Annotated in this window: 87 protein-coding genes (2 of these 87 running past the window's edge); 35 read left to right on the top strand and 52 right to left on the bottom strand. The window is 37.9% G+C overall.

Annotated features, from left to right (window positions below):
- Positions 1 to 1306, bottom strand: partial view of a DNA helicase IV gene (helD, locus tag C0T34_RS07240; RefSeq protein ID WP_098943691.1) — the 5' portion only. 746 nt of this gene lie to the left of the window's left edge; only the first 1306 of its 2052 coding nucleotides appear in the window; it begins with the start codon at positions 1304 to 1306; its stop codon lies beyond the left edge, outside the window.
- 114 nt (positions 1307 to 1420) lie between these two features.
- On the opposite strand from helD, the gene yccS reads away from it, so the two are divergent.
- A complete protein-coding gene (yccS, locus tag C0T34_RS07235) occupies positions 1421 to 3589 on the top strand; it encodes a YccS family putative transporter (protein ID WP_109849923.1) in 2169 nt (722 codons plus the stop codon).
- Positions 3590 to 3659: 70 nt separating this feature from the next.
- Here yccS and C0T34_RS07230 read toward each other — a convergent pair whose 3' ends face one another.
- A complete protein-coding gene (locus tag C0T34_RS07230) occupies positions 3660 to 4268 on the bottom strand; it encodes a TfoX/Sxy family DNA transformation protein (RefSeq protein WP_098943693.1) in 609 nt (202 codons plus the stop codon).
- A gap of 229 nt (positions 4269 to 4497) precedes the next feature.
- Between C0T34_RS07230 and sulA the strand changes: the two genes are divergently transcribed.
- Both sulA and ompA read left to right on the top strand, forming a co-directional pair.
- Positions 4498 to 5049, top strand: coding sequence for an SOS-induced cell division inhibitor SulA (gene sulA, locus C0T34_RS07225; protein WP_109849922.1), 552 nt, complete (start codon positions 4498 to 4500; stop codon positions 5047 to 5049).
- A 347-nt stretch (positions 5050 to 5396) separates the two neighbouring features.
- The gene (ompA, locus tag C0T34_RS07220) at positions 5397 to 6488 is read left to right on the top strand and encodes a porin OmpA (RefSeq protein WP_098943695.1); all 1092 of its coding nucleotides are present in this window, start codon (positions 5397 to 5399) and stop codon (positions 6486 to 6488) included.
- Between the two features lie 200 nt (positions 6489 to 6688).
- On the opposite strand, the gene matP is transcribed toward ompA, so the two are convergent.
- Positions 6689 to 7150 carry a macrodomain Ter protein MatP gene (matP, locus tag C0T34_RS07215; RefSeq protein ID WP_098943696.1) on the bottom strand — a complete coding sequence of 154 codons (462 nt, stop codon included), beginning with the start codon at positions 7148 to 7150 and terminating at the stop codon, positions 6689 to 6691.
- Positions 7151 to 7511: 361 nt separating this feature from the next.
- Between matP and C0T34_RS07210 the strand changes: the two genes are divergently transcribed.
- Positions 7512 to 9254 carry a Lon protease family protein gene (locus C0T34_RS07210; protein ID WP_098943697.1) on the top strand — a complete coding sequence of 581 codons (1743 nt, stop codon included), beginning with the start codon at positions 7512 to 7514 and terminating at the stop codon, positions 9252 to 9254.
- Positions 9255 to 9337: 83 nt separating this feature from the next.
- On the top strand, positions 9338 to 9856 hold the full coding sequence (gene fabA / locus C0T34_RS07205) for a bifunctional 3-hydroxydecanoyl-ACP dehydratase/trans-2-decenoyl-ACP isomerase (protein ID WP_023581351.1): 519 nt from the start codon (positions 9338 to 9340) through the stop codon (positions 9854 to 9856).
- 412 nt (positions 9857 to 10268) lie between these two features.
- Here fabA and rmf read toward each other — a convergent pair whose 3' ends face one another.
- The 7 genes from rmf to rlmKL form a co-directional block, all read right to left on the bottom strand.
- Entirely contained in the window at positions 10269 to 10439 is a 171-nt protein-coding gene (gene rmf, locus C0T34_RS07200; protein WP_023581348.1) for a ribosome modulation factor, read from the bottom strand.
- A gap of 465 nt (positions 10440 to 10904) precedes the next feature.
- Positions 10905 to 11318: an ASCH domain-containing protein gene (locus tag C0T34_RS07195; protein ID WP_098943698.1), complete on the bottom strand. Its 414-nt coding sequence runs from the start codon at positions 11316 to 11318 to the stop codon at positions 10905 to 10907.
- 96 nt (positions 11319 to 11414) lie between these two features.
- Positions 11415 to 11987 (bottom strand): membrane integrity-associated transporter subunit PqiC, encoded by a 573-nt coding sequence (pqiC, locus tag C0T34_RS07190; protein WP_098944100.1) that lies wholly within the window; start codon positions 11985 to 11987, stop codon positions 11415 to 11417.
- Positions 11987 to 13639, bottom strand: a complete 1653-nt coding sequence (pqiB, locus tag C0T34_RS07185; protein WP_098943699.1) for an intermembrane transport protein PqiB — start codon at positions 13637 to 13639, stop codon at positions 11987 to 11989. Before pqiB ends, pqiC begins: the two co-directional genes overlap by 1 nt.
- Entirely contained in the window at positions 13632 to 14921 is a 1290-nt protein-coding gene (pqiA, locus tag C0T34_RS07180; RefSeq protein ID WP_098943700.1) for a membrane integrity-associated transporter subunit PqiA, read from the bottom strand. The genes pqiB and pqiA overlap by 8 nt, the downstream gene beginning before the upstream one ends.
- Before the next feature lie 85 nt (positions 14922 to 15006).
- Positions 15007 to 16935 carry an ABC transporter ATP-binding protein gene (locus tag C0T34_RS07175; protein WP_098943701.1) on the bottom strand — a complete coding sequence of 643 codons (1929 nt, stop codon included), beginning with the start codon at positions 16933 to 16935 and terminating at the stop codon, positions 15007 to 15009.
- A gap of 6 nt (positions 16936 to 16941) precedes the next feature.
- On the bottom strand, positions 16942 to 19056 hold the full coding sequence (gene rlmKL, locus C0T34_RS07170; RefSeq protein ID WP_109849921.1) for a bifunctional 23S rRNA (guanine(2069)-N(7))-methyltransferase RlmK/23S rRNA (guanine(2445)-N(2))-methyltransferase RlmL: 2115 nt from the start codon (positions 19054 to 19056) through the stop codon (positions 16942 to 16944).
- Between the two features lie 107 nt (positions 19057 to 19163).
- On the opposite strand from rlmKL, the gene C0T34_RS07165 reads away from it, so the two are divergent.
- Entirely contained in the window at positions 19164 to 20288 is a 1125-nt protein-coding gene (locus tag C0T34_RS07165; RefSeq protein ID WP_109849920.1) for a YcbX family protein, read from the top strand.
- 269 nt (positions 20289 to 20557) lie between these two features.
- Here the strand turns inward: C0T34_RS07165 and C0T34_RS07160 are convergent, their stop codons facing one another.
- From C0T34_RS07160 to pepN, 3 genes are all read right to left on the bottom strand, one after another.
- The gene (locus C0T34_RS07160) at positions 20558 to 21127 is read right to left on the bottom strand and encodes a cell division protein ZapC (RefSeq protein WP_109849919.1); all 570 of its coding nucleotides are present in this window, start codon (positions 21125 to 21127) and stop codon (positions 20558 to 20560) included.
- A 218-nt stretch (positions 21128 to 21345) separates the two neighbouring features.
- Positions 21346 to 22356 (bottom strand): quinone-dependent dihydroorotate dehydrogenase, encoded by a 1011-nt coding sequence (gene pyrD / locus C0T34_RS07155; protein ID WP_036912193.1) that lies wholly within the window; start codon positions 22354 to 22356, stop codon positions 21346 to 21348.
- Positions 22357 to 22560: 204 nt separating this feature from the next.
- Entirely contained in the window at positions 22561 to 25176 is a 2616-nt protein-coding gene (gene pepN, locus C0T34_RS07150; protein WP_109849918.1) for an aminopeptidase N, read from the bottom strand.
- A 341-nt stretch (positions 25177 to 25517) separates the two neighbouring features.
- Here pepN and pncB point away from each other — a divergent pair, with 341 nt between their 5' ends.
- The 4 genes from pncB to C0T34_RS07130 all read left to right on the top strand — a co-directional run bounded on the left by pncB (position 25518) and on the right by C0T34_RS07130 (position 31460).
- Positions 25518 to 26732 carry a nicotinate phosphoribosyltransferase gene (gene pncB / locus C0T34_RS07145; protein WP_098943705.1) on the top strand — a complete coding sequence of 405 codons (1215 nt, stop codon included), beginning with the start codon at positions 25518 to 25520 and terminating at the stop codon, positions 26730 to 26732.
- A gap of 268 nt (positions 26733 to 27000) precedes the next feature.
- Positions 27001 to 28401 (top strand): asparagine--tRNA ligase, encoded by a 1401-nt coding sequence (gene asnS, locus C0T34_RS07140; protein ID WP_098943706.1) that lies wholly within the window; start codon positions 27001 to 27003, stop codon positions 28399 to 28401.
- Between the two features lie 340 nt (positions 28402 to 28741).
- A complete protein-coding gene (locus C0T34_RS07135) occupies positions 28742 to 29821 on the top strand; it encodes a porin (protein WP_098943707.1) in 1080 nt (359 codons plus the stop codon).
- A 448-nt stretch (positions 29822 to 30269) separates the two neighbouring features.
- A complete protein-coding gene (locus C0T34_RS07130) occupies positions 30270 to 31460 on the top strand; it encodes an amino acid aminotransferase (protein ID WP_098943708.1) in 1191 nt (396 codons plus the stop codon).
- Between the two features lie 152 nt (positions 31461 to 31612).
- On the opposite strand, the gene C0T34_RS07125 is transcribed toward C0T34_RS07130, so the two are convergent.
- The 8 genes from C0T34_RS07125 to cmoM form a co-directional block, all read right to left on the bottom strand.
- Positions 31613 to 32263, bottom strand: coding sequence for an MBL fold metallo-hydrolase (locus tag C0T34_RS07125; protein ID WP_109849917.1), 651 nt, complete (start codon positions 32261 to 32263; stop codon positions 31613 to 31615).
- 37 nt (positions 32264 to 32300) lie between these two features.
- Positions 32301 to 32849 carry a YcbK family protein gene (locus C0T34_RS07120; protein WP_098943710.1) on the bottom strand — a complete coding sequence of 183 codons (549 nt, stop codon included), beginning with the start codon at positions 32847 to 32849 and terminating at the stop codon, positions 32301 to 32303.
- Between the two features lie 330 nt (positions 32850 to 33179).
- Entirely contained in the window at positions 33180 to 34913 is a 1734-nt protein-coding gene (gene ldtD / locus C0T34_RS07115) for a L,D-transpeptidase (protein ID WP_109849916.1), read from the bottom strand.
- Between the two features lie 352 nt (positions 34914 to 35265).
- Positions 35266 to 35979 carry an acid phosphatase AphA gene (gene aphA / locus C0T34_RS07110; RefSeq protein WP_109849915.1) on the bottom strand — a complete coding sequence of 238 codons (714 nt, stop codon included), beginning with the start codon at positions 35977 to 35979 and terminating at the stop codon, positions 35266 to 35268.
- Positions 35980 to 36205: 226 nt separating this feature from the next.
- Positions 36206 to 40666 carry a chromosome partition protein MukB gene (gene mukB / locus C0T34_RS07105; protein ID WP_109849914.1) on the bottom strand — a complete coding sequence of 1487 codons (4461 nt, stop codon included), beginning with the start codon at positions 40664 to 40666 and terminating at the stop codon, positions 36206 to 36208.
- Entirely contained in the window at positions 40663 to 41394 is a 732-nt protein-coding gene (gene mukE, locus C0T34_RS07100) for a chromosome partition protein MukE (RefSeq protein ID WP_023581330.1), read from the bottom strand. The genes mukB and mukE overlap by 4 nt, the downstream gene beginning before the upstream one ends.
- On the bottom strand, positions 41375 to 42697 hold the full coding sequence (gene mukF / locus C0T34_RS07095) for a chromosome partition protein MukF (protein ID WP_075673561.1): 1323 nt from the start codon (positions 42695 to 42697) through the stop codon (positions 41375 to 41377). Before mukF ends, mukE begins: the two co-directional genes overlap by 20 nt.
- Before the next feature lie 9 nt (positions 42698 to 42706).
- Complete coding sequence (gene cmoM, locus C0T34_RS07090; RefSeq protein WP_098943717.1) at positions 42707 to 43480, bottom strand: tRNA uridine 5-oxyacetic acid(34) methyltransferase CmoM; 774 nt, start codon at positions 43478 to 43480, stop codon at positions 42707 to 42709.
- 375 nt (positions 43481 to 43855) lie between these two features.
- Here cmoM and elyC point away from each other — a divergent pair, with 375 nt between their 5' ends.
- Positions 43856 to 44686 carry an envelope biogenesis factor ElyC gene (gene elyC / locus C0T34_RS07085; RefSeq protein ID WP_109849913.1) on the top strand — a complete coding sequence of 277 codons (831 nt, stop codon included), beginning with the start codon at positions 43856 to 43858 and terminating at the stop codon, positions 44684 to 44686.
- Positions 44687 to 44766: 80 nt separating this feature from the next.
- On the opposite strand, the gene kdsB is transcribed toward elyC, so the two are convergent.
- The 11 genes from kdsB to serC all read right to left on the bottom strand — a co-directional run bounded on the left by kdsB (position 44767) and on the right by serC (position 58189).
- On the bottom strand, positions 44767 to 45528 hold the full coding sequence (kdsB, locus tag C0T34_RS07080) for a 3-deoxy-manno-octulosonate cytidylyltransferase (protein ID WP_098943721.1): 762 nt from the start codon (positions 45526 to 45528) through the stop codon (positions 44767 to 44769).
- A 4-nt stretch (positions 45529 to 45532) separates the two neighbouring features.
- The gene (locus C0T34_RS07075; protein WP_004244593.1) at positions 45533 to 45712 is read right to left on the bottom strand and encodes a Trm112 family protein; all 180 of its coding nucleotides are present in this window, start codon (positions 45710 to 45712) and stop codon (positions 45533 to 45535) included.
- Between the two features lie 415 nt (positions 45713 to 46127).
- A complete protein-coding gene (locus C0T34_RS07065) occupies positions 46128 to 46343 on the bottom strand; it encodes a cold shock domain-containing protein (protein ID WP_023581324.1) in 216 nt (71 codons plus the stop codon).
- A gap of 514 nt (positions 46344 to 46857) precedes the next feature.
- On the bottom strand, positions 46858 to 47847 hold the full coding sequence (gene lpxK, locus C0T34_RS07060; RefSeq protein ID WP_109849912.1) for a tetraacyldisaccharide 4'-kinase: 990 nt from the start codon (positions 47845 to 47847) through the stop codon (positions 46858 to 46860).
- Complete coding sequence (msbA, locus tag C0T34_RS07055; RefSeq protein ID WP_098943724.1) at positions 47844 to 49589, bottom strand: lipid A ABC transporter ATP-binding protein/permease MsbA; 1746 nt, start codon at positions 49587 to 49589, stop codon at positions 47844 to 47846. Before msbA ends, lpxK begins: the two co-directional genes overlap by 4 nt.
- A 36-nt stretch (positions 49590 to 49625) precedes the next feature.
- A complete protein-coding gene (locus C0T34_RS07050) occupies positions 49626 to 51953 on the bottom strand; it encodes a DNA internalization-related competence protein ComEC/Rec2 (RefSeq protein WP_332874843.1) in 2328 nt (775 codons plus the stop codon).
- Positions 51954 to 52415: 462 nt separating this feature from the next.
- Positions 52416 to 52703 carry an integration host factor subunit beta gene (gene ihfB, locus C0T34_RS07045; RefSeq protein WP_006537420.1) on the bottom strand — a complete coding sequence of 96 codons (288 nt, stop codon included), beginning with the start codon at positions 52701 to 52703 and terminating at the stop codon, positions 52416 to 52418.
- A gap of 64 nt (positions 52704 to 52767) precedes the next feature.
- Complete coding sequence (gene rpsA, locus C0T34_RS07040) at positions 52768 to 54441, bottom strand: 30S ribosomal protein S1 (RefSeq protein WP_006537421.1); 1674 nt, start codon at positions 54439 to 54441, stop codon at positions 52768 to 52770.
- 173 nt (positions 54442 to 54614) lie between these two features.
- Positions 54615 to 55301 carry a (d)CMP kinase gene (cmk, locus tag C0T34_RS07035; RefSeq protein ID WP_098943727.1) on the bottom strand — a complete coding sequence of 229 codons (687 nt, stop codon included), beginning with the start codon at positions 55299 to 55301 and terminating at the stop codon, positions 54615 to 54617.
- 311 nt (positions 55302 to 55612) lie between these two features.
- The gene (gene aroA, locus C0T34_RS07030) at positions 55613 to 56899 is read right to left on the bottom strand and encodes a 3-phosphoshikimate 1-carboxyvinyltransferase (protein WP_109849910.1); all 1287 of its coding nucleotides are present in this window, start codon (positions 56897 to 56899) and stop codon (positions 55613 to 55615) included.
- Between the two features lie 201 nt (positions 56900 to 57100).
- Entirely contained in the window at positions 57101 to 58189 is a 1089-nt protein-coding gene (serC, locus tag C0T34_RS07025; protein WP_109849909.1) for a 3-phosphoserine/phosphohydroxythreonine transaminase, read from the bottom strand.
- Between the two features lie 136 nt (positions 58190 to 58325).
- Between serC and C0T34_RS07020 the strand changes: the two genes are divergently transcribed.
- The gene (locus tag C0T34_RS07020) at positions 58326 to 59756 is read left to right on the top strand and encodes an MFS transporter (protein ID WP_109849908.1); all 1431 of its coding nucleotides are present in this window, start codon (positions 58326 to 58328) and stop codon (positions 59754 to 59756) included.
- A 68-nt stretch (positions 59757 to 59824) separates the two neighbouring features.
- Here C0T34_RS07020 and ansB read toward each other — a convergent pair whose 3' ends face one another.
- Entirely contained in the window at positions 59825 to 60862 is a 1038-nt protein-coding gene (ansB, locus tag C0T34_RS07015; RefSeq protein ID WP_109849907.1) for an L-asparaginase 2, read from the bottom strand.
- 228 nt (positions 60863 to 61090) lie between these two features.
- Between ansB and ycaO the strand changes: the two genes are divergently transcribed.
- The 5 genes from ycaO (at position 61091) to C0T34_RS06990 (ending at position 68759) form a co-directional block, all read left to right on the top strand.
- Positions 61091 to 62848 (top strand): 30S ribosomal protein S12 methylthiotransferase accessory factor YcaO, encoded by a 1758-nt coding sequence (ycaO, locus tag C0T34_RS07010; RefSeq protein ID WP_098943735.1) that lies wholly within the window; start codon positions 61091 to 61093, stop codon positions 62846 to 62848.
- Positions 62849 to 63520: 672 nt separating this feature from the next.
- A complete protein-coding gene (gene focA, locus C0T34_RS07005) occupies positions 63521 to 64375 on the top strand; it encodes a formate transporter FocA (protein ID WP_098943736.1) in 855 nt (284 codons plus the stop codon).
- 54 nt (positions 64376 to 64429) lie between these two features.
- Positions 64430 to 66712, top strand: a complete 2283-nt coding sequence (pflB, locus tag C0T34_RS07000; RefSeq protein ID WP_098943737.1) for a formate C-acetyltransferase — start codon at positions 64430 to 64432, stop codon at positions 66710 to 66712.
- 108 nt (positions 66713 to 66820) lie between these two features.
- Positions 66821 to 67561: a pyruvate formate lyase 1-activating protein gene (pflA, locus tag C0T34_RS06995; protein WP_098943738.1), complete on the top strand. Its 741-nt coding sequence runs from the start codon at positions 66821 to 66823 to the stop codon at positions 67559 to 67561.
- A 310-nt stretch (positions 67562 to 67871) separates the two neighbouring features.
- Positions 67872 to 68759, top strand: a complete 888-nt coding sequence (locus tag C0T34_RS06990) for a BPSS1780 family membrane protein (protein WP_109849906.1) — start codon at positions 67872 to 67874, stop codon at positions 68757 to 68759.
- 105 nt (positions 68760 to 68864) lie between these two features.
- On the opposite strand, the gene C0T34_RS06985 is transcribed toward C0T34_RS06990, so the two are convergent.
- The 7 genes from C0T34_RS06985 to lrp form a co-directional block, all read right to left on the bottom strand.
- A complete protein-coding gene (locus C0T34_RS06985) occupies positions 68865 to 71000 on the bottom strand; it encodes a pentapeptide repeat-containing protein (protein ID WP_162556817.1) in 2136 nt (711 codons plus the stop codon).
- A gap of 231 nt (positions 71001 to 71231) precedes the next feature.
- Complete coding sequence (gene allD / locus C0T34_RS06980) at positions 71232 to 72281, bottom strand: ureidoglycolate dehydrogenase (protein WP_109849904.1); 1050 nt, start codon at positions 72279 to 72281, stop codon at positions 71232 to 71234.
- Positions 72282 to 73130: 849 nt separating this feature from the next.
- On the bottom strand, positions 73131 to 74420 hold the full coding sequence (gene serS, locus C0T34_RS06970) for a serine--tRNA ligase (protein ID WP_098943743.1): 1290 nt from the start codon (positions 74418 to 74420) through the stop codon (positions 73131 to 73133).
- A 118-nt stretch (positions 74421 to 74538) separates the two neighbouring features.
- The gene (locus C0T34_RS06965) at positions 74539 to 75888 is read right to left on the bottom strand and encodes a replication-associated recombination protein A (protein ID WP_098944101.1); all 1350 of its coding nucleotides are present in this window, start codon (positions 75886 to 75888) and stop codon (positions 74539 to 74541) included.
- Between the two features lie 7 nt (positions 75889 to 75895).
- Positions 75896 to 76504 carry an outer membrane lipoprotein chaperone LolA gene (gene lolA / locus C0T34_RS06960; protein ID WP_109849902.1) on the bottom strand — a complete coding sequence of 203 codons (609 nt, stop codon included), beginning with the start codon at positions 76502 to 76504 and terminating at the stop codon, positions 75896 to 75898.
- 113 nt (positions 76505 to 76617) lie between these two features.
- Positions 76618 to 80313 (bottom strand): DNA translocase FtsK 4TM domain-containing protein, encoded by a 3696-nt coding sequence (locus tag C0T34_RS06955; RefSeq protein ID WP_109849901.1) that lies wholly within the window; start codon positions 80311 to 80313, stop codon positions 76618 to 76620.
- A gap of 132 nt (positions 80314 to 80445) precedes the next feature.
- Positions 80446 to 80940 carry a leucine-responsive transcriptional regulator Lrp gene (gene lrp, locus C0T34_RS06950; RefSeq protein WP_004244566.1) on the bottom strand — a complete coding sequence of 165 codons (495 nt, stop codon included), beginning with the start codon at positions 80938 to 80940 and terminating at the stop codon, positions 80446 to 80448.
- 544 nt (positions 80941 to 81484) lie between these two features.
- Between lrp and trxB the strand changes: the two genes are divergently transcribed.
- The 5 genes from trxB to infA all read left to right on the top strand — a co-directional run bounded on the left by trxB (position 81485) and on the right by infA (position 87361).
- Complete coding sequence (gene trxB / locus C0T34_RS06945; RefSeq protein WP_023581304.1) at positions 81485 to 82444, top strand: thioredoxin-disulfide reductase; 960 nt, start codon at positions 81485 to 81487, stop codon at positions 82442 to 82444.
- 141 nt (positions 82445 to 82585) lie between these two features.
- Positions 82586 to 84355, top strand: a complete 1770-nt coding sequence (cydD, locus tag C0T34_RS06940) for a cysteine/glutathione ABC transporter permease/ATP-binding protein CydD (RefSeq protein WP_098943746.1) — start codon at positions 82586 to 82588, stop codon at positions 84353 to 84355.
- 2 nt (positions 84356 to 84357) lie between these two features.
- Positions 84358 to 86109: a cysteine/glutathione ABC transporter ATP-binding protein/permease CydC gene (cydC, locus tag C0T34_RS06935; RefSeq protein ID WP_098943747.1), complete on the top strand. Its 1752-nt coding sequence runs from the start codon at positions 84358 to 84360 to the stop codon at positions 86107 to 86109.
- Position 86110: 1 nt separating this feature from the next.
- Complete coding sequence (gene aat / locus C0T34_RS06930; RefSeq protein WP_098943749.1) at positions 86111 to 86803, top strand: leucyl/phenylalanyl-tRNA--protein transferase; 693 nt, start codon at positions 86111 to 86113, stop codon at positions 86801 to 86803.
- Between the two features lie 339 nt (positions 86804 to 87142).
- The gene (gene infA / locus C0T34_RS06925; protein WP_004244560.1) at positions 87143 to 87361 is read left to right on the top strand and encodes a translation initiation factor IF-1; all 219 of its coding nucleotides are present in this window, start codon (positions 87143 to 87145) and stop codon (positions 87359 to 87361) included.
- Between the two features lie 123 nt (positions 87362 to 87484).
- Here infA and clpA read toward each other — a convergent pair whose 3' ends face one another.
- A complete protein-coding gene (gene clpA, locus C0T34_RS06920; protein WP_098943751.1) occupies positions 87485 to 89776 on the bottom strand; it encodes an ATP-dependent Clp protease ATP-binding subunit ClpA in 2292 nt (763 codons plus the stop codon).
- A 30-nt stretch (positions 89777 to 89806) separates the two neighbouring features.
- Positions 89807 to 90121: an ATP-dependent Clp protease adapter ClpS gene (clpS, locus tag C0T34_RS06915; protein ID WP_075672467.1), complete on the bottom strand. Its 315-nt coding sequence runs from the start codon at positions 90119 to 90121 to the stop codon at positions 89807 to 89809.
- Positions 90122 to 90409: 288 nt separating this feature from the next.
- Here clpS and cspD point away from each other — a divergent pair, with 288 nt between their 5' ends.
- Positions 90410 to 90619: a cold shock domain-containing protein CspD gene (gene cspD / locus C0T34_RS06910; protein ID WP_023581298.1), complete on the top strand. Its 210-nt coding sequence runs from the start codon at positions 90410 to 90412 to the stop codon at positions 90617 to 90619.
- A 139-nt stretch (positions 90620 to 90758) separates the two neighbouring features.
- Here cspD and macB read toward each other — a convergent pair whose 3' ends face one another.
- From macB to C0T34_RS06895, 3 genes are all read right to left on the bottom strand, one after another.
- Positions 90759 to 92705, bottom strand: coding sequence for a macrolide ABC transporter ATP-binding protein/permease MacB (gene macB, locus C0T34_RS06905; protein ID WP_109849900.1), 1947 nt, complete (start codon positions 92703 to 92705; stop codon positions 90759 to 90761).
- Positions 92705 to 93814, bottom strand: a complete 1110-nt coding sequence (gene macA / locus C0T34_RS06900; protein ID WP_109849899.1) for a macrolide transporter subunit MacA — start codon at positions 93812 to 93814, stop codon at positions 92705 to 92707. The genes macB and macA overlap by 1 nt, the downstream gene beginning before the upstream one ends.
- A 129-nt stretch (positions 93815 to 93943) precedes the next feature.
- Entirely contained in the window at positions 93944 to 95620 is a 1677-nt protein-coding gene (locus C0T34_RS06895) for an ATP-dependent endonuclease (protein WP_098943755.1), read from the bottom strand.
- Positions 95621 to 95962: 342 nt separating this feature from the next.
- Here C0T34_RS06895 and C0T34_RS06890 point away from each other — a divergent pair, with 342 nt between their 5' ends.
- The 6 genes from C0T34_RS06890 (at position 95963) to artM (ending at position 101355) form a co-directional block, all read left to right on the top strand.
- Entirely contained in the window at positions 95963 to 96865 is a 903-nt protein-coding gene (locus C0T34_RS06890) for a lysine exporter LysO family protein (RefSeq protein WP_098943756.1), read from the top strand.
- 52 nt (positions 96866 to 96917) lie between these two features.
- Positions 96918 to 98375: a DUF2867 domain-containing protein gene (locus C0T34_RS06885; RefSeq protein ID WP_109849898.1), complete on the top strand. Its 1458-nt coding sequence runs from the start codon at positions 96918 to 96920 to the stop codon at positions 98373 to 98375.
- Positions 98376 to 98487: 112 nt separating this feature from the next.
- Complete coding sequence (artP, locus tag C0T34_RS06880) at positions 98488 to 99216, top strand: arginine ABC transporter ATP-binding protein ArtP (protein ID WP_088493315.1); 729 nt, start codon at positions 98488 to 98490, stop codon at positions 99214 to 99216.
- A gap of 14 nt (positions 99217 to 99230) precedes the next feature.
- Positions 99231 to 99965, top strand: a complete 735-nt coding sequence (gene artJ / locus C0T34_RS06875) for an arginine ABC transporter substrate-binding protein (RefSeq protein ID WP_023581291.1) — start codon at positions 99231 to 99233, stop codon at positions 99963 to 99965.
- Positions 99966 to 99982: 17 nt separating this feature from the next.
- The gene (artQ, locus tag C0T34_RS06870; RefSeq protein ID WP_098943760.1) at positions 99983 to 100687 is read left to right on the top strand and encodes an arginine ABC transporter permease ArtQ; all 705 of its coding nucleotides are present in this window, start codon (positions 99983 to 99985) and stop codon (positions 100685 to 100687) included.
- A complete protein-coding gene (gene artM, locus C0T34_RS06865) occupies positions 100687 to 101355 on the top strand; it encodes an arginine ABC transporter permease ArtM (protein WP_098943762.1) in 669 nt (222 codons plus the stop codon). Before artQ ends, artM begins: the two co-directional genes overlap by 1 nt.
- Before the next feature lie 96 nt (positions 101356 to 101451).
- On the opposite strand, the gene C0T34_RS06860 is transcribed toward artM, so the two are convergent.
- From C0T34_RS06860 to C0T34_RS06845, 4 genes are all read right to left on the bottom strand, one after another.
- Positions 101452 to 102651, bottom strand: coding sequence for a multidrug effflux MFS transporter (locus C0T34_RS06860; protein WP_109849897.1), 1200 nt, complete (start codon positions 102649 to 102651; stop codon positions 101452 to 101454).
- Positions 102652 to 102756: 105 nt separating this feature from the next.
- The gene (rlmC, locus tag C0T34_RS06855; protein ID WP_109849896.1) at positions 102757 to 103890 is read right to left on the bottom strand and encodes a 23S rRNA (uracil(747)-C(5))-methyltransferase RlmC; all 1134 of its coding nucleotides are present in this window, start codon (positions 103888 to 103890) and stop codon (positions 102757 to 102759) included.
- A gap of 30 nt (positions 103891 to 103920) precedes the next feature.
- Complete coding sequence (locus C0T34_RS06850) at positions 103921 to 104439, bottom strand: YbjN domain-containing protein (RefSeq protein WP_098943765.1); 519 nt, start codon at positions 104437 to 104439, stop codon at positions 103921 to 103923.
- A gap of 167 nt (positions 104440 to 104606) precedes the next feature.
- Positions 104607 to 104909, bottom strand: a complete 303-nt coding sequence (locus tag C0T34_RS06845; protein WP_098943766.1) for a YbjC family protein — start codon at positions 104907 to 104909, stop codon at positions 104607 to 104609.
- Positions 104910 to 105080: 171 nt separating this feature from the next.
- On the opposite strand from C0T34_RS06845, the gene C0T34_RS06840 reads away from it, so the two are divergent.
- Positions 105081 to 105344, top strand: coding sequence for a GrxA family glutaredoxin (locus C0T34_RS06840; protein WP_098943767.1), 264 nt, complete (start codon positions 105081 to 105083; stop codon positions 105342 to 105344).
- A gap of 240 nt (positions 105345 to 105584) precedes the next feature.
- On the opposite strand, the gene C0T34_RS06835 is transcribed toward C0T34_RS06840, so the two are convergent.
- Entirely contained in the window at positions 105585 to 106010 is a 426-nt protein-coding gene (locus C0T34_RS06835; RefSeq protein ID WP_098943768.1) for a secondary thiamine-phosphate synthase enzyme YjbQ, read from the bottom strand.
- A 238-nt stretch (positions 106011 to 106248) separates the two neighbouring features.
- Here C0T34_RS06835 and ybjG point away from each other — a divergent pair, with 238 nt between their 5' ends.
- The 4 genes from ybjG (at position 106249) to C0T34_RS06815 (ending at position 112613) form a co-directional block, all read left to right on the top strand.
- Positions 106249 to 106860 (top strand): undecaprenyl-diphosphate phosphatase, encoded by a 612-nt coding sequence (gene ybjG / locus C0T34_RS06830; RefSeq protein WP_098943769.1) that lies wholly within the window; start codon positions 106249 to 106251, stop codon positions 106858 to 106860.
- Between the two features lie 911 nt (positions 106861 to 107771).
- On the top strand, positions 107772 to 109088 hold the full coding sequence (locus C0T34_RS06825) for an HAAAP family serine/threonine permease (protein ID WP_109849895.1): 1317 nt from the start codon (positions 107772 to 107774) through the stop codon (positions 109086 to 109088).
- 125 nt (positions 109089 to 109213) lie between these two features.
- Positions 109214 to 110578, top strand: coding sequence for an L-serine ammonia-lyase (locus C0T34_RS06820; protein WP_098943771.1), 1365 nt, complete (start codon positions 109214 to 109216; stop codon positions 110576 to 110578).
- A 364-nt stretch (positions 110579 to 110942) separates the two neighbouring features.
- Positions 110943 to 112613: a formate--tetrahydrofolate ligase gene (locus tag C0T34_RS06815; protein WP_098943772.1), complete on the top strand. Its 1671-nt coding sequence runs from the start codon at positions 110943 to 110945 to the stop codon at positions 112611 to 112613.
- 148 nt (positions 112614 to 112761) lie between these two features.
- Here the strand turns inward: C0T34_RS06815 and C0T34_RS06810 are convergent, their stop codons facing one another.
- The gene (locus C0T34_RS06810) at positions 112762 to 113964 is read right to left on the bottom strand and encodes a serine hydrolase (RefSeq protein ID WP_098943773.1); all 1203 of its coding nucleotides are present in this window, start codon (positions 113962 to 113964) and stop codon (positions 112762 to 112764) included.
- A 157-nt stretch (positions 113965 to 114121) separates the two neighbouring features.
- On the opposite strand from C0T34_RS06810, the gene C0T34_RS06805 reads away from it, so the two are divergent.
- Positions 114122 to 114742, top strand: coding sequence for a glutathione S-transferase (locus C0T34_RS06805; RefSeq protein ID WP_098943774.1), 621 nt, complete (start codon positions 114122 to 114124; stop codon positions 114740 to 114742).
- A gap of 1 nt (position 114743) precedes the next feature.
- Here C0T34_RS06805 and C0T34_RS06800 read toward each other — a convergent pair whose 3' ends face one another.
- Positions 114744 to 115343 carry the 3' portion of an SDR family oxidoreductase gene (locus tag C0T34_RS06800; RefSeq protein ID WP_098943775.1) on the bottom strand. The gene runs 222 nt beyond the window's last position, so 600 of the gene's 822 nt are visible here — the last part of the coding sequence; the start codon falls outside the window, past its right edge; the stop codon is at positions 114744 to 114746.

The raw sequence follows: 115343 nt of genomic DNA, 5'->3' as shown, positions 1-115343 counted from the left end.
CAACAAGAATATGTTTCCATGGGCTAATAAAACGTCCTTTTTCAATCAGATTAATAGCTTGATGTAATAAGCCCGAAAAGTCGATCGCTTCTTCTTCTTTCAATGCTGTTTTCCAAGCTTTTAACAATGGTGATAATAATTTTAAATACTTTTTAAAGGCTTCTGTATATTCAGGCTGTACACTTTCGATCAGAGACTTTTGGCTACCACCTTGCATTCTTAATAAACCAACCCAACGCTCTAATCTTACAGCAACTTGGTTTTCTAATTTTTTATCATGCCAAAATTCACCGTCGGGGATATCCCATTCAAATTCTTGAGATAACCACTCTCTCCACCCTTTTGCTTGTGCTTTTTTCTGTTGGCACTGCTCTCGCCATTCACCTAATAGTAAAGATCTTCTTTTTTCACTGTTTATTTCAAGCTCACTAATTTTAGGTTGTTTTTTTGTCGCTTGTTGAATAATGGATAATGCCAATGCATGAAATGTTTTTGCCATAATATCGGCATTTAAACGATTAGAAAGTCTTTCATTCATTTCTTGTGCGGCTTTACGCCCAAAAGCAAGCAATAAAATTTGAGCAGGTTGCGCTAACTGACGACGTAATAACCAACCTGCTCTCGCGACTAATACTGATGTTTTACCACTTCCTGCACCCGCTAAAACAAGAATATTTTCTTCACCATTAATTACGGCTCGACATTGTGATTCATTTAATGGTGATGATTCAATCGTATTAAAAAATTCCGCATGCTCATTTAATATTTGAGTTACCCATGCAGAGTTTTCTTTATTAATAAGTGTTTCGCCTTGCTTTAGCCATTCCAAACATTGCTGATAAAGTGCTTGGCAATTATCAAATTGAATAAGGCGTTCAAGAGGAAGAGGAATAGCAGAAAAGCTTTCTTTGATAGATTGTTGAATTTCACTCAGTTTAGACTGTTTTATCCATCTATTTGATTGAGTGATTTCATTAATATTATGGAGCTGTTTCTCAAGAACCTGAGCACTTATTTCGCTCATTTCTTTGCTCCAATTTTGCCATGTTTGATAAAGATAACGATAAAACTGCTGAGTTTCTTCCCAGTCTGTTCCATGTAATCGAACAACTTTATCTTCAGGCAATAAAAATTCTAATTCCCCCCACACAATCCCTTTTTTACAAAAAATATTAATCAATTCGTTAAAAGGAATTAAATACTGATGTTTTTCACCACTGACTTCAATACCTGCATTTAACAATTTGACTCTATTATAAGGATGTTGTGCTAAACGTTGTCCCATCGGGGTGGATTTCAGTTCCATACATAATTCCTGCAATAAATAACAAATAGTCTGTTGTTAAGCTCTTTTTAATCGGTGATAAACCCTATATTCTAAGAGGTAATTATCTTCATCTTGTTTATTTAAGGGCTTTTTGTGTTCACTTTGCTAAATGGCGCCCGCCGATTTATCTATAATAGCCACTTTTTATATTATATTCGCATAATAATCGCGCTTACAGGAACGACTTTGTTTCCTTGGATTTTAGGACAAGAGCCTAAATATACAATTCCTCTAACTTTAGGCGTGGTAGCGGCCGCATTAACTGACTTAGATGATAGGCTCGTTGGCCGTTTAAAAAACCTCGTTATCACCTTATGCTGTTTTCTTCTTGCTTCAGCATCAATAGGGCTGCTTTATCCATATCCTATTTTATTCTTTTGTGGTTTAGCCATTTCTACTTGGGGATTTATTTTATTAGGTGCTTTAGGGCAACGTTACGCGACTATTGCTTTTGGTGCTTTATTAATCGCAATTTATACTATGCTGGGTATGCCTATTTTCCCTGAATGGTATGAACAACCCGTTTTATTACTGTTAGGGGCTATCTGGTATAACTCTTTAACATTAGTTGGTCACTTATTATTCCCAATTCGTCCAGTTCAGGACAATTTAACACGCTGCTACCAACAACTTGCAACTTACCTCGAAGCTAAAGCAACATTATTTGATCCTGATATTGAAGATGACTATCAACATTCGCTTTATAATTTAGCAATGGCAAATAGCCAACTAATTGACACGATGAACCAAACTAAAGTGACATTATTAAGTCGATTAAAAGGTGACAGAGGTCAACGTAGTAGTCGTTTCACACTTCATTACTATTTTGTTGCTCAAGATATTCATGAGCGAGCAAGTTCGTCACATGTTCAATACCAACTATTAAGTAATGAATTGCGACATAGCGATGTGTTATTTCGTTTTCAACGTCTACTTTCTATGCAGGCACGGGCTTGTGAACAAGTTGCACAATCTATTCTTTGGCATAAAAAATATCAGCATAATCCTTCATTAGAACGTGCTATAAATTATTTAGAAAATGCATTAAGTCATTTAAAAAACACAACTTCAGAGCCTCAATTAATAACACCTTTAAATAACTTACTGCAAAATCTTCAAGGTATTGATGCGCTTTTACGAAGTATTAGTACAGAGCAATACCAAATATCTCATGACCAAAAGGAAGAGACGCAACTTTCTGATGATGGTTTAACTGGGTGGCGCGATATTGCACTAAGAATAAAAGAGCATCTCACGCCTAAATCGGCACTTTTTAGACATGCCGTTAGGATGTCACTCGTGTTATGTATTGGTTATGCCATTATTCAATTTTTCCAATTGGATAGAGGCTATTGGATATTATTGACCAGCCTGTTTGTTTGCCAACCCAACTACAATGCCACTCGCCGACGTCTTACCTTACGTGTGAGTGGTACTATTATTGGTATTTTAATCGGTTTCCCTATTTTATATTTTGTTCCTTCAATCGAAGGCCAGTTAGTTTTAATTGTGATAACTGGTACGCTCTTTTTTGCATTTAGAACCATACAATATGCACATGCCACACTATTTATTACTTTATTGGTTTTATTAAGCTTCAATTTACTGGGTGAAGGCTATGATGTTGCCCTCCCCCGTATTATCGATACCTTAATTGGCTGTGCCATAGCATGGTTTGCTGTCAGCTTTATTTGGCCTGATTGGAAATTCCGCCAATTGCCTGTTGTTATTCAAAAAACAATGACAAATAATTGCTATTATCTTGATGCCATCCTTATTCAGTATTACCAAGGAAAAAATAATAGCTTGAGCTATCGAATTGCTCGTCGAAATGCCCATAGCAGTGATGGTGAGTTAGCCTCACTAATCTCCAATATGTCATCAGAACCAAAAAGTTATCAAGCTTCCCAAGAAGTTGCTTTCCAGCTGCTTTGCTTAAATCATACTTTACTCAGTTATATTTCTGCACTTGGTGTTCATCGTTCAAAAATAAAAGATGAGAATGTACTCACTTTGCTTAATGATACTGTTTGTTATATCGATTCAGCTTTACGTCGAAAAACGCCTCAAGATGAAGAGTTTAAGCAATCTCATGTAGAATTAATTGAAAGGATCAATCTATTACCTAATGCAGATAACCCTCGTATTCAATTGGTACTCACTCAAATCCGATTACTATTAGATTTACTGCCACAAATTATTAGTTGTATCCAAATTATTGAGCAAAGCGAATCAAATAGCCTACATCAACCCCAAGTCTAATCTCTAATTGACGTTATTTTCTCTAATTCCCATAAGCATATTAGAGAAAATAACAGTCATTACTTTTATCTTATTGAAAAGACAATTCGTTGTACCAATTTAATAATTCCATTTTAAGTTGACTAGGTAATACTGAACGATGGCACCCGACGATTGCTCCTGCCAATGAAAGTAAAAGTTCACTATTTCTCAAATTGTGGCTATGCATTAGTTTTAGATAACACGCTTTAGCACCGATTAAGCGCAGTTCTTCAACTTGATTAATACCAATTTGATTCAATCTTTTTTCTAATATCACACCTAGATTAGGTAAGTCTTTTATTCTGCAAGGCTTTTTTCGTTGCCCTAAATATTCTTGAATGCTGTAGTGATATGACATATCAATATATTGATCTAATTTCTGCTGATTTTCCCATAGTGAATCTGTTATATGGTAATAACGCAATATGATAGGAACTCCCTTTTTCAAATAGGTATAGGAGCTCATTTTTGTTGCCTTATAGAGAGTTTCTAAAAAACCACTTCCTTTTAAATAAAACTCATTATCAGATGTGATAGCAAACATAACATCATCAATCATTAAGCTAACACCACCAAATTGAGACTTTGTTGTTAACTCCCCATATTGCGCAATACGCGATAACAAATGAGCCTTCCTTTGCTCAGGTAAAAATAACATTGAAACTCCAATACAAATTTTAAGATTTAATTTTATCTTTGAATTCAAAAACATGCATAAGACATAACAAGAAAGACAATAAAGAATTTCCTTTTTATTGCCAATAGTTAACCGCTTGAAAATAGAGATTTACATAAAATTTGAGAGGAACTTTCAAAAAAATGAGCTTGATTTAAGCGAAATATAGAGATACTGTATATTCATACAGTACATATGGAACGAGGTAAATATGAAACTCTCAACATCATCTCCGACAAGACAGAACGCCATTCTCCAAGAGATCTCAAATGAGGTATTACCTCTATCTATCCCTTCAACAGTGGCGACTTACGATAGTAATAATAAACAAGGTATGGTGAGTGAACTTCTCTACCAAAATCCGCTCGTTATTAATCACATCCTTTTACCACTACTTAAACAGTATAGCCATGAATCACGCTGGTTATTGTGGTTAAACCCACAACAAAAGCTAAATCGTGCTTGGTTAAAAAATGCAGGATTACCACTTAACAAAATAATCCAATTAAATCATATAAATATGATAAACACTGTTGATTTAATGGAAAAAGCACTGGTGAGTGGTAATTACAGTGTAGTACTCGGTTGGTTACCAGAAATATCGTCAGAAGAGATGAAACGGTTAGAATCTGCTGCCAGTAAAGGAAAAACTCTCGGGTTTATTATGCGACAGCAAATTAATACGAATATCCATTTAGAAAGTAGTAATGCATCTAAACGACATTTGAATTCCGTAAAAATTCATTCAATTCACTACCATTAGTGAAATTTAAGAGTTTTCCTAATACTCAAAACGCCCTGATATCATTTAAGATAAGTCAAATGTATTTATAACTTAAATCATATAGTTACAATAAATTTAACAAAAATACAGAATATTTCCCATTGTGGAATAAGGCGGATCTTTTTAAAATTTTAAGTCGAATTTTAAAGGATTACTTGTAACTTTTTAAGTTCATTGTAGACTTTATGTCGTTAAGGTTATGCTTTAAATCCCATTTTTGGGATCATCATTTGATGAAAGCATTGGATTCCTAACAATAATTTAACCAAGGGCAAATAATAAGGCTTAAAGCCAAATGCCTAACTTGGATGATAACGAGGCGTAAAATGAAAAAGACAGCTATCGCATTAGCAGTGGCAGTGGCAGCTTTCGCAACTGCAGCGCAAGCAGCTCCAAAAGACAATACCTGGTATACCGGTGGTAAATTAGGTTGGTCTCAATACCAAGGTACTAGTAACCATTTCGGTGAAACTTCTATCGGTAACGGTAACACTCACCGTGATCAGTTAGGTGCAGGTGCATTTGCTGGTTATCAGTACAACCAATACTTAGGTTTTGAACTGGGTTATGATTGGTTAGGTCGTATGACTTATAAAGGTTCATATGACAACGGTGCATTCCGTGCTCAAGGTATCCAATTAACCACTAAATTAAGCTATCCAGTAATGGAAGACTTAGACGTTTATACACGTTTAGGTGGTATGGTATGGCGTGCAGATTCTTCTGCAACTAAAAACGCTACTTCTTTATCTCCAAAACAAGAACGTTTTTCTAATAACGACACTGGTGTTTCTCCAGTATTCGCATTAGGTACTGAATACGCGATCACTCCAAACATTGCTACTCGTGTTGAATATCAGTGGATCAACAACATTGGTGATAAAGGTACTCTGAATGCACGTCCAGACAACGGCATGCTGAGTGTTGGTGTTGCTTACCGCTTCAACCAAGAAACTCCAGCACCAGTTGTAGCTCCAGCACCAGTTGTAGCTCCAGCTCCAGTTGTTGAGAACAAAACCTTTACTCTGCGTTCAGACGTTCTGTTTAACTTCAACAAATCTACACTGAAAGCTGAAGGTCAAGAAGCTCTGAATGGTCTGTACACTGAACTGGCTAACATCGACCCAACTCAAGGTCGTGTAGTAGTTATTGGTTACACTGACCGTATCGGTTCACAAAACTACAACCTACCTCTGTCAGAAAAACGTGCTCAATCTGTAGTTGATTACCTGGTATCTAAAGGTATCCCTGCAAACAGCATCTCTGCAGAAGGTCGTGGTAAAGAAAATCCAGTTACTGGCAACACATGTGACAACGTTAAAGCTCGTTCAGCTCTGATCGATTGCTTAGCGCCAGACCGTCGTGTTGAAATTGAAATCCAAGGTACAACTGAAGTTGTTGTTCAACCTGGTCAATAATTCATATAGTAGAATAATCTACTGTTGATGAATTCAAAACCCTGCCACTGGCAGGGTTTTTCTTTATAGAGATAAAATTAAGGTAGGAACATAAAGACAAAAATGTTTTCGAACAGGTATGAAATATCACAATAAAAACATAGAACAAAAAAAACTATAAAAATAAATTATCAAAGTCGGTTAACCAAAATTAATATAACTTATTTTTCTTTATCGCGTTCTAATAACTCAATAAGCCCATCTTTTAAACTATGCACTTTCAATGCATATTGTTCTTTTCGCTCAGCGTCTTCGATTAATTGCACTATCGTTTCTGATAATGTGATCCCTCTTCGTTGTGACAAAGCAGATAAGCGTTGCCAGACTTTAAACGTTAAGTCGATTGATTTTTTGCGCGTATGTTGATGCTCAGCATTAAAATAACGCTTTCTACGAGCACGAATAGTTTGCTTCATCCGATTAGATAAATCAGGAGCCATATGCAAATCTATCCACTCTAAAACTTTTAATGGTTGCGATTCAAGAAGCAACAATTGCTCAATAACTTCATCAGCGGCACTTTTTTCTATATAACGGGTAATTAATTCACCTTCGCGGTGTTTTTTTACTAGGTAGGCCCACTTCCAGCCACATTCTAGGTTCTCTAATTGTTGATATTTCATACAAAATCCCGTGACAACGTAACTATATAGTAGCATATCAACAATTTTACAAAAATACTGCCACTGAACCGAAATTTTTTGACTATTTTATAGGCGAAGTTATTTTAGATAATCTTGCTTATCAATTAATAACAAGCCTTGATAAGGGATAGTTTTCTGAGCACGTTATGATAGAATCGAGCGTCGCTATCATAAAACCTTAATGACCACTTATTAGCTCGTGATTATAAGGTCGTAGCGATACATATTCCCTGCCTATGCAGTTGATGACAGTTAAAGAACCGTCTTATTGCAGGATAGATATCAACTTATACGATATCTAATTATCTCTTTTCACTAATCAATAATAAAAACGGTAACCTTGAAAAACAACGAATTAGAATGGCAGGCGTTACGTCCTGATTACGCCTCCTACCAAACTTTCTTTCAAACAGCATCTCAATTACCTGCATCTCTACTTCGTGAGGTTCAACCTCGCCTGTATGAAAGCCTGCAATGGTTAAACAATGCAGATTCAGGGCAATTTATGCTGTTAAAAGCGGATGATTCTGCTGCTTACTTTGATATGCTGACAGACACATTAACGCAATCAGGGATCAAAACTGATCCCGTTGTTGGCAGTTATCAAGCAGAAACCAATAAAATCGATTGGCAAGAAAATGTGCACGGCGCATTTTCATCATCAGAATCTATTACTTGTTGCCAATGGATAGAGCCAGAACAACTTTTTGGTTCATTCTATTGCCATAAAGACGAAGTTACTCTTAGCCCAGGCTTATTACATAAAGTAAATGGAGGCATCTTAGTCCTCTCTATAAAATCTTTACTTGCACAACCACTAATGTGGTTTCGCCTTAAAAAAATGGTTGAAGAGCAGCGTTTTGAGTGGCTTGTCTGGAATGACAATCAATCCCTGCCTTTACCTATTGAAAGTATGCCACTCAATCTTCGTGTGATTTTAGTTGGTGATAGACTAAGCCTTGAAGAGCTTGAATTTATGGAGCCTGAGCTCAGTAGCACTGCTTTATATGGTGAATATGAATACGACATGTATTTAGAAGATGAAACCGCTCTTTCTCAATGGTGTGGCTTTGTAAATTCATTGTGCCAAAAATATCGCCTCCCTTCTCTATCTGCGGATGCTTGGGAAGTCTTTCTAACACAAGCCGCAAGACAGCATGAAGATCAGCTAATACTGAGCCTAGATTTAGAATGGCTTTTACGCCAACTTCGTTATGCAATACGTTTTAATCACGAGGCTTCTCTAACTGCTGATGCATTGAAAAAAGCAGAAGAAAATCGCCTATGGCGACACAGTTATTTGTTAGAGCGTAGTCGTGATGAGATTTTACAAGACCAAGTCATGATACAAACAGAAGGTGAAGCTGTTGGTCAAATCAATGGACTTTCTGTCTTAGATTACCCAGGATATCCTGATTTAATTGGAGAACCGACTCGCATTACCTGCGTTGCACATATAGGTGATGGTGAATTTACGGATGTTGAGCGAAAAGCTGAGCTTGGTGGCAATCTTCATGCTAAAGGAATGATGATTATGCAAGCTTACTTGAACTCAGAATTACGTTTAGACCAACCACAGCCATTTAGCACCTCGATTGTTTTTGAGCAATCATATGGCGAAGTTGATGGTGATAGCGCCTCTTTGGCTGAATTATGTGCATTTATTAGCACGCTGGCACAACAACCTATTGATCAGCAAATTGCCGTTACAGGTGCAGTCGATCAATTTGGTCAAGTTCAACCAATTGGTGGCGTAAACCAGAAAATCGAAGGTTTTTTTGATATCTGCCAACAAAGAGGATTAACGGGTGCGCAAGGCGTGATTATTCCTCTTGCTAATATTCGTCATCTTGTACTCAACGAAAATGTGCAGCAAGCGGTAAAAGAAGAGAAATTTCATATTTGGCCTGTCACTCATGTAGCAGAAGCAATAACGCTACTGACTCGTCAGCCATATTATGAAGAGCAATGTGAACCAGAACAATCAGACTCACACTTGTTAGCTGTTATTCATGATCGTATAACACTCGCAAATAATCAGGATAGACCTAAATTACCTTGGTTCTTACGTCTATTCAGATAATTCTGTTTCAAGTGATCGGAGTTGTTCAGCGTACAAGTGTAAGCTATTCTGTTATCTTACACTTGATAAAGGCTATATAGACAATGGTTGATAAACGCGAATCTTATTCTAAAGAAGACCTCATTGCTTCAGGCCGTGGTGAATTATTTGGCCAAGATGGCCCACCACTGCCATCTGGTAATATGCTAATGATGGATCGCATCATTAAAATGACAGAAGATGGCGGCACCCATAATAAAGGCTTTATCGAAGCAGAATTCGATATCAAGCCAGATTTATGGTTCTTTGATTGCCACTTCGTCAATGATCCTGTTATGCCAGGTTGCTTAGGCCTAGATGCTATGTGGCAACTTGTTGGCTTCTATCTTGGCTGGCTTGGTGGTGAAGGTAAAGGCCGTGCACTTGGTGTTGGTGAAGTTAAATTCACCGGACAAATATTACCAACAGCAAAAAAAGTTACCTATAAAATTGATTTCAAACGTGTTATCAATCGTAAACTGATTATGGGTATCGCCGATGGCGAAGTGTATGTTGATGGTAAGCTGATTTATGAAGCAAAAGACTTAAAAGTTGGCTTATTTAAAGATACAACTGCATTCTAAGTTCGATAAAAATCTGAATCTATTATAGAAATACCGTGTAATATAAAGTACACGGTATTTTTTATCTACTCCAATAGTCTATTTTCCCTTTATAACAAATTGATTGGTTATAAAGCACGCGCATAGAATTCTTGCTATTTTTCTTACTATTTATGGTTTTCGCTTACGCAAAAGTTTTCATAAAACAAAATTAAAAAAGTAATGATAAGATAACGTAAAAAGGCTTACAAAATATGTAAGCCTTTTTATATCCAAATTGATTGTTTGTTATTTATACTCAAATTGTCCTATGCTCAATGTGTACATAGGAATGTATATAAATAACCCTCGTTTTGATTGTCGGTAAAATCTTAGTGATAATATTTAATAGAACTAAAAATAAGCTATTATCTATTTCACTACGACGGGTTATTTATTTTACCAGACTCGGGCGATCTTCCATGGCCTGTCGCCAACCTCCAAGCCAATGTGAACGCGCATCAATGGCGAAATAAGGGCAAAGTTCTTTTGAACGGCCTTGCATACCAGCTTGATAACCTTTCGATAATGCTCTTGCTAAACGATCTCGTTTCTGTCTTTTCATATCTAGACAACCCTCACGTTCTAAGTTTAAGCGGAAAGATAATGATTGTTTTTTCAACAACCACTATAAATTGATACGCTTTATTGAGCATTTAAGCAAGTAAAGAAGTTAATACAAATGTCATATTTGTGATGTTGAGCTAATCGCAAGTTTAATAACCATCATTATCATTTATTTTATTTAATATTTTAATTGAAGTACTAGCTAGTTATTTGAATATATTATATCAATAAGCTATTGATATGTTATAAAAAACCAAGAAATAAAAAATAAATTTTTTAGTTTCATCTTATAAAACCAATAAATTAAATAAGATAAAATGATGTTTTTATTTAAATTTATGTCAATATAAGACTTGATTTATAAATATGATTTTTGCTCTATTTTTATTTTTTTGTAGAAAACTCTTTTTAATTACCTTTGTTTTATTAAGGAATTAGCTATTATTGAAAATAAAAGAGGCTATTAACACCTCTTACATACTTCTATTAATTCAAACTCTTCAAATACCAACTCCATATCTTCTGAAAAATGGCCTTCTCGATTAAAGAAATCTTTATGCCCTTCTTGCCAATACGCCAAACTTAAATCTCCTTCCCCCTCTCTCTTAGCCAATTCTTCCGTGATTTCATTAAATCGGATTAACTGCAAAGAACGTGTTCGAATAACGCAAACGGGCTCATTTTGACTGTTTAGAATAATACTAAATCCCCCAATAACAGGAATAACGCTGTCACTAAAAAAGCCATTTAATGAGCTACACGTTGCCGTTTTTTTTCCTTCTACCACCAGCATAGCTAACTCATCCGCTAACTGAGCATTATCACCAAATGACCAACTGATCGCAGTGGGATATTTCTTTTTAAGGATTTCTAACATATTGTTTCCTTTATTTTTTAACAAACAAAACCCAATATTCAACTTAAACACAATTTAAGAGAATATTGGGTTTGAATAAACGTAATGCTAAGTCAGTTAGTATTGAGCTTGAATTGCTTTCGCTATATCAGAAACAACTTGCTCCCATCCCTGTCCTAATGTACGCACTAAAGCTGGATAACCATCTTCTGTTTGCGTTAAAACTAAAGAAAATGGCTGATTAATCACTTTATTGTTTTCAGTATAAATCCAGTCACCCGAAATAATTACCTGCCCATCATAACGACCTTGAAAGTAATTAACCGTGACTGTTAATTTCGCTAAATTATCTTCAACAGGTTGATTAGCAACCACTGTACTCGGTAATGCTTTTGTTAAACCTGAAATAAGGTTCTGTTGTAATTGCTGATCAAGTGGGTTAATCCATAGGTGCTGATTAGCAACGGTATAGTTAATATCTGTCGTTTGATAAACAATTCCAGCATTGACTAGCATATTAGATAAACGGATCGGCTGAACCCAAATTTGAGGCTTCTTAGCTGATTGTGTTACTGAGACTTGTTCTGATACGCCACCTTGATAAACATCAGGCAACTGATAATACGTTTTATTAGTCTGACTTGAACATGCCGTTAACATCAATACAAATATCCCAATGATGTATTTCATCATTTTTCAGCCCTCTTTGGTTCTGGATCTTTACCTTCCTTCGCTTCAAAAATCAATGCGTTGCTCTTATTGTTCAATGTTTTCAATAAAGGCTGCATCTCTCTTAACACTTGATCAAGCTGTTGCATATTATCAATCATTTTTCCGTATGCAGGAGAGCCTGGTTGGAAGCCTTGCATACTGCGATTGATCTCTTTCAATGACTGCTGAATATCATTAGGAAGATTTCTAAATTCATCACTACCAATCATGGCATTCAATGACTTCAATGTTTCTTTAGCTTCACTGACGGCTTTTTGGCTTTCAGATAATGTTGCTGTCATCTCTTTAAGCATTGGTTCAACAGGAAGATTGTTGATCTTGTCCAGTGATGTCATCACTTTTTGCTGAATTTGTGCTAAACCAGAGCCAACTGTCGGAATTTGTTGGAAACCAGCAACTTCTTGTGGGCCTTTCCATTGAGTTTCATCAGGATAGAAATCAAGATCAATATAAAGTGCGCCAGTTAAAAGGTTACCTGATTTCAGTGATGCTCTTAATCCATTATTAGAAGCGGAGGCTATTTCTTTAACGAAGTCGAAACTCTCACCAACATCATTGGCGAAACGTTCTGGTTCAACATGGATAAGTACGGGAATACGAAAATCTTTATCCAGCGATTGTTGCATACCTTTAGTGTAATAAGGTACTTGTACAACCGTTCCCATGCGAATTCCACGGAATTCTACTGGAGCTCCTGCTTGTAATCCTCTTACAGAATCAGAGAAGAACATGATGTAGCTACGATAATCAGTATACAACGAGTTTTGAATACTCTTTTCATTATCGTAAAGTTTAAATTCTGTTTTAGGTGCAATAGGATCACCTGGTATCCATCCCGCAGGAACATCAAAACTAACACCACCACTAAAGAGTGTAGAGAGTGATGCCATCTCAACACGCACACCCGATGAAGACATATCAAAAGCGATACCAGAATCTTTCCAGAATCGAACATTCGATGTCACCATTTTGTCATAAGGTGCTTTGATAAAGAGTTGATAATGCATGTCTCGGCTATCAATATTAAATTCACTGGTTTCAACAGAACCGACTTGATAACCTCTGAATAAAACAGGATCACCCGCATTTAATTGGCCAGCTCTTTCACTGACTAAATTAATTCGAATACCTTTTGCATCTGGCGAAGCTAACGGTGGTGAATCAAGAAGATTAAATTCATCTTCTTCTTTACCTTTCAATCCCGGCTGTAGCTCTATATAAGCACCAGAAAGCAAGGTTCCTAAACCCGTTACACCTTCTTTACCGACTTGAGGCCTTACAACCCAAAATGCAGTATCCGCGCGTAATAACTCTTTCATTCCTTTATCAAGGCGAGCCGTGATAATAACGCGACTATAATTACTATCGAGCGTGACACTTTCAACTAGACCAATATCTACACTACGACTTTTAATTTTGGTTTTACCCGCTTCAATGCCATCTGCATTATAGGTAATTAATGTAACTTCTGGACCCTGATGGCTGAAATGATAATAAAGTATCCACGCACCAATCAGTAAGGTGACAAGTGGTATGATCCAAACTGGAGACCAGCTTTTTAGCTTGTTAATTTTTGCTTCAGTTAAAGCAGTTTCATTCTTTTCAGTCACCCTTAGGCTCCTTAATCGTGGGTTTATCATCATCGGTTGTACACTTATCCCACGTCAACCGAGGATCAAACATCATTGCAGAGAACATAGTTAACACTACTACCAATGCAAATAGCACCACTCCAAAATCAGGATAGATGCTCATCAGACGTCCCATTCTGACTAATGAAGCTAAAACAGCAATTACGAAGACGTCAATCATCGACCAACGCCCTACATATTCAACAACTTCATAAAGAAAATGCATTCTAGCAGGATCTCTTTTTCCATTAGATTTATGCGCATCCCAACATAACCAAGCAATAGCGAGCATTTTTAAACTTGGTACCATAATACTGGCAATAAATATCACCATTGCGACAGGGTAAGAGCCATCTTCCCATAACAAAATAACCCCAGCCATAATGGTTGAATAAATGTTATTACCTAAAGATTCAGTGACCATGATGGGTAATAAATTAGCGGGGATATAAAGAATTAATGACGTAATCAACAAAGAGACTGTCCATTGTAAACTTTTAGGTCTTCTTGCATGTCCTTTCACTTCACAACGGCTACATTCATATTGATCTGCGGGTAAAATTGCCGTACATGAACGACATAATCTAACCCCTTGTTTTAACCCAGACTTACCTGATTCAATATCAGGATAATTTGGACGAGGTTCTAATTTTTCCCATAAAGTATGTCTATCAAGGCACTGGAATGCTCGAATTTGAAATAAACAATAAAGCACATAAGGCAGGAAACTGAGTCCTAGTCCAATATCACCATAAGCCATTAATTTTACAAAGCTAACTAAAATTCCCGCAAGAAAAATCTCTGCCATACACCACGATTTTAATTGGAATAAAATACGTGATAACCAAATTTGTAGCTTTCTAGGTAATTGAATAGGTGTACAAAGAAGTAAGATTGCCACCATACAAAAAGCGGGCACAATTTGGACAAACAGTAGGAAAAGTGCGCCTAATTCGACGTAATTTTCACTAAACATAACTGTTGGGATTTGCATCAGTGTGACATTACTGGTGATACCCGCCACCTCCATACTCACGAAGGTAAACTGGCTTGCCATCAGCAACATAAATAATGCACTAATTGCTAATGCGACAGGTTGATAAAAAGGTTGGCGCCAACGTGCAGTTAATACTGTATGGCAACGAGGGCATGTTGCTTTTGTTCCTTGTGCTAATTGAGGAACACTGACCACCAGATCGCACTGAGGACATAATATTTGCTCATGTTTATGTTCATGACGATGTTGTTGACCAGAGCACACAGCGACACCTCTTATTTAGAATAATCAATAAAAGAATATTTAATCTAGAAAGTAAAACGGGGCTTGATGCCCCGTTTTCGGTTGGCTATTCGCCGTTTTGCATCAATTCTAGCTCTTGCCATCTATCAAAAGCAGTTTCAAGCTCTTGTTCTTTATCTGCAAGTGCCTTTAAGACTTTTTCAGTCTCTTCATGAGGACGGGTAAAGAAATCTGCCCCACTCACTTCTTCTTGTAACGCACTTAACTGCGTTTCTAAGCTTTCTAATTTTGCAGGAAGTTGCTCAAGTTCTCGCGTCAAATGATAACTTAACTTGTTAGTGCGAGTGTTCTTTTTAGAGCTATCTTTCACTTTTGCTTCTTTTTCAGCTTTTTCTGGTACGTTACGTGATTTTTTTGCCTCACTCTTTAGTGAAACCGACTGTGCTCTTTGTTGCTGAGCATCAAAATATCCACCAACGTAGCTGTTAATAACACCATCACCTTCAAAGATCCAACACTCAGTAACACTATTATCAACAAATTCACGGTCATGGCTAACCAGTAAAACAGTGCCTTGGTAAGCATCAACGAGTTCTTCTAGTAATTCCAATGTTTCAACATCGAGATCATTGGTTGGCTCATCGAGAATAAGCAAATTACTTGGTTTTAAGAATAAACGTGCTAGCAATAGACGGTTTCTCTCACCGCCTGAAAGTGCGCGAACAGGCGTCATTGCACGTTTAGGTGGGAATAAAAAGTCTTGCAAATAACCAAGTACATGGCGAGGGCGACCATTTACCATCACTTCTTGCTTACCTTCAGCAAGGTTATCCATCACTGTTTTATCAGGATCAAGTGTTGCACGGTGCTGATCAAAATAAGCAACTTCAAGCTTAGTACCACAATGAACTCGCCCACTGTCTGCTTTTAAATCGCCTAGCATAAGTTTCAATAAAGTGGTTTTACCGCAACCATTCGGCCCCACCAGTGCAATTTTATCGCCACGTTGTACTTTGGCAGAAAAATCACGAACTAACTTGCGGGTTCCAATACTATAATTAACATCTTCTAACTCGAATACAATTTTACCAGAACGCGTAGCTTCTTCGACTTGCATACGTGCACTGCCTAACACTTCACGGCGTTCACTACGTTCAACACGTAATGCTTTCAATGCTCTTACACGACCTTCGTTACGAGTACGTCGTGCTTTAATGCCTTGGCGTATCCACGCTTCTTCTTGCGCTAATTTACGATCAAACTCTGCGTTTTGTTGCTCTTCAACACGCAATGCTTCTTCTTTGCTTTCAAGATACTTATCGTAATTTCCCGGCCATGAAGAAAGTTTTCCTCGATCAAGATCGATAATACGCGTTGCCATATTACGAATAAATGAACGGTCATGGGAAATAAATACGATACTTCCTTGAAAATCTTTTAAGAACTTTTCAAGCCAAAGGATCGTTTCAATATCAAGGTGGTTTGTTGGTTCATCTAAAAATAGCACTCTTGGTGCGCTGACTAACGCGCGCCCTAAGGCTGCTTTTCTTAGCCAACCACCTGATAAAGAAGAAAGCTCAGCTTCACCATCTAAACCAAGTTTTTCTAGCACTTCTGCAATTCGGCTATCAAGCAACCACAAATTACGGCTATCAAGTACTTCTTGTAGCTCTGCCATTTTATTGAGGTTTTTATCAGAAGGATCTGTCTCAATCAGTTTAGAAATATGGTGATAATCCGTTAGATATTTAGCATCTTCTTCAACACCTTCAGCAACAAAATCAAAGATAGTGCCTTCAATATCTCTTGGAGGATCTTGCTGTAAGCGAGCAGTCACAAGATCTTGCTCATAAACAACTTGACCGTCATCTAAAGGTTGCTCTTTAGATAACACTCTTAATAGTGTTGATTTACCTGCACCATTACGCCCAACTAAACAAACTCGCTCATTTTCTTCAATAAATAAATCGGTGCTATCTAATAGTGGGGCATCACTGAAAGATAAATAAGCCCCTGTCAAACTAATTAACGGCATTGTAAATTATTCCTCACCAGCATGAGTTAACAGCCAGCAATTGTGAATTTGGCGGTTACGTGCAAAGTCTTGTGATAATGTTTTCTGTGTTATCTCTTTTGCACACAACCCAATTTTTGCTAACTCTTCATGTTCCATTTTGAATCCACGTTTGTTATTTGAGAACATAATTGTTCCCCCTTTTCTCAACAAACGTTTTAGATGTTTCATCAATTGAATATGATCACGTTGAACATCAAAGGTATTTTCCATACGCTTTGAGTTAGAAAACGTAGGTGGATCAATAAAGATCACATCAAATTGTTCATTACTTTGCATTAACCATTGTAAACAATCAGCCTGCATTAAACGATGTTGTCTACCTGATAGGCCATTTGCTTGGAAGTTTTTCTCAGCCCATTCAAGGTAGGTACGTGACATATCAACTGTCGTCGTGCTTTTTGCACCACCAATCCCAGCGTGTACAGATGCAGTACCGGTATAAGCAAAGAGGTTTAAGAAATCTTTTCCATTGCTCATTTCACCTAGCATTTTTCGTGCAATACGATGATCTAAGAACAATCCTGTATCAAGATAATCTGTTAAGTTTACCCAGAATTTTGCACCAAATTCATCAACTAAGAAGAAATCACCCTTTTCAGCCATTTTTTCATACTGCTGTTTGCCTTTTTGACGTTGGCGGGTTTTTAAAATCAGTTGATCAGAACGTAATGCCAGTACTTCCATTGTGGCACTAATCACATCGAATAAACGCTGGCGAGCTTTGTGCTCATTAACTGTTTTAGGTGGCGCATACTCTTGGATAACCACTTTATCGCCATAACGATCCACAGCAACATTATATTCAGGTAAATCAGCATCGTATAAACGATAACATTCAATTTGCTGTTGTTTTGCCCATTTCGCGAGTTTTTTCTCATTTTTACGTAAACGATTTGCAAAATCTTCCGCAAGTCCAGTGTTAATCGTTGATGGTGTATCAGAAAGTAAATAGTTCTTTTGTACACAATCTAGTGGACCATTTTTTGCTTTGAACTCTCGTTCAGCACGTAATTGAATGCAACTTAACAACTCAGGTGATGCACTAAATAGTGACAATCTCCAACCCGGGAAGTGTGCTTTTACTGCTCTTCCTAATTGGCTGTGAAGTGCAATTAATGCTGGTTCACTTTCTAAGCGTTCACCATACGGTGGGTTGCTGATAATTGTCCCTTTGATTTCTGCTGAAACAGGGTTTGTCAATTTAGCCGCATCACCGTGAGCAAATGTGATCAGTTCAGCAACATCGGCTCTGCGTGCGTTGGCTCTTGCCATATCCAATACGCGCTTATCAACATCAAAACCATAGAAACGCGCCGTGGTATTCTTTTTACCTTCACGGAAACGGGCAAAGGCTTCATGGGTCACTTCTTTCCATAACGCTTCATCGTGACCTAGCCAATGACGGAATCCCCAATGCACACGATTTAATGCTGGAGCACAATCAGTCGCCATCATTGCAGCTTCAATTAATAACGTCCCTGAGCCACACATTGGGTCGATCAGTGGTGTGTCAATTTTCCAGCCTGAACGCATAATAATTGCGGCAGCTAAGTTCTCTTTTAAAGGTGCTTGCCCTGTTAAGTCACGGTAGCCGCGCTGATGTAAACCATCGCCACTTAGATCTAAAGATAGCGAGGCTTTTTCTTTATGAAGATGAATGGTTAAGCGAATATCAGGAGATTGTTTAGCCACATCTGGACGTTGCCCTATTTTACGTTGGAATGAGTCAACAATGGCATCTTTCGCTTTTAATGCACCATATTGGCTATTACGAATAATGTCATTCGTGCCATTAAAATGGATAGCAAAAGTCTGATCAACAGTAAAAATCTCACTCCAGTCAATTGCCTGCACACCAAGGTATAAGTCTAGATCACTATAAACATTGAACTCATTTAACGGCAACATAATGCGCGACGCTAAACGACTCCAAAGTAAAGACTGATACATGGTTTTATCATCAGCACGAAAATAAACACCGCCTTGAGTTATCTGGCAAGCCTGAGCACCAAGGTGTTCAAGTTCAGATTTTAATAGTTCTTCCAGACCTCGGCCTGTGCTGGCAAACAGAGAGCGCATAATATTGTTACCACCTAAAATAAAATTGTTGGGCATTATAGCTAATTGTATTACGTTGTCATAAAGTTACTGGCTATAAAAAATAATAATGTCTTTTGGGAGCACCGATGATCAACGTTTCACGCCTTTATATACACCCAGTTAAATCAATGAAGGGAATTCGACTTTCTCATGCGTTTGCTCGTGAGAGCGGATTCACGTTTGATCGCGATTTTATGATAACCACCCCTGAAGGGACGTTTATCACCGCACGAAAATTTCCCGTTTTGCTGTGTTTTATTCCCACTGTCATGGCAAATGGTATTTATATTCAAGCACCTGATGGTGAAGGTATTGCTATCACCTATCAAGATTTTGAGACCACATTGCAACCGACAGAAGTTTGGGGCAACCATTTTACCGCGTATGTGGCACCAGATGAAATAAATCAGTGGTTCAGTCGTTATTTAAAAATGGATGTTCAACTTCGTTGGACTGGCGAAAAATCGACACGCCGAGTGAAAAAAAATCCAGAAACCGCTGTTTCTTTTGCTGATGGCTACCCTTACTTATTGATTAATGAAGCCTCATTTCAATACTTACAACAGCGTTGCCCAGCTTCAATTAATATTGAGCAATTTCGAGGTAATATCCTCGTAACAGGTGCAAAGCCTTTTGAAGAAGATACTTGGCAAACTATCCGTGTTGGCGCTGTTGTGATGGATCTGATGAAACCTTGTAGCCGTTGCATCATGACTACAATTAGTATTGATAAAGGCGTGAAACATCCTAACACAGAACCACTCGCAACACTGCAAACATTCCGTAGTGATGAAACCGGCGATGTCGATTTTGGTCAAAATGTCATCATTCGTCAAACGGGTATTATTCGTGTGGGAGATGCTGTTGAGGTATTAGCTTATAAAGAAGCAAAACAATATCTTGTAACAGCACCTGTTGAAACACAATCAGCGCCTATCATTGAAAACACACAAGAACTGACTGTCAGTATTGAATTTAACGGCGAGGTTTTTGAAGGTAATAACCAAGAAGTTCTGTTAGAGCAGCTTGAAAATAATGGTTATACCATTCCTTATAGTTGCCGAGCTGGCCTTTGTGGCTCTTGTGTTATCCAATTGGATGAAGGCGATGTTAATGCATTAAAAGCTGGCGCAATTAAACGCTCAGGTAAAATCTTAGCCTGTAGCTGTATTCCTAACGGTAATGTCAAACTTTCACTTAATAAAAAATAACACTTATCTTTATCACAAATTAAAAGAAGGTAATTTGCCCTTACCTTCTTTTTTATTTTAAATAAAATAGTTTATTTAATAAGAATTATCTTATTAAAAAATCAATGATGAATTATCAATAAACTTATTTATTTGTTTCTAGAAAAAAGATACAGAAAGAGAGTAATGAGGATTTGATTTTAGGGAGTTTTGTTTGGCGTGAATTTGTTTTTAGAATGTTATAAATAATGAGTAACGATAAAAAGAGTAAGTCCTTTTTACTCTTTTTGTTAAATAACTTTCTCGTACAAAAATGATCCTGACTCTGACTCTGACTCTGACTCTGACTCTTTATGATAATCGCTTAACCTGTCATTCATAATTTTTATTGGGTCACAAAAATTAAGTGTTCTATCAAATAATGTTAACTGCGGTTGAGCTAATAAACATAAACAAGCTTGAGCCCCCACTTCAGTCACTAAAAAAAGAGCTGTTTCGCCTTCTTCTTTTAATGAAGCTTCTACCACTTGAGATAAATAAGGGTTGATTTGATTATTGTTAACTTCAAAATACCAACTCTTAGGCATCAGCGGCTTTAAAAAGCGATGGGCTATTAATGCATTTAAAGCTAATTCAGCTCTTGATTCTGATGGCATATCTATTTGTCGAATTTGCTCATCGTATCCATAATAAAGAGCCGCATCATCGACGGTAAAAGATGCTGATTGTCGAGCACTCTCACTCAACATTTTGCTTGGAAAGCGGGAACGAAAAACCATACCATTTGCTAAATCAAGCATTAATTTTTGTTGCTCAACATCAAAATACCAACGCCAGCGATCATCGGGTTTTATTATCACTAATTAATCCCCCTTCGATTCATTCCCTGTTTTATACTCTGATAAAAAATCAAAATTAAATGACCTAAATAAAATATTTAATATCACCTAACAAAAACAGGATTCATTTTACTATTAATTAAGCACAATCAGTGCAATTTAATAAAAAATAACCAACTAGGGGCAATATAAACGAGTTAGGGACAGAAGAAAAGCCCCTAACTCATTATTAAATGTATTTAGATATGATTAATTATAGATTTGATAAGTGCAGGACCTTGATAAATGAATCCTGAATAGACTTGAATAAGAGAAGCGCCAGCGTCCATTTTTTCTCTGGCTGCTGTTAATGAATCAATTCCACCAACACCAATTATAGGTAATGCACCTTTTAATTCTTCATTTAATTGGCGAATTATTTGTGTACTTTTTGATTGTACTGGGCGACCACTTAATCCCCCTGCTTCATTACAGTGATCTAATCCACTGACTAATGATTTATCTAATGTGGTATTTGTCGCAATAACACCATCAATATGGTGACGGACTAAGCTATCTGCAACTTGAATTAATTCTTCATGTGTTAAATCAGGTGCAATTTTAACAGCGACAGGAACATATTTTTGGTATTTTCCTTGCAACTCTAATTGTTTATTTTTAATTGCTGATAGCAGATCGTCTAATGCTTCACCGTATTGTAGAGTACGCAAACCGGGGGTATTTGGTGACGAGATATTGATTGCGATATAACCGGCATGAGCATAGACTTTTTCCATACAAATCAGATAATCATCTTTACCTTGCTCTACTGGGGTATCTTTATTTTTACCGATATTAATACCCAGTACGCCACCATAACGAGATTGTTTTACATTTTCAATTAAGTTATCGACACCAAGGTTATTAAAGCCCATTCGGTTAATTAAGCCTTCAGCTTCCACTAAGCGAAATAAACGAGGTTTGTCATTTCCTACTTGAGGACGAGGTGTCACTGTACCTACTTCAATAAAACCAAATCCCATTGCACCCAATGCATCTATACAATCACCGTTCTTATCAAGCCCGGCAGCAAGACCAAGTGGATTTTTAAATGAGAGTCCCATACAGGAAACGGGTTTTGAAGGAAGTGACTGCTGAATAAGAAATTGAAATGGGGAATGAGATAAACGTTTTAACTGACGGAAGGTAAAATCATGGGCACGTTCAGGATCTAGCCGAAACAATGCCTTCCTTACTAAGGAATAATACATACGATCTCCATTGAGAATATCGGGTATTAGGAATGATATGTCTACGACAATTTAAGCGTCGTGCATCATATAGATAAAAGCACGAAAAGTAAACGTTTCAATTTCACAATTCGCTATAAAAAATCCCCAGACTATGCTGGGGATCTAATTATCATGCTGATTTTATACTATTCACTCACTCATAAAGTGATATAAAACGTAATATTAATCAGCTAAAGCTTTGGTGATTTTCTCATATAAATCACCTGATAAATTCTCAAGTTCTTTCAGTTTTAATAACTCTGTACGCATTTTTTCTTGGCGTGTTGCATCATAACGTTTGAGGCGGATAAACGGCTCAATAAGACGTGATGCAACTTGTGGATTACGGCTATTTAAGTCAGTCAGAATTTCTGTCAATAATAAGTAACCAGAACCATCTTCAGCGTGGAAAGCAACTGGGTTATTATTTACAAATGCACCAATTAACGCACGAGTACGGTTAGGGTTTGCAAGTGTAAATGAGCGATGAGATAACAGACTACGTACTGTCTGTAACACATCTGTTGCTGGGCTCATGGCTTGTAAACTAAACCATTTATCCATCACTAAACCGTCTTGATGCCATTTATCATCGAATTCTTGTAATAACGCATCTTTGCAAGGTAACTGAGCCATTACAGCCGCGCTAAGTGCGGCAAGTGCGTCGGTCATGTTATCGCTATTGTGATATTGCGCATCAACAAGTTTGTTGCCTGTTTGTTCATTTTCAACTGCTAAATAACCTAAGCAAACATTGCGTAAATCACGTCTTGCAATATCATCATGATTAACACGATAAGCACCAATATGCATTGAATGATAAACAGCAGAAAATTCATCGGCCATTTCAGTTGCCAGTGTTTTACGAATAAAACCAAGCGCTTTATGGATGGCAACAGGATCAATAATACTAAATGATTCACCCGCTTCAACATCTGTTGGTAATGTCAGAATAAGTGCAGCTAATGCCGGATCAATATCTTTATCAAGTAATACTGCACGGAAAGCATCAACCACCATTTCAGGCAAAATGCAGGTTTCACCTTTTTGAGCTCGAGCAACATTTTCTTTTATATAGCGACCTAATAATGCTTGGGCTGCATCCCAACGTGAAAATGCATTACGTGCATATTTCATTAAGAAAGAGAGTTGTTCATCCGTAAATGGGTAGTCAAGTTTTACAGGCGCAGAGAATTCACGTAATAAAGATGGGATCGGTTGTTCTGGTACATCGTCAAAGATAAACTGCTGCTCTTCACGTACCACATTTAATACATTAGAAATAGTTTGACCTTGTGAACGCAGTGGGATCACATTGCCTTTGCTATCATACAATTCAATATCTAATGGAATATGTAATGGCTGTTTTTCAGTTTGATCCGCTGTCGGTGGCGTCATTTGACTAACAGTTAAAGTGTATTGCTTTTTATTAGCATCATAACTATCACGAACTGTCAGTTGTGGCGTACCTGATTGGCTATACCAACGACGGAATAAAGTCAGATCAACATTAGAGGCATCTTCCATTGCTTGAATAAAATCGTCACAAGTTGCAGCACTACCATCATGACGATGAATATACATTTGAATGCCAGCTTGGAATTGCTCTTCGCCTAATAAGGTGTGGATCATTCGGATCACTTCTGAACCTTTTTCATATACTGTTAAAGTATAGAAGTTGTTCATTTCGATCACGCTATCAGGACGAATTGGATGCGCCATTGGGCTTGCATCTTCTGCAAACTGTGCGGTACGCATCACTCGTACATTATTGATACGATTAACAGAGCGAGAGCCTAAATCAGAGCTAAATTCTTGATCACGGAAAACCGTTAAACCTTCTTTTAGACTTAATTGGAACCAATCACGACAAGTGATGCGGTTACCAGTCCAATTATGGAAATATTCATGACCAATAACAGACTCAATACCTAAATAATCTTTGTCAGTTGCCGTTTCACTTTTTGCTAGTACATATTTAGAGTTAAAGACATTCAGTCCTTTATTCTCCATCGCACCCATATTAAAGAAGTCAACAGCGACTATCATATAGATATCGAGATCGTATTCTAAATTAAAGCGAGATTGATCCCATGCCATCGCATTTTTCAATGATGTCATTGCCCAATCAGCACGATCTAAATTACCTTTATCAACAAAAAGCTCTAAAGCGACTTCACGACCACTTTTGGTGATAAAAGTATCTCGTAATACATCAAAGTCACCCGCCACTACTGCAAATAAATAACTTGGTTTTGGATGTGGATCTTCCCATGTTACCCAATGACGACCATCATCAAGTTCACCTTGTGCAATACGGTTACCATTTGACAATAAATAAGGATACTGTTTTTTGTCTGCCGTAATTGTTGTGGTGTAACGAGCTAACACATCCGGTCTATCTAAATAGTAGGTAATATGGCGGAAACCTTCAGCTTCGCACTGTGTACATAACGCATCACCAGAAACATATAGCCCTTCTAATGCTGTATTAGCCGATGGATTAATCTCATTAACAATTTTTAATGTAAATTGCTCTGGCAATTGTTCAATGATGAGTTTGCCGTTTTCTTCTTTATAGTGTGTCCAAGCAACATCATTTACTGCAATTGATTTTAATCTTAAGTCTTCACCATCTAATACTAATGCTGTTGCATTTGAGTTTAGACGTTTACATTGGCTGATCGCGGTAACCTGAGTGTTTTCTTTATCTAAGATAAAATCAAGATGTAAATCGGTGATTGTGTAGTCAGGGGTACGATAATCTTTGCGAAATTTCGCGATTCTTTGTTGTGTCATAGAAAAAAACCTTTTAGTTAACACGACTATTTAACGGTTATATTACCAAAGCTTACTCGTCAAAAATCTGTTTAGCCAGTCGAATATTCAATTGAAAACATTAAAAGTCAACAGAATGTTAATAATTTATTAATACATGTAATCAATTTATTTGGTAAATGATGCTAATATACTCCCAAATTATGTTTAACGTGGTAAACTCATCTAAGTTTTACAGCTTGTTTTTATGTCGCAGAGAAATATTGTTGAATAGTGACGCTTTGTCGTCATATTCGGGTATACTCTCCAACCTTAACGATTTAGCAGACATAAAAACGCTCCGTGAGGATGCTTGACGCGCTATGATTTTAGACGCTACACCGATTATTACATCACTGTTGGATACCGATGCATATAAGCTCCACATGCAACAAGCGGTTTACCACCATTATAGTGATATTCCTGTCGTTGCTGAGTTCCGCTGTCGGAGTGATGAACGTCTAGGTGAATATGCAACAACCTTACGCCATCAAGTTAATATGATGGCAGACCTGTCATTAACGAATGAAGAATTTGACTATCTTCAGAGTCTCCCCTTTTTCAAAAATGACTATCTGCAATGGTTTAAGCATTTTCGCTTTAAACCAGAACAAGTCCAAATTTCAACAACACCTGAAAACCAACTGACGATCAGAATAACAGGCCCTTGGCGTGAAGTTATTCTATGGGAAGTTCCTTTGTTGGCTTTAGTGAGTGAAATTGTACATCGTGCTCGCTCGCCTCAAGTCACTCCTGACGATGCAGTTAATCAACTACGTAAATTAATTGATATCTTCTACCGTGATGCTGCTGAGCAACAGATTGACTTAGCTGATTTCAAGTTGATGGATTTTGGTACTCGTCGCCGTTTTTCTTATGATGTGCAGTGTGCCATTGTGGATGAGCTGAAAAATCATTTTCCTTATCTTATTGGTACAAGTAACTATCATTTAGCTGAACGGATGCAATTAGCCCCAGTAGGTACACAAGCTCACGAGTGGTTTCAAGCTCATCAGCAGATTAGCCCTGAACTGGCAAACAGTCAGCGCGCCGCCTTGCAGTCTTGGCTAGATGAATATCCAGATCAATTAGGTATTGCATTAACAGATTGCATTACAATGGATGCGTTTTTACGCGATTTTGATAAAGCCTTTGCAGAGAGTTACCAAGGTTTACGTCACGACTCTGGCGATCCAATTGAATGGGGTGAAAAAGCGATCGCGCATTACGAAAAATTGGGCATTGACCCAATGAGTAAAGTGTTAGTCTTTTCTGATAGTCTCGATTTTCAAAAAGCACTGGTACTTTATAAACATTTCCATAAGCGTATTCGTTTGATCTTTGGTATTGGTACTCGACTTACTTGTAACATTCCTGAAATCACACCGCTTAATATTGTGATTAAGCTGGTGGAGTGTAATGGTAAGCCAGTTGCTAAATTATCAGATAGTCCAGGTAAAACTATTTGTGACGACAATGACTTTGTTGACAAGCTACGCAAAGCCTTTGATGTTCCTTTGGTTAAACAAGCCTGTTAATTAACGAAAAATCTTTATAAATAAAAGAAAGGGTAATAATTGCCCTTTCTTTTGTTATACCTCTGCCATAACCGCTACTTTCGTCAATATTTCATCTATTTTTATCAATTTATTTTATACAAAAGCTTTTCTCTTCTTTATTGACTCTTTAAACTAAAATTTCCTACTTGTTTCCTGCGCTATTGCAAGTAACATAGAAAAACTGTCCGACAGGGGCAGAATGAATTAACCAAACAATTATTTTAATTAAACGAAGAGAGATTTATTTATGATCGTTGCGCCTGTAGTCGACGTACTGCAAGGCCGTATCGCGGTTGGCGAAGACGTCACCGTTCGCGGTTGGGTACGTACAAGAAGAGATTCAAAAGCTGGTATCTCATTTCTTACCGTCTATGACGGTTCCTGCTTTAATCCAGTACAGGCCATCATTAATAATAATTTACCGAATTATCAAGATGAAGTGCTGCACTTAACCACAGGCTGTTCTGTGGAAGTCACCGGTAAAATTGTTGAATCTCCGGGCCAGGGACAGAACTTTGAAATTCAAGCCACCAATGTTGTTGTGGTAGGAATGGTCGATGATCCGGAAACTTATCCGATGGCCGCCAAACGTCATAGTATTGAGTACCTACGTGAAGTTGCTCACCTTCGTCCTCGTACTAACTTAATTGGTGCAGTTGCTCGTGTTCGTCACACATTAGCACAAGCACTACATCGTTTCTTCGATGAACAAGGCTTCTTCTGGGTTTCTACGCCACTTATCACAGCGGCTGATACAGAAGGTGCGGGTGAGATGTTCCGTGTCTCTACATTAGATATGAACAATCTGCCACGTACAGATAAAGGCGAAGTCGATTTCAGTGAAGACTTTTTTGGCCGTGAAGCGTTTTTAACTGTTTCTGGTCAGCTAAATGGTGAAACTTACGCCTCTGCATTAAGCAAAGTGTATACTTTCGGTCCAACATTCCGTGCTGAAAACTCAAATACCAGTCGTCACCTTGCTGAATTCTGGATGGTTGAGCCTGAAGTGGCATTTGCTGATCTTAACGATATCGCAGCACTTGCCGAAAAAATGCTGAAATACACCTTTGCAGCCGTATTAGCAGAGCGTAAAGATGATATGGAGTTTTTTGCACAACGTGTCGATAAAGATGCTATCTCACGCTTAGAGAACTTTATCACTTCTGATTTTGCTCAAATCGATTATACCGATGCAGTCACTGTGCTTGAAAACTGTGGTGAGAAATTTGAAAACCCAGTTTATTGGGGTGTTGACCTATCTTCTGAGCATGAGCGTTATCTTGCAGAGAAACACTTTAAAGCACCTGTTGTTGTGAAAAACTACCCGAAAGATATCAAAGCATTCTATATGCGTATGAATAAAGACGGTAAAACAGTTGCAGCGATGGACGTATTAGCACCAGGCATTGGTGAAATCATCGGTGGTTCTCAACGTGAAGAGCGTTTAGATATGTTTGATAAACGTTTAGACGAAATGGGAATGAGCAAAGAAGACTACTGGTGGTATCGTGACCTGCGTCGTTATGGCACTGTACCTCATTCAGGATTTGGTTTAGGTTTTGAACGTTTAGTTGCTTATGTGACCGGCGTCGCAAACGTTCGTGAAGTTATTCCATTCCCACGTACACCAAGAAATGCAGATTTTTAATTTAGTGATTAATTAGTATTCTACTGGAAATTTGCATTGCTGTTTTATTGTACTAGTTTTACTTAAGTGAAGAAGCCAACCTCAAGGTTGGCTTTTTTTATGCATGGCTGTTATTTAATTCAAAAGTTCCCCAAAATACACACTTTGAAATACATAGTTACAATTTGTTACACTTTTTTCGTTTTTGTAGCAAATTGGGGGTAGATAAAATTTTTTACCAATGGAACACTGTCACCCGACACAGACGACACTTAACTCTCATAAATAGTTCCATAAAAATTAAGAAACTATTTCTGGCAGTGGCAAAGGTGTCTGAATAACACCAATGAGGGTAATAATAATGATGAAGCGCAATCTTCTTGCAGTGGTAATCCCAGCGTTAATGTTTGCTGGTGCAGCAAACGCAGCTGAAATGTACAACAAAGACGGCAACAAAGTAGACATCTACGGTAAAGTTGACGTTCGTCATTACTTCGCTGATAAAGACTCAGGTGAAGACGGTGACGGTTCTCGTGCACGTATCGGCTTCAAAGGCGAAACTCAAATCAATAAAGATTTAGTTGGTTTTGGTCGTTTTGAATACGAAATTCGTACTAGCAATGCTGAAGGTGATACTGATTCACGTGCTCGTTTTGCTTACGCAGGTTTTAAATTTGCTGACTACGGTTCACTAGACTATGGTCGTAACTACGGTGTAATTTACGACACCAACGCATGGACAGACGTTCTACCTTTATTTGGTGGCGACTCCATGGCACAAACTGACGTTTACATGACTAGCCGTACTACTGGTGTTTTAACTTACCGTAATACTGATATGTTCGGTTATGTTGATGGCCTGAACTTTGCTCTGCAATACCAAGGCAAAAACAACGAAAATACTATCAACAATCGTGATGGTAAAAAAGCTAATGGTGACGGCTTCGGTTTCTCTACAGCTTATAACTTAGGCTGGGGCGTAACTCTGGGTGGTGGTTATTCAAACTCTGCTCGTACTTCTTGGCAGCAAGATAACAGCACTGCTAAAGGTTCTCGTGCAGAAGCATGGAACGCCGGTGCTAAATTTGCAGCTAACAATGTTTACTTAGCAGCTATGTACGGTGAAACCCGTAACATGACTAGCTTCAATAAAGGCATTGCTAACAAAACTCAAAACATTGAGTTAACTGCGCAGTATGACTTTGCTGATTTAGGTCTGAAACCATCTTTAGGTTATGTTCAATCTAAAGGTAAAGACTTAGATGTTAACGGTGTAAATGACGAAGATTTAGTTAAATATATCTCTGTAGGTTCTTTCTACAAATTTAACAAAAACATGACTGCAGTTGTTGATTACAAAATCAACCTGCTGAAATCTGATAACAAACTGGGCATCAACGACGACAACGTAGTTGGTTTAGGTCTGACTTATCAGTTCTAATTACCGCTTAGGTAATTAAACAGTCAAGTTAATTGATTTGAAAAGCAACACTTCGGTGTTGCTTTTTTATTTGTCCCCTTACTTCCAATCTTAATCTCTTGTTATTTAGCTCGCTTTTTTCTTCTTATTCTTAATATTTTCTTTCTTTTTATTTTTGCATTTGCAGTAGATCTGTTTATTTATTCAATGAAAAATATCCTAACTTCTTTATTTTTAATAATCTCAAAAAGTTTATCATACTAAACAATTATGTCTTTTTAGTGATTATTTTTACATGTTAATGTAATCACAGGATATTCACTTATTTACATCTTGATTTGCTATTTATTCTCACTTAGTTCACAACTTCTTGTTAATTTATCTACAAACAGTTGGCAAAAAGGCCTCATAGCGTTACTCTTGATACTCATATTTCGGCTTCGTTTTGAGCTTAGGGAACAATTACACTATGTTTGAGAAAATCATTGCTGCACCAGCCGATCCTATTCTGGGTTTAGCTGATAGTTTCCGTTCTGATCCTCGTGAAAACAAAATTAACTTAGGGATTGGTGTTTACAAGGATGAAACAGGTAAAACCCCTGTTTTAACCACAGTTAAGAAAGCAGAAAAATACCTGTTAGAAAACGAAACCACTAAAAACTACCTTCCTATTAGCGGTATCCCTGAATTTGGCAATGTGACCCAAGCACTTTTGTTTGGTGAACAACATCCTATTATCTCTGAAAAACGCGCACGCACAGCTCAAGCCCCAGGTGGTACAGGTGCATTACGTATTGCTGCTGATTTTATTGCTCAACAAACCACTGCAAAACGTGTTTGGATAAGTAATCCAACTTGGCCTAACCATAATAATATTTTCCAAACTGCGGGTCTTGAGATCTGCAATTATGATTATTACGATGCAGAAAATCATGGGTTAGATTTTGAAGGCATGCTAGCAAGCCTTGCTAAAGCTCAAGCAGGTGATGTTGTTCTGTTCCACGGTTGCTGTCATAACCCAAGCGGTATTGATCCAACTGAAGAACAATGGCGTCAATTAGCTGAACTATCCGCAGAAAAAGGCTGGTTGCCTGTTTTTGACTTTGCATACCAAGGTTTTGCTCGTGGTCTTGAAGAAGATGCACAAGGTTTACGCCTTTTTGCAGAAAAAAATCCTGAGCTTATTGTTGCAAGTTCATATTCTAAAAACTTCGGTCTTTACAATGAACGTGTAGGTGCATGTACCATTGTCACCAAAGACAGTGACACTGCTGAAAAAGCCTTTAGCCAAGCAAAAGCAATTATTCGTGCAAACTACTCAAATCCACCAGCACACGGTGCTTCTGTAGTAACAACTATTCTTTCTAACCCAGAGTTAAAAGAAGAGTGGATTGAAGAGCTAACAACCATGCGTGAACGTATTCAGCGTATGCGTCAACTGTTAGTAACCACGCTGCAAGAAAAAGGTGCTAAGCAAGACTTTAGCTTTATTATCGACCAAAATGGTATGTTCTCATTTAGTGGTTTAAATAAAGAACAAGTTGAGCGTTTACGTGCTGAATACGGTATTTATATCGTGGGGTCTGGTCGTATTAACGTTGCAGGTTTAACCCTTGAGAATATGGTTCCACTATGTGAAGCCATTGTTGCAGTACTCTAATTACCTTCTAAAGTGTAATTAAGATAAATGCCACGTTATTAACAACGTGGCATTTTTGTTTAGATCGATAAAAATACAAATCACATTTTTTACTGATACAAAAAGCTCTTTATAATAAAGAGCTTTCATTTGTTTACTTATATTCGTGAAAATCACCAGATTGGCATTTCATCTTGTAAGAAAGGGTTAAATTGACGCTCATGCCCTAAATTAGACATAGGGCCATGTCCCGGAATAAACAGATAATCATCGCCTAAAGGTAAGACTTTATTTTTGATTGAAGCAATAAGATCAGCATGGTTTCCACGCGGGAAATCGGTACGACCAATACTTTCTTTGAATAGCACATCTCCCATGGAGATAAGTTTATTTTGATGATTTACAAAAATAATATGCCCCGGTGTATGCCCTGGGCAGTGTAAAACAGATAACGAAACTGTTTTACCGATTGTGATGGTATCGCCTTCATTTAACCAGCGATCTGGTACAAATGACTTTCCGCAAGGGAAATTAAACATACGACACTGTTGTTCTAATTCCTCTAATAAGAAATTATCATCTTTATGAGGGCCATAAACAGGAACATTGAAGTGCTCGACAATTTGAGAGGTGCCTGCAATATGATCAAAGTGTCCGTGTGTTAATAATACTTTGGTTAATGTTAATTGGCGTGCTTCTATTTCCGCAATTAGCGTTTCGACATCTCCACCAGGATCAACAACTGCCGCTTCCTTCGTCTCATCGCACCAAATAAGGGTGCAATTTTGCATATAATTTGTCACAGGTACAATGTGATACATCATGAATCACTCCACTCTCTATTATCTAATTATCAATAGATTACCATGTACGGACAGGTCCTGTATCAATATGCACAAAATTACTTCTTGGATAATAGCCTACACCACCCGCTTTCATTCTTAATGCGACTTGACGAACTTTAGAAAGATCCGTGCCCACTAAACGAAAATCCATTGCTTGCCCGCGTGTATGATAACTTTTCTTTGCTACACCACTACTGCTTTGGCGCAAATTATTATTAGTTACTAATGAACGATAACCTGAAATAAGTTCAACAGGTTTATTGTTATTAAGCATTACTTGCAGTAAATAGATTTGGTCAAACAGTGCGGGATCGATGGTTTTGATTTTGTTTTGACGATAATCTCTAAAAAGGTGATTTAATTTAGCAAGCTCATGTTTATTATAGCGTTTTCCATCAAAAAACTCGGCTTTAATAGTTTCACCGGTATTTAAATTATTAAAGCGAAGGATTTTTGGACGAGGTGTTGCTAATGAAGCAAATGCATGAGAAGGCAATAACCCTAACCCCACTGCGGCCATACCAAGCCCCAGCCACTTACGGCGATGTGAATCGATGATATCCATAGTATATGCACTCAACAAATTATTTCAGGAGGAAGAACCTTTATTATGACAATATTTTTCTCGAATTGTTTCTTATAGTTTGTATAGTATTGTAAATAACACTTCGTTTCAATTTAACGCCATTAGTAATTTTATAAATTTAGTTATTTATACTAATCTCTCTTTTTATCATTCTATTTTTAATAGAAATTTTAAAAATATTTTATAATTCATTCTATTTTTTAGTTATCTTATTAATAATCGCAAGATAAAGTTTTCATCTTATTGATTTATATAGAAATAAAGGACAGCTGAATTAGCCGCCCTTTATTCAATTTATATTTATTTATATTAAAAGTATTTCTTAATATTCTCTAAATAGGGTTGTGCATTAGTAGTAATTTTGTCATAACCATAAATATCTGCACGATATTGAGGCGCATTTTCCTGAGCCACCCATGCTGTTTGATAATATAAATAAACAGGAATACGTTCAGGAATTGGCGCATATTGTGTTGAACCACGTTTTAATGCTGCATCAATTCTATCTTGTTTCCATCCTGCATCACCCAATAAAATTGAAGCAAGTTCAGACGCTTTATTAACACGAATACAGCCTGAACTTATTGCTCTCATATTTTTTGAGAACAGTGAATGGTTTGGTGTGTCATGCAGATATATCGCATCTGAATTTGGCATATTAAATTTATAACGCCCTAATGAGTTTGTTGGTCCCGGAGCCTGCCAAATTCGGTAAGGGAAGTTATTTGCGCTCATATTTTGCCAATCAATGTCATAAGGGTTAATAGGATAAGCATCATTCCCCCACCCTGAATAAATGGTATATCCCTTACGACTAAAGTAACTAGGATCTGCTTTACCTCTAGGTACAATATCTTTACGAGTCATACTTGTTGGCACATTCCAAGGTGGATTAACCACAACATTATTTAGTGCACTACTCATAATCGGTGTTTTTCTATCAGGACGACCGACAATGACTTTTGAATCAAGAATAAGCTCGTTATTGGCATAAAAATAGAGTGAGAAATCAGGAATGTTAACCCAAATTCCTGTATCTCCAATGGCAGGTGTCAGGCGAAGACGTTGAATATTTAATGCCATAATACTCGCACGTTGTGCCGGTGTCATATTTAACCACACTCGAGTTTGTCGCCCAATAATCCCATCAGGCTCTAACCCATGCGCAGTTTGAAATAATTTAACAGCCGCAACTAAAGGTGCATCATAAACAGTTGTTGCTATTTCCTGCTCATTCGCAGCCAGTTCAGGAATTAATCTTAAATTACGTAAAATCTGCCTTAGAGGTACAACTTCTTGTGACGATTGATTTGGCTTTAATGATGTTGTTCCTTGCATTTCTGGCCAAACAACTGAGCTATGTAACTGCTTGCGCACTTCTTCTTTCATTAAGTTGTAATAAGGATGAGATGGTGCATAAGAAATAACAAAACTACCTAAGGTGTTATTTTGGATATTTTGCTGTAATTCCACGACTGATTTATCAGTGGGTGATGGTAATGTTTGCATCACATCACGATACAGTAAAGATATGCCTGATTTATTCACTTGCTCAACAAAACTGATATAGCCTAAAAAAGCATCTGATAAAATAACATCACGTGCTTCTTTTGTTAATTCAGGCGCTCCTAATTGTGTTAACCATTGCCCAAATTGGGGCTGAATACCTGAAATAGCGACTTCAGCAATTTGCTGCTGTAATTGTTGCACTATTTTTTCATCTTGCCAGATTAATGCTACGTTATTTGCTTGGTAAACTTTCGCTAACTGGGTTAAATATAACGGCTTATACCCCGTTGGAAACCATGATTGCAGTTTTGTTCTTGCTTCTAACTCGGTCACTTGTGGAATATTCATTGCCACAGTTGCAGGTGCTGGCATAGCTTCATTAGCCACAGGAACTAATGTTGTGTTTTCTGTTTCGGGTGCAGATAAAGTCACTGACTCTGACTCTGTTTCTGTAGCCATTGCATAATGCCCAGAAAGGAGTGTACCTATAACAACTGAATATGCGATTGCTCTTTTAATTGGTTGGTGCGCCATAAATCCTCTACCCTCATTCCTTATTATTATTTTGGTATCCTAGAATATTAGATGAGCTTGGAAAAGAGTTTTATAGGAATAAACTAATATTTTTAAAGTTTTGTAAGCCCCTGATAGAAATTTGATTTTATTTCATCAAAAAAAGACTATTTAGCCGTTTTTATATTCAAAATATATAATTTAATTAAAGACACAATAAAAGAACAAAAAACAGACAAATTAAAAATAGGCTATTAATGAATAATAAAGAATTGTGAATGGATAATAAGATTATTTAAATGGAAGGTATTTTAAAATAGAAAAAGGCGCAGTTTCCTACGCCTTACAAATAAAGGTAAACAAAGGGTAAAGATTAGTACTCTGAATTGATAACCACTTCTTCGCCAAACTGGCCTGCTTTTGGCAGTGGTTGGTAAGAAGAGTTAGCAGCACGCAGAATACGAATACCACGGATGTTCAGCTCATCTGCTGCTGCAATATCTGCATCTGCATCACCGTAGTAAATTTTCAGTTTATGATCACGCATCCAGCTTACTTTGTTATTTGCGCCAGGTTGGTCACCAGCAAAAATAACAGGCTGCATTTTATCAGCAGGAATGTTTAAGCCTTCTTGCACATATTTGGTCACAGTCTCAGTTTTAGTTTTAGTACGACCAGTAATGAAATAAACAGTATCTCCACGTTTTAAGTGCATCTGAACAAGATCGATACCGACTTGTTTAGGCATACTGAATTTATCCCACTCGTTATTCATTTTATCCCAGAATTCTGGGTTTTTCAGGTAGCTGAAATCGTTTGGAGAGTATTCCAGTTTACCACGGTAGAAACCTGGGCTTGAGAACAGAACGGTGTCATCAATATCAAAACCAACCGCCATCGGTGCTTGACCTGCAAGGCTTTTTTCAATATCAGCAACAGAAACCCAATGAATTGGTTGTTGTTGTGCAAGTTGTGCAACGGTAACGCCTGGGCTAACAACTTCTGGCAGATGTACTTTGGCCATTGCTGCGCCATTTAAGCTTAACGCTAAAGCAATTGCACTAAAAGCTAACGTGACTTTACGCATTCTCTTTCCTTTAAATTTTTATATTAATCACATACAGGAACAATCATAAACATCATGATTACATTTAAATGAGATATGGCGCACGTTATTCCATTTAAAATTTCATTTTTTTGTTAATTTACTTTCATTTTTTGATCTATATAACACTTTAAAAAAAGAAGGCGCTATAAGCATGAGCCCGTAGCGCCTTTATTCTTGCCTTCTTGAGGCTAATAATGGAATAAAATTATTCTGTTATTTCAGCAACATTTGATGATGCAATTTTATCTTTTTCAGCCTGTTGACCAAAGCCTTTTAACCCAACAACGTGTACATGTTCAGTACCATTGAACACTTTACGTACTAATTTATAGGTTGTTCCTTTTTCTGGGCTGATATTTTCTGGTGCCGCAATAATTAATTGCATATCAAGACGATCACAAAGCTCAAATAACGTCGCGATAGATTTCGCATCTAAACGTGCCGCTTCATCGAGGAAGAGCAAACGACAAGGAGAGATATCTTTTCCTCTTAAGCGTCGTGATTCTTCTTCCCAGCTCTGTACAACCATCACCAGAATTGACATCCCTGTACCAATCGCTTCACCAGTTGATAAAGCGCCACTTTCTGCTTTTAACCAACCTTCTGGTCCACGATTAACCTCAACATCCATTTCAAGGTAATTACGGTAATCTAACAGCTCTTCACCCACAGTTTGTGGCATACGTTGACCAATATCCACTTGAGGGTTTAAACGCTGATAAAGTTTCGCCATTGCTTCGGAGAAAGTCAGGTTTTGGTTTTTAAATAGATCTTGATACTGGTTATCTTCTTCTGATAACACATCCAATAATACTTGGTGACTTTCACGGATATTGACGTTGAGTCGGACACCACGCACCTGACCAAATGAAACCGCTTGCAAACCTTGGTTTAGCATACGAATACGGTTTTGCTCACGCTGAATAGTTTTGCGAATAATATTCGCGACGCTTCGTGAACTAATCGCTAATTTTTGCTCACGGCTAGTTAACTCTTCAGTTAAGCGAGCAAGCTCGATTTCCATCTGTTCAATTGCATCAACTGGATCATCCGTTTTAATGATGTCTTGGCGAATACGTTCTCTTAAATGCTGGTATACCGCAATAAAGAACTGAACTTTACGATCGGGATATTTTGCATCTTCTGAGCGACGTAACGCATCACGTAAATATTCATTATCAGCAACTGCTTGGCGTAATGCACCTAACGCTTTATCCGACATTGAACGTAATTCGTCAGCAGAAAGATAAGCAAAGTCTCGACGATGTAAACGACGCTCCATTCCATTTTCTTTTACTAATCGCATAACCGCGCACCAACCCGCTTTTGCACTCACAACATGCTCACGAATTTGAATGTAGTCACGTTCAAGTTTACGAATTTTTTTGGTTAGATTATCTCGCTCAGCTTCACTTAGTGCGATATCTCGCTCAAGTTGGCTAATACGTGTTCGGTTTGCACTTACCGCAGAATAGCGTTGATCGCGCAGCTCTTTGGCTCTGGCTTCTGCACCAATATCAATATGGATCCCTGTATCACGCATTTCTTGCTCAAGCTCTCTGAGTAATTCAGATTTAGTATCAAAGGAGCTTTTTAATGATGCGAGTACTTGATTAAATTGAGCACATTGCGCTTGTTGCTGACGATAAAGTTCTCTTGCTGTAGCGCGTTCTGTTTCAGCCATTTCTAAGCGGTGACGTAGCTTCTCGTTAAGATCACTATTTTCACTGACAATCTCAACGGCATCGCTATAACTAAAGTGAGGACGACGCTGTACCACTTCCACCAGCAAGAAAGCTTGTTGCTGATAACGTTGCTGTTCTGCTTTTGCTTGTTCGTAATCTTGAGCTAATTGTTCATGCGCTTGTGGATCACTTTGCAAGATTGAAGCGATAGGCTCTAACGTTGCTAATGCTTTTTCATGACGCTGTAAGTGACGCATTGACTCTTCAGCGACATACAGCTCTTCACGTAACTCTTCAACACGATCAATCAGTGTTTCATCCATCAAGATATTAACTTGAGGAATAAGTTTATTAAGAAGATTTAGAGATTCTTTAGCACGCGCATAATGTTGACGCTGTTGCTGAGTACTCTCTTCGTATTGTGTTAACGCTCTTTCTAGCTCGTTACGTCTTTGGTTGAGTTGACGAATATCCTCTTCAGGGTCCGCCTCAAATGCCACAGAAATATGTTGTCCCACAAACTGACTAAAGGCATGGTGAGCACGTTGGATCTTCTGTACATCAAAAGCTTGTGTTGCGTAAAGTTCAGACAGCTCATCGCGCTGGCGAGATAAAATTTCTAACTGATTTTCACGCGCTGCTCGACCAAACAGTGGAATTTCAGGGTAGCGAGAATAACGCCATTGTCTATCAGTACTCTTGATAAGAACGGCTTTATCCATCTCTTGCGCATTAAATACACTATCATCGAAAGATTGTGGATCACCTTCGATAAAATAGAGATCTTCCGGGCAATCATCTAACGTTTCTAATTGCGCCTGAACTTGAGATAAGTCTTGTACAACAATCGCATGGCGTGCTGGACCATATAATGCAGAGAAATAAGGCGCATCGTCTAACGTAATATCATCATAAATTTCTGATAATAAGACACCGTTAAAGCGTTCAGCCAACGTAATTAATCGCCCATCTTCAGCACCACTTGGCTGACTTAAACGTTCAATTTGCGCTTCAATTTGTTGTTTGCGAGTTGCTGTTTCATCACGTAATACCGTTGCTTCGCGCTCTTTTTCAAGTAACTGTTGCATATATTCTGTTACTTGATGACCCGTTTCAAAAGATTGACGAGTCTGCTCACATAATTGTGTTAACGCATCTTGCGCCGCAAGCCATGCAGGTGCTTGTTTTTTCAGCTTTTCAATTTGTTGTTTAAGTTGGTCTAACTCTTGGCGCATTTGCATACGCTGTTCACCAGACTCATTAACGTAATCGCTAAGCTCTTCAATTTTTGCTTCTAATTCATCTTGAAGAATTAACAGATCATCAGGCTCCGTCGATTTACCATGATGTTTGTTAAATTCTTCAAGTTGACGTTCTGCACTGTTTCGTTGATGTAAACGCTGTTCTAATTCAGCTAATTGCATACGAATAGGATGAACCCTATCCGCTTGATGTCGATGAGAAGACCACTCACGTAATGCCGTTTTCGCAGCATCCCATGCATTTTGACGTTCAACTTCACCGACAATTGAACTCACCAGTTTATAAGCTTGATCGAATTGTGTTTTCGCTGCTTCAGAAACATTGAGTTTCTGCTCCATAGAAAGCAATGAATGCGTAATGGTTTGAATTTTTGCTTGGAGCCGTTCAGCCCATTGCTCTGCATTAGTTTCGTCTAAATCCGTAATATCACATTGTGCTTTAGCACGCTCTAAAGCCTGCACAGCTTGGCGATATTGAATAGCGCGTGTTTGTTGTACGTCTAATGCTTGCTGATAGTCTGCTAACTGATTTTTCAGTTCATCGACTTCTTCTTCTGCCGATTCTACGCGTGCTTCAAGTTCTTCTTTCTTAGATGCGGCTTCTTCAACCACTTCGCTTTGTTCTTCCAAGCGGAAAGTTATCTCTTCAACATCAGCAATATAGCGGTCAATTTTCTCTTGTTGGCGAACTGCATTTTGTACTAAATTTAATCGGTCACTTGCTGCTTGATAATCCGCTTCAAGATCAGAAGATAACGCTTGTTGCTCTTCTAACTCTTTACCCATTTCAACAAAACGATACGCTTCACTATTAATGGATTTACGCTGGCTCCATAACTCACGGCGCACAGTTAAAGCTTCATCTAAATGAATTCGTCGTTCATTGGCATGACGCATATAGTCAGCAGCAACATAAGATGTCGCTTCTGTAATTAAGTGCTTAAATAAGTCACGATCAGATTGAGTGACACGAATGGCTTCAAGCGTCATTCGGTTTTCACGTAATGCGCCTTCCATATCTTGGAAAGCTTTTCTTACACCGCTATTTTCGGGTAGTAAATAATCACGTAAAGAGCGTGTAATCGCACTTGAAATACCGCCATACAATGAGGCTTCAATTAAACGATAGAATTTGGCGCGATCACTCGCTGAACGTAAACGTTTAGGAATAACCCCTAAATCAAACATCACAGCATGGAAATCGGTGATAGAGTTAAATTGTCTGAAAACAACCCCATCAATGGCTTCTACTTTTTCTTTTAATTCATTCAGCGGTAAAACACGGGCTTGGCGATCCGCAACAGCTTGCGTCAAAATTTCTGTTGGATTTTCTGCCATTGGCAGCCCTTGGATCATAAAGGGTTTGATATCAACTTTCTTATCACGCCCTGCAATTTGCTGTAAACGGACACCGACCACAGCACGTAAGTGACGCGAGTTAATCACATCCAGTACGGCATAACACACACCAGGACGCAGTTTCCCGTATAGCCCTTTATCACGTGATCCGCTTGTCGATCCAGCTTCTGTGGTATTACGGAAATGAAGTAAAGTAAGATCAGGGATCATGGCTGTGATAAATGCAGCCATCGTGGTTGATTTACCCGCACCATTACCACCTGATAACGTAGTCACCAACTCATCTAAATCAAAAGTACGAGCAAAAAACCCATTCCAGTTGATAAGTGTTAATGAGCGAAATTTTCCCCGTTCAATCATTTATTTTCTCCCTCCGCATCATCTTCACTGGATTGTAATTGCTCATCTTCATTTTCTTCATCATCATTGAGAGTTTCTGAGCTATCTTCAAGCGCCATTGCTTCACCATCACGGATCATTCGCATTTGAGCCTCAAGTGGAGAATCGCCACTACGCACATCGGCACCAAAGCGGAAAACAGATTCGGTAATAGAAAAACGCTGCATATCATTTAATAAAAATGAAATCATGCCTAAACGACGTAAACGATTTAGCGAAGTTCTCATCTTTTCTTGTAATTTTTGCAAATCAAGATCAGAACCTGTTGAGCGCTGATTCACTAAACGTAAAAGCTTGGTTTCATCTGCTAATGTTCTTAATTCATCGAACAGCTCTTGAACGGTGAATATTCCCTGATTCGCTAATCGTTCAGGGCTAAGATAGAGATAGCAAAGAATTTTCCCCACCAACATATCCATTTCAGAGAGAACAGAGCGTGGAATAAGTGTGGTTGAGCGAGGTCGCAAATAGAAGAAACCTTCTGGTGCTCGAATTAATTCGACGTTATAACGCGCATAAAAGTCTGATAACTCATCTTGGAAATCCATCAAGAAAGCATGATTATCTAGAGAGTCTATACCGATATGTCGACCTGCACGTAACTGGCTATCCAGTTCAGGAAAAAGTGAGTTCGCTAATGCCTGCGCCAGTTTTGCTGGCATAAATTGTTCAGTATGTATCGATGACATGCGCTTGTACCTTAGCTCCATATTCGTTAATTTCTGACCATTTTGCAGGTAATCCTGCGAGCTCAGCTTTTGCCACACCTAATCGTACTGCTTGATCAATAACAATACGTGCAACATCGAAATGTTTCTGTTGCGGATAACGATTAAGGTATTCAACTAACACTGAACTGAGATCTAATGCCCGTTGTTCCAATTTGTAAGAAGCAAGCTCTTGCTCTACCCATTGCGCTATTTGTTCGTTCACTTCACTGAACATTTGATATTCAAGCTCTTCAGGTAACTCGCCTGTGACTTCTTCATCACGTAGAACCAGTTCTTCATCACGCATATCAAACAACCGATCAGCATTAGCGTAAGTTAATGCCCATGGGCTGTCGAAATAGTTTTGTACAGATTGACGTAAACGGCGAGAGAAAATACGGTTTTTATCCATATCAATCGCTGTACGAATAAATTTATGGACATGTCTATCGTATCCAATCCATAAATCAATAGATTGCTGACCCCAACTAATAATGCGGTCTAACTTACTTTGAAGTTCAAATACTAATGTATCAATTTGCTCAACATGACCAGAATTCATGTTTGCTTCTTGAATACGTAAGAGATTGGCTTGAAGCTTGTCACCGGCGGCTTCAAGTGTATCTTGTAGCTCTCTTAATGTACCCGAGGTTTCAGATAACAATTGTTCACAGCTTGAAATGGCGGCTTGCCAGTCTTGGTTTAATAGCGCAGCAATATCTTCTTTTACTGTATTTTGCTGCTCATCCATGATCCGCTGAGACAAATCAATGCTATCGAAAATTTCTGCCACTGAATATTTTAAAGGTGCAAAAACGTTACGATGCCAATGATATTCATCACCACCATCTTCAGCGGAACTGGCTGCTGAATCCAACTCACCCGCCACAATGGAAAGTTGCATAGATAAGCGCAATGATGAAAATTCACGTTGGCGAATATAGTAATCACTGATCCCAATTCCCAACGGAGTTAAACGGTATATTGCATTACCTTCTACCAATTCACTGGTAAAACGGTTAAAAAGTCGCTGCTTTACCATGTCATTAATGGCATTATTTGCGCGAACTTGTATTGATTCTGCGGGTTGTTCGAAGCCTTTACATACTTCTCGAAAGGCATCAATTAACTCCCCTTCACTGATTTCGCCATCAAGGCGCTCGCTGTTTAATACAGCGACAGCCATCAAAAAAGCTAATCTTTCTGGTGGCAGTGAGATTGAGAAATCATTTTTTCTCGCCCAAGACACTAACTCAGGAACTGTCTGGGTAAAATCACTCATAGTACATCCTTAATTTACACGCTTTTGTGCCATGACATGAATGTAACGCCCCAGACTGATATAGGGCTCTTGCCGACAATATCGTTGCTCTAATGCAAGCAACGATGGAAAATCTTTATTTTGTAACTGACGACTTTGCAAATAATCATGGAAAACGCGGACACCCGTTTTTCCTAATATTGTCATTGAAAACTCATTTAGCCATTGATAAACATCTTCGGGTTGCAATGGGTTTTGAGGTGATAGCGATTTTTTTCTTCTACGTGGGATCTCAGGATTTGCCAGATGAAAATTCCCTAAAATCGCATTTCTCATGACAATGCCATTCGCATTGTAAAACATCAGCGATAAGATACCATTAGGTAACAACATATCGGTAAGAACATTTACGGCGTCTTTCTGATCCGTGATCCATTCCAATACTGCATGAAATAGAATTAAATCAACCCCTTCATCTATATGCTCTTTAATCTCTTGAGCTGCACAACAAATAAACGTCATGTTCTCGACAACACCCTCTTCAATCGCAGCCTCTTGTGCACGATTAAGCATCTCTTGTGATAAATCACATAAGATAATTTGGTGTCCTAATTTAGCAAGCTGACGAGAGAAATAACCTTCACCTCCACCTGCATCTAAAATACGCAAACTTCGGCTAGGTAAGAGGGTCAATAATTGTTGTAAATCTTCCCAAATCACCGCTTGACGTATTTTACCCTTTGTTGTGCCATAGATATTGCGGGAGAATTTATCTGCAATATCGTCAAAATTACGATCTGACATTAAAACGCCTCATGATAACAACTTACTACTTGCGCTCTTTGCGTTCTGATAAATTCAAAAATATGAGACACTGTACATAAATAAAGACGGCAATTTTACCAGTGTTCTATGATACTGACTGTTTTCTCTCAAGAAATAAGTCATGAATCAGATTATTCGCAAAGCGCAGTATAAATATAACGCTTATTAATGAAAAAATTAACGTTCAAACGTTTATCGTTTTATAAATAATTAAACGGTTCTTTATTTCTATTGATGAAAACTTAGTGAAACGTTGTTGTGTTAGCTATTTTGACACAATGTCTTGGAATTCCCCTAGTTTTCACCAAGCTTTCGCTATCAATTGCATGTATTTCACTCAATCTAGGATGATTTATGCTGTTTTTGCTCAAAAAATATGTTGCAGGCTTTCTGATGCCCTTGCCTTTGCTCTTATTAATCGCCTTTTTTGCATTAGCACTACTTTGGTTTACTCGTTGGCAAAAAACTGGAAAAAGCCTACTCACTGTTGTGCTTGTTCTGTTAACTATTTTAGGCATACAACCTGTTGCCGATACACTATTAATGCCTAGTGAAAAAGAGTATCAAGCTCGTTATGAATTACGAGAAAATTCGCAACAAGATGTGAACTACATTGTTGTTTTAGGTGGTGGATTTACTTATAACCCAGATTGGGCACCCAGTTCTAACCTTCTTAATAATAGTTTATTTCGTGTTGCTGAAGGTGTAAGGCTTTATTATCGCAATCCTAATGCGATAATGATTTTTACAGGTGGTGCTGGTGTTAATCAAATAAGTAGTGCAGAAGTAGCGGCTCAGGTAGCGCAATCTTTAGGCGTACCTGCTGAGAGAACTATCGCATTATCAACACCGAAAGATACTGAAGAAGAAGCCTATGAAGTTGATAAATTAATTGGTAAGAAACCATTTTTACTTGTGACGTCTGCCAATCATTTAGCTCGCGCGGAACGTTTCTTTTTAGCCCGAGGCATGAAACCTATCGTTGCACCAGCTAACCAGCTAGCTATCTCTTCACCATTACATCCTTGGGAAAAATATTTTCCTTCTGCGACTTATTTTCAACACAGTGAACGTGCATGGTATGAGTTTCTAGGGTCGGTGTGGCAATCAGTAAAACCTGTCGGACAACCCCCAACTACTCCTGAAAATGAAAGTCATCAATCTGGTAAAGAAGAAATCCAATAATTAGAAATATTTTTGCTAACTGATGCAAAAACGGCACTTAATTTAAGTGCCGTTGAAATTTATTTGTTACTGTTAAAAAATTAGAACTCTTGGTTAAGTGCTCGATATGCAGCTCTAGCTGCAACAAGATCATCTTGAGTATCTACACCTACACCCGGAACTTCTAATGCTTTTGCAACATGGATTTTTTCGCCATACCACAGCACTCGCAGTTGTTCTAACATTTCAATAGATTCTAATGGGCTTGGCTCCCAAGTAATATATCGACGTATAAAGCCTGCACGATAAGCATAAATCCCAATATGACGAAGATAATGCTCACCAATTTCATCATGTGATAAATTAAAACGGTCTCTTTCCCAAGGAATGGTTGCACGAGAAAAATAAAGTGCAAAACCTTTTGCATCCATCACGACTTTCACCGCATTAGGGTTAAAAGCTTCTTTTGAGTCAACAATAGGCACTGCTAATGTTGCCATTCCTGCACCACAACTCGCCAAATTTTCGGCTACTTGAGTAATAATCACTGGTGGAATAAGAGGCTCATCACCTTGTACGTTAACGATTATCTCATCATCCGCAAATTTGTATTTTTCAATGACTTCCGCTAAACGCTCTGTACCCGAATGGTGATCTTCTCGAGTCATGCAGGCTTCTCCCCCCGCTTTTTCAACTGCTGCAACAACATCTAAATTATCAGTTGCAACAATGACACGGTTTGCACCAGAGCGCATAGCCTGTTCCATTACACGAACAATCATAGGTTTGCCATGAATATCCGCGAGCGGTTTACCCGGTAAACGGGTCGATGCATATCGACCAGGGATAATGACCGTGAACATGAAGCTACTTCTCCTCTTCTAGTGATAATTCTCTTGCTTCATTCTCCAGAAGAACGGGGATATTGTCACGAACAGGATAAGCTAAATGATCAATTTTGCAGATAAGCTCTGAATTTTCTTTATCAAAGATAAGTTTGCCGTGGCAAACTGGGCAAGCAATAATTTCGAGTAAGCGGTGATCCATTTTGTCCCTCTCAAGGGTTAATCATTTTATATGGCAAAAGGATATCATAAGGAATGATCAGCGTTAATACTCAAAACCTCTCGTTTAGTGATAATTCGAAAATTATTTTAGTTATTAATAAATTTATTATTTTCTCTTTTACTATAAGCAACAAAAAAGCCACATTAATGTGGCTTTTTATCGTTGAGTCTGCAACATCATTAATAAAGAATTACATTCAGCTTTTATTGATAATAATTTAACCTTTTTATTATCTTTATTGCATTCTAATTAACGAAACGACTCTTTTATATTACTTATTAGGCTTGGTGGTAAACTATTGACGCTTACCTACCTCAAATTAGACATAAACGATAATTTAATTTTGATGCTAAACTATCGTTTTATCTACATCTTTAACAAGGCTAAGCCTTATTTAAAACCCAATAACATCAGCGGCTTCTAAACCTGCGGCTGTTCTGATAACAGAAAATTCAACGTCTTGACCTTCTGTTAATGCTTTATTTTTTGTATTGGCAATCGCTTTTTTATTGACATAAACTTCTTGTTCAATATCTCTTGCAACAATAAGACCATAACCTTTGTTATTGTCGAACCATTTTACGCGACCCATTCTTAATTGTAATGTCATGATAGATAAACTCCTTTTGTTCTTTGTATAGTTTTATTTTCCTATACAAATGCATCCTACTTTTTATTAAGTCTTCTTATATAAAACCCCAATTAAATTCTGAACACATTAATTTAAGTAGTGCATTTTATTATTCAATATAAATGTTCAAAATCGTGATAGCTAAGCTTAATAAATATCATAAAGCTCAATAAATATTTACAGTATCAATATGACAAAAAGATGACATACTGATATTTATTGCGCACTGATAAAAAAGATAACCGAATATAGAGATAATTAGCCACCATCAAAAATGGTTTTTATCATCCGTTGTGCACAAAAGCTGATGCTATTCACTGCACAAAATATTAACCCTACATTCAAGATCCACAAACTCTCCACACAAGGCTTTTGAGTAGATAGGGTAGTGGCGAATTAAATTGAACTACGACAAAAGCGATATGCGACTGTAGGTAGGTAATCTTTTATGTAACGCTATCCTGATTTCCACTATAAATATCATTGTTTCAGATCAGATACAAGTTTTTTTCGAGCCGTAAATTAAATTGCTGACTTGTTTTAGCACAGATTGACTATTTAATTCAGCGCTAACGGGTAAATACCACCAATTATCTTGTGCAAAATGCTGACATTTAACAGCATCCTTTTCTGTCATAATAAGAGGTTCTAAGTCAGGTGTTAAATCCTGTAATTCTTGAACACTATAATCACTATGATCACTAAATGCTTTTGTTGTAATTAACTCTATCCCTTTTTCATGTAACGAGTTAAAAAACCTAGGAGGATGACCAATTCCAGCGATAGCAACAGCCTTTTTAATTTGCTGAACTGGTTTTTTTTCTCCTGTTCTAAGATTAACTGCAGTATCACCTTCCAGCGCCATGCCAATCTCATTATTCTGGCTTGTTCCACCATTCACAATAATTGCGTCCACAGAATCTAATCGCCCTGCACGCTCTCGCATAGGGCCTGCAGGTAACCACCAACCATTGCCGAATCGACGCTGACCATCAATGACAACAATTTCATAATCACGTTGTAATGCGTAATGTTGCAAACCATCATCAGTGATGATCACATCAAGCTCATGTTGAGCTAATAACGCTTTTACTGCATCCCGTCGATTAGGTGCAACCGCAACGGGAGCACCTGTTCGATGATAAATCAACACAGGTTCATCACCTGCCATGGCAGGTGTCGTATCGGATGTCAAAAGTAATGGATAATGGTCTGATTTTCCGCCGTAACCACGAGAGACAATACCGGGCTTAAACCCCTGCTGTATTAATTGCTCAACAAGCCATATCACAACAGGTGTTTTGCCATTCCCGCCTGCAGTTAAATTGCCAACAATCACAACAGGAATTGGGGCTTTCCATGATGCTAGCCATCCTTTCTGATATGCAAAACGCCTTAATAATGTGAGCGCGCCATACAACCATGAAAATGGAAGCAGTAGGATATAAAACCAAGATTTACCAGACCAAATCCGTTCAATCATTTGCCAAATTGCATCCTGTGAAGTTGTGCATAAATACCTTGTTTCTCAATCAAATCAAGGTGTGCGCCACGTTCAACAATTTCACCATCTTCAATAACTAATATTTCATCCGCTTTTTCAATAGTTGATAAACGGTGAGCAATCACTAAAGAGGTTCTGTTTTTCTGTAATTCATCAAGTGCTGACTGGATAGCACGCTCTGATTCTGTATCTAGCGCTGATGTAGCCTCATCAAGAATAAGGATTGGCGAATCTCGTAATAACGCTCTTGCAATTGCAATACGCTGACGTTGTCCACCTGAAAGCAATACACCATTTTCACCAATTTCAGTATCTAAGCCTTTATCCATTTTTTGGATAAAATCCATTGCATGTGCCATCTTCGCCGCTTTTTCAATATCTTCACGGGTATACTGATCTTCACATGCGTAGACAATATTGTTTGCTACGGTTTCATTAAAAAGATGCACATTTTGAGAAACCAACGCGACTTGATTACGCAAAGATTTCAATGTGTATTCACGAATATCATGACCATTAATTAATATTTCGCCTTCATTAATGTCATAAAAACGAGTGATCAGATTTGCAATCGTAGACTTACCAGAGCCTGAGCGTCCAACTAATGCAACAGTTTTACCTGCTGGGATAGTAAATGACATATTTTTCAGTGCTGGCGTATCTTTCGTGACATATTGGAAAGTCACATTGCGGAATTCAATATCACCAGTTGGTTTTTTTAGTTCAAGCTTACCGGTGTCTTTTTCTTGCTCCATATCGAGGATGGTAAATAGCGTCTGACAAGCAGCCATACCACGCTGGAATTGAGCATTTACATTAGTCAGTGATTTCAATGGACGCATTAATGCAACCATTGAGGAGAATACAACAGTAATTGTACCTGCTGTTAATGTATCCATTATCTCAGGGAAACTTGCTGCATACAGGACAAATGCTAATGCAAGAGAAGCGATTATCTGAATAATAGGATCTGAAATTGATGATGCGACAACCATACGCATACCTTGACGGCGAATATGATTGCTTACATGGTTAAAGCGTTTATTTTCAACTTCTTGGCCATTAAAAATCAGAACTTCTTTATGCCCTTTTAGCATTTGTTCTGCGCTAGTTGTCACTTGCCCCATGCTATTTTGGATACGCTTACTGATTGTTCTAAAACGGGTCGATACTATACGAATAACAACAGCAACAATAGGTGCGATAACGATAAGGATCAGGGATAATTGCCAGCTATAATAAAACATCAAACAAAATAGTCCGATGATATAGGCACCTTCACGTACAACGGTAATTAATGCACCTGATGATGAAGAGGCAACCTGTTCTGAATCATATGTGATACGAGAGAGTAAAGTCCCTGTTGATTGCTGATCAAAAAAGCTCACCGGCATTCCCATAATATGAGAAAACAGTTGACGACGCATATTCATTACAACTTTCCCAGAGACCCAAGAAAGACAGTAACTTGAAATAAAGTTAGATATACCACGCAGAGCTATCAGACCAATAACGGCAAAAGGCATCCATTTTAATACGTCATTACTGGCTTTACCAAAACCTTCATCAAGAAGTGGTTTTAATAAAGAAATCATAAATGCATCCACACCCGCATTGATGATTAATGCAATTGCAGCAGTGATTAAACCCGCTTTGAAAAGCCGGATCATTGGCCATAAGCGGCGGAATGTTTGCCACGTTGATAGATCTATATCATTCATATATATTACCAAACTTTTAATAATTAGCCGGTCATTCTACTCGGGAAACGTCAAAACACCAAACCACTGATGATACCAACGAGGCAAAATATCTCGCCTATAGGTAAATACATCAATATTATCTTGATTAAACTCGATAGAAACTTGCCCACTAACAGAGGTTGTTAGCCAATTAATAGCTTCTTTTTTATAACGTTGATGTACTTTATCAGAAGGCAAACGCCAAGGGCTATAACGAGCAGCAGAAACAAGTGCAATTTTTGGTGATACTGCTTGAATAAACATCAATGTGGATGATGTTTGACTACCATGATGAGGAACTTGTAAGACATCTGCTTTTAGTTGATCTTTTTTTACTCTTACTAATTGAGCTTCAGCTTCTTTTTCTATATCTCCAGTTAGTAGAATATTGTATTTCCCATCACTCACATTGATCACACAGGATTGATTATTTTTCGGGGAGAGTAATTTATTCGGTGGCCACAATGCATCAAATTGAAGTCCTTTCCACTGCCATGATTTATCACTTAAGCAAGGTAAATGCGAAGGATCGTCAAAACTACTACGAATGCTTAAATTAGGATAAGTTTTTATTAAATCTTTCATTCCCCCTGTATGATCAAGATGATCATGACTAATGATCAATGCAACTGGCGTAAGTCGATGATGTCTTAAATAAGGAATGATGACATTCTTTGCAATAGAACCTCCATTTTTCCAACGCATTCCCGTGTCATAAATAATCGCTTCCCCTTCTTTTTCAAGAATAACCGCTAAGCCATGTCCAACATCTAACATAGATATTCGCCATTGATAACGTGAAGAGACGACGAATTCACAGTACAAAATAGTACTAATAGCCACAATGCAAATAAAATGATAACGCCACCATGACATTTTTATGATTAAAATAGTACCAATCCCCAAAAATCCTAATAATAAAGGAATAGCACCATTATTTTGCCAATATGGTAAAAATAAAGGAGCACACCAAAAAGCAAGGTTAATAGAAAGATCAACCCAGTGCCAAATTATTGGTTGTAAAAATGAGAGAAAAAATGTCAATAATCCGAGCATTATTAATGGCACGGTAATAAAAGAAACAATAGGAACCGCCCATAAGTTAACGATAAAGCTAAAAAGATTAGCGCCATTAAATAAATATAATTGGAATGGTAATAAAATAATTAATAAACCAAATTGTAAATGTGCCAACCTTAAAATAAACCACCGTTTTTGATGGCTATATTTAGCTTTTAATGGGTACATCCAATACCAAAAGATAATGGCAAATACAGCAGAAAATGAAAGCCAAAAACTAGCTGAAAGTATAGAAAGAGGCTCAACAATAAGAATAAGTGCCGCACTCCAAAGTGCCCATTGCCAAGGTAAAAATAATCGGCTCCCCCAATGTAAAATCACCCAAACAGTTAATCCAATAACAGCTCTTGTTGCTGGTATTCCCCAACCTGATAACGCAGCATAGAAAACACCACATAACCAAGCTATAACTAATGGAAATCTTGGATTAATCCATCTGATAGGGAAAAAAAATTGAATACCTCTTGCAATACCCCAACCAAAAAAGGCAGCTAAACCTATATGTAAACCCGATATCACAATTAAATGAGCAACCCCTGTTTTCATATAGAGATCTTTTTTCTCAGGTTCAATATATCGCTTATCACCTAAGACTAAAGCAATAATTTCACCTTTATTTTTTGCTGTTTGCCAATGAGCTGTGATTGTCTGAATAAGTTGAGTACGTAGTGATATATCATTTCGGATAAACTTGGCTGTCATCACTTTACCCGTTAATGTTTCCTTCACAGAAACAGCATATTTTTGGCTATCAAACCCACCTTCATTTAAATAACTATGTACAGCCCTAAATTGAATTTTAAACTTCCAATATTGTCCTACAGCTATGTTTTTAGGCGGACTTCGCCAATATACGTTTGCATAAACAGATGATGAAAAGAGCGTCTTCTTCGTAATGGGTATTTTGATAATAATATTGCCATCTGTTAATTGGCGATACTCCATAACCTTGGTTTCAAATGTTGCCATATTATCAGCAAACTGTTCTGTTCTCGTCATTAATGATGACGCAACCATATTTGAATAAACCCAGAAAATTAGAAATATCGCTGAAAAACGGAATAAGCAAAAAGGAATAAATAATAGAAATAGTGCAACAATAATAATAATAGAATAAATTGTTTGACTAAAAAGCGTATGTTGAACTAATAAAGGTAAGCAACCTAATATTATGGCCAAAGCAATATTGTCTAAAGTTAACTTCGTGAAATAGAGTCTTTGAAAATAGGCTGAATGAATGCACCTCCGTTTTATTGATACCATCTTTAACTCAAAAAACTTTATCATTCGATTCAATAAAATCATCTATAGCATCCCTGCATACAATTATTCTTTAAATATCATAATGTTACTACTCTATTAGAGATAGGCTTTTAGGTCGTTTTTTAGTGATGCTTTATAAAAAGGAAAAGATCTCTTGTTACATACAATAAATTTTGAGAAGAAGCTCGTAAAAAACAAAGCAACTAAGTGATATAGGTAATTAAATAGAGAAATTAAAATCAAAGCAGAATAAAGTAATAAAAAAGAAAGGTGCTAGCGAGATAAAATCAATAAAACGAATCATTCAATCTAAGATTGGGATTGAAGGTGCAAGATGGAAGATAGAAAAAATTAGGGAGCAGAAAAATAAACCAAAAGTGATAATAATAGGTAATAAAAAACGGCACCTAAGTACCGTTTTTGAGAAAGTTAACTAACATCGTGCCATTTCGACAGGAGTTATTATTCCGTATAAATATTTACACGGTCACGTAACTCTTTACCTGGCTTAAAGTGTGGAACGTATTTACCTTCCAGATCTACTTTATCACCAGTCTTCGGGTTACGACCCGTACGCGGCGCACGGTAGTGTAGAGAAAAACTGCCGAATCCGCGGACTTCGATACGCTCACCATCAGCTAAAGTATCAGCCATATGATCAAGCATTTCTTTTACAGCTTCTTCAACCGTCTTAGCCGAAAGATGAGATTGTAGGCCTGCAAGTCTCTCGATTAACTCAGACTTGGTCATATTACCTCCCTAAACTACCGATAAATAGGCAACGATTAACGTTGCCTTCCGTTAATAACTTAAATTATTCGCCTTTAGCTGCTTTGAAAGCTTCAGCCATAGCGTTGTTTGAAAAACCAACTTCTTCTTTGTTGTTTACAGAAGCGATAGCGTCTTTCTCATCTGCTTCGTCCTTAGCACGAACAGATAAGTTGATAACGCGGTTTTTACGATCAACGCCAGTGTATTTAGCTTCTACAGCTTCGCCAACATTCAGAACCAGAGTTGCATCTTCAACGCGGTCACGTGAAGCTTCTGAAGCACGCAGGTAACCTTCAACACCGTCAGCTAATTCTACAGTTGCGCCTTTAGCGTCAACAGCAGTTACTTTACCAGAAACAATAGCACCTTTTTTGTGAGCAGACAGGTAATTATTGAATGGATCTTCTGATAATTGTTTAACGCCCAGTGAGATACGTTCACGTTCAGCATCAACTTGCAGAACTACAGCAGCGATTTCGTCGCCTTTTTTGTATTCACGAACTGCTTCTTCACCTGCAACATTCCAAGAAATGTCAGATAAATGAACCAGACCGTCGATACCGCCGTCTAAACCGATGAAGATACCGAAGTCAGTGATAGACTTGATTTTACCTTCAACACGGTCGTTCTTGTTGTGAGTTTCTGCAAACTGCTGCCATGGGTTAGATTTGCACTGTTTCAGACCCAGTGAAATACGACGACGTTCTTCATCGATGTCAAGAACCATAACTTCAACAACATCACCAACGTTAACAACTTTAGATGGGTGAATGTTTTTGTTAGTCCAATCCATTTCAGAAACGTGTACCAGACCTTCAACACCTTCTTCGATTTCTACGAAGCAGCCGTAATCAGTCAGGTTAGTTACACGACCAGTCAGTTTAGTACCTTCTGGATAACGTTTAGCGATAGCTACCCATGGATCTTCGCCCAGTTGTTTCAGACCTAATGATACGCGAGTACGTTCACGGTCGAATTTCAGGACTTTAACAGTGATTTCGTCGCCAACATTGACAATTTCGCTTGGGTGTTTAACACGTTTCCAAGCCATGTCAGTGATGTGCAGTAAGCCGTCAACACCGCCCAGATCAACGAATGCACCGTAGTCAGTAAGGTTCTTAACGATACCTTTAACTTCCATGCCTTCTTGCAGGTTTTCTAATAACTGATCGCGTTCTGCGCTGTTTTCAGATTCGATAACCGCACGACGAGACACAACAACGTTGTTACGTTTTTGGTCTAATTTGATGACTTTGAACTCAAGCTCTTTGTTTTCCAGATGAGTTGTATCGCGAACTGGGCGAACGTCTACCAGTGAACCTGGTAAGAACGCACGAATGCCGTTCAGTTCAACAGTGAAACCACCTTTAACTTTACCGTTGATGATACCAACAACAGTTTCGTTTTCTTCGTAAGCTTTTTCCAGCATCAGCCACGCTTCGTGACGTTTAGCTTTCTCACGAGACAGAACGGTTTCACCGAAGCCATCTTCAACCGCGTCCAGAGCAACATCAATTTCGTCGCCCACTTGGATTTCTAATTCGCCTTGAGCGTTTTTGAATTGTTCTACAGGAATAGCAGATTCTGATTTCAGACCTGCATCAACCAGAACAACGTCTTTATCGATAGCAACTACAACGCCGCGAACGATAGCGCCAGGACGAGTTTCGATTGTTTTTAGGGATTCTTCAAAGAGTTGAGCAAAAGATTCTGTCATGTTAATGATCTTCAAGTAAATTTAATTAACGTCCATTTAGCATCCGGCCGAATGGGGTTGTTTCACATACCTCGTTACATCCTTTGTGACAAGGTCATCGGGCATTGTTGTGTTTTCATTAACACGTCAACCCGATTTTGATAATTACCTAGTATAAACGAAATAAAAATTAATTACGCTGATAATTGCAGATTTTTTTTAGCATAAGTCAACGATTTTTCAATGACTTCGTCAATAGACAAGCTTGTAGAATCGAGAATTAATGCATCTTTCGCCGCAACAAGTGGCGCAACAGCACGATTCCGGTCACGGTAATCGCGTTCTTTTATCTCGGATAAAAGGCGCTCAAAGTTAACATTAAAGCCCTTTTCCTGCAACTGTAACATGCGACGACGCGCGCGCTCTTCTGCACTCGCTTCTAAAAATATTTTCACTTGAGCATCAGGAAAAACGATTGTGCCCATATCTCGGCCATCTGCAATTAAGCCCGGTGCTGTACGAAATGCGCGCTGACGACGTAATAATGCTTCTCTTACTCGAGGAAAAGTTGCAGCTTGTGATGCCGTATTCCCAACTGTTTCTGTTCGAATTTCAGTTGAAACATCTTCACCTTCTAGAATGACACTTAAGCCATTCTCATTAGGAATAAAGCGTACATCCAAATTTGCCGCCAAAGGTACTAAAGCATCTTCGGAAGTAATATCAACATGATGATGTAAAGCTGCTAATGCCAATACACGATAAATAGCGCCAGAATCGAGTAAATGCCAGCCAAATGCTTTCGCTAATGCTTGGCATAATGTTCCTTTACCTGCTCCGCTAGGCCCATCAACAGTTATAACAGGGACGATAACCGCCATGAGTTTCTCCTTTTCGTGGGCACTGCATTTCTGTGTTTGTTGCTCTTATTACATTGATATAATAGGCATAGTGTTCAAACAGAGAAAAACAGTATTAATATATGCGCGACATTATACGCATACAATGTATAGGAAGAAACAAGTAGATAAGCACTAAAAAGTCTTATTTAATATTATTTTTTCTAAGTAGTGTTTTTTTAGAAAAATTAATCTAATTATAATAAAAAATCGGCAGTATTGTTCTCCAAAAGGTTCAATACTGCCGATTTAACTGATTTAGTTTTGACTCATTTTAATTAATGATTTTTACATTAATTATTACGTTGAGAAAGTGTTTCTAATTTCTCAAAATAATCAGGGAAGGTTTTTGCAGTACATCCCGGGTCAAGAATAGTAATTGGTGTATCAGAAAGTGCCACCAGCGAAAAACACATTGCAATACGATGGTCGTTATAAGTTTCAATATCCGCAGTGGTTAACTGTTTTGGTGGTGTTACTTTTAGGTAGTCGTGACCTTCTTCAACAATCGCACCCACTTTTTGTAACTCTGTTGCCATTGCCGCTAATCGGTCAGTTTCTTTTACACGCCAGTTATAAATATTGCGGATAACCGTTTCGCCTTCAGCAAAAAGTGCCGTGGTAGCAATGGTCATTGCAGCATCAGGGATAGTATTCATATCCATATCAATACCTTTTAACGTTCCACGCTCACACTCAATATAGTCCTCACCCCAGCGTACTTTTGCACCCATCTTTTCAAGCACAGAAGCAAAATGAATATCCCCTTGTAAGCTATTTTTACCGATACCTGTAACTCGCACAGTACCGCCTTTAATGGCAGCTGCTGCTAAAAAGTAAGATGCAGATGAAGCATCACCTTCTACAAGGTACTTTTCTGGTGATTGATATTGTTGACCACCTTTTATAACAAAGCGCTGGTAGTCTTGGTTTTCGATTTTCCCACCAAAGGTATTAATTAATGCTAAGGTAATATCAATGTAAGGTTTTGATACTAATTCGCCTTTAATGGTGATAATCGTATCTTGCTCTGCCAAAGGTGCCATCATTAATAAAGCAGTCAAAAACTGGCTAGAAACACTACCATCAACCTCAACATTACCACCTAAAAAACCACCATGTAAGCGAATTGGTGGGTAATCAGTCTGTTCAAGATAGTCAATTTTTGCACCACCTTGGCGTAAAGCGTCAACTAAATGCCCAATTGGACGCTCTTTCATACGAGGTTCACCAGTAAGAATAATATCATGCTGACCGAGATTTAATGCGGCCGCTAATGGGCGCATTGCTGTACCTGCATTACCTAAGAAGAGCTCTGATGGCGAATTTGTTTTAAATTCACCACCTAGTCCTTCAATATCACATACCGTATTGTTATTTGATAATTGATATTGCACCCCTAAGGCTTTTAATGCATTAAGCATATGGCGAATATCATCACTATCTAATAAGTTGGTTAGACGAGTTTTACCTTTAGCTAAAGCCGCTAATAACAACGCACGGTTAGAGACACTTTTTGACCCTGGTAAATTAATAACACCTTCGATATGAGCGATAGGTTGTAATGTTAACGATTCCATAAACAGGTAAAAACTCCAATAAACAAGTAAATTAAGCGGGGGATGCTATTTAATTAAATATAAAATTATTTAGGTACTTATCTTTTTATTTATTATTTTGTACTTGGTAACTCAATTTTAATTATTAACATCTTAAAGGTTGAATAATAAGAAAACCTGTATTTAAGCAGGCTTTCTTATTCTAGTTCTAGATTTTATTTATTACGCATGACGTCGTTCAAAATCAGCCATAAAGTCGACTAATGCTTGAACACCTTCCAATGGCATTGCGTTATAAATTGAAGCACGCATACCACCTGATACACGGTGACCTTTTAATGCGACTAAACCTTGAGCTTCTGCCTCTTTTAAGAATAAGGAATCCAGTTCAGGAGAAGACATTTGGAAAGGCACATTCATTAGTGAACGATTTTCCGTGGCAATACGATTGATATAAAAATCACTATTATCAATTGCACTATAAAGAAGCGCTGCTTTTTCATAGTTACGTTTTGCCATCTCTTGCAAACCACCTTGCTCTTTCAGCCATTTAAAGACCATACCTGATAAATACCAAGCAAAGGTAGGTGGTGTATTAAACATGGAGTCATTCTCAGCAAGCACTGTGTAATCAAACACAGAAGGTGTTTCTTTGCGCGCTTTGCCTAATAGATCTTCACGAATAATGACAATCGTTAAACCCGCAGGACCAATATTCTTTTGTGCGCCCGCATAGATAACACCAAAACGGCTAACATCTATCGGTTGAGATAAAATCGAAGATGAATAGTCAGCAATAACAATTTTACTATCATCAAAATCTGGCTCTTCATGAATAGCGATACCATCAATGGTTTCATTTGGGCAATAATGCACATAAGCTGCATCAGCGCTTAATTGCCACTCTTTCATTGGCTTAACACCAATTTTGCCATCAACTTCTGTTTTAATTTTAATGATATTTGGCGAACAATATTTTTCAGCTTCTTCGGCTGCACTTTTTGCCCAATAACCACCATCAATATAATCAGCGCTTACTTTATCGCCTAATAAATTGAGAGGTAAAGCAGCAAAATGACCTCGAGCACCACCGTGGCAAAAAAGAATTTTGTAGTTTTCTGGCACATTAAGAAGATCACGAAGATCTTGTTCTGCCTGATGAGCAACTTCAAGAAACTCTTTACTGCGGTGGCTAATTTCCATAACCGAACGCCCAAGTTCATGCCAGTTGCATAATTCTAGTTCTGCACGACGAAGGACTTCTGCCGGTAACATAGCCGGACCTGCACTAAAGTTATATACCTGACTCATTCAAATTCACCCTATCTGAATATGTTTTTACAAAATGACCTTTATCGGTTGTATCATTCCCGTTAAATTGGCGCAATGATTATTGTGAACTAACGCATAATATGCAGAGCGTAAAAATAATGGCTAGGAGTGTTTTATGTCGGGGAGTGTAAATAAAAAAGAAGAAGCAAGCTGGGGAATGCTTCTTCATGGAAAAAATAGTCTAAAATCGCTCGCTTTAGCAGGAGGTGTCGCATTACACGCAATTAATGTCTATATTACGATCACAACGCTACCTTCAATTGTACGTGATATCGGTGGGCTTAATTTATATGCATGGAACACCACTGTTTTTATTCTGGCTTCCATTCTTTCTTCTGCATTAACTTCACGATTACTGAGTGCATTCGCCCCTCGCAATAGTTATCTTTTTGCCACTATTTGCTTTTTAGCAGGCTCTGTTATTTGTGCAACAGCACCTTCAATGCAGATATTACTTTTAGGGCGATTTATTCAAGGGGCTGGCGGAGGAATGTTGCTGGCACTTGCTTACTCTTTAGTCAGAGTGATGTTCCCTCAACCACTTTGGTCCAGAGCTATGGCGTTAATGTCTAGTATGTGGGGAATATCGACACTATTAGGCCCCGCACTAGGCGGAATATTTGCTGAATATGATGTTTGGCGTGGTGCATTTTGGTCTATTTTATTTGTAGGCATTCCTTACGTTATTTTATTATTTACTATTCTTCCTACCAAGAATAATGCTGATAATATTGTCGCCAAAGCGCCGTTACCTTATCAACAGCTTATTTTATTAATGCTCGCTGTATTATCTATTTCTATTGGTAGTCTTTATAACGTTATTTTATATAACACCTTATCTTTTATATTTGCGGTGATCTTTATTTTACTGTTAGTCAATATTGATAAAAAATCGAATGATGGATTGTTTCCTAAAGGGACATTTTCTTTTTCTGCACCATTAGCACCCATATATCTCACTATGGCTTTATTAGGGATAAGCGTACAAACAGAAGTTTTTGTGCCCTACTTCTTGCAAATTATCCATAATATTACCCCTCTGCTTTCGGGTTATTTAGCAGCATTGGTGGGTGCGGGTTGGTCTTTCTCTGCCATTGTGTCTTCCTCAAGTAAACAATCTACTGCTCAGAGATTAATGCGTTTTGGTCCAATGATTAACTTTTCAGCCATTGTGATCCTTGGCTTATTTATCTCTAATGTTCTAACCATACCTTATGGGCAAATTATCATTATTTGTATAGCCCTCTTTTTTACAGGTGCAGGTATTGGTATGGCGTGGCCTCATTATTTAACTCGTGTATTGCATGTCTCTCAAGGGCAAGAAGCTCAGAAAGCGGCAACATCTATTACCACAATCCAATTGTTTTCAACGGCTGTTGGTGCCTCTATTTCAGGGACGGTGGTTAATATGGCAGGGTTAACAAATCCGGGTGGCATGATAGGCGCTCAAAATGCGGCACATTGGCTCTTTATTGTTTTTGCAATAACGCCATTAATTGCTTTTTTTGCCGCAAGAGTTGTTGTCTCTCGAGCCAAAACCAATTAGCCATTTCACTCTTTAAAAATAACAAAGCCTCATAAATGAGGCCTTGTTATTATCCAAACTCTTTTAAATTAATACTTTTCGAAATTCTCTTGGATCTTCGCAGGCTCTTGCGTTTGTGTTAAAGATAATTGTAACAATACTCTCGCTTTTTGTGGGTTTAAGCGCTCTGATGCAACAAAGCCATATTTTGCATCATCAACTTCACCATTTTGTGTAGTAAAGCCTACTGGTACACGGCTTGAACGCACAACAACTACACCTTTTTTAGCGCCATCAGCTAAAGTATCAAAAATATCAGTATATAAGTTGCCGTTACCAACACCAGCGCTGACAATACCTTTATAGCCGTTATCAATAAAGGCTTTTGCTGGTAAATTAGAGGCATTGGAGTAGTTATAAACAATACCAACTTTTGGTAATTCAGTCAGTTTACTGACATCAAATGCGGGTTTATCTGCACGAGGTAATGCGGCAGTGTAATAATGAACCTTACCATTATGCACATAACCTTGAGCACCAGCGTTAACAGGTTGGAATGCTTGAACTTCAGTCGTGTTCATTTTCACAACATCTTTACCACTGATAACCGCATTATTCATGGTTACTAACACACCTCGATTTTCAGAGGCTTTATCACTCGCAATCACAACAGCATTAAAGAGATTTAAAGGGCCTTCAGCACCTAATGCTGTTGCAGGACGCATTGCCCCCACCATAACGACAGGTTTTTTACACGCAGTGGTTAAATCAAGAAAATAGGCTGTTTCTTCCATGGTATCTGTACCATGAGTGATCACAAAGCCGTCTGTTTTATCGCAGTCTGCATTAATTTTATTAGCCAGCTGAAGCCATACTTGGTCATTCATATCTTGAGAGCCGATATTCACGACTTGCTCGCCTTTTAAATTAGCGACTTTTTTCGCCTCAGGTACTGCATTAATCAATGTATCAATGCCTAATTTACCTGCTGTATAGCTTGATGTTGTTGCTGAATCGCCACCACCAGCAATTGTGCCACCTGTTGCTAAAATGGTGACATTAGGTAAGGCAAAAGCAGAACCACTGATTACCGCTAACAGGCTGGCGAGCAATGTTTTTTTCATCATCGAACTGATCCCTTATGAGTTTATAAATAAATCCAATTATGATGATTTAAAATTATTAATTCCGTGATAAATCGAACGAATTTATTAAAAAAACTCATATATCAAATAAATTATAAGTGATGAATATAGTTAGCCTTGGGCAAATGAGAGAAATTATTAGTGCATTACAGGGGATTTCAGTATCATGTGCCCCTAACTATCACCAGCAAAATATTGATGAAACCTGCCATGTCACAAACATTTATTCCTGGCAAAGATGCCGCACTGGAAGATTCTATCGCTAGCTTTCAGCAAAAATTAACCGACTTAGGATTTAACATTGAAGAAGCTTCATGGTTAAACCCTGTTCCTAACGTTTGGTCTGTTCATATTCGCGATAAAGATTGCCCTTTATGTTTCACCAACGGTAAAGGAGCCAGTAAAAAAGCAGCATTAGCCTCCGCATTAGGCGAATACTTTGAACGTCTCTCAACCAATTATTTCTTCTCTGATTTCTGGCTAGGTGCTGATATTGCAGAAGGTGAATTTGTTCACTATCCAAGTGAAAAGTGGTTCCCACTAACAGAAGATGATTCTGTTCCTGCGGGCTTATTAGATGCTCATTTACGTGAATTTTATGATCCTGAAGGTGAGTTATGCGGTAGTGAGTTAGTTGATTTACAATCAAGTAATCATGATCGCGGAATTTGCGCACTACCATTTATACGTCAATCTGATGAAAAACCTGTTTATATTCCTGTAAACATTATTGCTAACTTATATGCATCTAATGGTATGTCAGCAGGAAATACAAAGAATGAAGCGCGTGTTCAAGGATTATCTGAAGTTTTTGAACGTTATGTAAAAAATCGCATTATCACTGAAAGAATTAGCTTACCTGAAATTCCTAAAGAAGTTTTAGCTCGCTACCCTGCTGTTATTGAAGCGATTGAAACATTAGAGAAAGAAGGTTTCCCAATCTTTAGCTTTGACGCATCTTTAGGTGGTCAATTCCCTGTTATTTGTGTTGTGTTATTCAATCCACAAAATGGCACATGCTTTGCCTCTTTTGGTGCTCACCCTGATTTTGGTGTAGCTTTAGAGCGTACTGTCACTGAACTATTACAAGGCCGTAGTCTTAAAGATCTCGATGTCTTTAACCCGCCAAGCTTTGATGATGAAGAAGTCGGTGATCACACTAATCTTGAAACACACTTTATTGATTCAAGTGGTTTAATTAGTTGGGATCTCTTTAAGAAAGATGCAGATTACACATTTGTTGATTGGAATTTCAGTGGTACGACAGAAGAAGAGTTCCACACCTTAATGTCACTTTGCCAACAGTGCGATGCAGAAGTCTATATCATGGACTACTCACACTTAGGTGTTTACGCTTGTCGTATTTTAGTGCCTGGTTTATCAGATATTTATCCTGCTGAAGATTTACAGCTAGCCAATAATATTATGGGTGTACATTGGCGTGATACGATCCTTTCTCTACCAACAAGCCAAGGCACTCAAGAAGAGTACCTTTCTCTTATTGGTCAGTTTGATGAAGATGGCCTAGACGATTTTACACGTATCAGAGAGATGATTGGTATTGCTCCGGGTAAAGATAATGGTTGGAGTCATTTACGTGTAGGCGAATTAAAATCAATGTTAGCGCTTGCAGGTGGCGATCTTGATCAAGCGCTTGTTTGGGTTGAATGGACTCAAGATTTTAATGCTTCTTTATTTACGCCAGAGCGTCAAAATTATTATCGCTGTTTACACAATCTCTTATTATTACAACAAGAGACTGAACGTGAACCAGCACAATATATGCACGCATTTTCTCGTATGTATGGCGAAAAAACATTACAAGCAGCCTTAAACGCAATGCAAGGTAAACAAGCATTTTATGGATTACAAACTATTGATCCTGATTTAGCTAATTTACCTGTTCATCAGTCGTTACTTGCAGCCTATGAGAAATTACAGAAAGCAAAACGTCAATCAGCTAAATAAGCCTATTTTGTTTAAGGTTATTTATTAAATAATAACTAATTTTAACTGAATAATAAGTGCATATTTAAATTGAAACACTCTATTGAAAAGTAGAGTGTTTTATTTTGTTGAAAATAAAATATTGACAGATTTGTCAATATGACAAATTTGCCATCTGACAAAATTGTCAAAATATGGCAAAAATGACGATTTAAGGCATTTAATATGACACTATAAATACATATTGAACTTTTACACTAATAATATTACTTAATTCTAGTTTAAATTGCTATTTGTTTAACCAGATCTCAAAAATTAAAAAACCTTATTTTTATAATGGATATATGTCTGGAGTAATCAATAAAGATTAACCACAAATAAAGTAATGTTTATATTTATGACGAAAGTAAATAAGGCGTTAAATTTGATTTTTAATTCTTAACATACAGGGTTTAAATAATACTTTATATTTACTTTTTACTTTATTTATCCAGCTAGCCTAAAATTTTTTGATAATTTTTAAAAAATTTTTTTATTTTATTAATCAAATAGTTATAGCCGAAATAGCGGGTTTTTACGCACTAAAAACGGGATTCTAATGAGCGACCATGATCCATATCAATTTTAGAAGTAAGCCCCTTTGCTACTATTATTGCGTGCTATAATTATTCCAACATATAAGAGAGTGTTAGTATGAAAGCTGACAGCCCTTTTAATTTATTATCACCTGCTGATATGGCAAAAGTTGCCGATGACGCATGTTGTTATAAAGCAAATAAACAGATCCCAATGACTTACTTATCTGCATTTACTGCGGGAATGTTTATATCAATTGCTTTTGTTTTTTATATTACTGCTACTACAGGTACCGCATCTGTTCCTTTTGGGCTGGCTAAATTAGTCGGTGGGATCTGCTTCTCTCTGGGGTTAATGCTCGTTGTCGTTTGTGGCGCTGACTTATTCACCTCAACTGTTCTTACTATTATACCTAAAGCAACCGGACGTATATCTTGGGGCAATATGTTTGCTAACTGGATAAATGTCTATCTTGGTAACTTTGTTGGCGCACTCTTTTTTGTCGCCTTAATGTGGTTTGCTGGTCAACATATGGCAGCAAATGGGCTTTGGGGGCTGAATGTTTTACAAACTGCGCAACATAAACTAGAGCACACGTTTATTGAAGCGGTTTGCTTAGGTATTCTAGCTAACTTAATGGTTTGTCTTGCAGTATGGATGAGCTATGCAGGCCGTACGCTGATTGATAAGCTTTTTGCACTAATTTTACCTATCGGTATGTTCGTTGCTAGTGGTTTTGAGCACAGTATCGCTAACATGTTCCTTATTCCTTTAGGTATTGTTATTAAGAATTTTGCACCAGCAGAATTCTGGACTAAAGTAGGTGCATCATCCGAACAATTTTCAAATTTAACTGTATCAAATTTTCTCTCTAATAATTTATTACCTGTCACTATCGGTAACATTATTGGCGGAGCAGTCCTAGTCGGTCTGGTATACTGGTTAATGCATCTGCGCGGTGACAAACATTAATCCGTGCAGATATGACTGATTTCTTAAGTTCCATTGTAAAAAGGTAGAAGTATCATGTCTGATTTAAATGAAAAATTTGCTGAAGCATGGAAAGGTTTTTCTGAAGGTGAATGGCAGAACGGTGTTAACGTTCGTGACTTTATTCAAAAAAACTACACTCCATATGAAGGCGACGAATCTTTCCTAGCAGGTTCCACTAAAGCAACTGATACACTTTGGGAACAAGTTATGGAAGGCATCAAAATCGAAAACCGCACGCATGCGCCGGTTGATTTTGATACTTCTGTTGCTTCAACTATCACATCTCACGATGCGGGTTACATTACTAAAGATTTAGAACAAATCGTAGGTTTACAGACTGATGCACCTCTGAAACGTGCGATCATCCCATTCGGTGGTATCCGTATGGTTGAAAGTTCTTGCCATGCTTACAACCGTGAGCTGGATCCAGAACTGAAAAAAATCTTTACTGATTACCGTAAAACTCACAACCAAGGCGTTTTCGATGTTTATACTCCAGACATCATGAAATGCCGTAAATCTGGTATTTTAACAGGTTTACCAGATGCATATGGTCGTGGCCGTATCATCGGTGACTACCGTCGTGTTGCACTGTACGGTATTGAGTTCCTGCGTAAAGATAAATTTGCCCAATTCACCTCTTTACAAGAAAGAATGGAAAAAGGCGAAGATCTGGAAATGACTATCCAACTGCGTGAAGAAATCGCAGAGCAGCACGCTGCTTTAGGTCAAATCCAAGAAATGGCTGCGAAATACGGTTACGATATTTCTCGTCCAGCTCAAAACGCTAAAGAAGCAGTACAATGGACTTACTTCGGTTACTTAGCCGCTGTTAAATCTCAAAACGGTGCTGCAATGTCATTTGGTCGTGTATCTACTTTCTTAGATATCTACATCCAACGTGATATTGATGCAGGTTTACTGACAGAAGAACAAGCTCAGGAATTAATTGACCACTTAGTCATGAAATTACGTATGGTTCGTTTCTTACGTACTCCTGAATATGATGAGCTGTTCTCTGGTGACCCAATCTGGGCAACAGAATCTTTAGCAGGTATGGGTTTAGATGGCCGTACTCTGGTAACTAAGAATACTTTCCGTTTCTTAAATACCCTGTACACAATGGGTCCATCACCAGAACCAAACATGACCATCCTGTGGTCAGAACAACTGCCTATCAACTTTAAAAAATACGCAGCGAAAGTCTCAATCGATACTTCTTCAATCCAGTACGAAAATGATGACTTAATGCGTCCTGACTTCGACAGCGATGACTATGCAATCGCATGTTGTGTTAGCCCAATGGTTGTTGGTAAACAAATGCAGTTCTTCGGTGCTCGTGCAAACTTAGCGAAAACCTTACTGTATACCATCAATGGTGGTGTTGACGAAAAACTGAAAATCCAAGTAGGTCCAAAACATGCTCCAATCATGGACGAAGTATTAAACTTCGATACCGTGATGAACCAAATGGATCACTTTATGGATTGGTTAGCAACTCAGTACGTCACTGCGCTGAACGTTATCCACTATATGCACGATAAATACAGCTATGAAGCAGCTCTGATGGCACTTCATGACCGTGATGTATATCGTACAATGGCATGTGGTATCGCAGGTCTGTCTGTTGCTGCTGACTCACTGTCTGCAATCAAATATGCAAAAGTTTCTCCAATCCGTGATGAAAACGGCTTAGCGATTGACTTCAAAATTGACGGCGAATACCCACAATTCGGTAACAACGATTCTCGTGTAGATGACATCGCTTGTGACTTAGTTGAACGTTTCATGAAGAAAATTCAGAAACTGCGTACATACCGTAATGCGGTACCTACACAGTCAATCCTGACTATTACTTCAAACGTTGTTTACGGTAAGAAAACAGGTAACACTCCAGACGGTCGTCGTGCAGGCGCACCATTCGGACCAGGTGCTAACCCAATGCACGGTCGTGACCAAAAAGGTGCGGTAGCTTCTCTGACTTCTGTTGCGAAACTGCCATTTGCTTATGCAAAAGATGGTATTTCTTACACCTTCTCAATCGTACCTAATGCATTAGGTAAAGATGATGATGTTCGTAAAGCGAACCTTGCTGGTCTAATGGATGGTTACTTCCACCACGAAGCAGGCATCGAAGGTGGTCAACACCTGAACGTCAACGTGATGAACCGTGAAATGCTGTTAGAAGCAATGGAAGATCCTGAGAAATATCCTCAGTTAACTATCCGTGTTTCTGGTTATGCAGTTCGCTTTAACTCACTGACTAAAGAGCAACAGCAAGACGTTATCACCCGTACATTTACACAAACAATGTAATTAAGATAACTATATGCATTTATTTACTGAGAAAGTAGATAAAATCGCTTAGAATAAAGGCCCCTACTTCGGGGCCTTTTTATTAGACAGTTTTGGAGTAACCCTGTTATGTCCGTACTTGGTCGTATCCACTCATTTGAATCCTGCGGTACTGTTGATGGTCCCGGAATACGTTTCATTGTTTTCTTTCAAGGATGCCTAATGAGATGCCTCTATTGTCACAACCGTGACACATGGGATACTCATGGTGGGCAAATCGTCACAGTTGATGAACTAATGAAAGAGGCGGTTACCTATCGTCATTTTATGAATGCTTCTGGCGGTGGTGTTACTGCTTCAGGTGGCGAAGCAATTTTGCAAGCAGAGTTTGTACGTGATTGGTTCCGTGCTTGCCAGAAAGAAAATATCCACACCTGTTTAGATACTAACGGCTTTGTTCGTCGCTATGATCCCGTTATTGATGAATTGATGGATGCCACTGACTTAGTGATGCTCGACCTAAAACAAATCAATGATGAGATCCATCAGAAACTGGTTGGTGTATCAAACCAGCGTACACTTGAATTCGCACGTTATTTAGCAAAACGAGGCCAAAAAACATGGGTTCGTTATGTAGTTGTACCGGGTTGGTCTGATGATGATGATTCTGCTCATCGTTTAGGCGAATTTATTAAAGATATGAAAAATATCGAGAAAGTAGAACTTCTTCCTTACCACGAACTCGGCAAACATAAATGGGTAGCTTTAGGAGAAGAATACAAACTAGATGGCATTCATCCACCGTCAAAAGAGACGATGGAAAATGTAAAATCAATTCTTGAGTCTTACGGCCATAAAGTCATGTATTAAGTTTTTCTATTGGAAATTAATTTAAGAAGCAGTGTTTTTAAGCACTGCTTTTTTGTTTATAAAGCAACATTATTTGATACTAGAAAGCACGTTTTTCATTCTTCTCATCTTATACTCCCTTACCTTTAAAAAACGATCTCAGAAATAATATTTTTTATTATTAAATACAATTATCAATAAACTTAAATCGTCTTTATAAGATTATCCTTAACCTATATTAGTTTTAATACAGTTGATTAATAACAAAACTAAAAGATATTATAGAAGGCTTATATTTATAAACAAAGACATTAGGATTAAGGTACAGGAAATGGAACAAGACAACAATTCATCGCAAACAGAGCCACAAGAGGTATTCACGCCTATTCCTCAAGCTCGAGGTGCTTCAGGTGGTGTTCGCTGGTTAGGACTGGGATGGGATTTAATAAAAGAACGTTTTTGGATGTGGATAGGCGTTATTATTATCTACTTTATTGTTAGCCTTATTATATCGACCATTCTTGGATTTATTCCTCTAATTGGTCCAATCATCTCACCTTTTGTTACTACTGTATTAGCCGCGGGTGTCGTGGCAATTGCTCATCAACAGTATGAAACTCAACGTATTGATGTTGATTCCTTATTTGTTGGTTTCTATAACAAACGTTATCTTAGTTTGATGGGGGCTTACGGTATTAGTTTTCTCATTTTACTTGTAGGCTTTATTCTTGCATTTATCGTCAGCAGTGCCGCTATGATGGATATTTTTTATGCTATCAATAGCGATTATCCTGAAGAGATTATTGTTGAAATGTTGATGGATAACTCATCTGGATTTATATTATTTTTTGTTATTATTGCTATTTTTGGCGCATTGAGTACCGCAGCTTATTGGTTTGTCCCTGCACTTGTATTAGTTAATGGTTACAAAGCACTCCCTGCGGTTAAAGCAAGCCTTTCAGCCGTAAAAATAAATTTAGCTGGTGGGTTCTTCTTCTTTATTTTGCTGTTCTTTATTATCGCTATTAGTGTTATTCCATTTGGTCTAGGGTTATTAATTACTATTCCTCTATCTTACACTGCGATGTATGGCTCTTATCGTGACGTTTTTTATCACCATAATATAGGAAATAATGGTGGAATTGGCGGAAGTGGTGGAAATGGAACAATTTCTCTAAATAAAACAGCTGAATCTAATATTGGTAAATTAGTTAGTTAATCTTCGATTTAATTCATTAAAACGAAGATTAACGTTTTTTAGCCTGCACTCCAACAGTTGATAAATAACTTTGGAGTGCATTATTTCTTTTATTTTAAAGAATCATTATCTCCAATGTAACGGCATGATTCTATAAAATATATTTTCGAAGTGTTCTTTTCCATAATCACTCATCACTGAAAAAAGCATATCAGTACATTGAAACGCGTTATTTATTCCTAATAGTTTATTACCCCATTTATCAAAATTCCCTCCCATTAACTCTGGGTTTAACTCGTTGGCCTTATTCATTAAAGCATAAGCATACATTCTTAATATTTCAGGTGAATCTGATTGAATGCCAAATACAGATCCTGATGAATACTTAATAATTAAAATAGAAAGACTTAATAAATACTGAGACTTCAGTTCATTATCTGCCGAAGTAATATTAAAAACTTCACAAAGCTTTTGATAATGTTCAATATTTAGAGAGTTTTTTTTAATCTCATTATCTGAAATGCTTAAAAATGGCATAAATGTTTCAGCTAGATCTTCTTGCATTTCGAAATCAATAAGCTTTGCATTAGATGAAGGGGGTATACCTATTAATGCGTAGTGAAATTGATAATAAAAATCACTTGATTCAAGTAATGATAACCATTTTTTAGATTCGATTTTATTGATTATTTTTTTATAACTATCTTCAAAAATAAGAAAATTAGGTAAATATTTGATCTCAAATCCTGGGAACAACTCTAGAGAGCTAAACAGCTCTTCATAATTAATTTTACTATATCTCTGTAAATTATTATTTATATAAAGATAAAACTTATTCCAACTCGAATTATTCTCCACATTATTATTGAATAACATATTAACTATATTCTCGTGAGCAATAATGATCTTTTTATTCTTATCATTACCTATTAAGATATAATTGCAATTACTTTTATCACTCCAATCAACCACTTTATTACCACAACCAAAAAATATTTCTTCAGTAAAAGGTTTGATCTCTTCAAGATTAAGATATTTATCATACAATGCTCTTGCTCTATCTCTAATACTTGTATTTTCATGATAAAGTGATAATACCATTAACTTAATGAATTGATGATTTTTTTCTAACATAAAGTTTATTAGTTCATTATTATCATAATTATAAATTATATCTAAATGAAAAGATAAGAAATCAGGGGATAGTTTATCAATATAATTGCTATACTCATTGTTAAAATAAGAGGTATATAAAATATCAGTAATAAATTTTTTAATAACATCGTCTTTGCAAAAGTATTTATTAGAAAAAATATTATCTAATATTAAGTTTATTGAGATCCCTACATTATTATAATCATTTGAAATAATACGATAAATTTTGAAAAGTAAATCGTTCATTAATGATGTTTTTATTTCAGTATATTTTTCATCTATAGAGTTAATAGTTTCAAATAGAGAACTAATGGTTTCAAATAGAGAGTTTTTATTTTTTATTGAATTTAAAAAACTCATATCAAATTTCATGCTTGCATTATCAAGTGTTGCATTTTCAAAGTTAGCAGTTTTCACCTTAATTTTAGCACCACTTAAATTACTATCTATAAAATTCACATTCTCTATATTTGCACATTCTAAATTAGCATTAGTTAAATCACAATGATTAAACGTTGAATTATTTATTGTTGAACAATAAAAATTAGATTTAATTAAATTACAATCTTTGAATGTTAATTCATTTATATTACAGTCATGAAATCTTGAATTATATATATCTACATCACTAATAACATCATCATTAATATCAACATTATGAAAATAACCGTTATTAACTTTTTTATTTCCAAATAAAAAATCCACTAAATTTTCATTTATAAAGTTATTGATATTTTTATTTATAAATCCATAATTCACTTCTCTATTTTTATAATCTTCTATGATCTTTTCTTTTTCCCTTTCTTCTGTTTTTTTCATTGTCAATGATTTTTTTAATTCAATTATACATTTATCTTCATAGGCATATTTTCTCTTAACTTTATTTAACTTTAAAAATAATGATTCATAGTTTTCAATTTTTTCTTGAATAAGAGAGATATCTTTAGAATTTTTCTGTAATTTTAATTCCTCATTTGTTAATTTTATGGTCAATATTTTATTAGCAAGATTAAAATTACGGATAGATGGACTCTTTTCTGCGAGTTCAACAGATAAAACGGCATCTTGTTTGATTTTAACTGTGAGATACGTAAATAAATTATTCATAATCATCACCAATTTAAACCATGAATCAATAAAGATATACACTTCTTTTAATTACTATATAATTAAAAAAACTATAATTCATTATTTTTATAATGAACTAAATTTAATTTACTTACTATAATAAAATAACCAAATAAAATAATTTCTGGTGAATTATAAATTCTTAAAAATAAAAAAGAACACTCGGCATCCCTCTTCCTGTTCTTTTTTATCGCGAATAGAGACGTTATATTATCCTGCGAACGGGTCTTTATTGTTATAGGATTTGTTATAAAGCACATCAGATATTAAATAATCATAAATTTCATCAACAATTTCAATGCCTTCTTTCTCGCTTCTTTGCTCTTCTATTTGACTATTCTCACCAGGATAGAGAACTTTATCTACATTCGGTGCAGGTTTAATTGCATTTAATTCGCCCATAACCTGTGAGATATGTTCTCTAAATAGAGTGGCATCAGTAAAGAATGCGGGATTAATCACAATATGTAATTGACCCAATTCTCGCCCTTGCGTTAAATCGTGATACATCGAACTGACATGTTTACCAAAAGGAAGCCCAAGTAAAATACCAGACAACACATCAACCATCATCATTAAGCCATAGCCTTTAGGGCCTGCAATAGGCAATAACCCTTTTACTGCAAAGGGATCGGTTGTAGGTTTTCCACTTTCATCTACCGCCCAAGTATCAGGAATATCGACATGACGTGAACGTGCATCAAGCACCTTGCCCCACGCCTGTACTGTTGTCGCCATATCAAATGTAATATGTTTATCACCTACGCCTGGAGCAGAAAATGCGATAGGATTTGTGCCGTAATACACCTCTGAGCCACCAAAAGGAACAACCATTGGATCAGATTGGCACAACGAAATACCTATCATACCCGCTTGTGATGCTTGTTCAACAAAGTAAGACAGTGCGCCGCTATGACCAATTCGTCTTACACCAACAACAGCAACCCCCTTCTCCTGTGCCATTTTAATTGCGCGTTCCATTGCGTCTTTCGCTGCAACATGTCCAGCTCCATTATCACCATCAAATACGGCGCTACAGGGTCCTGTTTCAGTATAAGTAAAATCAGGGGCTATATTTGTACCGCCTTTACTGATCCGTTCTGCATAATATTCTACACGCACAGCACCATGAGAATGAATACCTTTGGCATCAGCATGGACTAAGACATCAGCCACCGTATCCGCATGAGACTCACTTAATCCTGCATGATGTAATTTGTTTTTTATTAATTGATGTAACTGCTGTTTAGAAACTATCATAGAATATGCTCTTTTGTAGGGTTCTAATGAAATAGAAACGTCATAAAGTAACTGAGATAAATTCGAGCGATAGGTCTAATTTAACAGCATAAATAAGATCTGCCGTGATCGGTTTAACCAATGGCGGATTGCGTTATATTTTTATTTAATCCCACTTTATTTAGTAAGAATTTTTTAATAATCATCTTTTTTCTACATTTTATAACTATATTTAGATGACATTAAGAAGACTAGAAAATTTCTTATTAAGAGTAAATGGCGAGAACTCAGCTATCATTTTTTATTTAATTACAATATTATGCTCCCCTTTTTATGTTACAAGGTCTAAGTTCTTATACATTCCTTTTGATCATTTAAATCTATTTCAGTAGTCTGTGAAACAATTAAAATTTTCGGAATAAATAAAATGATAAATAAAGAAATATTAAAAAACTTAAAATATTTAAAAAAAAACCATTAATTCATTATATTAATTATTCTCTAACAGAAGAAGCAGAAAAAAATATATTAAATGGGTGGTTACCTTCATGCATGGAAGATAAATGGCTTTCTTATAGTATAGAAAACTGTATCTATGTCTACCGTAGTTGGAGTGGACATTTAATGTATAAATTTACTATTCATAATAAAACCATTGATTATATAGAAATTGCAATGGACGATTTTGTTAATATGGAAAATGAAAGAAAAATAGAGATATTTTTTTCTCTATTACCTTATTTATCTAAACCTCATTGAGATGTTGTGTATTAAATAAAAATATAATTTTTTATTTCTTTCTATATCATTAAAAAACCCCCTGCCTAAGCAAGGGGTTAAATTATTAATACTCAATTAATTAGAGAATAATTAACCGATATATTCTAAACCGTTCATGTATGGACGTAACACTTCTGGAATTTCAATACGGCCATCGGCCATTTGATAGTTTTCCATAATTGCAACTAAAGTACGACCTACTGCTAAGCCAGAACCATTTAAGGTATGAACAAGTTGAATTTTCTTGTCACCTTTAGAACGGAAGCGTGCTTGCATACGACGTGATTGGAAATCCCAGCAGTTAGAGCATGAAGAAATTTCACGGTAAGTATTTTGAGCAGGAACCCATACTTCTAAGTCATAGGTTTTACGAGCGCCAAAACCGATATCACCAGTGCAAAGCACAACTTTACGATATGGTAGATTCAGTAGTTGCAGCACTTTCTCAGCGTGACCCGTTAACTCTTCTAATGCTTCCATTGATTTTTCAGGATGAACGATTTGAACCAGTTCAACTTTATCAAATTGGTGCATACGAATAAGACCACGAGTATCACGTCCATAAGAACCCGCTTCTGAACGGAAGCAAGGCGTATGCGCAGTCATTCGCAATGGTAGATCATCTTCTTCAAGAATGACATCTCTTACCATATTTGTCACAGGTACTTCCGCTGTTGGAATAAGCGCGTATTGGCTTTCTGCTTCTTCTTCTAACGGTTTAGTGTGAAATAGATCTTCACTAAATTTAGGTAACTGACCTGTACCGTACAGAGTTGCGTGGTTAACCAAGTAAGGAACATACATTTCTTGGTAGCCATGCTCTTCTGTATGCAGATTCAGCATAAATTGTGCGATAGCACGATGTAGACGTGCAATTTGGCCTTTCATCACAACAAAACGTGAGCCGGTGATTTTGACCGCAGAAGCAAAATCTAAACCATCTGTTAGTTCACCTAAAGTCACATGATCTTTTAATTCAAAATCATAAGTCTTTGGTGTGCCCCAACGAGAAACTTCAACGTTTTCGCTGTCATCTTTGCCATTTGGAACAGCATCGTCTGGCATGTTTGGAATAGTTAAAACGTAATCACGAATTTCCGCTTGAAGCACTTCAAGTTCGGCTTTTGCAGCTTCAAGTTTTTCACCTAACAGGTTAACTTCTTGACGAAGTGGCTCAATATCTTCACCACGCGCTTTTGCCGCACCAATGGACTTCGATCGAGAATTACGTTCTGCTTGCAGGGATTCAGTTTCAACCTGTAACACCTTACGGCGTTCTTCTTGTTGACGGATTTTTTCCACATCGAGGGTGAACCCCCTGCGAGCCAGTTTTTCGGCGACCGCGTCTAGCTCATTACGCAGTAGATTTGGATCGAGCATGCTTATCCTGTGCTTATTTATAGATTAATAAAAACCTTCTCTCCTATCTTATAAAAAAGATATCTGAGACAAGGCATAGTTAAGAAATTAATGATAATTTAATAACCTTACCGCATCTTTACATTTTGCGATAGCGTTTTGTAACACTATTTTGATCTTGTTGAGAAAGCCAGTCTAATTTCTCTGCAACCTTGATCTCTAACCCTCTTTTTACTGGGTAATAGTACTGCGTATTTGCCATTTCTTTAGGGAAATAGACCTCTCCAGCGGCATAAGCATTAGGCTCATCATGAGCATAACGATATTCAGCACCAAGCCCCATTTCTTTCATTAATTTTGTTGGTGCATTACGTAAATGCTCAGGTACATCATAATCTGGCTTACTTTTGGCATCGGCAATAGCTGCTTTAAATGCAGTATAAACGGCATTACTTTTTGGTGCACAAGCCAGATATACAATTGCTTGAGCAATAGCGCGCTCGCCTTCTGCGGGACCCACTCGAGTAAAGCAATCCCATGCAGCAATTGCCACTTGCATGGCACGAGGATCAGCATTCCCCACATCTTCTGACGCAATCGCCAATAATCGACGAGCCACATAAAGAGGATCGCCACCTGCTGTTATGATCCTTGCATACCAATAAAGAGCAGCATCAGGTGCAGATCCCCTTACTGACTTATGTAATGCAGAAATAAGATCGTAAAAGCGATCACCTTTATTATCGAAACGAGCACTACGCTCACCACTGATTTCTGTCAGTAATGCCGGTGTTAATACTCGTTTTCCTTGATTATCAACCTCAGCAATATCCGCCATCATTTCAAGTAAATTTAGTGAACGACGTGCATCACCATTAACCAGTTGTGCAATCATTTTGCGCGTATCATCTGGCAGGATAATATTACGTCCGCCTAAACCTCGTTCTGGATCGTCTAGCGCTTGTTGTAGTACTTGCTCAATATCAGCTTCGGTTAATGAACGTAATAGATAAACTCTTGCTCTGGATAGCAACGCGGAATTTAATTCAAAAGAGGGATTTTCTGTTGTTGCACCAATAAAAGTGATCGTACCGTCTTCAATATGAGGCAAAAAAGCATCTTGTTGACTCTTATTGAAACGGTGAACCTCATCAACAAACAGGATCGTTCTACGCCCTGCATTACGGTTTTGACGCGCAATTTGAATAGATTCTCTGATTTCTTTAATACCCGATGTCACCGCAGATAAGCGTTCTATATCGGCTTGCGCATAGCGACCAATGATCTCAGCAAGGGTGGTTTTACCCGTGCCAGGAGGCCCCCATAAGATCATGGAATGCAATTGACCCGCTTTAATTGCTCGAGGTAATGGCTTACCTTCGGCAAGTAAATGAGTTTGTCCGATATATTGTTCCAACGTTTCAGGTCGCATTCTTGCGGCTAAAGGTTGAAACTCATTGCGTGAAAAATCGAGTGATAAATTACTCAAAATATCCTCACTGACGTTGGTCATCCACAGTCACACCCGCAGGAGGTGTAAAGCGAAACGCGGAAGCATCGATTGGCGTAGCAGTCTGTGCAGTCAATTGATAATTACTTACTTGACCGTCTTGCTCTGTGGCAGCGAATTGCTGAATTTGTCCATTAGGTAATACAGTTATCGTAAAGTGTTTTAAGTTATTTTCTACTTTAGGAGTTAACTCGAAACGATCACCAGACTGTTTTACATCATAGTTTTGCCACTCTTTACTGTCATTACGGGCGATCAGCATAAAAGGCGTATTGGTTGTAGCACTTTCAAGCCAAGTTGCAGTGACTTGCTCGACAAAAGGGTTATAAAACCACAATGTTTTACCATCGGAGATTAACGAACTCTCATCAGGTGCAGTCATTTGCCAATTAAACAAATCAGGGCGTTGTACTTTTAAACTTCCTTCCCCCTTTTGGATAAGCGAGCCTTCATTACTGGTCACAGTTTGACTAAAGTTTGCTTGAAAACTATTTACTTTATTTAATCGTTGTTGCAAATCCTGACGTGCATCAGCCCAAGCGGTTTGGCTACTTATTAATGTCATCGCACACACTGCAAATAATACTTTTTTCATTCTACAAGCCTCGGCATGAGATAACGCCGACATAATGTCGGCGTATAAATTATTGATGATGTTGTGCAGATTATCATGCTATCTCATTAGCTGATAACTGTGTTTTCAAGATATTACATATCTGAAGGTGGTGGTGAAAGTACATCACGAGTATTGTTGTGGTTTGGCGCACTCACAATACCTTGCATTTCCATCTGTTCTACAATTCTTGCCGCGCGGTTATAACCAATTCTAAATTGGCGTTGTACACCAGAAATAGAAACACGTTGTTTTTCAACTACAAATTCTACGGCTTGGTCAAATAGCGGATCAAGCTCTTCACCATCATCATATCCACCGCTACTATTGCCTTCACCTTCTTCGTTACATTTTGTGATGGCTTCAATATATTGAGGACGACCTCGAGCTTTCCAGTCAGTTGCCACAGCATGGACTTCATCATCACTAACAAAAGCACCGTGAACACGTTCAGGCACAAAGCCATTCGGTGCATAAAGCATATCACCCATGCCTAGTAATGACTCTGCACCACCTTGGTCTAAAATAGTGCGAGAGTCGATTTTACTCGATACAGTAAATGCGATACGGCTCGGAATATTAGCTTTAATTAAGCCTGTAATAATATCAACAGAAGGCCTTTGTGTCGCAAGCACAAGGTGAATACCCGCAGCACGTGCTTTTTGCGCTAAGCGAGCAATCAGCTCTTCAACTTTTTTACCTGCCGTCATCATCAAATCAGCAAATTCATCAACGACAACAACAATATAAGGTTCTTTTTCTAACGTTGGTATTTCTGTTGCCATACTGTCGCTTGGTTTCCAGAATGGATCAGGAATAGGACGTGCCATTGCTTCAGCTTCTTTAATTTTTTCGTTATAACCTGCAAGATTACGCACACCTAATGCTGACATTAGTTTATAACGACGTTCCATTTCAGCCACACTCCAACGCAGAGCACTTGCGGCATCTTTCATATCAGTAACAACTTCAGTTAAAAGATGTGGAATACCTTCATAAACCGAAAGCTCAAGCATTTTAGGGTCAATCATAATAAAGCGAACATCTTCTGGTTTAGCTTTATAGAGAATGCTGATGATCATCGCATTCACACCGACAGATTTACCTGAGCCCGTTGTACCAGCAACAAGTAAGTGAGGCATTTTAGCTAGATTGGCAACAACTGGCTGACCGCCAATATCTTTACCTAAAACAACGGTTAATGGAGAACGGCTATCTCTGAATGCATCGCTATCTAACAATTCACGCATATATACGGTTTGACGTTTTTTATTAGGTAATTCCAGTCCTACATAAGGTTTCCCCGGAATAACTTCAACAATACGTACCGCAATAGCAGACAATGAACGCGCTAAGTCGCGCGATAAATTTGATATACGTGCGGCTTTTACACCCGGAGCAAGTTCAAGTTCAAAACGAGTGATAACAGGCCCCGGTGAAATACCAACAACCTTGGCTTTAACACGATAATCATTAAGACGCGCTTCAATAAGTTTACCAATACGCTCAAGCTCAAACATATCAACAGGCTCATCTTCTACTGGCGGCGTTGTTAGTAAATCCAGAGAAGGCATTGGTGTTGTTGGCTTTTGCAACGGCCTATCATTACGCATCAATAATGGATGAATTAAAGATTGTTGCTGTTGCTGTTGCTGTTGCTGTTGCTGTTGCTGTTGCTGTTGCTGTGCAAAATGCTGCGCTATATTAGGCTGTGGCTCAATACGTGATTGAGGCGCTGCTTGTGGTGTAACAGGTTCAGAAACAATCGGTGTAAATACTGGCTCTATCGGATCTTCATCCAATAGATCATCAATTGGTGAGAATGCCTCTAATGCAGTGAGCTCTCTTTCTAGCTCAATTTTAGGGCTGTACTCTTCCTCTTCTTCATCTCGAGGTGAAATTTGTAAAAATGCATTGCTGGCTGGGTATTCAACTTTTTTCTCAATAGTTTGTGTCGGCTGCGCTGATTGTGAGGCAAACGAATGTTGAATATGAGGTTGATAACCCGTTGTTGCTTGCAATGAAGGCGCTGGTGTCGATATTTGAGGTAAAACCTCATCTTCGTCATCATCTAACGAAACATCATCGCCATAACGATCCTGCAATTGTTGCTTAAATTGTGCTGCCAACTGTTGCTGATATTGCTCATCTTCATCAATATCGTTGTTATTTTCTTCTGTGGAAGAGAATATATTCGCGGTAACTGTTGGCTCATCACTATAATCATCTTGTCGATGACTAAATGAAGATATTGGTGTTGTGACACTTGGCTGATGAGGCTCAATAATATCTTCAGGATCAGTACTATCGTTTTCACCATAACGTTCACGTTGCTGTTCGAGGAATTGCTGGCGCAACTCTTGTTCAAAATTAGCTTGTTCTTGAATATCAGCTAACTCATCTTCAGGTTCAGATTGAACAGCCTCTTCACGACGACGTAATTCGGCTTCACGCTGTGAAGGAATATGAATGCCATAAAGCTCACGACGTGTAGGCAATCGCACTGGATTTGGGCGAGGTAACTCAGGGCCTAATCCTTGTTTAACTTGAGAGCCATGGCTAACAAGAGCACTAGTCGCCACACCTGCTGCCACCGTAGCTGCTTGCGTTAAAGAATCTGTATCAGGTGCTAGAGAGAATGTAGGTTCTGCTCCTCTGCCAGTCGGCATAAAGCTATCTGTTGATACAGATGATGGCTGTACCATAGGTTCATTTTCAACAAACGGCATTACAGAAGGTGTACTTTCTTCTGGTATTGAGGAATAAGTAGGACGTTGAGGAGCATTAATTTCCGATTGAGCTTCTTTTTTCAAGAATGCTTCTGGAATATCAAAACGATAATGTTCTGGTTCTTCTGTATCACTTGGTTGCGAAACTGGTGCTGACATAAGAGGAGCTGGTTGCGCCAATGTTTGTACATGTTCATCTGCTATATCATTTGTTGCAGAGAAAGATGGTAAATCATCTTCTTTTTCTGCTTTAGATTGCAACGTGTCTATCTCTTGCTGACGAGCTAGTTCAAGTGCTGAAGGTGCAGAAAATAAAATATCATCACTCTCTTCTGTTCCTAATTCAGATTGCTGATTTTCTTTTTGATTTGAATTTTCAGCTATTTCTGTAGCAACATCTTGAGTGTCATCTTCCTCTTCTTCATCTGCGTAATCAGCTTCATTTTGGCCTCTATTGGTAATAAAACCAACACTTCCCAAAATAACGGCACCAATTTTTTCTGTGATTGTTAACCAAGACCAACCAGTAAACAGAGTAAAACCAATAGCCCAAACAGATAACAGGGCAAGAGTAGCGCCTAAAACATTAAACCACGGCAATAGAGCTTTGCTAAACAAGCTTCCAATTACACCACCAGAGCTAAAATTATAGATATCATCAAAATTAAGATCAGCTAATGCACAAGAGGTAAAGATCAGAGCCAAGGCACCAATCGTGCGAAGTGCAAGGGAAAAGAAGTCGGTGTATTCACGGTTTTGTTGGTAGCGTAGAGAATTCCAGCACCCAAAAACCACGACGACAGGAATTGCATAGGCAAGTAAACCAAATGCAGAAAATAGAATATCAGCTAACCATGCTCCGATACTGCCGCCTAAATTCTGGATAGGCTCATTCCAAGTGGTTTGTGACCAGCTAGGATCAGAGGGATGAAAGCTAAGTAATGAAACCATTAAAAAGACAGCGCCAATGCCGATAAGGATGAGAATAGCCTCCCAAATACGGCGACGGTTGCTTATCTTTGTTAAACGAATATTTTTATCTTCTGTATATTCCTGGCTCAAAGAGGGCTCTCCAGGTTTAACTTAGGGTGAATTAAAACGGAACAACGCTGAGATGTCCCAGCGTTGAAACTGTATGCATAAACAGGAGTGTACCTAACTTTTTCCTGCTTTGCACCAACCTATTAAGTTGGCTTAGCGAGTTTTAATTACAAGGCGGTTGCTTTGTTTAACTTCTTCCATAACCACGTATGTACGTGTGTCATTAACACCTGGAAGACGTAACAGTGTTTCACCTAGTAATTTACGGTAAGCGGACATATCAGGTACACGAGTTTTCAACAGATAGTCAAAATCACCAGAAACTAAATGACATTCTTGGATTTCTTCAAGTTTCTGAACAGCCATATTGAATTGTTCAAAAACATCTGGTGCACCACGGTTTAGTGTGATTTCCACAAATACTAATAATGATGCATCTAAGTAATGTGGATTTAACAGTGCAGTATAACCAGAAATAAATCCTTGGCGCTCTAAACGACGAACACGCTCTAAACAAGGCGTTGGTGATAAGCCTACACGTTTAGATAGCTCAACGTTTGAAATACGACCATCTTTTTGAAGTTCATTTAGAATATTCCGGTCTATTCTATCAAGATCTTTACCCGGACGTTTTTTATTATCAATCATCTCTATACTCTCTTTCTCTTTTTCTCTTACTTTATTTTCCTATACCCATACCTGTACACCATCAGCATCACTGTCGAAACTTCGGTATCAAACGGTCAGAGCAAACTACCAATCTATTTTCTTTTAATGCCGGATAAAAGTTCTATTTTATCCAAATACTCATTAGCAAATATCATAAAGTAACTATCCGATACCCTGTCTGTCTAAAAAATATTACGTATAACATCCGAGGATAATTATCTTTAACAATCATGTTTTCGCAAATGTACAGCGGATTGTCAAAGCAAATGAGTAAAAATCAGAACAAGGCGCTATGTTATTATCTATATACGCAAGATAAACATCAATTGTAAAGCAAAATGTTTCAGGTTAATTCGATGATGTTAGCCCAATATAACTCTATAATTATTAAACTATATTAGTATTAACTATTGCTAAAATAGCTAAAATATTATGTCTATTTCTCGTCATTGGCTTTTTTTAACGTCTTATTTCTCCTACAATCCCTCAATTCGCATCACGCCTAATCAGAGATGAGGTATACATGAGCACCATCAAACATAGCAAACTTATTATTTTAGGTTCAGGCCCTGCGGGTTATACCGCCGCCGTTTATGCTGCAAGAGCAAACTTAGAACCAGTACTGATTACGGGTGTTGAAAAAGGTGGTCAGCTGACAACAACAACAGAAGTCGAAAACTGGCCCGGAGACCCTGAGGGGCTAACAGGTCCTGGATTAATGGACCGCATGTTTCAGCACGCTGAGAAATTTAATACAGAGATTATCTCTGACCATATTAATAAAGTCGATCTGAAAAACCGCCCATTCCGCCTATTTGGTGATGAACAAGAATACACTTGTGACGCATTAATTATCGCAACGGGTGCTTCTGCACGCTATATCGGTTTACCTTCAGAAGAATCCTTTAAAGGCCGAGGCGTTTCTGCTTGTGCAACCTGTGATGGATTTTTCTATCGTAACCAAAAAGTCGCTGTTGTCGGTGGCGGAAATACGGCAGTAGAAGAAGCTCTTTATTTAGCTAATATTGCATCAGAAGTTCATCTGATCCACCGTCGTGATTCTTTCCGTTCTGAAAAGATCTTAATTAACCGTTTAATGGATAAAGTAAACAGTGGCAATATTATTTTGCATACTGATCGTACCTTAGACGAAGTTCTTGGCGACGATATGGGTGTAACGAAAGTTCGCTTAAAAGACACTAAGAGTGATAAAACCGAAGAATTAGATGTTATGGGTGTCTTTATTGCAATTGGACATAGCCCTAACACCGCTATTTTTGACGGTCAATTAGAATTAGACAACGGTTACATCAAAGTACAATCAGGTACTCAAGGTAATGCAACACAAACCTCTATCGAGGGTGTTTTTGCAGCTGGTGACGTAATGGATCACATTTATCGTCAAGCAATTACCTCTGCTGGCACAGGCTGTATGGCTGCTTTAGATGCAGAACGTTACTTAGACGCACTAAAATCCAACTAAAATCATCACTTCCTCTTAAGGCGCTATTTCAGTAGCGCCTTTTACCATGTAACATACTAGCCTGGTTGCCAAAGCGTATAACTACTTACCCTTGGCCTTTCTGATACTTTGTATCTCACCTGCAGATTTGAATCTTTTCTTATGGATAAAACTAAACAAAGTGAATTGGTTCGATGGCTGAAACAGCAAAGTGCTCCAGCCCGTAGATGGCTACGGCTATCAATGATCCTAGGTGTTGTAAGCGGTTTATTAATTATTGCACAAGCATGGTTATTAGCTGTTTTACTTCAAGCATTTATCATGGACAGTCTGAGTCGTGATACGCATATACCTACCTTTCTCACCCTTATTGGTATTTTTATCTTACGAGCTGTGGTGATGGCAATACGAGAGCGTGTAGGTTATCGCTGTGGTATGGCGGTCAGGCAACAAATTCGTAAAATTGTTCTTGATAGACTTGAAGAGCTAGGCCCTGTTTGGGTTAAAGGTAAACCCGCGGGGAGTTGGGCAACAATTATTCTAGAACAAATAGAAGATATGCAAGATTACTATGCGCGTTATATTCCGCAAATGTATCTTTCCACTATTGTGCCTATTCTTATCCTTATCACCATCTTCCCTGTTAACTGGGCTGCTGGCTTGATCCTATTTTTCACCGCCCCACTGATCCCACTATTTATGGCATTAGTTGGATTAGGTGCAGCAGATGCTAACCGTAGAAACTTCCTCGCATTAGGTCGTTTAAGTGGTAACTTCCTCGATAGATTAAGAGGATTAGATACATTACGGTTATTTAACCGTGGTAATGCAGAAGTTAAACAGATTACTGAAGCAACAGAAGATTTCCGTAAACGGACAATGGAAGTGCTAAGAATGGCATTCCTTTCATCGGGCGTATTGGAATTCTTTACTGCTGTTTCTATCGCGGTTGTGGCGGTTTACTTTGGCTTTTCTTACTTAGGTGAACTTAATTTCGGTAGTTATGGTTTGGGTGTTACCCTTTTCTCAGGCTTTTTGGCGTTGATCTTAGCCCCTGAATTTTTCCAACCATTGCGTGATTTAGGAACGTACTATCATGCAAAAGCACAAGCGATTGGTGCGGCTGAATCTCTGGTTGAATTCTTAGAAGCCGAAGGTGAGAAACCACAATTCACAGGCAATGAGTGTATCAATACAACAGACAGTATTGAGATAACAGCTCATGAGCTAGAAATTCTATCTCATCAAGGTGTCAAGCTGGCGGGTCCATTAAGCTTTACCATTAATCCTCATCAGCGAATTGCGATTGTGGGTCTTAGTGGTGCAGGCAAAAGCTCGTTGTTAAATGCGCTACTCGGTTTTTTACCTTATCGTGGCTCATTAAAAGTTAATGGTATTGAATTAACACAGATCTCTCCTGAAGCTTGGCGTCAATGTTTAAGCTGGGTTGGTCAAAATCCTAATTTACCAGAACAAACCTTGCTGGATAATATTCGCTTAAGCAATCCTAATGCCAGCGATGAACAAATCAATCTTGCCATTGAAAAAGCCTATGTCAGCGATTTTATTAATGAATTACCTGACGGCTTAAATACAATTATTGGCGATAGTGCTGCACGCCTTTCTGTTGGTCAGGCTCAGCGTATTGCTGTTGCTCGTGCTTTATTGTCACCTTGTCAATTTTTGTTATTAGATGAACCTGCAGCAAGTCTTGATTCTCATAGCGAACAACGTGTGATGCATGCACTTAATAATGCCTCATTAAATCAAACGACCTTGCTTATTACTCATCTACTTGAAGAGACTTTAGGTTATGACCAAATTTGGGTGATGGAAAAAGGCCAAATTATTGAAACTGGCACTTATGCATCGTTAAGCCAACAGAATGGCACTTTTGCTCGCCTTCTTGCTCATCGTAAAGAGGAACTTTAATCATGAGAGTATTGCTTCCTTTTCTTGCACTCTATCGCCGTCACTGGTTTATGTTACTGCTGGGAATTATTCTTGCTATTCTGACTTTACTGGCGAGTATTGGTCTTTTAACACTATCAGGCTGGTTTTTAGCAGGTACATCTCTTGCAGGTTTTGCCGGTATTTATAGCTTTAACTATATGCTACCTGCAGCGGGTGTTCGAGGTGCGGCAATTTTTCGTACTGCGGGTCGTTATTTTGAAAGGCTTGTCAGTCATGACGCCACGTTTCGCGTATTGTCGCACTTGCGCGTATTCACCTTTAAAAAGATCCTCCCTCTTTCACCGGGTGGAATAGCTCGTTTTCGTCAAGGTGAGTTGCTTAACCGCTTAGTTGCTGATGTTGAAACGCTAGATCACCTCTATATTCGCGTTATCTCCCCTATCATTGCCGCTTTTGTTGTCATTATGGCAATAATGTTTGGCCTTGGCTTAATTGATGCACGTTTAGCCAATACGCTAGGTGGCATTATGCTTACCTTGCTGATTGTTTTACCTTTCGTATTCTATTATGCAGGTAAACCTATTGGCCGTGATCTTACTGATTTACGAGGCCAATACCGCACAGTGTTAACCAGTATGTTGCAAGGACAAGCTGAGCTAACTGTTTTTGGTGCATTACCTCGTTTTAGACAAAACTTAGCGCAACTTGAAGCTAAATGGCTACGCAGACAAGCACAACAGGCAAACTTAACCGGTTTATCGCAATCATTGATGATCCTCGCATCAGGACTAACAGCAACATTAATTTTGTGGCTAGCAGCTGGCGGTATCGACAATAGCTTTATGCCTGAAGCGTTAATTGCCTTATTTACATTTTGTGCATTGGCTGCATTTGAGTCATTAGCCCCTGTTACTGTTGCTTTCCAGCATTTAGGACAAGTGATGACATCAGCAACACGTATCTCTCATTTAATTGAGCAAAAACCTGATGTCATTTTTCCTGAAAATGGAGGAGAAAAAAATAATAGTGCCAAACTTACAATGCACAATATTTGCTTTACTTATCCAAACCAACCAATGCAAGTCATCAATCACGTAGATTTAACGATTGAAGCAGGACAACACATTGCCCTATTAGGGAAAACAGGTTGTGGTAAATCGACACTATTGCAGTTGATCAATCGCGCTTTTGATCCGACTCACGGCACAATCAGCTTAAATAATTTACCTATTGCTGATTATGATGAAGCGACATTACGCTCAATGATGTCCGTTGTTCCTCAACGCGTTCATGTCTTTAGCCATACATTAAGAGAAAATTTATTGATGGCAAAAGAACAGGCAACAGATGAAGAGCTTAAACATGTTCTTCAGCAAGTCGGTCTTGGGCAACTACTTGAAAATGATGAAGGCTTAAATGCCTGGATGGGCGATGGTGGTAGACAGCTCTCTGGTGGCGAGCAGCGACGTTTAGGACTTGCAAGAGCCCTACTCCACAATGCACCTCTTGTATTGCTTGATGAGCCAACAGAAGGCCTTGATGCCGATACAGAACAGCAAATCCTCGCACTCTTGCATCAGCATTGCCAAGATAAAGCTGTATTAATGATCACTCACAGACTTCACGGTTTAGATAAAATGGATAAAATCTGCGTTATGGATGGCGGAAAAATCGTTGAAACAGGTACTCATGCTTCGTTGTTACAACAACAGGGGCATTATGCTAAATTTCATCAAAGACAGGCTCTATTAACACCAACTCACGAGGCATAATATGCCATTGTTTCAATTAGATGATTGTGATTTGGATTTTCCAGAGCCTCATTTAGCTTTAAAAGAACCCAACGGCTTATTAGCGATAGGGGGAGAAATCTCCCTTTCGCGATTACGTGTTGCGTATCAATCGGGTATTTTTCCTTGGTACTTTCCTAATGAAGAACCATTATGGTGGTCACCCGATCCAAGAGCCGTTTTACCCGCTGGTGATTTGCATATTGGGCGTAGTTTACGTAAATTTATTCGTCATCAGCCTTATAAAATTACACTTAATCATGCCTTTGCTTCGGTGATTGAGGCATGTTCTGTACGTGAAGAAGGAACATGGATAGGCCCTGATATAAAAGCAGGTTATGAAGCTCTCCATCAACAAGGTGAGGCTCACTCTGTTGAGGTTTGGGAAGGTGATGAACTCGTTGGAGGGTTATATGGAGTAAATATGGGTGCTGTTTTTTGTGGTGAATCTATGTTTAGCCGTAGAGATAACGCCTCTAAATGTGCCTTTATTGCTTTTTATAACCATTTTCTTCGTTATGGGGGTCAACTATTTGATTGTCAGGTGCTAAACTCTCATACTGCCTCGTTAGGTGCCTCTGAGATTTCACGTGAACATTATTTAGTTGCGTTATCTCGTTGGAAAAAAGTGATTATTGATAAAAAGTGTTGGTATCAGCAATCGTTGGAATTATAATCACTGCTTGTTTTTGTAAAGCCCTTCTTATTTAAGACAGAATTAAGAATGTCATTCTGTTATTTATGCAAAAAGGTTTATACAAAAATTTTATCTTACACACCCATTATGTGGTTAGGGTGCTGTTATTTTATTGCTACAAATACCACAAAATAAAGAATTACAACTTCTGTTATTACTTTTACTTTAGCAAAGTAAAACGCAAGTTGCGGTAAGGATGTTAAGTACAATAGCAAGGTGAACACCATTGCTATCCAATAACATTCCTTTACATAGGACAATATTTTCGGCATTATCTTGCCGTTTAAAAAATATGGTTATTAAAACTTAGAGGATTAGATGGCCAAAGAAGACAACATTGAAATGCAAGGCACAGTACTGGATACTCTGCCAAACACGATGTTCCGCGTAGAATTAGAAAACGGACACGTCGTTACCGCTCATATCTCAGGAAAAATGCGTAAAAACTATATTCGTATCCTGACAGGCGACAAGGTTACCGTTGAGCTGACCCCATATGACCTGAGCAAAGGCCGTATCATCTTCCGTAGCCGTTGATCCCAATCTGTTCTCTCCCGTTATTGTCATATAACGGGTGAAAAAAACACCACAGGCAAGGCATTTATTGATGCTCACCTGTGGTGTATGCTTTTATAGCTTAGTTGAAATTAACCGCTATCCTTAGATAACGGCATCTTCATTCTTCGCCAATTTTTCTTGGCTAACAAACTCATAATTCAATTTGCCTGCCAGTTTATCTAGTGTCACAGAAACCGATCCACCATTAACAAGAGAACCGAATAAAATCTCGTTAGCTAATGGTTTTTTCAAGTTTTCTTGAATAACACGCGCCATTGGTCTTGCACCCATCGCTCTATCATAGCCTTTATCACACAACCATTGGCGTGCTTCTTGGCTCACTTCTAGCGATACCCCTTTATCATCTAACTGCACTTGTAGTTCGACAATAAATTTATCCACCACCATAGAGATAATTTCTGGCGATAATGCATTAAACCAAATAATACTATCTAAACGATTACGGAATTCAGGTGAGAAGGCTTTTTTGATTTCAACCATCGCATCAGTGCTGTTATCTTGCTCTGTAAACCCTATTGATTTACGTTGTGTTTCACGCACACCTGCATTGGTTGTCATCACTAAAATGACATTACGGAAATCTGCTTTACGACCATTGTTATCCGTTAATGTACCGTTATCCATTACCTGTAAAAGGATATTGAACACATCCGGATGTGCTTTCTCAATTTCATCAAGTAACACTACGGAATATGGATTTTTAATGACAGCGTCTGTTAATAATCCCCCTTGATCAAAACCAACATAACCAGGAGGAGCACCAATTAAACGGCTGACCGTATGTCTTTCCATATATTCAGACATATCAAAGCGTAGCAACTTCACATTTAATGCTTTAGCTAGCTGTACAGTGACTTCCGTTTTACCTACCCCAGTAGGGCCTGCAAATAAGAATGAACCCACCGGTTTATTATCTTGGCTTAATCCTGCTCGACTCATCTTTATCGATTCAGACAAGGCATGGATCGCTTGATCCTGACCGAATACCAACATTTTTAATTGGTTGTCGAGGTTTTTTAGCATTGATTTATCACTGCTAGAAACTGTTTTTTCAGGAATACGTGCAATTTTAGCTACGACTGATTCAATATCTGAGACATTAATAGTTTTTTTACGTTTGCTTGGTGCAACTAAACGTGTTTTTGCGCCTGCTTCATCAATAACATCGATAGCTTTATCAGGTAGATGTCTATCTGTGATGTATTTAACCGATAAGTCCACCGCTGCCTGAATGGCTTTATTGGTATAACGTACATCATGGTGTGCTTCGTATTTTTGGCGCAATCCTTTGATGATCAAGACTGTCTCATCTGGGGATGGTTCAGTCACATCAATTTTTTGGAAGCGACGCGCAAGCGCCCTGTCTTTTTCAAAAATATTGCTAAATTCTTGATAAGTCGTAGAGCCTATAACGCGAATTCGACCACCAGATAACAATGGTTTAATTAAGTTTGCCGCATCAACTTGTCCACCCGATGCAGCTCCCGCACCGATAATGGTGTGGATCTCATCAATAAATAAGATGCTTTTTTCATCTTTTTCAAGGGTTTTCAGTAACGCTTTAAAACGTTTTTCGAAATCGCCACGGTATTTAGTTCCCGCTAAGAGCGAACCAATATCGAGTGAATAAATAGTGTAGCCTTTCATCACATCAGGAACATCGTCTTGCTCAATACGCCATGCAAGCCCTTCTGCGATAGCTGTTTTACCGACACCTGATTCGCCCACTAATAATGGATTATTTTTGCGACGACGGCATAACACTTGGATTGTTCTTTCTAATTCAGCTTGACGCCCAATTAGGGGATCAATTTTACCTTGGCGCGCTAACTGATTAAGGTTAGTGGTAAAATTATCCATATGATCATCGCCTTGTGGCATCTCTTGCTGAGATTGCGAATTCATATCATTCATATCAGAAAGATCTTCGTTTTGTTGATCTTCTTTCGAAATGCCATGAGAAATAAAGTTAACGACATCAAGGCGGCTAACGTCGTGTTTACGTAATAAGTAAGCTGCGTGAGATTCTTGTTCACTAAAAATAGCCACCAGCACATTAGCACCAGAGACTTCATTTTTGCCTGATGATTGAACGTGAAAAACAGCGCGCTGTAATACACGCTGAAAACTCAGCGTTGGCTGTGTTTCTCTGTCCACATTTTCAGGTAAAATTGGGGTTGTTTTACGAATAAAGACTTCAAGTTCTTCGCGTAAGACTGCCAGATCGACTTTACAAGCTTCCAATGCTTCGCGTGCCGATTTATTACTTAATAGCGCCAACAACAGGTGCTCTACAGTCATAAATTCGTGTCTGTTATCACGGGCTTTCGCGAATGCAACATTAAGACTCAGCTCTAATTCGTGATTAAGCATAAGCACCTCCTCCTTAAAAGACTAACCGGATCATGCCTGTTCAAGAGTACACAAAAGTGGGTATTCGTTTTCTCTCGCATACAGATTAACTTGAGCCACTTTTGTTTCGGCAATATCCGCACTATAAACCCCACAAACTCCTTTTCCTTTATGATGAACGTCCAACATGATTTGCGTTGCTTTTTCCTCGCTAAGGAAAAAATACATCGTAAGCACTTCTACAACAAAATCCATGGGGGTGTAATCATCATTATTCAAGATCACCTTATACATTGCTGGTGGCTCATTTTTCTGATGAACATCTTCCCTTAACGTGGTTTCTGTTAAAAAATCAAACTGACCCATTGTTTTGCATTACTCATAGTTTTGTTAAACGTCACTTTCAATTATGACATTTAGTTTACCATCTCACAGGAAAGTCTGCCTATCAACGCTTTTTTATTCCTACTTTTTACATTCAAAAAATTACAAAGCGTTAGCTACATCAAAATTTCACCTACTCGAAACACTTTCTATCGCCTTCACCTCTTGACGATTGAAACAATAAAATAGAGTATGTTTTATGAACAGCTCAGTAAATATACTGAAAGTGATGTTAAACAAATAAATACAAGTATATGAGAGAAGCTAAGTATGGAGACAGGTACAGTAAAGTGGTTCAATAATGCTAAGGGCTTTGGTTTTATTACCCCAGCAAAAGGTGGCGATGATATTTTTGCCCACTATTCAACAATCAGAATGGAAGGTTACCGCACACTTAAAGCGGGGCAGAAAGTTAATTATAGCACGATAAAAGGGCCTAAAGGTGATCACGCTGACCTTATCATTCCTATTATTGAATAGAAGATAATTTACAGTATAGATAAACCCGATAAAAATACCTGCTACTCTCAATAGTTGGGTATTTTTAGCTAAATAGAATGCCTAATTCATTCAAATAAAAGCCCTTTATATTTTAAGGGCTTTTATCTTATAGTTTGGATTATTCTCTCGCTAGGGCATCTATTGGATTCATTTTTGCCGCACTTCTTGCAGGTAAAAATCCAAAAATAACCCCAATGGCCGTTGAACAGGCAAAAGCACTCACTAGTGCGATAGGCTGGAATACAAAATGCCAATCAGGCAACATAATACTTGCCACCATAGCGATACCAAATGAAAGGCCAATTCCCAGTAATCCGCCGACTAAACAAACTAATACAGACTCGATAAGGAATTGTTGCATCACATCACTCGCTCTAGCACCAACTGCCATTCTAATACCAATTTCTCGCGTTCTTTCTGTTACTGAAACCAGCATAATATTCATTACACCAATCCCACCTACCACTAATGAAATAACGGCCACTAAAGTGAGAAACAGTTGCATTGTTTGAGTGGTACTTTCAGCTGCCTTAATAAAGCTATCAAGGTTATAAGTAAAAATATCTTTTTTACCGTGCCTAATCGTTAATAAACGAATAATTTGTTGTTCTGCAACACTGGCATCATAACCTTCAGTTGCTCTTACTGTAATACTATCAAGATAGCTTCGATTTAAAATACGACTATTTAATGTGCTGTAAGGAACCCATACTTTGAGGGATTGACCATTACCAAATGCCGATTTTTTCTCAGCAATGACGCCAACAATTGTAGAGGGAATATTGCGAATAATGATTTGTTCACCAATAACCTCTTTTTTGGTAGGAAAAAATCGCTGACGAGTGTTTTCATCAATAACAACAACTTGAGCTTGTCGCTGGATCATATCAGGTGTAAATGAACGACCTTGCGAAAACTTCATCGCATATACAGTGAAATAGTCGTCACTAACTCCCGCAACAGATGCCGGTGAATCTTGGTTTCCACGGCGTAATCGAGTACTAAATTGAACTTGTGGTGTAACAGCTTGTACATAAGATTGTTGCTTTAAAGCGAAGACATCTTGCAGTGTTAATGATTGTCTATCTTCCGGTGAATCACTCCCAAAATCTTTTCCGGGATAGATATCAATAGTATTAGAGCCAATCGCTTTTATATCTGCCAGCACCATGCTTTTAGCTGCATCACCAATCACAATAATCGTGACGACAGAGGCAATACCAATAATAATGCCAAGCATCGTTAGCAGAGTGCGTACTTTGTTCACCACCATTGCACGCCAAGCCATATCTAATGCTTGTGTAAAACGCCCAAATATTTGCCCCAAATAAGAAGAAGTTAAAACAGGTGTTGTCTCTTTTTTAACTTTATTTACCGTTATTTGATGGCAATTATCATTAATAATTCTACCGTCTTTTATCTCTATAATTCGTTCAGCCTGTGCCGCAATTAAAGGATCATGAGTTACGATAATCACCGTATGCCCTTGCTCATTTAATTGCTTAAGAATAGACATAACTTCTTTACCAGAATGGCTATCCAATGCACCTGTTGGCTCATCAGCAAGAATGACCTCGCCACCATTCATCAACGCTCTAGCGATACTTACACGCTGTTGCTGGCCACCAGAAAGTTGATTAGGACGATAATCAACGCGATCACCTAATCCTAAGCGCGTTAACAATTCGCGAGCTCTTTCTTTTCTTTGGGTAGCATTTTTATCTGCGTAAATCGCAGGAATTTCGACATTTTGCTCTGCAGTTAAATGGGACATCAAATGGTAGCGCTGGAAGATAAAACCAAAATGCTCACGGCGTAATGCAGCAAGTTGATCACCTTCCATTTTCGCAACACTTTGACCTGCAACTTTATATTCACCACTACTTGGTTTATCTAAGCAACCTAAAATATTCATCAACGTCGATTTACCAGAGCCAGAAGCGCCAATAATCGCCACCATTTCCCCTGCATTAATCGTTAATGAGACTTTATTGAGAACAACGGTTTCTTCTTCACCATTGGTATATAAACGGCTAACCTCATTCAGCTCTAATAATGCAGGCATCATGCTTCTCCTGAAGTTTCACCCAGAATAACCTCATCGTTTTCTTTTAATCCGCTGAGAACTTCTGCATAAACATCAGTACGCATGCCTATTTTTACTGTGCGTTTTTCTGGCTGACCATTAACTAATACATCAACATAATATTCATTAATTCCTGCATCATCACCTAATACAGAAAGCGGAACAAGAAGCACATCTTTCTTATTTTCGATAAGAATTTTAACTTGCGCTGTCATTTGTAAACGTAACAAATGCTGTTCATTGGGTACTTCAAAACGGGCATAGTAAAAAATAGCGTCATTAATTTTTTCGGGTGTAGGTAGGATATCTTTCAACTTACCGCTGAACGCTTTATCGGGCGCACCTAAAACCGTAAAAGAAGCACTAAGTTCAGGCTTTAAATAAATGACATCAGCTTCTGATACTTCTGCTTTTACCAGCATCGTGTCTAAGTCAGCTAATGTTAAAATAGTCGGCGCTTCTTGCGCTGCAATCACCGTCTGGCCTTCAAGGGTTTTAATAAAAGTAACAACCCCATCCATAGGTGCAGTTATCCTCGTATATTGCAGGTTGGTTCTCGCAGTATCTAGCGTAGCTTGGTTCTTTTTAATTTGTGCTTGATAAGTGATGATACGTGCTTTTTTTACTTCAACATCTGTTTTAGTACGATCAAGTTCATCTTGTGCAATAGCATGAGTACCAATGAGCTTTAATTGGCGTTGATAAGTTAATTGAGCTAAACGCAATTCTGCCTGTGCTTGTTGAAGATTGGCTTTAAGCTCATTATTTGTTTCTTGAGATTCAGTGACGTCATTTTGTGCTTTTTTCGGATCGATAATGGCGAGCAAGTCCCCTTTTTTAACCACATCTCCTTCTTTGACAAATAGTGTTTGTAACTGACCACTGACCTGCGCACCCACATCAACTTTACGCACCGCATCAAGCTTACCCGTTGCTGTGACTTCTTTCGACAGATCACCTCTTGTGATCTGCTGTGTTTGATATATTGGTGCCTTCTCTTTTGGCCAAACAAAATACGTAGCGATTGCGGCAACAACTAAAATAAGGGTGAGCATTCCCCCTCGCTTTTTTAAAGATAAAAAAGCCATAAAATTTCCTTCTTAAACATAAAGATGCAATAAATCATACAAAGCATTAGCTATGAGGTTTTATTCTCATAGCTAAATAAAATAAGTGTAGGTCTCGTGAATTTATCTTGCTTATACAAGTGTTGCGAATTAATTCGCCTTACCTCTTGCAAGCCATGCCACACGAGAAAACATACTTTTCAGTATGGAAGGGATGGAGTCTACTCCACGTTGAGCCGCATTGTTAGCCACCGTTAGTGCTAGATCAGGCTTGGATGAACGTTGAATAGCTTTAATGATCACGCGTCGAGTTGGCCATTTTTCATTATCTGGTACACCTGCAACATCATGATATACATTACGAAAGCCTTCTTTGTATAAAAAGTGTTCCATGTCTAATGCAGGAAGCTTCGTTAATCTATCACGCTCTGCATCATTGCTTTTTAACGCAAAATCCTTAACGGTAGCGGCATATTTCTTACCTGCTTCATCACCATCCACTAAGGTATGCCATTCTATACCCATATAGGTTGCGTACTTTAATAATGGCTTAAGTCCACATTGAGCAAACTCAATGACTTTTATTCCTTCCGCTTCAAAGAAATAATTACATTGCCTTGCCAATTCGTTCATTAACCAAATCTCTGTTTCACCTTCAACCAATAACCAACAACGCGCAAATAACGCAGACGGACGGTTATAACGAATATGAAAAGAGATACGTCGCTCTTCATCAGAATGCAGTTGTTGATCCCCAACGCGGTAAGCAGCGACTTTATCGGTATCACGGACTAAACGGCAAACGCTCTCTAATGGAGCAAGTGACAGCAACTCACCTGAGTTTGTGGTTGTGATCCGTTGTAATGAGAAAAGATTGAGTAATCCCCAAGCCACCGAAAGCATAATAGGATGCAAACGCGTTTCTGGGTTTTCAACAATCACGATAGGTCTTGCATAAGGATCGAGCGCGACACTACCACGAGACTGCAAGATAGAAGAAAACATCCCCAAGATAATTAATCGAATACTTCTCTGATTGGGTTTTGCCAACACTTTATTAATATTTTCTAAAGCATGCCAGCCACGAACATGAGGCTCATTGACTTTTCGATGATGAGAGCGAGATTTAAACAGTAACGAACCATGATCTGCAAAATAGTGCCCTAGCAGTTGTTGCATTGCATCAAGACCTTCACGTAAATCATCATCTGACAACTCATCAGGATTTTTGACTAACGCTTTGGTTAACTCGCTCATTTTATTATTAAACGCTTCTCGGTGAGGATTATTATGAGAATCGATAACGTCAGAGGCAAGATCACGAACAAAACGCGCATCTTGTAAGCGAAGTACAGGATAAAGTCTAACAATCTCTGCAATAATTTCTTGCGTTTGTCCATTAGGTAAGCGAATTTGTTTTCCTTCTTTATCAAGGAAATAGCGAAATGTTTTCACATTCTTCTGCTCATCTAATTCAGCACTTATCCGGTAATAGATATGTTTAAGATCATCACCATTTTCGACCCACACAGGCGCTATTTTATGGAAACGGTAAGATCGATGACGTCCAGGGCGAGATTCGGTAAACGTTAAAATAATTTGTAGGCTTTTTTTACCATTTTCTTCCGGCTCATTCGGCAAACGATGGAAATCATCAGGTGTAAATGCATATTGATAGGTTTCAATACCCAAACTGAGTGTTAACGCATCAAGTAATGAGCTTTTACCCCACGCATTTTCACCCACTAAGACTGTATTCATATCAAGAGGTAATGAAAGACGATTAAGTCCACGGAATCCAACTATTTCCACTCTTTCTAAATACATAAATTCCCTCGTTAGTTACGACTAAGTTATGGCTTTATTTTATTCTTCCTATCTTCATTTTATGCTTAATCAGCTAATAATTTCACTTAATGGATATTTTCATTAAATCACAGTTCAAGATAGCCGTAATAAAATTTACTCAACTATTCGATATATACCCATTTTGTTCGCTTTTCAATCAATTAAAGCCTCTTACACCTAAACGTGGTAGGCTCGTTATTTTTAATAAATATTTTAGACTTATCTTAATTTCTGTATCCACAACATCATAAGTAAATGTTATAATCCCAATCACGTTATTAGTTTATTTTATAATTTGAGCACACTCAGTAAGGAATAGAAATGTTATCAGGGTTATTGATTATCCTACTTCCGCTTTTTGTAGGGTATTTGATTAAGTTAAACAATCGCCCATTACTTCATTTGGCAAACCGCCTACTTAGCGCGATGGTTTACGTTATCCTATTTCTAATGGGCGTAAGTTTAGCCATGCTAGATAATATCGGTGAAAACTTAGTCTCAATTCTTTCTTATGCCAGTGTTTTCTTTTTATGTACCTTTGGCGCCAATTTACTATTTTTATGGCTACTGGATAAAAAAGATCCTTGGCATGTCCCTGCCCATAAACAGTCCAAGCCTCCTTCTCGTATAAAAATGGTACTTGAATCACTGCAGTTATGCGGTGTCGTTGTTGTAGGTTTCTTTGTCGGTTTAACAGGCTGGTCAATTTTTCATTATGCCTCTCATGCCAGCCAAGGCGCACTTATCTTCTTACTTTGGTTGGTTGGTTTACAATTACGCAATAGCGGAATGAGCCCAAAGCAAATTCTTATCAACCGTCGTGGAACAACTATTGCCGTCGTTATGGGTGTTAGCGCACTTGCTGGGGGAGCTTTAGCGGCTTACTTACTAGGCTTACCGATGAAAATGGGATTAGCCATTGCATCCGGTTATGGTTGGTATTCATTATCGGGTATTGTGCTTACCGATGCATTTGGCCCCGTTATTGGTAGTACTGCATTTTTCAATGACTTAATGCGTGAGTTAGCGGCCATCATGCTTATTCCTATTATTGTTAATCGTTATAGAAATACAGCATTAGGGATTTGTGGTTCAACATCTATGGACTTTACCTTGCCTGTTTTACAAAGAAGTGGCGGTGTATCCATCGTTCCTGCAGCTATTGTGCATGGATTTGTTTTAAGTTTAATCACACCAATCTTGATGGCATTCTTTACTTCATAGAAAAATCAGTAACAATAGAACAATAACGTTCTCTTTTTACAATGGATTAACAATGAATCAACAGCGTGTATTAGTACTTGGTGCAAGTGGACATATTGGTCAAAATCTTATTCCAGCTCTGATAAAACAAGGTCATCAGGTCACCGCAGGTGCCCGTAGAATTGACTGGATGATGTCTCAAGGTTGGGAAAATACACGCTGTATATTTGTCGATCTGCATGATCCAGAAACCTTAAACAAAGTAATGCATGATACTGATATCGTTTATTACCTTGTTCATAGCATGGGTGATGCACGTAATTTAGTTGAACAAGAGCGTAAAGCGGCAATTAACGTAGTAGAAGCGTTAGAAGGTACTGACGTTAAACAAATTATCTTTTTAAGTGCCTTACAGCATGAAGATCAGCAATATTCACCTCATCTTATTGCCCGAAAACTTACAGGTGAAGTGTTAAGAACCAGCACTGTTCCTGTGACTGAGATCCGTACCTCAATGATTGTAGGGCCCGGCTCTGCGGCCTTTGAGATTATGCGTGATATGGTTTATAACCTTCCCATTCTTACACCACCACGTTGGGTTCGTTCTAAATCCTCCCCTATTGCTCTCAAAAATTTAATTCACTATTTAACTGAAATTATTCATCATCCCACTCATCAACATCGTATTTTTGATGCAGGTGGCCCTGAATACATTAGTTATCAAACCCTTTTTGAGCGCTTCATTAAAATCTCAGGTAAAAAGCGAGTGCTGATCCCGCTACCTATGCCGGGTAGTCTTATTTCTGCGGGCTTTATCAGTATGATAACCTCTGTACCAACCTCTATTGCTAAAGAGCTTATTCAAGGGCTTAAATACGATCTCCCAGCCAACGATGAACCATTACGTAAACTTATTCCTCAAACTCTCATTAAATTTGATGAGGCAGTAAAAGAAACACTCGCAGATGAAGAAGCCGCTTTAGACAACCAAGACTGGGGTTACTCTCCGGCTGTTCGTAGTCGCTGGAAACCTGGTTATGGTTATTACCCCAAAAATGCAGGTTGTACAGTATCTACACCCGCAAGCGCGGCATCTCTTTGGCGTACAGTGCAGCAAATTGGTGGAGAACAAGGATATTTTTATGGTAATGCGCTATGGAAAACTCGCGCCATTATGGACGATATTGCTGGAAATAAAGTCACTTACGGACGCCCTTCTAGAGAAACGTTAGAACTTGGCGATATGATTGATGGTTGGCGAGTAATCAAACTAGAGCCTGAAAAACAGCTCACACTATTATTTGGAATGAAAGCTCCCGGTTTAGGCAGACTCTCTTTCACGATCCACGACAGTGGTAATCTTCGCTCAATAGATGTTCGCGCTTGGTGGCACCCAGCAGGATTTAGTGGATTGCTTTATTGGTTTGCCATGATGCCTGCGCACTTATTTATTTTCAAAGGTATGGCTAAAACAATAAGTACTAACGCTTACAAACTGGATAAAAATTCACCTGACAGTGAAAAAAAATAGCCGAATTACCCATTTTTACGTAAAAAAACCACTTTATTATGCAGTTTTAGTTGCATAATTATTCTTACCGTTTTATTATTTGAACCAGTTAATGACTATTCAGAAAAAACGCATGAGTATTCAATTAAAAAACATAAATTGTTTCTACGGTTCGCACCAAGCACTCTATGATATTAATCTGGAATGCTCTGCTGGTGAAACAATGGTTCTATTAGGACCAAGTGGTGCAGGTAAGAGCTCACTAATGAGAGTTCTTAATTTATTAGAAATGCCACGTTCAGGCGAATTAGAAATTGCAGGTCTACATTTTGACTTTAGCCAACAGCCTAACGCAAAGGCAATTCGTTCATTACGCCAAAATGTGGGTATGGTATTTCAACAATACAATTTATGGCCACATTTAACGGTTCTTGATAATTTAATTGAAGCACCTTGTCGTGTATTAGGTTTATCAAAACCGCAAGCCAAAGAAAAGGCGATGAAATTGCTTGAGCGTTTACGTTTGAGTGATTACGCAGGACGTTTTCCTCTGCATTTATCTGGAGGACAACAACAACGTGTTGCTATTGCAAGAGCATTAATGATGGAGCCTCAAGTTCTCTTATTTGATGAACCTACAGCAGCATTAGATCCTGAAATTACAGCTCAAGTTGTTGATATTATTAAAGAGCTATCTGAAACGGGTATTACACAAGTCATTGTGACCCATGAAGTTGAAATTGCACGCAAAGCCGCGAGCAAAGTTGTATATATGGAAAACGGCCGTATTATAGAGCAAGGTGATAACTATCATTTCACTGCTCCACAAACTGAAGCTTTTGCTAATTACTTGTCACACTAAATCAGGATCAGACAATGAAAAAAATATTATTTGCAGCACTTCTGACCAGTATTACACTTTCTGCAACTGCGGCTGAGAAAGAGACAATTCGTTTTGCAACTGAAGCAACGTATCCTCCATTTGAAATGATTGATGCGAATAATCAAATTGTGGGATTTGATGTTGATTTAGCAAATGCAATGTGTGCAAAAATTAATGCTGATTGTACCTTTACCAATCAATCATTTGATAGTTTAATTCCTAGTCTGAAATTCCGTCGTTTTGAAGCGTTAATGGCAGGTATTGATATTACGCCAGAGCGTCAAAAACAAGTTGATTTCACCGATTCTTACTATGATAACTCAGCAGTATTTATCACAGTAACTGGTAAAATCTCTGATGTAGCGAGCCTAAAAGGCAAACAAATTGGTGTGCAAAATGGGACAACCCATCAGAAATTCATCAATGAACAACACAAAGAGATGAAAACTGTTCCTTATGACAGTTATCAAAATGCAGTATTAGATCTTAAAAATGGTCGTATCGAAGCTATCTTTGGTGACACTGCGGTTGTTAATGAATGGCTGAAAAAGAATCCTGAATTAGGTATTGTAGGCGACAAAGTTGCAGATCCTAACTACTTTGGTACAGGCCTTGCGATCGCAGTAAGAAAAGGTAATGCTGATTTACAAGATAAATTAAACAAAGCATTAGCTGAAGTAAAAGCTGATGGCACCTATGATGTCATTTATAAAAAATGGTTTGAATAACAATAATAGCTTAATAAATGAATGAAATAACAACTCTAGCAGGTGCGGCCGTCACAACGGTCTCACTTGCTATTTCTGCTCTTATCATCGGATTAGTTCTAGCCATGCTGTTTACAGCTTGGGAATCCGCGAGATGGAAAGCCTTTGCTTTCTTAGGAACATGCTGGGTAACACTAATTAGAGGACTACCAGAAATGCTGGTGGTTCTTTTTGTCTATTATGGCACTCTACAAGGTGTCATGATGCTAATGGATGGAATTGATCTCGGAGCTTTCACCTTACAAGTTGATTTTGGTGATACTGAATCATTACCTTTCTATTGCGGTGTTATCGCCCTTTCACTTCTTTATGCTTCTTATGCTTCGCAAACTTTACGTGGTGCATTAAAAGCAGTACCAACAGGACAATGGGAAGCCGGCCAAGCATTAGGTATGGGCCGTATTACTATTTTCTTCCGCTTCATCATGCCTCAAATGTGGCGTCACGCTTTACCAGGTTTAGGTAATCAGTGGTTAGTTTTATTAAAAGATACCGCTTTAGTCTCATTAATCAGTGTTAATGATTTAATGTTACAAACACAAAGTATCGCTAACCGAACTCAAGAGCCTTTTACTTGGTATAGCATTGTTGCATTGATTTATTTGGTAATTACTTTGGTCAGTCAATATATCCTGAAATGGTTAGAAATGAGAACGACTCGATTTGAACGGAGTACCTCATAATGTGGGATTATATTGTTGATATTTTACCGGGATTACCAACAAGCCTGTCTTTAACAGTCGTGGCTCTATTGGTTGCATTTACACTTTCAGTTTTAATGACTTTTGTTTTGGCACTCAAAACACCTGTTATTAGCCAAATAGTCAAAGCCTATATTACCTTATTTACGGGTACGCCTTTATTGGTGCAGTTCTTCTTAATCTATTATGGCCCAGGGCAATTTCCTGTGTTGAAAAACTTCCCAATAATGTGGGAGTTATTATCAACGCCGTGGTTCTGTGCGATGGTCACATTAGCATTAAATAGTGCAGCTTATTCAACCTTGCTTTTTTATGGTGCTGTAAGGGCTATTCCTTCTGGACAATGGCAATCTTGCCAAGCGTTAGGAATGTCACCAGTACAAACAGCAAGAGTAATATTACCTTACGCATTTAAACGTGCGCTTTCATCATATTCAAACGAAGTAGTTTTGATATTCAAAAGTACCTCACTTGCCAGTACTATCACCTTACTTGAATTAACAGGTTATAGCCGACAAGTCTTTGGTCAAAGTTATGATGTGATGGTTTTTGTTGCGGCTGGTATTATTTATCTGTGTATCAACGGAATACTGACACTCTTAATGCGATTAATTGAGAAGAAAGCCTTAGAGTTTGAGCATCGTAATTAAAAACGAGCAAGCCAAACTGTCAATATAAAAACACCCCAGTAGTTTTCACTCTGGGGTGTTTTTTTATGGCTGAATAAACAGTAGCAAATAATGGTTCTATTCTTGCGTAGCCTGTTTTTCTATTAACGACTCTTTATGGCTCACCCGATAAGCATTTAACGCTAATAAACTACCCAGTAACATCACAATAGCTAATGCCAATTTAGGTTGTACTGGTGAAGCCAGTGCTGTTAAACCAAAGGCTGCACCACCCGCCATTTGAATAAAGCCCACTAATGCAGAGGCAATACCTGCTGTTTGTGAATAAGGCTCAAGAGCATAACTTGTTGCAGGCCCCATAATAAAAGCAAGACCAGCGCAAGCACTTGCCACAGGCAGCATATAAATCAACCAATGATTTTGTAATTCAGCAGGGATAAATATCAAGCTACCTAACAAGCTCACACAGCCCAATCCCATTAACACGCTCCCTAAGATCAAACAAATAGGTCTACCAACACGATGAATAACGCGGTTTGCATAAAAACTGACAAACATTATCCAAAAACCATTTACACCGAAAACAATAGAAAAAATAAGTGCTGATAATTTTGCATCATGCATTAATACAATTGGGGCAAATGACACATAAGTTAATGCCATTCCCATAGTGCCCGCATTCACTAAAGCAAAAGTTAAAAAGCGTTTACTGCATAAAATCTCAAGGTATGTTTTACCTAATTTTTGTTTTGATTGAATTGTATTTTCAGGTTTTGTTTCTGGTAAAAAACGAGTGATCAAGATTAATACAAGCACTGAATAGAAAATTAAAAACCCGAAAGGTGCACGCCATCCCCAATATTCAGCCAATAATCCACCTAATAGCGGAGCCAATGCAGGGATAATATTTAACGTGCCATTTAAAAAGCCAAAAACACGGGCAGCTTCATTACCATTAAAACAGTCACGAACGCAGGTAAACGCCACAACGGAAGTACAGCACACCGCTGAAGCTTGTAATAATCGTGAAATAATAAAAAGCGTTGAATCTGTCGAAATCGTTGCAATGATAGAACCCACAATATAGATAAGTATCCCAGCGATAGCGATTGGTTTACGACCGAACTTATCCACCAAAGGCCCCGATATAAGTTGCCCTACACCTAAGACTAAAATAAATAAAGCGATAGTAGACTGAATAAGGGATACGCTACTCCCTAAATCTTGAGCAATCGCAGGTATCGTCGGTAAATAGAGATCGATCCCCAAAGGCCCCAATAACACCATCACTAATAACAACGCTTTTAAATTCTGCATAAAATAGAATGCCCATCTAATAAAAAAGAAAACGCCCGATGTTATCCATCGAGCGTTAAATGCTGATTTATACTAACACTCAATCTCTATTTTGTAATAAATATCTTAGCTATCTTGTAATACCAATAACGTAAGAACTTCATAGTGAGAAGTATGAGGAAACATATCAAACAACTGCACTCTATCTATTCGATAGTGAGAAAGTTGCTGAATATCTTTTGCCATCGTTTGAGCATTACAACTTGAGTAAAGGATAAGGCGAGGTTTCATTTTATTGAGATAACCGCACAATGCCTCACCAATACCTCGCCTTGGTGGATTAACAAGCACTAACTCAGGAACAGACTCTTTAGCTAAGGCATAACCTGTTGAATCTAATGCTTGAAACTCGACATGCTCTAACCCTAATTCCTGAGCTGATAAACGTGCACATTCAATAGCTTCAGGGCTAATTTCAATACCTGTTAATTGGGTTGATTTATCCGCGCAATGCAACCCAAAGCCACCTGAGCCACAAAACATATCCCACAAATGCGTGATATTTAATTCTCTTACCCAACGGCCTGCTGTGGCATAAAGAGATGAAGCCACCGCTGGATTAGTTTGAAAAAAACCTCTAGGCCGAATATGCAATGGAATTTGGTTAAATGATTCATCCAAGAACGTTTTTTCTGTCAGAATAATTTCTTGTTCACCTTCCAAGATAGCCATATGCACCGGTTGAATATTAACGGAGATAACCGCTAATTGAGGCAATTGTTCTTGTAACCAAGGAAGTGCTTTACGAAGTTGTTCTAGTTTTTTTTCTGAACGCAAAACAAAGCGCAACATCATGGTATTATTACTTCGGCTCTCAGTTAATAAAATAAACTTGAGTTCACCACGGCGGCGTTCAATGTCGTAAGGTACTAGCCCTGCTTTTGCAATAAATGTTTTCAAAATAGAAAACACGGGTACAAAAGAAACTGGATACAGTGGACATTCGCATAAATCAACAGCGACACCTTCTTTAGTTTTTAAGCCCAAGACGGGTCTTTCAACACTCCCGCTGACTACCATCTTTGCTTTATTACGAAACTGCACTTGTTGGCTTTCAACAGGCGCTAATTTATCAAAAGCATAATCTTCTGGCAGTAATGCTAATAGGCTGTGCTGTTTTTTCTTGATTTGTTCAGGATAAGCAAGAGAAAGCCATTCACAAGAGTGACATTCACCCGCACTAAATCGTGCGCATTGCATAAGATTTTGTGACCGTTATGGAGATTAATATTAATGTACAGTATAGGAGGAGTCAGTTGATACGTTATTTATCTCAACATCTTCGTCTTCATCATCTTCTTCGTTTTCACTTTCTTGTTTTTCACCATACAAGAAACCGTTATTAAAAATTTCGCTAACGACTTCAGCAGATTGCTCTTCTGCTTTTTGTAAGAACAGGTCGAATTGATTCAGTGAGATACCTGCGGCAACCGGAAATGATTGGCAAAAAACTAATTTTGGTAAGTTCTCATCACTAATTTCTAGAAATGTTTTAATAAATAAAGAGCTTGCATTAATTTGGCTTAGATTTGCCATTAATGGCACTATTGCTGACGGCTTTAGCTCAGCGATAGCGGTAAATACAAGTACATCTTCAAGAATATCAATTTTGGCATCAAAAATACCACTGATATATTGAAGATGTGGTAAATGTAACGCTTGACAAGAGTCACATTCATAGTAAGCAATCTGTAGTTCATCAAGCCAAGACTTTAGCTGATCCAGATCGGTAGTCACAACAGCGTTCATTCAAATAACCTTTACGCGCAAAAAAAAGAGTGCCTGTTGGCATTGAGGCTATTTTGCCACTTTTTCTATCTTGAAGGCACTAATAAATAGAAAAACTAAGAAAATTAAGCCAATTTACATATTGGATTTTCTTAGTTTCTAATGCTTTTTTGAGAAAAAACAGTTAACTATTCTTCGTTATTCTCTTTTTTCTTTTTACTCTTTGCGGATTTATGATCAATTCCTAAAAAAGTTAATCGATAAATAGCACGCCATACAATATGGATAGCAGGCGGGATCATGCAGATAACACCCAAAACAACTAGCGTTAATTGTCCTGTATACGTTCCTAACCACTGCGGAGAGGTCATATATTGGTTGATATAAAGATAAGCAACCACTAATAAAATAATACCGATTATCTCAATGATGATAATGGGTTTTGGCATATCTGACAGTGATTTCATATCTCGATTTGAAGGCTTTTCCATTGTTTCTCCGCTAAATGCTGTATCACAGTCCTATCTCATTATTCGGCAAATTGGTATAATTTATCACACTAAAAGGCAATAACTGTTTTTGTTTAGCCTAATAAAAGGGCATAGTAACAACCAATAGAAACTATTATGCCTGAATTTTATTTCCTCAATAAGGAGTGTCGTATGTTTGTTGTTATTTTTGGTCGTCCGGGTTGCCCATATTGTGTACGTGCTAAACAACTGGCTGAAAAACTATCTAAACAACTTGATGATTTCGATTTCCGCTATGTAGATATTCATGCTGAAGGAATTACAAAAGCTGATTTATCTAAAACTGTCGGAAAAGAAGTTGAAACTGTGCCACAAATTTTTATTGATGAAAAACACATTGGTGGTTGCACAGATTTTGAAGCTTATGTTAAAGAAAATTTAGGCATCTACAACTAATTCAAAAGCGCTAAAACAGTTTATTTATCAATATGTTTTAGCGCTTTCTCTTTTTTATCTCTCATCTTTTCTCTCTTTCTAAAAAAAATTCTATTTTTTTTCATTAGTCAGCGAACTTTCTTTCTAACCCGGAGTCTGAATTAGTGCCACTGCTTTTCTTTGATGTCCCCAAATATTGAGGAGCCCGATAGTTTCAACCCTTTTGGTGAAATAGCTGTCGGGTTTTTTATTGCCTGAAATCTAGTAACACTCTCCTTGCAAGGTCACGATAATACGACGACTACCGCCGTGATTTCGATGTTCACCAAGATAAATCCCCTGCCAAGTCCCTAAATTCAACTCACCTTGACTAATAGGAACCATAACACTTTGTCCAAGTAAGCTACTTTTAATATGCGCTGGCATGTCATCACTGCCTTCATAAGTGTGAAGATAGTAATCTTCGCCTTCTTTTACGCTTTGATTAAAAAAGCTTTCAAAATCACTTCGCACTGTTGGATCCGCATTTTCATTAATCGTTAATGAAGCCGATGTATGTTGAATAAAAAAATGAGCAATTCCGATTTTATATTGTCTTAGCTCTGGTAATTCTTGAATCAATGCTTGTGTAATTAAGTGAAATCCTCTTGGCCTTGCATTAAGGACAATATTTTTCTGGAACCACATAAAGTTATACCTCATTGAAGATAAGAAAAAGAACGATGTGAGAGCAATAACATAAGCGCAATACTCTTTTTAAGAGTGCTTTAGCTCAGTTTGATATAAAACTGACAAATCTTTTAAAAAAGCACAATTAAATAAGAAAAAAACACTTTACCCCTATTACTCCCTCATTTACCCTTAAAAACTTGCGTATTATGTATCATAAACATCGCTTATCAGTACGACATGTATGGAGCCTACTTTGCTGGAACAATTCAATTTAGCCGTATTTTCAATGATGAATGCAACACCTGCGGCATCTCCTTTAGAAATCGGTACGGCGATAGTTATTGCTAAGTACCTTGTCTATCTTTTTCCGTTATCTTTAGTGTTCTATTGGTTATGGGGTAATGAAAAACATCTTAGTCAGCAAAGAACATTAGTGTGCAAAGCTGCCGTCTCTTTAGGTATTGCACTTTCTATCTCTTGGATGATTGGTGCAATTGCGCCTCATGAGCGCCCTTTTGCGGCTAATATTGGTTACAACTTTCTCGACCATGATGCGACACCTTCATTCCCAAGTAACCATGGTACGTTTGTTTTCACCATTGCTTTAGCTTATCTCTTTTGGCATAACAGCAAACGTATTGGATATATTATGCTCGGCTTAGGACTTGCGATTGCTTGGGCGCGTATCTATCTTGGTGTGCATTGGCCAATCGATATGATTGGTGCTTTTATCGTTGCTTTACTTTCTTGTGGCCTTTGCCAGATCTTCTGGTCTAAAGGTGGCGATATACTCCAAAAATGGGTACAAAGGCTCTATCAGCTCTGTTTTGCCTATCCTATTCGTAAAGGTTGGACAAAGGCCTAACCTTTCTAATACTGAAAAAGACCACATTTATTGTGGTCTTTTTTATATTTAGCTTAAGTAATACCACCCTTAAATATATTAATATATAAATAAAAACATTCTCTATTATTATATAATTTGTCCAGAAAATAAATATGTTGTTATTTTAATCAAAATGAAACTTTTATATTCGTTATATAACAGCCTACCAAACTCATTTATTAACAAATTCACTGTCGTATTTATAAACAATATTCTACTTATAAACAAAATATAGCTATATTCATTTCATAAAATAAAAGAAATTCATTAATAAATAATCATATTACATCGTTTCTATATTCTTTTGTCTACTTTTAAACATTAATTAAAGAAAATTATTTATTATTTTATTTCAATAACATACACTGTTAATGCAATGTTTTAATTGTAAACAAAAATAACCTAATTGATTTTAATCATTTATTTTCCAAATAATAAAAATACCTAAAAACAATCATTAACATATGAACATTTGAGTATTTAGCTTTATTTTATACTTACTTTAAAATTGGAAAATTATTTCAAAATGTTTTAAAAACCCCCTCTAAAAACACAAAATATAAAAAATGTTACATTTTCAGGTTTTTCAGTTATATTTAGCATTTGAGATGGTGATCACGGTAGTTTATCCTGAAAAACACTATATTCTGCACCTCTTAAGTCTGGATATAAACTTATTGAATATTTTTTCAAATTTTGAAAGAGCTTAATTCTTTTGAAATTTAAAGATTTTTATCTGTGGTAATTGAAGATATTGAGATAACACCAGGTACTCAATGCACTCATTTATTCATAATTAAATTTATGCCGTGATTGTTTCTAAAAAGAAATACAATCGCGCCCTTATTTTTTATTCATTATTTTTTTACCGCGTTATTTCGGAGAGTATTATGGATACAACCAAAGTTGGTTCTATCGCGTCGGGTAACACCCAAGGTGATTACAAAGCATGGCGTAAGTCAGATACAGTATGGATGTTAGGTTTATACGGTACGGCTATCGGTGCTGGCGTTCTATTTTTACCTATTAACGCAGGGATTGGTGGTTTAATTCCTCTGTTGATCATGTTAGTACTTGCATTCCCAATGACCTTTTTTGCACACCGTGGTATGTGCCGCTTTGTGTTATCAGGTAAAAACCCAGGTGAAGATATCACTGAAGTTGTTGAAGAACACTTTGGTAAAACCGCAGGTAAATTAATCACTCTGCTCTATTTCTTCGCAATTTATCCTATTCTATTGGTTTATAGTGTTGCTATCACCAATACAGTAGAAAGCTTTATTGTGAACCAAATGCACATGGCTGCACCACCTCGTGCAATTTTATCGCTGATACTGATTGTCGGTATCATGTCGATTATTCGCTTTGGTGAACAAGCTATCGTTAAAGCAATGAGTGTATTAGTATTCCCATTTGTTGCAGTTCTAATGGTCTTAGCACTGTATCTGATCCCTGAGTGGAATGGTGCGATTCTTGAGACTCTCTCTTTTGATCACGCAACAACATCAGGTATGGGTCAAGGTCTGTTAGTAACCTTATGGTTAGCTATCCCTGTAATGGTGTTCTCTTTTAACCACTCTCCAATCATTTCTGCGTTTGCTGTGGCGAAACGTGAAGAATACGGCGAAAACGCTGAGAAAAAATGTTCACGCATTTTAGCTTATGCGCACATCATGATGGTTATCACTGTAATGTTCTTCGTGTTTAGCTGTGTATTTAGCTTAACACCAGAAAACTTAGCAGAAGCGAAAGCACAAAACATCAGTATCCTGTCTTACCTTGCTAACCATTTTGAAGCGCCAGTTATTGCTTATATCGCTCCGTTTATTGCTTTCGTTGCGATTACTAAATCTTTCTTAGGTCACTACTTAGGTGCTCGTGAAGGCTTCAACGGTTTAATCATCAAATCACTGCGTGAAAAAGGTAAAACAATCGAGAAAGATCGTTTAAACAAAATCACTGCACTGTTTATGCTGGTTACAACTTGGATTGTTGCAACATTAAACCCAAGTATTTTAGGTATGATTGAAACATTAGGTGGCCCAGTTATCGCAATGTTACTGTTCCTGATGCCAATGTATGCAATCCGTAAAGTACCAGCGATGAAGAAATATGAAGGCCACATCAGCAACGCATTCGTTGTAATTATGGGTCTTATCGCAATCTCAGCTGTTTTCTATAGCTTAGCTAACTCTTTCATGAGCTAATAAGACATCTAATGGCTACTTCCTTAATCGGAAGTAGCCATTACAGCTTTAGGTTTCAAAACTGACACTTAACACTCTAATAATCACACAGTTGCGCCTTTAAATTAATTAGGGAGGCGAATATTATGGTTAGCGTCTTTGATATTTTTAAAATTGGTATCGGTCCTTCAAGCTCACACACTGTAGGTCCAATGAAAGCAGGTAAGGAATTCGTTGATTTACTTGCTGAAAAAAATCTCCTCTCTTCTGTTTCCCGCGTTATCGTTGATGTTTATGGCTCTTTATCTTTAACAGGTAAAGGTCACGCAACTGATATTGCTATTATTATGGGACTCGCAGGAAATTTACCTGATACTGTCGATATTGATTCTATCGCCCCGTTTATCAAACAAGTAGAAACAACCGGTCGCTTAATGCTGGCAAATGGCATAAAAGAAGTCGATTTTCCGGTTGAAGGCGGTATGAATTTTCATAAAACCAATCTCCCCCTCCATGAAAATGGCATGACCATTACCGCTTATAACGGTGAACAGGTTTTATTGAAGAAAACCTACTATTCAATTGGTGGTGGTTTTATTGTTGATGAAGAGCATTTCGGTCAACCTGAAGAAAATGCGATTCAAGTTCCTTATCCTTATCAATATGCAGCTGATTTACGTCACCATTGCAAAGAAACTGGGCTTTCTTTATCTGCATTAGTGATGCAAAACGAATTAGCATTACGCAGTAAAGAAGAAATTTCGGCTCATTTCGCGGCTGTTTGGGAAGTGATGAAGTCAGGTATTGAGCGCGGTGTAAATACCGAAGGCTTATTACCGGGGCCTTTACGCGTACCTCGCCGTGCTTCTGCATTACGCCGTATGTTAGTAACCGAAGATAAAACCACAACCGATCCAATGACAGTTGTTGATTGGATTAACATGTTTGCCCTTGCCGTGAATGAAGAAAATGCGGCTGGTGGACGTGTTGTAACAGCACCAACAAACGGTGCCTGTGGCATTATTCCAGCAGTATTGTCTTACTATGATAAATTCATTCGCCCTGTGAATGAAAACTCTTACACTCGCTTTTTCTTAGTTGCTGGTGTTATTGGTTCACTTTATAAAATGAATGCATCTATCTCAGGTGCAGAAGTGGGTTGCCAAGGCGAAGTCGGTGTTGCTTGCTCAATGGCAGCAGGCGCATTAACTGAACTTTTAGGCGGTAGCCCAGAACAAGTTTGTATTGCGGCAGAAATTGCGATGGAGCATAACTTAGGACTTACCTGCGACCCAGTGGCAGGACAAGTACAAGTTCCTTGTATTGAACGTAATGCTATCGCAGCCGTACAAGCCGTAAACTCATCTCGTATGGCTTTACGTCGTGTCAGTGATCCTCGTATTTGTTTAGACAAAGTCATTGAAACAATGTACGAAACAGGTAAAGACATTAACGCTAAATATCGTGAAACCTCTCAAGGCGGATTAGCCATTAAAATTTCTTGTGACTAAACCTGAGAGTCTCAATAGAGGTATTTATGATAGATAAGGTGCTGATATCAGCGCCTTTTTTATTTATTAACATCAATCTCAATACCCTTCTTTTTTAATATCATCTTTTTTGTATGAGATTAAATTTTCATCCTTAGTTAAAATACGTTTTTTTAAAAAAGCAAAGCATCACTCAATAGTGATAATTTAAAGAAAAAGTAGGAGCTAACAACAATAATTATTTAAATGGCGTGACGATGAACGTGTTATCTATAGTAAATAACTACAAATTAATCAATCTATTGGCCATATTTAGATTATTGTCTAAAGTTGATAAGTAAAGATCACTAGAGACATCAATAAGCGGGATAAAAAGAGAACTAAAATGAAATCAGATATTCAAATCTCCCAAGAAGCACACCTCTTACCTATTCAGGATATTGCTAAAAATTTAAATATTGATCAAGACGATATCGAGTTTTATGGCAAATACAAAGCCAAATTTAGCCACAGTATTTGGTCAAAAGTTGCGACAAAAAAGCCCGGAAAGTTAGTTTTAGTTACAGCCATTAACCCAACACCTGCTGGTGAAGGTAAAACAACGGTCACTGTTGGATTAGGGCAAGCACTTAACCATCTTGGAAAAAATGCCATTATTGCGTTGCGTGAACCCTCTTTAGGTCCTTGCTTTGGTATTAAAGGCGGTGCAACGGGAGGTGGTTATTCGCAAGTCGTTCCAATGGAAGATCTCAATCTTCATTTTACTGGCGATTTTCATGCTATAACCTCAGCCAATAACTTACTTGCAGCCATGCTTGATAATTCAATTTATCAAGGTAATCCTTTAAATATCGATCCTAAAAAAATCGTGTTTAAACGTTGTATGGATATGAACGATCGCGCTTTACGTAATATTGTTGTGGGATTAGGCGGCGAAAAAGACGGTATTACAAGAGAAGATAACTTTGTTATTACTGTTGCTTCTGAAATTATGTCTATCCTTTGTTTAGCGATGGATCTTGATGATTTAAAACAGAGACTTTCTCGCATCATTGTTGCCTATTCTTATAATGGTGATCCTGTTACAGCAAACGATCTGCAAGCTGTCGGAGCAATGGCAAGTTTATTAAAAGATGCAATTAATCCTAATTTAGTACAAACACTTGAAAATACGCCAGCCATTATTCATGGAGGCCCCTTCGCTAATATTGCACATGGATGCAATAGCGTAAGAGCAACAAAATTGGCACTTCAACTTGCAGATATTACCGTAACAGAAGCCGGTTTTGGTGCTGACTTAGGTGCTGAAAAATTCTTTGATATAAAATGTCGGATCAGTGGATTACGCCCTGATTGTACCGTCATTGTTGTAACCACTAAAGCGCTAAAATATAACGGTGGCTTAGGCAAAAGTGAATGGAATAATGAAGATTTAGTTGCTCTTGAAAAAGGGATTGCAAATCTTGAAAAGCACATTGAAAACCTTAAAAAATATGGCTTACCAGTGATTGTCTCTCTTAACGCTTATATCACTGATAGTATTGCAGAGCACCAATTTATCGAACAATTTTGCCAAGATAGAGATTGCCGATTTGCAATTACAAAAGTGTGGGAAAAAGGAGGCGAAGGCGGTATTGAATTGGCTAAGCAAGTGATTGATACACTAGAAAATGAACAGAGCCAATTTAAATTAATTTATCCTAATGATATCTCACTTAGCCAAAAAATCGATATCGTTGCTAAAGAAATTTATGGGGCAAATAATGTGACCTATAGTCAACATGCTAGCAAAATGTTGGAAAAGATAGAAAGTATGGATTTTGCTCATTTCCCTGTCTGTATGGCAAAAACTCAATATTCACTCTCCGATGACCCCACCTTATTAGGCCGCCCTACTGATTTTACAATCAACGTTCGTGAAGTATATGTTTCTGCTGGTGCTGGTTTTGTTGTCGCTTTAACAGGTTCTATCACAACAATGCCTGGATTACCGAAAACTCCTGCGGCTATCACTGTGAATGTTGATAATCAAGGTAAAATCGATGGGCTTATTTAAGTTCTAAACTAGAGATATCCCCTTACTTTATTGAATATAAAAAATCCGTAATCATTAAATAATTACGGATTTTTTCTATAAAATAACAACCAGTCTTTCTTTTTGGGTGAAAAACTCAGTAACGCTTTGATAGAACCATTATTGGGAATTAACCAAAAATAGCATTAAACCAACCGGATACTGTTTTAACAACAAAATCCCAGATACGACTAAAGAAACCACCTTCTTCAACAGCTTCTTTTACAACCAATGGGCGTTGTTCAATCACTTCGTCATTCAATAAAAAGTTAACTGTACCAACAACCTGATTTTGAGTTAACGGCGCTTCTAATACAGGATTGGTTAAAGTAAAAGAGGCTTTCAGGTTTTTTAATTCACCTTTAGGAATAGTAATTGAAGCATCATTAGCAACCCCTAACGCCACTTCGCCTTTATCGCCGTACCATACTTTGTGCGTTGTCAGTGGTGTATCTGCCTTTACTGGAGTTACCGTTTCAAAAAAACGGAAACCCCAACCTAATAATTTTTCACTTTCAGCAAAACGTACTTTATCTGATGGTGTTCCTAAAACAACAGCAATTAAGCGCATATCACCTTCAGTTGCCGAAGAAACAAGATTGTATCCTGCTCCATTGGTGTGACCTGTTTTCACACCATCAACATTCATATTTTTATTCCACAATAAACGGTTGCGGTTTGGCTGACGAATATTGTTGAAGGTAAATTCTTTTTCTTTATGAATTTCATACTCTGAAGGTACATCGCGGATCATGGCCGCCGTAAGTAATGCCATATCTTGTGCTGTGGTATATTGTCCATCAGAATCTAACCCATGAACGGTTTTAAAGTGTGTATTTTTTAAACCGAGATTGTTAGCGTAGGAATTCATTAAATCAACAAAGGTTTCCTGACTACCCGCAACATGTTCTGCTAATGCAATACTGGCATCATTACCTGATTGAATAACCATACCGCGATTTAAATCAATCACTTTGACCTGATCACCCGGTTTTAAGAACATCAATGACGATCCTTTCAATACCGGATTTCCCGTTGCCCATGCATTACGCCCAACAATAACCGTATCGTCAGGTGACATACGACCTTCTTTGATAGCTTGTCCAACAACATAGCTACTCATGATTTTTGTAAGACTAGCGGGATCTAAACGCTCATCAGGTTTTTCTGATGCCAGAATTTTTCCGCTGTTGTAATCCATTAATACATAAGATTTTGCCTCTATTTGGGGAGGCACCGGATTATTTACCGCAAATGAAGGACTAGAAATAATTAGCAGTAAACCCATTCCCGCGGTAACCTTACCCAGAACAGATGGAATATTTTTTTTCATTACCGATCACCCTTTTATATCAATTTGTTAAAGCTTTCCTACTATATGGCTTTCTGGAATAAGACGCCAACATTGATATACAGAGATTTATCTTATATTCATATTTAGCGCCCTATAGAGGGAAATTTTATTACTTATCGTGGTTTAGGAGACCTTTATGTTAAAAGTCTGGGGTAGAAAAAACTCATCTAACGTTAAAAAAGTTCTTTGGTGCTTAAAGGAACTAAATGTTCCTTATGAACAAATCGATGTTGGAGGCCCTTTTGGTGGACTCAATGAAGCAAATTATTTAGCCATGAATCCCAACGCTTCAATTCCAACCTTACAAGATGATGACTTTGCTTTATGGGAGTCTAACACCATTATTCGTTATTTATGTGCAAAATATGAAAATAACACACTCTATCCCATTGATCCTAAACAACGAGCAAATGTAGAAAAATGGATGGATTGGTCAAATGGTAGCCTATTTGCTCCCATTCAACAAATGATGATCATGATTGTTCGTACACCTAAAGAGCAGCAAAACCCTGAGATTGTTAACGCATTGAAAGAGAAGCTTAATAAATTAATTAAAATTGCTGACGACCAACTTGCAAAAACAACTTACTTTGCAGGAGATGCATTCTCTCTTGCTGATATGGCGATCGCACCATTGGTCTATCCATGGTTAGAAGTTTGCAAAGATAGACCACACTTCCCTCACATTGAGCGTTGGTTTGCACAATTAAGTGAAAGGCCTATTTTCCGTGATATCGTGTTACTGCCTGTAAATTAAGTTAATTCATTGGCATTTTGTCGGGATCTGGATAATGGTAATGAAATCCAAGATCTCGACAGATCTCCTGACCATCAATCTCTCGTATTAAAGGTTTCTCTTCCTCAGCAAATTCTGGTGGAATAAGTTCGAGTTGATTTGACACTCTTGAGTAAAAATCTTTCTTTTTAGGGTGAATTGGGGCGCATAAATTATATAAATGGCCACCTTCATTCTGTGCAAGAAGTTGTTCAACAGCAAAAATCACATCATCCAAGTGAACTAAATTAACGCATTGATGAGCGCCTTTAACCTGTTTTTTACCTGATAAAAAACGTCCTGCATGACGCCCCGGCCCGACTAATCCAGCTAATCGAAGAATATCAACTGTGGTCAACGGTAAACGATGTAGCCAATTCTCAACTTCTGCTAACATTTTTGCTGATTGTGTTTCTGGTCGAATATCCATTTCTTCCGTGATATTACCTGTTTGATTGCCATATACAGAAGTAGAGCTAATGTAAATGACTCTCGTAACATGTCGAGACATTGCGCTATCCACCAGCGTTTGAATGGCTTCAACATAATCATAACCACCACCAGCTGCACTTGGCGGTAACGT

Origin of the sequence: Proteus sp. CA142267 (assembly GCF_003336825.1) — a bacterium.
In the GTDB taxonomy this organism is placed as follows: domain Bacteria; phylum Pseudomonadota; class Gammaproteobacteria; order Enterobacterales; family Enterobacteriaceae; genus Proteus; species Proteus terrae.
Note: the sequence above shows the minus strand (reverse complement) of the source record. Positions and strands in the feature narration are given on the sequence as shown.

Bases quoted from the DNA above. Each gene is read 5' to 3' on its own strand.
- C0T34_RS07020 (WP_109849908.1), top strand. From the start codon at position 58,326: ATGTCGGGGAGTGTAAATAAAAAAGAAGAAGCAAGCTGGGGAATGCTT.
- pncB (WP_098943705.1), top strand. From the start codon at position 25,518: ATGATTTTAGACGCTACACCGATTATTACATCACTGTTGGATACCGAT.
- sulA (WP_109849922.1), top strand. From the start codon at position 4,498: ATGAAACTCTCAACATCATCTCCGACAAGACAGAACGCCATTCTCCAA.
- rlmC (WP_109849896.1), bottom strand. From the start codon at position 103,890: ATGCAATGCGCACGATTTAGTGCGGGTGAATGTCACTCTTGTGAATGG.
- pyrD (WP_036912193.1), bottom strand. From the start codon at position 22,356: ATGTATTATTCCTTAGTAAGGAAGGCATTGTTTCGGCTAGATCCTGAA.
- kdsB (WP_098943721.1), bottom strand. From the start codon at position 45,528: ATGTTCACGGTCATTATCCCTGGTCGATATGCATCGACCCGTTTACCG.
- C0T34_RS06860 (WP_109849897.1), bottom strand. From the start codon at position 102,651: ATGCAGAATTTAAAAGCGTTGTTATTAGTGATGGTGTTATTGGGGCCT.
- C0T34_RS07125 (WP_109849917.1), bottom strand. From the start codon at position 32,263: ATGATGTATCACATTGTACCTGTGACAAATTATATGCAAAATTGCACC.
- macA (WP_109849899.1), bottom strand. From the start codon at position 93,814: ATGGCTTTTTTATCTTTAAAAAAGCGAGGGGGAATGCTCACCCTTATT.
- macB (WP_109849900.1), bottom strand. From the start codon at position 92,705: ATGCCTGCATTATTAGAGCTGAATGAGGTTAGCCGTTTATATACCAAT.
- pepN (WP_109849918.1), bottom strand. From the start codon at position 25,176: ATGACACAACAAAGAATCGCGAAATTTCGCAAAGATTATCGTACCCCT.
- ycaO (WP_098943735.1), top strand. From the start codon at position 61,091: ATGTCACAAACATTTATTCCTGGCAAAGATGCCGCACTGGAAGATTCT.
- C0T34_RS07130 (WP_098943708.1), top strand. From the start codon at position 30,270: ATGTTTGAGAAAATCATTGCTGCACCAGCCGATCCTATTCTGGGTTTA.
- serS (WP_098943743.1), bottom strand. From the start codon at position 74,420: ATGCTCGATCCAAATCTACTGCGTAATGAGCTAGACGCGGTCGCCGAA.
- C0T34_RS07065 (WP_023581324.1), bottom strand. From the start codon at position 46,343: ATGACATTACAATTAAGAATGGGTCGCGTAAAATGGTTCGACAATAAC.
- C0T34_RS06820 (WP_098943771.1), top strand. From the start codon at position 109,214: ATGGTTAGCGTCTTTGATATTTTTAAAATTGGTATCGGTCCTTCAAGC.
- elyC (WP_109849913.1), top strand. From the start codon at position 43,856: ATGCTGTTTTTGCTCAAAAAATATGTTGCAGGCTTTCTGATGCCCTTG.
- C0T34_RS07230 (WP_098943693.1), bottom strand. From the start codon at position 4,268: ATGTTATTTTTACCTGAGCAAAGGAAGGCTCATTTGTTATCGCGTATT.
- rlmKL (WP_109849921.1), bottom strand. From the start codon at position 19,056: ATGCGCTCTCTGTTTGCCAGCACAGGCCGAGGTCTGGAAGAACTATTA.
- artM (WP_098943762.1), top strand. From the start codon at position 100,687: ATGTGGGATTATATTGTTGATATTTTACCGGGATTACCAACAAGCCTG.
- C0T34_RS06885 (WP_109849898.1), top strand. From the start codon at position 96,918: ATGAATCAACAGCGTGTATTAGTACTTGGTGCAAGTGGACATATTGGT.
- clpA (WP_098943751.1), bottom strand. From the start codon at position 89,776: ATGCTTAATCACGAATTAGAGCTGAGTCTTAATGTTGCATTCGCGAAA.
- pflB (WP_098943737.1), top strand. From the start codon at position 64,430: ATGTCTGATTTAAATGAAAAATTTGCTGAAGCATGGAAAGGTTTTTCT.
- cydC (WP_098943747.1), top strand. From the start codon at position 84,358: ATGAGAGTATTGCTTCCTTTTCTTGCACTCTATCGCCGTCACTGGTTT.
- cydD (WP_098943746.1), top strand. From the start codon at position 82,586: ATGGATAAAACTAAACAAAGTGAATTGGTTCGATGGCTGAAACAGCAA.
- matP (WP_098943696.1), bottom strand. From the start codon at position 7,150: ATGAAATATCAACAATTAGAGAACCTAGAATGTGGCTGGAAGTGGGCC.
- lolA (WP_109849902.1), bottom strand. From the start codon at position 76,504: ATGAAAAAAGTATTATTTGCAGTGTGTGCGATGACATTAATAAGTAGC.
- C0T34_RS07175 (WP_098943701.1), bottom strand. From the start codon at position 16,935: ATGCCGTTAATTAGTTTGACAGGGGCTTATTTATCTTTCAGTGATGCC.
- C0T34_RS07050 (WP_332874843.1), bottom strand. From the start codon at position 51,953: ATGGTATCAATAAAACGGAGGTGCATTCATTCAGCCTATTTTCAAAGA.
- lpxK (WP_109849912.1), bottom strand. From the start codon at position 47,847: ATGATTGAACGGATTTGGTCTGGTAAATCTTGGTTTTATATCCTACTG.
- artQ (WP_098943760.1), top strand. From the start codon at position 99,983: ATGAATGAAATAACAACTCTAGCAGGTGCGGCCGTCACAACGGTCTCA.
- C0T34_RS06845 (WP_098943766.1), bottom strand. From the start codon at position 104,909: ATGGAAAAGCCTTCAAATCGAGATATGAAATCACTGTCAGATATGCCA.
- lrp (WP_004244566.1), bottom strand. From the start codon at position 80,940: ATGATTGATAATAAAAAACGTCCGGGTAAAGATCTTGATAGAATAGAC.
- aphA (WP_109849915.1), bottom strand. From the start codon at position 35,979: ATGCGTAAAGTCACGTTAGCTTTTAGTGCAATTGCTTTAGCGTTAAGC.
- serC (WP_109849909.1), bottom strand. From the start codon at position 58,189: ATGAGTCAGGTATATAACTTTAGTGCAGGTCCGGCTATGTTACCGGCA.
- C0T34_RS06835 (WP_098943768.1), bottom strand. From the start codon at position 106,010: ATGTGGTTCCAGAAAAATATTGTCCTTAATGCAAGGCCAAGAGGATTT.
- cmk (WP_098943727.1), bottom strand. From the start codon at position 55,301: ATGGCGGTTATCGTCCCTGTTATAACTGTTGATGGGCCTAGCGGAGCA.
- msbA (WP_098943724.1), bottom strand. From the start codon at position 49,589: ATGAATGATATAGATCTATCAACGTGGCAAACATTCCGCCGCTTATGG.
- pflA (WP_098943738.1), top strand. From the start codon at position 66,821: ATGTCCGTACTTGGTCGTATCCACTCATTTGAATCCTGCGGTACTGTT.
- mukF (WP_075673561.1), bottom strand. From the start codon at position 42,697: ATGAGTGATTTTACCCAGACAGTTCCTGAGTTAGTGTCTTGGGCGAGA.
- artP (WP_088493315.1), top strand. From the start codon at position 98,488: ATGAGTATTCAATTAAAAAACATAAATTGTTTCTACGGTTCGCACCAA.
- C0T34_RS07135 (WP_098943707.1), top strand. From the start codon at position 28,742: ATGATGAAGCGCAATCTTCTTGCAGTGGTAATCCCAGCGTTAATGTTT.
- infA (WP_004244560.1), top strand. From the start codon at position 87,143: ATGGCCAAAGAAGACAACATTGAAATGCAAGGCACAGTACTGGATACT.
- ldtD (WP_109849916.1), bottom strand. From the start codon at position 34,913: ATGGCGCACCAACCAATTAAAAGAGCAATCGCATATTCAGTTGTTATA.
- cmoM (WP_098943717.1), bottom strand. From the start codon at position 43,480: ATGTCAGATCGTAATTTTGACGATATTGCAGATAAATTCTCCCGCAAT.
- aat (WP_098943749.1), top strand. From the start codon at position 86,111: ATGCCATTGTTTCAATTAGATGATTGTGATTTGGATTTTCCAGAGCCT.
- mukE (WP_023581330.1), bottom strand. From the start codon at position 41,394: ATGTCATCGATACATACTGAACAATTTATGCCAGCAAAACTGGCGCAG.
- C0T34_RS06850 (WP_098943765.1), bottom strand. From the start codon at position 104,439: ATGAACGCTGTTGTGACTACCGATCTGGATCAGCTAAAGTCTTGGCTT.
- pqiC (WP_098944100.1), bottom strand. From the start codon at position 11,987: ATGAAATACATCATTGGGATATTTGTATTGATGTTAACGGCATGTTCA.
- C0T34_RS06985 (WP_162556817.1), bottom strand. From the start codon at position 71,000: ATGAATAATTTATTTACGTATCTCACAGTTAAAATCAAACAAGATGCC.
- fabA (WP_023581351.1), top strand. From the start codon at position 9,338: ATGGTTGATAAACGCGAATCTTATTCTAAAGAAGACCTCATTGCTTCA.
- C0T34_RS07165 (WP_109849920.1), top strand. From the start codon at position 19,164: ATGATCAACGTTTCACGCCTTTATATACACCCAGTTAAATCAATGAAG.
- cspD (WP_023581298.1), top strand. From the start codon at position 90,410: ATGGAGACAGGTACAGTAAAGTGGTTCAATAATGCTAAGGGCTTTGGT.
- allD (WP_109849904.1), bottom strand. From the start codon at position 72,281: ATGATAGTTTCTAAACAGCAGTTACATCAATTAATAAAAAACAAATTA.
- clpS (WP_075672467.1), bottom strand. From the start codon at position 90,121: ATGGGTCAGTTTGATTTTTTAACAGAAACCACGTTAAGGGAAGATGTT.
- artJ (WP_023581291.1), top strand. From the start codon at position 99,231: ATGAAAAAAATATTATTTGCAGCACTTCTGACCAGTATTACACTTTCT.
- C0T34_RS06890 (WP_098943756.1), top strand. From the start codon at position 95,963: ATGTTATCAGGGTTATTGATTATCCTACTTCCGCTTTTTGTAGGGTAT.
- asnS (WP_098943706.1), top strand. From the start codon at position 27,001: ATGATCGTTGCGCCTGTAGTCGACGTACTGCAAGGCCGTATCGCGGTT.
- C0T34_RS07120 (WP_098943710.1), bottom strand. From the start codon at position 32,849: ATGGATATCATCGATTCACATCGCCGTAAGTGGCTGGGGCTTGGTATG.
- rpsA (WP_006537421.1), bottom strand. From the start codon at position 54,441: ATGACAGAATCTTTTGCTCAACTCTTTGAAGAATCCCTAAAAACAATC.
- trxB (WP_023581304.1), top strand. From the start codon at position 81,485: ATGAGCACCATCAAACATAGCAAACTTATTATTTTAGGTTCAGGCCCT.
- C0T34_RS06840 (WP_098943767.1), top strand. From the start codon at position 105,081: ATGTTTGTTGTTATTTTTGGTCGTCCGGGTTGCCCATATTGTGTACGT.
- mukB (WP_109849914.1), bottom strand. From the start codon at position 40,666: ATGATTGAACGGGGAAAATTTCGCTCATTAACACTTATCAACTGGAAT.
- ihfB (WP_006537420.1), bottom strand. From the start codon at position 52,703: ATGACCAAGTCTGAGTTAATCGAGAGACTTGCAGGCCTACAATCTCAT.
- aroA (WP_109849910.1), bottom strand. From the start codon at position 56,899: ATGGAATCGTTAACATTACAACCTATCGCTCATATCGAAGGTGTTATT.
- C0T34_RS07195 (WP_098943698.1), bottom strand. From the start codon at position 11,318: ATGTTAGAAATCCTTAAAAAGAAATATCCCACTGCGATCAGTTGGTCA.
- focA (WP_098943736.1), top strand. From the start codon at position 63,521: ATGAAAGCTGACAGCCCTTTTAATTTATTATCACCTGCTGATATGGCA.
- C0T34_RS06810 (WP_098943773.1), bottom strand. From the start codon at position 113,964: ATGAAAAAAAATATTCCATCTGTTCTGGGTAAGGTTACCGCGGGAATG.
- C0T34_RS06825 (WP_109849895.1), top strand. From the start codon at position 107,772: ATGGATACAACCAAAGTTGGTTCTATCGCGTCGGGTAACACCCAAGGT.
- ansB (WP_109849907.1), bottom strand. From the start codon at position 60,862: ATGATGAAAAAAACATTGCTCGCCAGCCTGTTAGCGGTAATCAGTGGT.
- ompA (WP_098943695.1), top strand. From the start codon at position 5,397: ATGAAAAAGACAGCTATCGCATTAGCAGTGGCAGTGGCAGCTTTCGCA.
- C0T34_RS06990 (WP_109849906.1), top strand. From the start codon at position 67,872: ATGGAACAAGACAACAATTCATCGCAAACAGAGCCACAAGAGGTATTC.
- C0T34_RS06805 (WP_098943774.1), top strand. From the start codon at position 114,122: ATGTTAAAAGTCTGGGGTAGAAAAAACTCATCTAACGTTAAAAAAGTT.
- C0T34_RS06815 (WP_098943772.1), top strand. From the start codon at position 110,943: ATGAAATCAGATATTCAAATCTCCCAAGAAGCACACCTCTTACCTATT.
- C0T34_RS07075 (WP_004244593.1), bottom strand. From the start codon at position 45,712: ATGGATCACCGCTTACTCGAAATTATTGCTTGCCCAGTTTGCCACGGC.
- C0T34_RS06895 (WP_098943755.1), bottom strand. From the start codon at position 95,620: ATGTATTTAGAAAGAGTGGAAATAGTTGGATTCCGTGGACTTAATCGT.
- rmf (WP_023581348.1), bottom strand. From the start codon at position 10,439: ATGAAAAGACAGAAACGAGATCGTTTAGCAAGAGCATTATCGAAAGGT.